At 42.9% G+C, this 115,343-nt stretch carries 82 protein-coding genes and 4 pseudogenes (2 of these 86 running past the window's edge); 27 read left to right on the forward strand and 59 right to left on the reverse strand.

From position 1 onward, the window contains the following. Window positions 1-1,453: the 3' portion of a phosphotransferase RcsD gene (gene rcsD / locus TI10_RS17785; protein WP_049584720.1), read on the forward strand. 1,238 nt of this gene lie to the left of the window's left edge; the window shows 1,453 of its 2,691 coding nt (coding positions 1,239-2,691); its start codon lies off the left edge, out of view; it ends in the stop codon at window positions 1,451-1,453. Between the two features lie 4 nt (window positions 1,454-1,457). Next, window positions 1,458-2,111: a response regulator transcription factor RcsB gene (rcsB, locus tag TI10_RS17790; RefSeq protein ID WP_049584721.1), complete on the forward strand. Its 654-nt coding sequence runs from the start codon at window positions 1,458-1,460 to the stop codon at window positions 2,109-2,111. Between the two features lie 86 nt (window positions 2,112-2,197). On the opposite strand, the gene rcsC is transcribed toward rcsB, so the two are convergent. After that, entirely contained in the window at window positions 2,198-5,014 is a 2,817-nt protein-coding gene (rcsC, locus tag TI10_RS17795) for a two-component system sensor histidine kinase RcsC (protein WP_074524959.1), read from the reverse strand. 170 nt (window positions 5,015-5,184) lie between these two features. After that, entirely contained in the window at window positions 5,185-7,812 is a 2,628-nt protein-coding gene (gene gyrA / locus TI10_RS17800) for a DNA topoisomerase (ATP-hydrolyzing) subunit A (RefSeq protein ID WP_049584723.1), read from the reverse strand. 169 nt (window positions 7,813-7,981) lie between these two features. Between gyrA and ubiG the strand changes: the two genes are divergently transcribed. The 4 genes from ubiG to yfaE all read left to right on the forward strand — a co-directional run bounded on the left by ubiG (window position 7,982) and on the right by yfaE (window position 12,772). Next, window positions 7,982-8,704, forward strand: a complete 723-nt coding sequence (gene ubiG / locus TI10_RS17805; protein WP_049584724.1) for a bifunctional 2-polyprenyl-6-hydroxyphenol methylase/3-demethylubiquinol 3-O-methyltransferase UbiG — start codon at window positions 7,982-7,984, stop codon at window positions 8,702-8,704. Window positions 8,705-9,071: 367 nt separating this feature from the next. Continuing rightward, window positions 9,072-11,363, forward strand: a complete 2,292-nt coding sequence (gene nrdA / locus TI10_RS17810; RefSeq protein WP_049584725.1) for a class 1a ribonucleoside-diphosphate reductase subunit alpha — start codon at window positions 9,072-9,074, stop codon at window positions 11,361-11,363. A 12-nt stretch (window positions 11,364-11,375) separates the two neighbouring features. Beyond that, on the forward strand, window positions 11,376-12,506 hold the full coding sequence (nrdB, locus tag TI10_RS17815; protein ID WP_036781046.1) for a class Ia ribonucleoside-diphosphate reductase subunit beta: 1,131 nt from the start codon (window positions 11,376-11,378) through the stop codon (window positions 12,504-12,506). Beyond that, the gene (gene yfaE / locus TI10_RS17820; protein WP_049584726.1) at window positions 12,506-12,772 is read left to right on the forward strand and encodes a class I ribonucleotide reductase maintenance protein YfaE; all 267 of its coding nucleotides are present in this window, start codon (window positions 12,506-12,508) and stop codon (window positions 12,770-12,772) included. The genes nrdB and yfaE overlap by 1 nt, the downstream gene beginning before the upstream one ends. Window positions 12,773-12,872: 100 nt before the next feature. On the opposite strand, the gene TI10_RS17825 is transcribed toward yfaE, so the two are convergent. Together TI10_RS17825 and TI10_RS17830 are read right to left on the reverse strand one after the other, a co-directional pair. Further along, window positions 12,873-13,292 carry a type II toxin-antitoxin system VapC family toxin gene (locus TI10_RS17825; RefSeq protein WP_049584727.1) on the reverse strand — a complete coding sequence of 140 codons (420 nt, stop codon included), beginning with the start codon at window positions 13,290-13,292 and terminating at the stop codon, window positions 12,873-12,875. Further along, on the reverse strand, window positions 13,289-13,528 hold the full coding sequence (locus TI10_RS17830; protein ID WP_036848206.1) for a FitA-like ribbon-helix-helix domain-containing protein: 240 nt from the start codon (window positions 13,526-13,528) through the stop codon (window positions 13,289-13,291). Before TI10_RS17830 ends, TI10_RS17825 begins: the two co-directional genes overlap by 4 nt. A gap of 629 nt (window positions 13,529-14,157) precedes the next feature. Between TI10_RS17830 and TI10_RS17835 the strand changes: the two genes are divergently transcribed. Beyond that, window positions 14,158-15,171: a Gfo/Idh/MocA family protein gene (locus tag TI10_RS17835; RefSeq protein ID WP_049584728.1), complete on the forward strand. Its 1,014-nt coding sequence runs from the start codon at window positions 14,158-14,160 to the stop codon at window positions 15,169-15,171. A 344-nt stretch (window positions 15,172-15,515) separates the two neighbouring features. On the opposite strand, the pseudogene TI10_RS23225 reads toward TI10_RS17835, so the two are convergent. The 3 genes and pseudogenes from TI10_RS23225 to TI10_RS17855 all read right to left on the reverse strand — a co-directional run bounded on the left by TI10_RS23225 (window position 15,516) and on the right by TI10_RS17855 (window position 18,412). Next, window positions 15,516-16,889 (reverse strand): annotated as a pseudogene (locus TI10_RS23225) (IS4 family transposase). A gap of 16 nt (window positions 16,890-16,905) precedes the next feature. Next, window positions 16,906-17,355 (reverse strand): FGGY family carbohydrate kinase, encoded by a 450-nt coding sequence (locus tag TI10_RS17850; protein WP_049584730.1) that lies wholly within the window; start codon window positions 17,353-17,355, stop codon window positions 16,906-16,908. A gap of 4 nt (window positions 17,356-17,359) precedes the next feature. Continuing rightward, complete coding sequence (locus TI10_RS17855) at window positions 17,360-18,412, reverse strand: LacI family DNA-binding transcriptional regulator (RefSeq protein WP_049584731.1); 1,053 nt, start codon at window positions 18,410-18,412, stop codon at window positions 17,360-17,362. 1,115 nt (window positions 18,413-19,527) lie between these two features. Between TI10_RS17855 and TI10_RS17860 the strand changes: the two genes are divergently transcribed. The 3 genes from TI10_RS17860 (at window position 19,528) to TI10_RS17865 (ending at window position 21,417) form a co-directional block, all read left to right on the forward strand. After that, window positions 19,528-20,814, forward strand: a complete 1,287-nt coding sequence (locus TI10_RS17860) for an MFS transporter (RefSeq protein ID WP_049584832.1) — start codon at window positions 19,528-19,530, stop codon at window positions 20,812-20,814. 35 nt (window positions 20,815-20,849) lie between these two features. Continuing rightward, window positions 20,850-21,092 (forward strand): helix-turn-helix domain-containing protein, encoded by a 243-nt coding sequence (locus TI10_RS24150; RefSeq protein WP_074524958.1) that lies wholly within the window; start codon window positions 20,850-20,852, stop codon window positions 21,090-21,092. A 103-nt stretch (window positions 21,093-21,195) separates the two neighbouring features. Beyond that, window positions 21,196-21,417, forward strand: a complete 222-nt coding sequence (locus TI10_RS17865) for a hypothetical protein (RefSeq protein ID WP_049584732.1) — start codon at window positions 21,196-21,198, stop codon at window positions 21,415-21,417. Window positions 21,418-22,313: 896 nt separating this feature from the next. Here TI10_RS17865 and TI10_RS23230 read toward each other — a convergent pair. From TI10_RS23230 to TI10_RS17925, 13 genes are all read right to left on the reverse strand, one after another. Further along, window positions 22,314-22,844 (reverse strand): Abi family protein, encoded by a 531-nt coding sequence (locus TI10_RS23230; protein WP_053093476.1) that lies wholly within the window; start codon window positions 22,842-22,844, stop codon window positions 22,314-22,316. Window positions 22,845-22,861: 17 nt separating this feature from the next. Next, on the reverse strand, window positions 22,862-23,782 hold the full coding sequence (locus TI10_RS23235) for a contact-dependent growth inhibition system immunity protein (RefSeq protein ID WP_244161649.1): 921 nt from the start codon (window positions 23,780-23,782) through the stop codon (window positions 22,862-22,864). Beyond that, window positions 23,745-23,924, reverse strand: a complete 180-nt coding sequence (locus tag TI10_RS26715; protein WP_049584733.1) for an endonuclease toxin domain-containing protein — start codon at window positions 23,922-23,924, stop codon at window positions 23,745-23,747. Before TI10_RS26715 ends, TI10_RS23235 begins: the two co-directional genes overlap by 38 nt. Before the next feature lie 262 nt (window positions 23,925-24,186). Next, window positions 24,187-24,720 (reverse strand): hypothetical protein, encoded by a 534-nt coding sequence (locus TI10_RS17880; protein ID WP_049584734.1) that lies wholly within the window; start codon window positions 24,718-24,720, stop codon window positions 24,187-24,189. A 157-nt stretch (window positions 24,721-24,877) separates the two neighbouring features. After that, the gene (locus TI10_RS17885; protein ID WP_139180518.1) at window positions 24,878-25,204 is read right to left on the reverse strand and encodes a zinc ABC transporter substrate-binding protein; all 327 of its coding nucleotides are present in this window, start codon (window positions 25,202-25,204) and stop codon (window positions 24,878-24,880) included. A 257-nt stretch (window positions 25,205-25,461) separates the two neighbouring features. Then, on the reverse strand, window positions 25,462-25,812 hold the full coding sequence (locus TI10_RS17890) for a nuclear transport factor 2 family protein (protein WP_049584736.1): 351 nt from the start codon (window positions 25,810-25,812) through the stop codon (window positions 25,462-25,464). 184 nt (window positions 25,813-25,996) lie between these two features. Beyond that, entirely contained in the window at window positions 25,997-26,188 is a 192-nt protein-coding gene (locus tag TI10_RS17895; RefSeq protein ID WP_049584833.1) for a contact-dependent growth inhibition system immunity protein, read from the reverse strand. A gap of 159 nt (window positions 26,189-26,347) precedes the next feature. Beyond that, a complete protein-coding gene (locus TI10_RS17900) occupies window positions 26,348-26,854 on the reverse strand; it encodes a contact-dependent growth inhibition system immunity protein (RefSeq protein ID WP_049584737.1) in 507 nt (168 codons plus the stop codon). A 159-nt stretch (window positions 26,855-27,013) separates the two neighbouring features. Next, a complete protein-coding gene (locus TI10_RS17905) occupies window positions 27,014-27,520 on the reverse strand; it encodes a contact-dependent growth inhibition system immunity protein (protein WP_049584738.1) in 507 nt (168 codons plus the stop codon). Window positions 27,521-27,679: 159 nt separating this feature from the next. Next, a complete protein-coding gene (locus tag TI10_RS17910; RefSeq protein ID WP_049584739.1) occupies window positions 27,680-28,186 on the reverse strand; it encodes a contact-dependent growth inhibition system immunity protein in 507 nt (168 codons plus the stop codon). Window positions 28,187-28,348: 162 nt separating this feature from the next. Next, a complete protein-coding gene (locus tag TI10_RS17915) occupies window positions 28,349-28,855 on the reverse strand; it encodes a contact-dependent growth inhibition system immunity protein (RefSeq protein ID WP_049584740.1) in 507 nt (168 codons plus the stop codon). Further along, window positions 28,855-34,200 carry a DUF637 domain-containing protein gene (locus TI10_RS17920; RefSeq protein ID WP_049584741.1) on the reverse strand — a complete coding sequence of 1,782 codons (5,346 nt, stop codon included), beginning with the start codon at window positions 34,198-34,200 and terminating at the stop codon, window positions 28,855-28,857. Before TI10_RS17920 ends, TI10_RS17915 begins: the two co-directional genes overlap by 1 nt. A 63-nt stretch (window positions 34,201-34,263) precedes the next feature. Next, window positions 34,264-35,955, reverse strand: a complete 1,692-nt coding sequence (locus TI10_RS17925) for a ShlB/FhaC/HecB family hemolysin secretion/activation protein (protein ID WP_049584742.1) — start codon at window positions 35,953-35,955, stop codon at window positions 34,264-34,266. 303 nt (window positions 35,956-36,258) lie between these two features. On the opposite strand from TI10_RS17925, the gene tyrP reads away from it, so the two are divergent. Beyond that, window positions 36,259-37,464: a tyrosine transporter TyrP gene (gene tyrP, locus TI10_RS17930; RefSeq protein ID WP_049584743.1), complete on the forward strand. Its 1,206-nt coding sequence runs from the start codon at window positions 36,259-36,261 to the stop codon at window positions 37,462-37,464. A 55-nt stretch (window positions 37,465-37,519) separates the two neighbouring features. Here the strand turns inward: tyrP and TI10_RS17935 are convergent, their stop codons facing one another. Then, window positions 37,520-38,062 (reverse strand): YfaZ family outer membrane protein, encoded by a 543-nt coding sequence (locus tag TI10_RS17935; RefSeq protein ID WP_049584744.1) that lies wholly within the window; start codon window positions 38,060-38,062, stop codon window positions 37,520-37,522. Between the two features lie 284 nt (window positions 38,063-38,346). On the opposite strand from TI10_RS17935, the gene TI10_RS17940 reads away from it, so the two are divergent. Next, window positions 38,347-39,789 (forward strand): catalase, encoded by a 1,443-nt coding sequence (locus tag TI10_RS17940; RefSeq protein ID WP_049584745.1) that lies wholly within the window; start codon window positions 38,347-38,349, stop codon window positions 39,787-39,789. Window positions 39,790-39,877: 88 nt separating this feature from the next. On the opposite strand, the gene TI10_RS17945 is transcribed toward TI10_RS17940, so the two are convergent. The 8 genes from TI10_RS17945 to menF all read right to left on the reverse strand — a co-directional run bounded on the left by TI10_RS17945 (window position 39,878) and on the right by menF (window position 47,846). After that, window positions 39,878-40,318 (reverse strand): helix-turn-helix domain-containing protein, encoded by a 441-nt coding sequence (locus tag TI10_RS17945; RefSeq protein WP_049584746.1) that lies wholly within the window; start codon window positions 40,316-40,318, stop codon window positions 39,878-39,880. Between the two features lie 10 nt (window positions 40,319-40,328). After that, a complete protein-coding gene (locus TI10_RS17950; RefSeq protein WP_049584747.1) occupies window positions 40,329-40,670 on the reverse strand; it encodes a DUF4258 domain-containing protein in 342 nt (113 codons plus the stop codon). A 53-nt stretch (window positions 40,671-40,723) separates the two neighbouring features. Next, the gene (menE, locus tag TI10_RS17955; RefSeq protein ID WP_049584748.1) at window positions 40,724-42,124 is read right to left on the reverse strand and encodes an o-succinylbenzoate--CoA ligase; all 1,401 of its coding nucleotides are present in this window, start codon (window positions 42,122-42,124) and stop codon (window positions 40,724-40,726) included. After that, window positions 42,112-43,083: an o-succinylbenzoate synthase gene (gene menC / locus TI10_RS17960; RefSeq protein WP_049584749.1), complete on the reverse strand. Its 972-nt coding sequence runs from the start codon at window positions 43,081-43,083 to the stop codon at window positions 42,112-42,114. Before menC ends, menE begins: the two co-directional genes overlap by 13 nt. Then, window positions 43,083-43,940 (reverse strand): 1,4-dihydroxy-2-naphthoyl-CoA synthase, encoded by an 858-nt coding sequence (gene menB, locus TI10_RS17965; protein ID WP_049584750.1) that lies wholly within the window; start codon window positions 43,938-43,940, stop codon window positions 43,083-43,085. The genes menC and menB overlap by 1 nt, the downstream gene beginning before the upstream one ends. Before the next feature lie 11 nt (window positions 43,941-43,951). Then, window positions 43,952-44,722, reverse strand: coding sequence for a 2-succinyl-6-hydroxy-2,4-cyclohexadiene-1-carboxylate synthase (menH, locus tag TI10_RS17970; RefSeq protein ID WP_049584751.1), 771 nt, complete (start codon window positions 44,720-44,722; stop codon window positions 43,952-43,954). After that, window positions 44,719-46,413: a 2-succinyl-5-enolpyruvyl-6-hydroxy-3-cyclohexene-1-carboxylic-acid synthase gene (menD, locus tag TI10_RS17975; protein WP_049584752.1), complete on the reverse strand. Its 1,695-nt coding sequence runs from the start codon at window positions 46,411-46,413 to the stop codon at window positions 44,719-44,721. Before menD ends, menH begins: the two co-directional genes overlap by 4 nt. A 113-nt stretch (window positions 46,414-46,526) precedes the next feature. Then, window positions 46,527-47,846 carry an isochorismate synthase MenF gene (menF, locus tag TI10_RS17980; protein ID WP_049584834.1) on the reverse strand — a complete coding sequence of 440 codons (1,320 nt, stop codon included), beginning with the start codon at window positions 47,844-47,846 and terminating at the stop codon, window positions 46,527-46,529. A gap of 939 nt (window positions 47,847-48,785) precedes the next feature. Between menF and TI10_RS17985 the strand changes: the two genes are divergently transcribed. From TI10_RS17985 to TI10_RS17995, 3 genes are all read left to right on the forward strand, one after another. Continuing rightward, the gene (locus TI10_RS17985; RefSeq protein ID WP_049584753.1) at window positions 48,786-50,012 is read left to right on the forward strand and encodes an alpha-xenorhabdolysin family binary toxin subunit A; all 1,227 of its coding nucleotides are present in this window, start codon (window positions 48,786-48,788) and stop codon (window positions 50,010-50,012) included. A 48-nt stretch (window positions 50,013-50,060) separates the two neighbouring features. Then, window positions 50,061-51,122 (forward strand): alpha-xenorhabdolysin family binary toxin subunit B, encoded by a 1,062-nt coding sequence (locus TI10_RS17990; RefSeq protein WP_049584754.1) that lies wholly within the window; start codon window positions 50,061-50,063, stop codon window positions 51,120-51,122. Between the two features lie 300 nt (window positions 51,123-51,422). After that, window positions 51,423-51,953: a hypothetical protein gene (locus TI10_RS17995; RefSeq protein ID WP_049584755.1), complete on the forward strand. Its 531-nt coding sequence runs from the start codon at window positions 51,423-51,425 to the stop codon at window positions 51,951-51,953. Between the two features lie 1,398 nt (window positions 51,954-53,351). Here TI10_RS17995 and nuoN read toward each other — a convergent pair. The 14 genes from nuoN to hexA all read right to left on the reverse strand — a co-directional run bounded on the left by nuoN (window position 53,352) and on the right by hexA (window position 69,999). Then, a complete protein-coding gene (gene nuoN / locus TI10_RS18005) occupies window positions 53,352-54,809 on the reverse strand; it encodes an NADH-quinone oxidoreductase subunit NuoN (RefSeq protein ID WP_049584757.1) in 1,458 nt (485 codons plus the stop codon). 6 nt (window positions 54,810-54,815) lie between these two features. Then, complete coding sequence (gene nuoM / locus TI10_RS18010) at window positions 54,816-56,336, reverse strand: NADH-quinone oxidoreductase subunit M (protein ID WP_049584758.1); 1,521 nt, start codon at window positions 56,334-56,336, stop codon at window positions 54,816-54,818. Between the two features lie 20 nt (window positions 56,337-56,356). Next, the gene (gene nuoL / locus TI10_RS18015) at window positions 56,357-58,204 is read right to left on the reverse strand and encodes an NADH-quinone oxidoreductase subunit L (protein ID WP_049584759.1); all 1,848 of its coding nucleotides are present in this window, start codon (window positions 58,202-58,204) and stop codon (window positions 56,357-56,359) included. Next, window positions 58,201-58,503, reverse strand: coding sequence for an NADH-quinone oxidoreductase subunit NuoK (gene nuoK / locus TI10_RS18020; RefSeq protein ID WP_015833671.1), 303 nt, complete (start codon window positions 58,501-58,503; stop codon window positions 58,201-58,203). Before nuoK ends, nuoL begins: the two co-directional genes overlap by 4 nt. After that, window positions 58,500-59,045 (reverse strand): NADH-quinone oxidoreductase subunit J, encoded by a 546-nt coding sequence (gene nuoJ, locus TI10_RS18025; RefSeq protein ID WP_049584760.1) that lies wholly within the window; start codon window positions 59,043-59,045, stop codon window positions 58,500-58,502. The genes nuoK and nuoJ overlap by 4 nt, the downstream gene beginning before the upstream one ends. A 12-nt stretch (window positions 59,046-59,057) precedes the next feature. Further along, on the reverse strand, window positions 59,058-59,600 hold the full coding sequence (gene nuoI / locus TI10_RS18030) for an NADH-quinone oxidoreductase subunit NuoI (RefSeq protein ID WP_049584761.1): 543 nt from the start codon (window positions 59,598-59,600) through the stop codon (window positions 59,058-59,060). 14 nt (window positions 59,601-59,614) lie between these two features. Further along, window positions 59,615-60,592: an NADH-quinone oxidoreductase subunit NuoH gene (gene nuoH, locus TI10_RS18035; RefSeq protein ID WP_049584762.1), complete on the reverse strand. Its 978-nt coding sequence runs from the start codon at window positions 60,590-60,592 to the stop codon at window positions 59,615-59,617. Continuing rightward, window positions 60,589-63,315, reverse strand: a complete 2,727-nt coding sequence (nuoG, locus tag TI10_RS18040) for an NADH-quinone oxidoreductase subunit NuoG (protein WP_139180517.1) — start codon at window positions 63,313-63,315, stop codon at window positions 60,589-60,591. The genes nuoH and nuoG overlap by 4 nt, the downstream gene beginning before the upstream one ends. Window positions 63,316-63,390: 75 nt before the next feature. Then, entirely contained in the window at window positions 63,391-64,755 is a 1,365-nt protein-coding gene (gene nuoF, locus TI10_RS18045) for an NADH-quinone oxidoreductase subunit NuoF (protein ID WP_049584764.1), read from the reverse strand. Beyond that, window positions 64,752-65,300: an NADH-quinone oxidoreductase subunit NuoE gene (gene nuoE / locus TI10_RS18050; protein WP_049584765.1), complete on the reverse strand. Its 549-nt coding sequence runs from the start codon at window positions 65,298-65,300 to the stop codon at window positions 64,752-64,754. Before nuoE ends, nuoF begins: the two co-directional genes overlap by 4 nt. A gap of 2 nt (window positions 65,301-65,302) precedes the next feature. After that, window positions 65,303-67,102, reverse strand: a complete 1,800-nt coding sequence (nuoC, locus tag TI10_RS18055; protein ID WP_088372760.1) for an NADH-quinone oxidoreductase subunit C/D — start codon at window positions 67,100-67,102, stop codon at window positions 65,303-65,305. Between the two features lie 118 nt (window positions 67,103-67,220). Continuing rightward, window positions 67,221-67,895 (reverse strand): NuoB/complex I 20 kDa subunit family protein, encoded by a 675-nt coding sequence (locus tag TI10_RS18060; protein ID WP_011147305.1) that lies wholly within the window; start codon window positions 67,893-67,895, stop codon window positions 67,221-67,223. 18 nt (window positions 67,896-67,913) lie between these two features. Then, window positions 67,914-68,363 carry an NADH-quinone oxidoreductase subunit A gene (locus tag TI10_RS18065; protein ID WP_011147306.1) on the reverse strand — a complete coding sequence of 150 codons (450 nt, stop codon included), beginning with the start codon at window positions 68,361-68,363 and terminating at the stop codon, window positions 67,914-67,916. Window positions 68,364-69,069: 706 nt separating this feature from the next. Then, a complete protein-coding gene (gene hexA / locus TI10_RS18070; RefSeq protein WP_049584767.1) occupies window positions 69,070-69,999 on the reverse strand; it encodes a transcriptional regulator HexA in 930 nt (309 codons plus the stop codon). 813 nt (window positions 70,000-70,812) lie between these two features. Here hexA and TI10_RS18075 point away from each other — a divergent pair. Together TI10_RS18075 and yfbR are read left to right on the forward strand one after the other, a co-directional pair. Then, window positions 70,813-72,027 carry a pyridoxal phosphate-dependent aminotransferase gene (locus TI10_RS18075; protein WP_049584768.1) on the forward strand — a complete coding sequence of 405 codons (1,215 nt, stop codon included), beginning with the start codon at window positions 70,813-70,815 and terminating at the stop codon, window positions 72,025-72,027. A gap of 820 nt (window positions 72,028-72,847) precedes the next feature. After that, the gene (yfbR, locus tag TI10_RS18080) at window positions 72,848-73,441 is read left to right on the forward strand and encodes a 5'-deoxynucleotidase (protein WP_049584769.1); all 594 of its coding nucleotides are present in this window, start codon (window positions 72,848-72,850) and stop codon (window positions 73,439-73,441) included. On the opposite strand, the gene TI10_RS18085 is transcribed toward yfbR, so the two are convergent. After that, on the reverse strand, window positions 73,438-75,270 hold the full coding sequence (locus TI10_RS18085; protein WP_049584770.1) for an SLC13 family permease: 1,833 nt from the start codon (window positions 75,268-75,270) through the stop codon (window positions 73,438-73,440). The genes yfbR and TI10_RS18085 overlap by 4 nt on opposite strands. A 118-nt stretch (window positions 75,271-75,388) precedes the next feature. Then, window positions 75,389-75,844, reverse strand: coding sequence for a terminus macrodomain insulation protein YfbV (yfbV, locus tag TI10_RS18090; protein WP_049584771.1), 456 nt, complete (start codon window positions 75,842-75,844; stop codon window positions 75,389-75,391). A gap of 391 nt (window positions 75,845-76,235) precedes the next feature. On the opposite strand from yfbV, the gene ackA reads away from it, so the two are divergent. From ackA to TI10_RS25255, 3 genes and pseudogenes are all read left to right on the forward strand, one after another. After that, on the forward strand, window positions 76,236-77,438 hold the full coding sequence (gene ackA / locus TI10_RS18095) for an acetate kinase (protein WP_049584772.1): 1,203 nt from the start codon (window positions 76,236-76,238) through the stop codon (window positions 77,436-77,438). An 87-nt stretch (window positions 77,439-77,525) separates the two neighbouring features. Continuing rightward, window positions 77,526-79,655 carry a phosphate acetyltransferase gene (gene pta / locus TI10_RS18100; protein ID WP_074524968.1) on the forward strand — a complete coding sequence of 710 codons (2,130 nt, stop codon included), beginning with the start codon at window positions 77,526-77,528 and terminating at the stop codon, window positions 79,653-79,655. A gap of 503 nt (window positions 79,656-80,158) precedes the next feature. Further along, a pseudogene (locus TI10_RS25255) lies at window positions 80,159-80,299 on the forward strand (PqaA protein); the annotation flags it as partial. A gap of 274 nt (window positions 80,300-80,573) precedes the next feature. Here the strand turns inward: TI10_RS25255 and TI10_RS18105 are convergent. Beyond that, window positions 80,574-81,638, reverse strand: a complete 1,065-nt coding sequence (locus TI10_RS18105; RefSeq protein ID WP_049584774.1) for a hypothetical protein — start codon at window positions 81,636-81,638, stop codon at window positions 80,574-80,576. Window positions 81,639-81,861: 223 nt separating this feature from the next. Between TI10_RS18105 and TI10_RS18115 the strand changes: the two are divergent. Both TI10_RS18115 and TI10_RS18120 read left to right on the forward strand, forming a co-directional pair. Further along, window positions 81,862-82,854, forward strand: a pseudogene (locus TI10_RS18115) (IS630 family transposase). A gap of 132 nt (window positions 82,855-82,986) precedes the next feature. After that, the gene (locus tag TI10_RS18120; protein ID WP_049584775.1) at window positions 82,987-83,391 is read left to right on the forward strand and encodes a hypothetical protein; all 405 of its coding nucleotides are present in this window, start codon (window positions 82,987-82,989) and stop codon (window positions 83,389-83,391) included. Window positions 83,392-83,694: 303 nt separating this feature from the next. Here TI10_RS18120 and TI10_RS26190 read toward each other — a convergent pair whose 3' ends face one another. From TI10_RS26190 to astC, 12 genes are all read right to left on the reverse strand, one after another. Further along, a complete protein-coding gene (locus TI10_RS26190) occupies window positions 83,695-83,982 on the reverse strand; it encodes a hypothetical protein (RefSeq protein ID WP_244161650.1) in 288 nt (95 codons plus the stop codon). A 763-nt stretch (window positions 83,983-84,745) separates the two neighbouring features. Then, on the reverse strand, window positions 84,746-85,375 hold the full coding sequence (locus TI10_RS18130; RefSeq protein WP_049584776.1) for a hypothetical protein: 630 nt from the start codon (window positions 85,373-85,375) through the stop codon (window positions 84,746-84,748). Window positions 85,376-85,766: 391 nt separating this feature from the next. Then, window positions 85,767-86,399, reverse strand: coding sequence for a hypothetical protein (locus TI10_RS18135; protein WP_049584777.1), 633 nt, complete (start codon window positions 86,397-86,399; stop codon window positions 85,767-85,769). Window positions 86,400-87,052: 653 nt separating this feature from the next. Beyond that, the gene (locus TI10_RS18140) at window positions 87,053-87,877 is read right to left on the reverse strand and encodes a class I SAM-dependent methyltransferase (RefSeq protein ID WP_049584778.1); all 825 of its coding nucleotides are present in this window, start codon (window positions 87,875-87,877) and stop codon (window positions 87,053-87,055) included. 11 nt (window positions 87,878-87,888) lie between these two features. Further along, entirely contained in the window at window positions 87,889-89,043 is a 1,155-nt protein-coding gene (locus tag TI10_RS18145; RefSeq protein ID WP_049584779.1) for a cysteine desulfurase family protein, read from the reverse strand. A gap of 12 nt (window positions 89,044-89,055) precedes the next feature. Further along, window positions 89,056-89,940, reverse strand: coding sequence for an LPD16 domain-containing protein (locus TI10_RS18150; RefSeq protein ID WP_049584780.1), 885 nt, complete (start codon window positions 89,938-89,940; stop codon window positions 89,056-89,058). Window positions 89,941-90,837: 897 nt separating this feature from the next. After that, entirely contained in the window at window positions 90,838-92,292 is a 1,455-nt protein-coding gene (locus TI10_RS18155; RefSeq protein ID WP_049584781.1) for an amino acid permease, read from the reverse strand. A 98-nt stretch (window positions 92,293-92,390) separates the two neighbouring features. Further along, window positions 92,391-93,377, reverse strand: a complete 987-nt coding sequence (astE, locus tag TI10_RS18160; protein ID WP_049584782.1) for a succinylglutamate desuccinylase — start codon at window positions 93,375-93,377, stop codon at window positions 92,391-92,393. Window positions 93,378-93,389: 12 nt separating this feature from the next. Then, window positions 93,390-94,733: an N-succinylarginine dihydrolase gene (astB, locus tag TI10_RS18165; protein ID WP_049584783.1), complete on the reverse strand. Its 1,344-nt coding sequence runs from the start codon at window positions 94,731-94,733 to the stop codon at window positions 93,390-93,392. A 49-nt stretch (window positions 94,734-94,782) separates the two neighbouring features. Beyond that, window positions 94,783-96,258, reverse strand: a complete 1,476-nt coding sequence (gene astD, locus TI10_RS18170; RefSeq protein WP_049584784.1) for a succinylglutamate-semialdehyde dehydrogenase — start codon at window positions 96,256-96,258, stop codon at window positions 94,783-94,785. A 2-nt stretch (window positions 96,259-96,260) separates the two neighbouring features. Next, window positions 96,261-97,292, reverse strand: coding sequence for an arginine N-succinyltransferase (gene astA, locus TI10_RS18175; RefSeq protein ID WP_049584785.1), 1,032 nt, complete (start codon window positions 97,290-97,292; stop codon window positions 96,261-96,263). 21 nt (window positions 97,293-97,313) lie between these two features. Then, on the reverse strand, window positions 97,314-98,522 hold the full coding sequence (gene astC / locus TI10_RS18180; RefSeq protein WP_049584786.1) for an aspartate aminotransferase family protein: 1,209 nt from the start codon (window positions 98,520-98,522) through the stop codon (window positions 97,314-97,316). Between the two features lie 1,528 nt (window positions 98,523-100,050). Here astC and TI10_RS18185 point away from each other — a divergent pair. The 5 genes and pseudogenes from TI10_RS18185 to TI10_RS25260 form a co-directional block, all read left to right on the forward strand. Beyond that, window positions 100,051-100,791 carry an SDR family NAD(P)-dependent oxidoreductase gene (locus TI10_RS18185; protein WP_049584787.1) on the forward strand — a complete coding sequence of 247 codons (741 nt, stop codon included), beginning with the start codon at window positions 100,051-100,053 and terminating at the stop codon, window positions 100,789-100,791. Between the two features lie 599 nt (window positions 100,792-101,390). After that, the gene (tssI, locus tag TI10_RS18190; protein WP_049584788.1) at window positions 101,391-103,508 is read left to right on the forward strand and encodes a type VI secretion system tip protein TssI/VgrG; all 2,118 of its coding nucleotides are present in this window, start codon (window positions 101,391-101,393) and stop codon (window positions 103,506-103,508) included. 2 nt (window positions 103,509-103,510) lie between these two features. Next, window positions 103,511-104,869 (forward strand): VRR-NUC domain-containing protein, encoded by a 1,359-nt coding sequence (locus TI10_RS18195; protein ID WP_049584789.1) that lies wholly within the window; start codon window positions 103,511-103,513, stop codon window positions 104,867-104,869. A gap of 15 nt (window positions 104,870-104,884) precedes the next feature. Then, window positions 104,885-106,036: a DUF3396 domain-containing protein gene (locus tag TI10_RS18200; protein ID WP_049584790.1), complete on the forward strand. Its 1,152-nt coding sequence runs from the start codon at window positions 104,885-104,887 to the stop codon at window positions 106,034-106,036. Window positions 106,037-106,073: 37 nt separating this feature from the next. Further along, a pseudogene (locus TI10_RS25260) lies at window positions 106,074-106,440 on the forward strand (type VI immunity family protein); the annotation flags it as partial. A 520-nt stretch (window positions 106,441-106,960) separates the two neighbouring features. Here TI10_RS25260 and TI10_RS23245 read toward each other — a convergent pair. Continuing rightward, window positions 106,961-115,343: the 3' end of a non-ribosomal peptide synthase/polyketide synthase gene (locus TI10_RS23245; protein ID WP_053093480.1), read on the reverse strand. 28,034 nt of this gene lie beyond the right edge of the window; the window shows 8,383 of its 36,417 coding nt (coding positions 28,035-36,417); its start codon lies off the right edge, out of view; its stop codon occupies window positions 106,961-106,963.

Here is a 115,343-nt window from a genome sequence, read left to right on the forward strand (position 1 = left end):
TCTGTTTTTACTGCAAGATAAAGATCAAGAAGCATTAATTAGCAGGCGTCTACAACTTGCTCACTTGGAACATGATAAGAGTGTACAAGCTCGTCGTTTCATGCTGACCAACATTCGTTCTGAGTTAAAACAACCAATAAAGGAGTTAGATCATATCGCTTACCAACTGAAACAAATTCTCACAGAAGAAAATAATGTTCGTATTGTTGATAATTTATTAACTAAATCCGAATATATATCCGATTGGATCGAGAATATTTCATTACTCAATGAATTAGAATCAGGAGAATGGCAAGCAAAAAACGAGTCGTTTTCATTATCAGTCATTTTAGAAGACATTATTAAAAAAGTGTTTCCTAAGATGAATAGTAAAGGATTAAATTATTATTATCATTGTAATATTAATCCTGAATCACTATTTATTGGCGATAGCGCCGCCATCAGTAAAATTGTCCTGATGTTATTTAATTATGCAATCACGCTCACATCTTATGGCAAGATATCTCTCATCGTTAATTATTCCCAGGAATACAAAGAACAAATTAAAATCGAAATTATAGATACAGGGGCCGGGCTTAATTCAACAGATTTAACAAATTTAAATTATCCATTTTTAAGCCAAGCGACAGGTGATAGACATCAATCCAATTCAGGACTGACCTTTTATTTATGTAACCAATTATGTAGAAAATTGAATGGTCATTTTACTATAAACAGCAAACCCAACCTGGGCACGCACTATGCTATCAGTCTGCCCTTAATAATCGGCCAAGACCAATGTCCGCCGCTACTGGAAGACATTACTGTCTTGCTGGATATCAGCAATACGGAGATCCGTAAGATTGTGCAAAATCATCTGCATCATTATGGCGCTGTTTACTTCGATAAGAAGCAAGAAAATATGAATCGAGAATACGATATCATGTTGACAGATAAACCCTACGATTCGGCAAAATCGACTATATTACTGGTTGATAATCTGGCCGGTTTTGAGCAGATAAAATCTGACTATATTCGGTGTAACTACAATCTGAGTGAAGCTGTTATCAATGCCATTTCGTTATTAATTGAGAGAAGTTTCAGTTTTAACGAGTTTAATGCAAATTTAGAAACGTCGGCATTTAGCGATGAAAGCAGTGATTACGATTTTGGCAATGTCATAAATAGTTATCAAAAACAGCTCACTGATAGCGATTGCCGACAATTATTTGTCGAGACAGTACCGATAGATATTAATAAGCTGTATACTGATATAGAACAATATGATCTGATATCGCTTTCGCAAACAGCACATCGCCTGAAAGGCGTTTTTGCTATGTTAGACTTAGAACTCCTCAAACTTTCTTGCGAAACACTGGAACAACACATAACAGACAGTAACGAAATAGAGATTAAGAATAGCATTAGCCGTATTGAGTCCTTCACTAAAAGGCTATTGCAGCAGGGTAACTAATAAGATGAATAACCTTAACGTCATTATTGCTGATGATCATCCAATTGTCCTGTTTGGCATCCGCAAATCACTTGAGCGGCTTGAATGGATCAACGTCGTCGCAGAGTCGGAAGACTCGACTACGTTGATCAACAATCTGTCTTGTATTAAAGCAAACGTATTGATCACTGATCTGTCTATGCCTGGCGACATATACGGCGATGGAATCAATTTGATTAAATACATCAAACGCCATTATCCCAGACTATCAATCATTGTTCTAACCATGAACAATAATCCAGCAATCTTAAGTGCTGTACTCGAACTTGATATTGAAGGCATTGTCTTAAAACAAGGAGCGCCAACAGATTTACCCGATGTATTGACGGCCCTGAACCAAGGGGAAAAATTTATGCCAGAAAGCGTTTCCGAACTGTTGAAAAAAGTGACGAAAACCCCCTATGGCGATAAACCGTTATCACAAAAAGAGAGTGAAGTTATACGTCTATTTGCCCAAGGCTTTTTGGTAACAGACATTGCCAAAAAACTCAAACGCAGTGTCAAAACTATCAGCAGCCAGAAAAAATCAGCTATGGTAAAACTGGGAGTAAATAACGATATTGCATTACTCAATTACCTTGCTTCTGTCACTATCAATACAAGCGATAATGTTCAATAGATACCGTTCATTATTTTGATATGAAAGTCGTCCTGATGCCCGGCAACTATTTATTTGTGCCGGGCATTGTTTTATAAATCATCGTTTCAAATCATCTCCGCTAATACCTGCCTGAGAGTCACCAAGGAAACAGGTTTAGACAAGCAATCATTCATTCCTGCATCAATACAGCGCTGTTTTTCTTCTGCCAGTGCATTTGCCGTAATACCAATAATCGGCAACTTACATCCCTCATTTCGTAAGTACATTGTTAACACATAACCATCCATGTTGGGCATATTGACATCCGTCAAAATGATATCAACCCCTCCGTTCTTCAAATATTCCAACGCATCCAATCCATCATTTGCCATCGCTGTTTGAAAACCGATGGATTTCAATTGATCGGCCAATAAGCGGCGGTTGATAGGATGATCATCCACCACCAACACCATAATAGTATTAAACCGGGTATTTGCCTGAAAAACAGGTGGGGCGGTATTTAATACCACATTAAGATTCGATGAAATCAACCGCTCAATCATTACCGGCAAATCATGTAAATGGTAAGTGTTGTGTAACCAATAGTTTTCTCTGATTTGTTCCGGTGAGCCAATATAGTCGGTCGATAATTCAATATAACCATATACTTGGGAAGCCACCGCATCAGGGAAATCGCTGATAATAATTTCACTGCCATCAGTAGTTTGCCCGCGATATAAAATAGTGTGTAAGCCATGATGAACCAGAAAACGCTGTAAAAATTCCTCCAGATAAAGATTACGTATAGCCAAGATGATTTTTCGCTGATGCTCATTTATTAACTGAGTTTTTGGCCTATATTTCGCACCATATAAAGGTAAACGAATAGAAAACATACTCCCTATCTGTGGTTGTGAAATGACTTCAATATCACCATCCATCAGATTGATAAGTTTTTCACAAATCGCCAGACCAAGCCCCGTTCCCTGAGATGAGCTTTCCGTATTTGGCATGATCTGGAAAAATGGATCAAACAACTGAACAAGCGCTTTATCAGAAATGCCGACGCCCGTATCCTTTATTCTGACGTATAAATAATCTCTATCAACCGTCACATGGATAACCACACATCCGGTATCAGTGAATTTAATCGCATTATTTAACAGATTAGATATAACTTGTTGTAATCGCACCGGATCATTGCAGATATAATTCGGAACATCCGGTTCAATATAGCAATACAAGGTCAACGGTTTTTTCACCACTAACGGCAGGTAGTTAGAAATAACATGAGAGATAACTTCCTGACAGGAAAATTCTCTAGACTCAATTTTAAGCTGTTTAGATTCAATTTTTGAGAAGTCGAGAATATCACTGATAATTTTTAGCAATAACGCTGAAGAATTATTCATCGTTGATAACAAACGAATAGATTCAGCAGGCAACGAATGCGCCTGTAATAACTCCAAGTTCCCAATAATACCGTAAAGCGGGGTTCTCAATTCGTGACTGACGGTAGCTAAAAACATAGATTTAGAATAGTTAGCCTGCTCCGATGCCAGCGCCATCTCCTGTAATGATTTTTCCATCCGTACACGGACGCTAATATCAACCAAAACACAAATCGCCACCTCTTCATTCCTGTAGCGAGAATGAACAAAACTGATTTGTAGATGATGATGATTACTGGTGACGACATCAACATAACTGCTGGTTCTGTCACAAATAATATGAATAATACGTTCCCGATCTTCATGCGTTAACATTCTTAAATAATTATGAGCCAACTCATTACTTAGAATATTACTCCCATCACTGACCCGCAATATACTGATCCCAACCGGCGCTGAAGCGACAATTTTATGATTAAATTGTTCATGCTCTTCTAGCCGAATCGCATTCTCTTCAGCCGGAGCAAACATTTTCCGCTCAAACAAGTACACCAGAATAATGATGACAAAGGCAGATAACACATTAAGCACAATGCTGCTAATAATCTGTAGCTTAAAACCCTCAAAAATAGTTTTCAGCGGCAACGCATAGATGATACTGAATGAAGATGGCATTAATCGACGTTTTAACAGTAAATCAGTGAAATTATCATCATAGCCAAAATAAGGCGCTTCCAACTGATAATCAGCATAATGAAGCTTATAGTCATCATTTGCTGGATAGTGCAACACAGGTTGATTACTGCGATTCAATAACGTTATTGAAATTGGGCGGTCTTGTCTTTGAATAAAAGAGTCCAATCTGATGAATTGTTCAATGCCTATCATTGCAACCATCTGACCATTTACATATACCGGCGCCAATACATAGAGATGACCGCTATCAGATCTGGCGCCAGGAATAACCCAATAAACATTTCGTTCTTTACCTTGATCTTTCAAGCTGATAAGTCTGCGTGAATTTTCATAAACTATTTTTTTCAGCGTATCAGGTTCAGTCGAGGTATTACGGATAGAAAAACTCACCATACACATACTTTGTGTACCCACCAGGAAAACCTGATTCAATCCCTGAGGCGCCGCAAGATTATCCTTCCAATAGAAGATAAGGTTATTCAACGAATTTAAATAACTATGAGTGTTGTTGCGAAAAGTACGACAATCAGCGCTTTGGTTCAAAGGATGATAAGAAAACGCCGGGCTATTATGTGGAAAATCAAAAATAGCATTTTTGCCATTAGAATTCAGTAAATGCTTCTCGGTCATATATTGGATATCCCGCAGAACACTTGCTGTATGACGCACATAAGAGAGTGTGGAATCATAATTAGCATTGTATTCTTGCCGAATATCCGACTTGACTTCATTAAAGATATTAACCAAGTAAAAAGCTGTTAATAAAGCGCCTAATGCCCACAACATTAAGCCAAGCACCCGGAAAAGATAACGGGATATTTTTAGTGATGTACGAAAAGAGGAAAGATATCTCAAAAGGCTACCTGATAAAAACTAACATCATTCAACGTCATTAATAACAAGATATACCAGAGTTTAAAGATTACAAAGCCCCATCAATCGCATATTTTAATATTAAGAAAAATCCCTTAAAAAAACAGGCACCGAAGTACCTGTCTCTTAATTGAGTGAAAAAATATCTTCACTTAAACCGGATCAACTGACTCGCCGCTGTTAGCATCAGGTGAATTGCCGTTATCACTGTTCAATTCTTCCTCTTCTGCCGCCAGCCCATCTTCATCCTCTTCAGGCTCAGCAACCCGCTGTAAACCAACAACTTTCTCATCTTCAGCGGTACGAATAAGTGTTACGCCTTGAGTATTCCGGCCAACAACGCTGACTTCCGACACCCTTGTGCGCACTAATGTGCCGGCATCAGTAATCATCATTATCTGATCGGTCGGTTCAACCTGAATCGCGCCGATCACGTTACCATTACGTTCGCTGACTTTAATCGAGATAACCCCCTGCGTTGCACGGGATTTGATTGGATACTCGCTTTCAGCGGTACGTTTACCATAACCGTTTTCAGTGACAGTCAGAATTTCTCCTTCTCCACGTGGGATAATCAGAGAAACCACTTTATCTTCACCATTCAGTTTGATACCACGTACACCGGTAGCTGTACGCCCCATTGAACGAACCGCTTCCTCTTCAAAACGAACAACCTTCCCTTCCGCGGAGAACAACATAACTTCGTTATTACCGTCAGTCAGGTCAACGCCGATCAGCTCATCACCTTCATTGAGATTAACGGCGAGAATACCGGCACTGCGCGGACGACTGAAATCTTGCAACGCGGTCTTCTTCACGGTCCCACTGGCCGTAGCCATAAAGACGTACAACCCTTCTTCATATTCACGCACCGGCAAAATCGCCGTAATTCGCTCATCTTGCTCTAGCGGCAGCAGGTTAACAATCGGACGACCACGAGCGCCGCGGCTAGCTTCCGGTAATTGATAAACCTTCATCCAATACAGACGGCCACGGCTGGAGAAGCAGAGGATCGTATCGTGAGTATTGGCGACCAACAATTTTTCAATGAAATCTTCTTCTTTAATACGCGCTGCGGATTTACCTTTACCACCACGGCGCTGCGCTTCATAGTCAGACAACGGCTGATATTTGACGTACCCTTGATGTGACAAGGTGACAACCACATCTTCCTGATTAATCAAATCTTCGATATTGATATCAGCCGTATTTTCCGTGATTTCAGTACGGCGGGCATCACTGTATTGCGCCTTAATTGCCAGCAATTCTTCACGGATCACTTCCATCAGGCGCTCAGGATTTTCCAGAATGAACAGCAATTCGCCAATTAATGTCAGTAATTCACGGTATTCATCCAACAGTTTTTCATGCTCCAGGCCGGTCAGTTTCTGCAAACGCAGATCCAGAATGGCTTGAGCCTGTTGTTCGGTCAGATAATATTTACCCTCATGCACACCATATTGTGGTTCCAGCCATTCAGGGCGGGCGGCGTCATCACCGGCACGCTCCAGCATGGCAGCAACACTGCCTAATTCCCACGGTTTAGCAATTAATGCGGCTTTTGCCTCAGCAGGTGTCGGAGCAAGGCGGATAAGTTCGATAATAGGATCGATATTCGCCAGCGCTACAGCTAATGCTTCAAGAATATGGGCGCGTTCACGCGCTTTCCGTAATTCAAAGATGGTGCGACGAGTGACCACTTCACGGCGGTGACATACGAAGGCCGAAATAATATCTTTCAGATTCAGCAGCTTCGGCTGCCCTTGATGCAGGGCCACCATGTTGATGCCAAAAGAAACTTGAAGCTGAGTCAGAGAGTAGAGGTTATTCAGAACCACTTCCCCCACCGCATCCCGTTTCACTTCAATCACAATCCGCATGCCGTCTTTATCAGATTCGTCACGAAGCGCACTGATCCCCTCGATGCGTTTCTCTTTCACCAATTCGGCAATCTTTTCAATCAGACGGGCTTTGTTGACTTGATAAGGGATTTCGTGCACTAAAATAGTTTCACGGCCATTCTTCTCATCAACTTCAATTTCCGCACGGGCACGGATATAAATTTTACCGCGACCAGTCCGATAAGCCTCCTGAATACCGCGACGACCATTAATAATCGCAGCAGTAGGGAAATCTGGGCCGGGAATATACTGCATCAGCCCTTCAATGCTGATGTTTTCATCTTCAATATAAGCCAGACAACCATCAATAACTTCGGATAAGTTATGAGGAGGAATGTTAGTCGCCATACCCACTGCGATACCAGAAGAACCGTTGATCAGCAGGTTTGGTACTTTCGTTGGCATCACTTCCGGGATCTGCTCTGTACCATCATAGTTTGGCACAAAATCGACAGTCTCTTTCTCCAGATCCGCTAGCAGCTCATGGGCAACTTTCGCCATACGCACTTCGGTGTAACGCATAGCGGCGGCTGAGTCTCCATCGACTGAACCAAAATTACCCTGACCATCAACCAACATATAGCGCAGAGAAAACGGCTGAGCCATACGAACAATCGTGTCGTAGACTGCGCTATCCCCGTGTGGGTGGTATTTACCGATGACGTCCCCGACAACACGGGCAGACTTCTTGTAGGGTTTATTCCAATCATTTCCTAATACACTCATGGCATAAAGCACGCGACGGTGTACCGGCTTTAGTCCGTCTCGAACATCTGGTAGCGCACGCCCAACAATAACAGACATCGCATAATCCAAATACGAGCTTTTCAGCTCTTCTTCGATATTGACCGGGGTGATTTCTCTGGCAATGTCGCTCATGGAGCCCACTATCCCTCATACATTCCGAATTCAAAGGTTTAGAACTATACCACAAACCAACAGTTTTATAAAAATCAGATACGGGTATTTAAAAATTAAGCCGTGTATACTGTCTCAGAACGGAGTAAATCCGCCTGTTTAAAGAAAGTTTAAGGAGCGACAACCGCTGATGAACATCAAAACCCCTTCCACCCCAAACAATGTTGATCAACAGGAAATAGAGAAATTTGAAGCGATTGCTTCTCGCTGGTGGGATTTGGAAGGTGAATTTCAGCCGCTGCACCGAATTAATCCGCTACGCTTGAATTATATTTTGCAGCGTTCCGGCGGCATTTTCGGTAAAAAAGTCTTAGATGTGGGCTGTGGCGGCGGTATTTTGTCAGAAAGTATGGCCCGTGAAGGGGCAGAAACGACCGGACTGGATATGGGTACCGAACCGCTTCAAGTTGCCAGACTGCACGCCCTTGAAACAGGTATCCCGGTGACTTATGTACAGGAAACAGTAGAAAGCCACGCTGAAAAATATCCACAAGCTTACGATATCGTCACCTGTATGGAAATGCTGGAACATGTCCCAGATCCCCAATCGGTCGTCTATGCTTGCGCTCAGTTAGTAAAACCCGGCGGACACGTCTTTTTTTCTACCATTAACCGCAACAAAAAAGCCTGGCTGATGGCGGTAATCGGCGCGGAATACATTCTGAAAATGGTACCGAAAGGAACCCATGATGCGAAGAAATTTATCCGGCCGTCAGAGTTGATAAGCTGGATTGACAGAACATCCCTGCGGGAAAAGCATATTATCGGCCTGCATTACAACCCGTTAACGGATAAATTTAGTCTTGGTCACAATGTAGACGTCAATTATATGTTACACACTCAGTATGTCTGACATATTCATCTGACAGATTAATAAATCGGCAAATAAATCATATTTTCAGGAATTTTTTTACTCATTTTCGCCGGTGTTTCTGTCAGAGCAACCGCTAGTAATGATGCAGGCTTCCGGCTTTTTAATAAATTTAGTCCTCAAGTTATCCACAAGAATCCGTATTTTTGTGCACTTGATAAAAGCCGCTTTTAACATTATCTTGTTGTCATTATTTAGTGTACCCCCTACATATTGTGTTCCTTAACATTCCATTACCACTACTCTCTCGTTGGTTTTTCCGCCATTGAGGGGGTTATGTTTTGGTCTAAGTCAAAGACACAAAGCAGGTGGGAGCGAATTTGAAAGTAAATGTAAGGTATGCCTGTCCATGAACCATAGTCTGCTAGTAACAAAGCGTGATGGCCACAAAGAACGAATTGACCTTGAAAAAATCCACCGGGTTGTTAACTGGGCAGCCGATGGACTGAAAAATGTCTCGGTATCACAAGTAGAACTGCGTTCTCAAATCCAATTTTACGATGGCATCAAAACCTCAGATATTCATGAAACGATGATCAAAGCTGCCGCGGATCTTATCTCCGGCGACGCACCTGATTATCAGTATCTGGCCGCCCGCTTGGCAATTTTCAACCTGCGTAAAAAAGCCTATGGTGAATTCGAGCCGCCCGCACTCTATGACCATGTATTCCGTATGGTGAAAATGGGCAAATATGACAAGCATTTGCTTGCAGACTACTCGAAAGAAGAATTCGAACAAATGGACGAGTTTATCGACCATTGGCGTGATATGAACTTTTCTTACGCGGCGGTCAAGCAGCTTGAAGGTAAATATCTGGTTCAGAATCGCGTTACCGGTGAAATTTATGAGAGCGCTCAATTCCTCTATATTCTGGTCGCAGCTTGCCTGTTCTCCGGTTACCCGAAAGAGACACGTCTGGACTATATTCGCCGTTTTTATGACGCAGCTTCGACGTTTAAAATTTCGCTGCCAACCCCGATCATGGCAGGCGTACGCACCCCGACTCGTCAGTTCAGCTCCTGCGTACTGATTGAATGTGACGATAGCCTCGATTCCATTAATGCGACTTCCAGCGCCATTGTGAAATATGTTTCTCAACGTGCTGGTATTGGTATCAATGCAGGCCGTATTCGCGCACTGGGCAGCCCAATCCGTAATGGCGAAGCCTTCCATACCGGCTGTATTCCTTTTTATAAGCATTTCCAGACCGCGGTCAAATCCTGTTCTCAAGGAGGCGTTCGTGGCGGTGCCGCTACACTATTCTATCCATTGTGGCATCTGGAAGTTGAAAGCCTGCTGGTCCTGAAAAACAACCGTGGCGTTGAAGGGAACCGTGTTCGTCACATGGACTACGGCGTCCAACTTAACAAATTGATGTATGAACGCCTGATCAAAGGTGAAGAGATTACCCTGTTCAGTCCATCTGATGTTCCCGGACTCTATGATGCCTTCTTTAACGATCAGGACGAATTTGAGCGCTTGTACACTCAATATGAGCAGGACAGCAATATCCGTCAGCAACGTCTGAAAGCGGTTGAGCTCTTCTCCCTAATGATGCAAGAACGCGCCTCTACCGGCCGTATCTATATTCAGAACGTAGACCACTGCAACACTCACAGCCCATTTGATCCTTTAGTCGCCCCGGTGCGCCAATCAAATCTGTGTCTGGAAATTGCACTGCCAACCAAGCCATTGAATGACATCAATGATAAAAATGGTGAAATTGCGCTGTGTACCTTGTCGGCTTTTAACCTGGGCGCCATTGAAAATCTTGATGAACTGGAAGAACTGGCTACTCTGGCGGTCCGTGCCCTTGATGCCCTGCTCGATTATCAGGACTACCCTATCCTTGCCGCGAAACAAGGCGCAATGGGACGCCGTACATTAGGCATTGGCGTCATCAACTATGCTTACTATCTGGCGAAACACGGTGTACGTTACTCAGATGGCAGCGCTAACAACCTGACTCACAAAACATTTGAAGCTATCCAGTATTACCTGTTGAAAGCCTCTAATGAACTAGCGAAAGAACAAGGCGCTTGCCCGTGGTTTAAAGAAACCACCTATTCTAAAGGTATCCTGCCTATCGATACCTATAAAAAAGCGCTGGACACATTGACCAATGAACCGCTGCACTATGACTGGGAAACATTGCGCAACGATATCAAACAATATGGTCTGCGCAATTCAACATTATCTTCTTTGATGCCGTCAGAGACCTCTTCCCAGATCTCTAACGCCACCAACGGTATTGAACCGCCTCGTGGCTACGTCAGCATCAAAGCATCAAAAGATGGCATTTTGCGCCAAGTTGTACCGGAATATGAGCGTCTGAAAAGCGCTTACGAACTCTTATGGCAAATGCCTGGTAATGATGGCTACTTGCAGTTGGTTGGGATCATGCAGAAATTTATCGACCAGTCGATCTCTGCCAATACCAACTACGATCCGACACATTTCCCAAGTGGAAAAGTGCCGATGAATCAGCTACTGAAAGATTTATTGCTCGCTTACAAATATGGTGTGAAGACGTTGTATTACCACAATACCCGTGATGGCGCGGAAGACGTTCAGGATGACCTGGAAGAAGTCGTGGAATCTGCTGATTCCGACTGTGAAAGCGGCGCGTGTAAGATTTAATTTGAGGAAGTTATGGCCTATACCACTTTTTCACAAGTAAAAAACGACCAATTACAGGAACCGATGTTTTTTGGTCAGCCGGTAAACGTAGCCCGTTATGACCAGCAAAAGTATCCGATTTTCGAAAAGCTGATCGAAAAACAACTCTCTTTCTTCTGGCGCCCGGAAGAAGTTGACGTGTCTCGCGACCGCATTGACTACAATGCGCTGCCAGACCATGAAAAGCATATTTTTATCAGTAACTTAAAATATCAAACGCTGCTGGACTCTATTCAGGGCCGCAGCCCGAACGTGGCTTTTCTGCCTTTGATTTCCATCCCTGAGCTGGAAACCTGGGTTGAAACCTGGTCGTTTTCTGAAACGATTCATTCACGTTCTTACACTCACATCATTCGGAATATCGTTAACGATCCGGCTGTTGTGTTTGATGATATTGTCACCAATGAAGAGATTCTGAAACGGGCGAAAGATATTTCCGCTTATTACGATGATCTGATTGAAATGACTAATCATTACCAGTTATTTGGCGAAGGAACACACCAGATTGCCGGTAAAACCATCACCGTTAGTCTGCGTGAACTGAAAAAGCAACTGTACCTGTGCCTGATGAGCGTTAACGCGCTGGAAGCTATCCGTTTCTATGTCAGTTTTGCCTGTTCATTTGCCTTTGCTGAACGCGAATTAATGGAAGGTAATGCCAAAATCATCAAACTGATCGCTCGCGACGAAGCACTGCATCTAACTGGCACGCAACATATGCTGAATCTGTTGCGCTCTGGTCAGGATGATCCGGAAATGGCAGAAATCGCCAAAGAATGTGAACAACAGTGCTATGACCTGTTCGTTCAGGCGGCGGAACAAGAAAAAGAGTGGGCAGACTACCTGTTCAGCGAAGGCTCCATGATTGGCTTGAACAAAGATATTCTGTGCCAATATGTTGAGTACATTACTAACATTCGCATGCAGGCTGTCGGGCTGAAACTACCATTTGAAACGCGTTCTAACCCGATTCCGTGGATTAACGCCTGGCTGGTGTCTGATAACGTTCAAGTAGCGCCGCAAGAAGTTGAAGTCAGTTCCTATCTGGTTGGTCAGATTGATGCTGAAGTTAACCCTGACGACCTGAGTGATTTTGAACTCTGATGACAAGCTATAAAGTAACCCTGCATGGTATGCGGGGTTACCATATCTACAGCTCTCCCGAACTGCATAACAGTCTGCTAGAAGCACTGGAACAAGGTAGAGTTCAAACTGAGTACCAGTGCCGAGAAGGTTATTGCGGTTCCTGCCGTGTCAGATTGATAAAAGGAAAAGTTGGTTATCGACGTAAACCTTTAGCTTTTGTTAATGAAGGGGAGATTTTACCCTGCTGCTGTCATCCGCTTAGTGATATTGAGATTGAGCTTTAGTAATTAAAATTGGCCTTCATGGTGGGCAGATAACAATGATTATTTGCTCATTATTACACGCACCAAGAACGTAAGCCCATAAGTAATAACAACTATGTTATTAGCCCTTCCAAGGGTTAATAACAGTAAGCCCGGCAGCTTCAAAGGGTGATGTATCGCGGGTTGCAACAATCAGCCCATTCGCCGCTGCAATAGCCGCAATATACCCGTCAGCCTTCCCAATGGCTTTCCCCTCGCTCTTCGCTCGCGCCATGATCTCGGCATAAGCTTCCGAAGCGGCCGCATCGAACGGCAAGATACGACCGGTAAATAAAGGAACAACACTCCGCTCCAGGCTTCTATGCAGGGTATCTTTGCGCTTACCATTGGACAGCGCGGCAACCCCAAAGCGCAGCTCAGCCAAGCTGATCGCGGACAGGTAAAGCGTCTCGACATTTTGTGCATCTATCCAGGCAACCACAGCGGGGTAGCCGCTAAGCCGCAGCGGCTCGGAAACCACGTTCGTATCTAGCAGTATCATTCAAAACTCATCGGCTCGGCAGGTGTCTTATCACGCTCGATCTCAAGATCGACGCCCCCCGCCTCGCGGCCGATTTTTGCCAGCAAGGAACCCAGCTTGATGCGCCCCGCCGGTTGTACGGCGTTTTCCAGAATAAACCGGATTTCAGCCTCAGCACTACGACCGTGTGTGGCTGCGCGTACCCGCAAAGCGCGATGCACTTCGTCCGGTACATTTCTGACAGTAATGGATGGCATAGATTCATTTCCTAATTTAGCATGCATTGCAATCAATATATGTTATTGCAATCATGACTGCAAGCATGTGGGATAGAAAGAGAATTAATTGCATTCAATCAAAGTCCATTAACCATTAGCAAAGAGTTGAAAAGAAATCAGTACGCAAAAGAATATTATTCGAATAACAGAGAATTAAGCGTTTTCTTGCCATCATTTTACGAAGCAAATCATAAAAAATAATGCAATAAAAAAATGGATAAAACGGTTAATGTGGTAGGGTTTAAGTCCTGAAAAAAGCTTAATTATCGGAAAAAACATAAAGGAGTATCTTTATATCATCAAGCTATTTACTGACTGACTTATCCCCTCCATCTTTCAAATTACTACTTTGTTGGTTGCTTTCACTTGCCACCATGCTGCAATTTAAAATTTAATTGGGCATAGATGTGAACCCACATGTCATTTTGGTATAATAGATTATAAGAAATACGATGAAGATTATATTAACTCACTTGATTCAGAAGTAAGAAACATGCTATATAATCATATATTGGAAAGAAAAAAATGGGATAAATCAGAATCTTACTATAATCTCCATCAAGATTTTATTAGGAAAGAATTTAATATAAACATATTGAGAAAATAAAATGCAAAAAACAATAAAATGGGGCATTATTGGTTGTGGTGACGTTACTGAAATAAAAAGCGGCCCTGCTTTTTATAAATTAGATAACTCTGAATTGGTTGCAGTAATGCGACGCAATGCTAATTTAGCAGAGGACTTCGCCAAGAGACATAATGTGCCTAAATGGTACTCTGACGCTAATTCACTTATTAATGACAAAGACATTGATGCAGTATATATTGCAACACCACCCTCTACACATAAAGAATATACCATTTTAGCGGCCAAAGCAGGCAAAGCAATATATGTAGAAAAACCTATGGCATTAACATTTGAAGAATGTAATGAAATGATAGCTACCTGCCAGGCTCAAAATGTCCCCTTATTTGTGGCTTATTATAGGAGAGCATTACCAAGATTTTTGAAGATCAAAGAATTAATTGAGTCCGGTGCTATAGGAACACCAAGAATTGTAAGTTGTATACTTTACAGAGAAATAGAGCAATGTTACCAAGATCCTCATCATTTACCTTGGGTTGTTAATCCAGAAGTTTCCGGTGGTGGGTTATTTGTTGATTTAGCATGCCATACTCTTGATATATTAGACTTTCTTTTAGGAAAGATTGTTTCTATCAAAGGACATGCAAATTCACAAGGGAATGCTTATCCCGCGGAAGATTGTGTATCAATGTCATTTATGTTTGAAAATAATATTCAAGGTGTGGGTATATGGAATTTTGTATCGAACTCTAGAGGCGATAATGTTGAAATAATTGGTACTAAAGGAAAAATATCTTTCTCTACATTTGGAAATTCAGCCATTTCATATTATGACGAAAATAGTAAATTACACCAATTTAATATTGACAATCCAAAACATATAGAAATGCCGTTGATTAATACTATCATTAATGAATTGCAAGGAAAGGGGTTTTGCCCATCAACAGGAGAATCAGGATCACGAACCAGTTGGGTAATAGACCAAGTATTAAAAGAGTATAGAATGAAGAATTATTTACAATATAAAAATGAATAAATCGGTTTTTATGGAAAAATAAAAACTAAATATATATGATCTCATTAAAAATATCGGAAGTTAATAAATGATCTTAAATCCTCTATTAACTTCTTTTTAATTAGTTTGAGAGAACTTCCATTTAGTTATAATTTCGTCTCCAGTATTATCGGTAGTAACAGAAAAACCGTATATCCATCTAAGATATACCCTATGGATTTCAATGATGTATCGCGACGGCAAGGGAGCGAATCCCCGGGAGCATAGATAACTATGTGACCGAGGTGAGTGAGTATAGCCAACAAAGAGGCAACTTGAAAGATGACGGGTATATACCATTTTAGCGGCTAGAGCCTGTCTCTCGGTCACAAGTCTTGCTCGATAGAATGCGCCAGTTCATAACCTTCAAGGATGGCTTGTAATTTTAGCCATCCTTCCCACAACGTTTTGACTGATGCTCTACCATTTTGTTTGCGATTTTTCCAACCACCTAATTTTGCAAGATGTTCATAGGCCCATTTAGCGGTAGGTGGGGTTTCAGAAAGCGCGGTTTTGACACTTTTCAGCCAAAGCAGTTTCCACGCTTTTGATGACAATATTGTTTCACAGTTAATATCTTCAAGTTGCTCATTAACAAATTCTAACTGGAATATCCTTACCGCTAAGAAGGCATAAATTGTGGCTAATCTATCTAGATTGTTTTTGCTTTGAACTCTCAGTTTTTCTACATCAGTCCCCTCACTTTTCCAGATTTTATGATATTCCTCTATTAGCCAGCGTTTTTCGTAATAACCCATGATCGTAAGAGCATCTTCTTCATTATGGAGCGGTTCACTCGTTAAAATAGGCCAAATGAGCTTCTTATCCTCACTGCCTATTTCTGAGCAGCCGACATAGTAGAGAGGGAGCGCATTTCCCGTTTTATTGGGCGGGTTTTTAATGTTACAGGCGCATATTTTATATCAAGAGTCACGACTTTTGCCTTCCGTCCTCCTCTTTGAGCTACGCATATTTGTCGTTGCCCAGCACTCTTAAGCTCTGCGACAAATTGGTATAATTTGTTTGCTCCTTCAAGGATATGTCTACTCATCATTGAACGAACCACAAAACGTTGGTTATTTGATACTTTATAGGCTAAATAGCCATAAATATCTGCTTCACGATCACAGACAGAAACAACATTTGTCATTGCCTCACCTAAACGAGCAGTCATATTTCTAGATGCGCTTTCCCATTTATATCCTTCTTTATCTTCATAGGGTCGTTTAAGGCCATGACGACGAATGCCGCGAGTTTTTATATCTCTTGTCCACCATTGTTACTCTATCAGCCCAACAAGGTCATTTTTATCTGGCGCATATAACAAAATGCTGTGGGCGAAAAATCCTCGCCAACGGTTACCTTGATTTACATGTCCTAATTCTTTCCGTATCGAATGATGCTGATAGCTCAACGTTGTTGTGTCTTCCAAAGCAAGGAGTAATGGGTATTGCTCAATCTGATTTGCCGTTGCTGTAAATCCCGCCTCGGCAATATCTTTCGAGGCAATATTATCATTGCGAATGAATCGATAAGCGCCTTCCATACTGGCTGGAGATAATGAAGATTTTACAACGGATTTACCGGGGTGTAGGGCTAACTCTGAAGCCATTTTGACTAATCTTGCGGCTCTTTCTTGGGTCACCGAGTTCAGCGTGACCAAACTGCGCTTTAGCCCATTCAACATTGCTTTTAATCATCACAGAAATCCTCAAATTAAACACTTTGAAGATCTGATTTATTGCAGTTAATCCACAGCATTTTGGTGATAGTCCATGTCGGAATTAACTTAAGTTGCCCTGTAATGTGGTAACACAGCTCGGAATATAACTTATCACATTCTTTGCGGGATCGCATATCCAACCAAGAAATGGCGGGGTGTATAGGCGTTTTGTTTTGATCCAATAAAATAAGTGTTTCAGCCTGTCCAGTTAGGACAATCTGGATGATATTTTCGTTATTTGCTCTTTTTCCAATTTCTGCCGTTTTATTGATCATTTCTTTGATGCATATGAAGTATTGATCAACATCAAATTCAACAAGTTCACCGTCGCGGTTGCGGTTGCAGTTGACAGTTTCTGATAGTGTATTAAGTGGGGTCAGACTTTTGTCATATACAGAAACTTCGATATTAGTCGTCCCTAAATCAGTAGCTATGATATTCATCAGGCTAACATCTCTTCTTTTCTAATAAATTACGTACAGAGCCCCTGGCAACCAAAGTGGGCGCAGTAGAAAAAAAACGCGTTTCAGTGCGCCCATTTAATAACGTTGATTGCAAAATATTAATATGGTTTTCCGCCATTTTGTCTTTAGGCAAGTGTATGGTCGTCAGAGGCGGCATGGAGAAAGCAGAAATTGGGTTATCATCGAATCCAATCACACTGATATCGTCTGGTATTCTAAAATTATACTGTATAGCTGCTTTGTATACTCCGTAGGCCAAAATATCGTCAAAAGTTAACACCCCTGTTATAGGGACACTAAAGGTATTTTTGTCGTGATCCCATAATTCTTGAATAACCTGAAATCCGTTTGTAATAGATGAATGTGTTGTTTTTACCATATCCCTGTTGAACGGAATGCCATATTCGTTGTAAGCCCGTTCGATCCCTAATACAAACTCTCTGCTCGTAGGAAATGATAATGACTCTGTGATAACCAGACAGTTTCTATGTCCGTTTGACAGCATTTCCCTCGCGGCAAGGTAACCACCATGCGCATAATCAACATGAACATGGTGACAATTCATTGTTTCATAATGAACACCCTGAAGGGTGAGTCGGTTGGACATCTTTGATAACAGACGTAAATTATCGGAGTTCATAGATGTCGGCTCAAGAATAATAAAATCCACTTGTCTGGACAGAACGGTCAATATATTGGCACGCTCTGTATTTTCATTGAACTGCGAATCAAAAATCATCGTGGTATATCCATGCTCCGCCATCTGAGTCAGGATCTTACAGAAAATGTAAGCCAGTACAGGGTTTTCGATATCGCTGAAAATAACAGCAATAGTTTTGGTAGAATGGCTACGAAGCCCCTTTGCAAGTGAATTGGGCATATAACCCATCTCGTTTGCTTTGTTTAAAACCAACCGTCGGGTTTCTTCTTTAATAGCAGGATCGTTGTTCAGTGCTTTCGAAACTGTTGAAAACGAAATATTTAATTCTTTGGCAATAGATTTAATCGTAACAGGCTTGTTAGCGTTATGTGTCATTACTGGTATATCCTTTTCCTCTAATAAAGGAGGAATAACACAGATGTTGTTGATTGATTTGAGAGTAAAATATATTTACAACGTTGTCAATTTCATCACTCTAATGCCTAGTTAACGTTCATTAAATGGTCAATATCTTTCTTTTTTGGTGAACAACTGTGTATGGTTTTAACAATACTAGTATCTTTGCTGATTAAAAGTGAGAACAATTAGGTATATCTGCTTGCAATTGTTTTATGCACTGGCAATAAAAGAAAAACGGTTCTACAAGGAAATGATCCGATAAGCTGATTTTGAGTATCGCCGTCATTTGGACAACTTGGAGAAATAATTGTGCTTAATTATAGAGAATTGTTAGCGCAAGAAAACCTGGAAATGCAGGCACGTGTTGAAAAGCGAATTGAACAGGCGAGAGAGTATAAAAAACGGTGAGGCATTTATTCTGCAACAACTTCTTCATCAAGTGAGAAACTCATTGAGGCTCGGGCATCTTTGCCTATATTGACGCCGGATAGATTGATAGATTTGAACAAGTCCAATATTCATCAAAATTAGTGTTGCAAAAACGAGGGTGACCATAGATTTTGCACTTTCCGATTAAAGAGCACTCTGTTTGTTACTAACATTAATGCTGCTAAAAAATGGAATGCTATCACAAAAAGCAGATTTTGTTATCAGACTGTAAACTTCCTGCTTGACTAATCATAACCTTTAATTTAAATCTTATAGTTATAACGTTTGAATTTCTGGAGATTGACTTTCATCATATAGAATATTTCCGATATAATGGTTAATTAGCCGGATAAAAATCTGGAAATTACACGTGAAAAGTCAGGAAACTGATACTTTTCAAAAACAGCAGTACCTATTTTTTTAACTTAAAAATTACAACGTTTGAAATTACTTTTATGATGAAAATATCGTGTTTGAACCTAATGTTGCCGGGGAATAATTTAACTGAACAGGCCAATCTGTTGTAGAAATGAGAATACACAATAGATTATAAAAATTGCAAAGACGTTTGCAATATAACGTCTGTCTGATAGTAAAGTAAAACTAAACTAAGTATTTAAAAATTTTGAATGCTGAAAAAATATTTAATTGTAGGGTTTGAAATGAAACAGAATACGAGTGGTTTTTTAGGACGAATAGGCATACCCAGCACATTATCATGGGGATATTTGGGTATTTTGGCCTTCATGATTGGTAATGGAATAGAAATAGGTTGGCTAAGCCCCTATCTGGTAGATAATGGATTAAGTATCCAGGACGTTTCCACACTATTTAGCATTTACGGCATAAGTGTCGCCATATCTTCTTGGTTTGCTGGCGTATTTTTTGAGGCATTTGGGGCTAAACGAACCATGCTATTAGGCACAATTTTTTGTGTTGTTGGCACTGTAGGTTTCGTCAGCCTGGGCTTAAAAGAAATGTCGTATCCACTTTTGTTGATGGCACAAGCCATTAAAGGTTTCGGATATCCGCTATTTGCTTACTCATTTTCAGTGTGGATTGCCTATAGAAGTCCTGTTGTCAAACTCAGTACAGCATATGGATGGTTTTATTTTGTTTTTTCAGGCGGAATGCAAGTATTAGCTACGTTTTATGCGAGTTGGGCAGTAGAAGAATTGGGTCATATTAATACGTTATGGACAACACTGATATTTATTATTGTTGGCGCTTTTTTTGCTCTGGTTCTCAATCACGATAACATTAAACCCCAAAGTAACAATAATACCCGTGAAAATATAAAGGAAGTTTTGAAGGGGATAACTATTCTTAAGGAATATCCAAAACTATTTATTTCTTGTATCCTTCGAATCATAAATTCACTTTCTCAATACGCTTTTCCTGTTTATTTACCGGTATATATGATTTCTCAGGGTTTTACTACAACTCAGTGGCTAAGCATTTGGGGAACCGCTTTTACGAGTAATATTCTATTTAATTTGGTCTGGGGTATAGTAGGAGACAAAATAGGTTATAAAAGAACGATTATTTGGTGTGGCGGGGTCCTGACTGGTGTTGCTTCATTGCTTCTGTTTTTTGCACCACAATTTGTTGGAACAAATTACGCCATAGTACTCATATGTGGAATTTGCTGGGGAGCGGGTGTCGCAGGTTATATCCCGTTGGATGCGATGTCCGCTAATATGGTAGAAAAAGACAAAGGGGCTGTCATGTCAGTACTGAATTTAGGGACGGGTTTATCTGTAGTGATTGGCCCTGCCATTGTTGGTTTATTTATAAATAGCCTAGGAGCAAGTGGCGTCACTTATATCGTTGCTACGCTTTATTTTGTCGGTGCTTTGATTACTAATTTTCTGGATGAACCTGAGAAGGTTTCTAAAGCCATTATTCAATCCGACGCTATTACAATGAATAAGCTTCCAAACTCATAAATGCGTGTTTAATTGGTCACGTATTCAAATTGTATATGGTTCTGGATTGGCATCCAGCGAATATTATTGCTGAATTGCGTAAACGTGGCACAACACTTGCCGCATTATCACGGGAATCGGGACTAAGTTCATCAACACTATCAAATGCACTCGCTCGCCGATGGTCTAAGGGAGAAAAAATTATTGCGGACAAACTCGGAACACACCCTTCAGTTATTTGGCCCAGTAGATATTTTGATGAAAATGGAAATCCTATTAAGCGAAGTCTTTATAAATAATGGAATTATTATAATGATGAGCATTCTATCTATTTCTGATTCAAATTCAATATGATTATTCAGAGGTGAAAATATAGAAAAATATGTTTCATTAGAGCAATATATGTATAACTCAGATCTGGGAATTTCTTTATATGAGGCGATTCGTGAAAAAGCCGCTAAAGAATGTTCAGAATCATTGTTGAACCTTATTCCATCGGCCTGTGATATAAATGAAGAGGTTCATAGTGCTCTTGCCGCACATGATGAGAAAAAGAATATTGATGTTGTGAATAACCCAGAATTGACTAAAAAATTTTCAAATATTTATTCGAAAGAATGGTAAATATAATTTAAGCATTACCTTTGTACCTTTATTTATATGTTTTGATTAAGGCAGGTAGCGCTTTTTTAAGCTGTTCTTCGTACATATCAGTTTAAGAGCTGTCCTAAGTAACTGATCCTAATTGTGCTACGTTTTGGCTATACCATGCCTGCCTCTAGGATCATAGGTATCTACACAATTTTCGTCAGAAATGGTATTAATATTCAGTATGCCTTCAACTTTTTTATCGCCGGACTTGGTGCCCGGCGCGAGTGGGAAAAATATAAATACATTTCTTTTTCTCTCAATTGTTAGTGCCGACTTACCCTTATTTAAGATACCACCAGATTGTTACCTTTCCAGATTTCAACCCCTATAAATATGTGAGATAAATCATAAATTCCAGAGAAGTTAAATATAACGACATTAAAGATAGTTTCATGGGGAACTATAGATATACCCTATGGATTTCAAGATGCATCGCGACGGCAAGGGAGTGAATCCCCGGAAGCATAGATAACTATGTGACCGGGGTAAGCGAGTGCAGCCAACAAAGAGGCAACTTGAAAGATAACGGGTATATCATCAATGAATTGCAAGGAAAAGGATTTTGCCCATCAACAGGAGAATCAGGCTCACGAACCAGTTGGGTAATAGACCAAGTATTAAAAGAGTATAGAATGAAGAATTATAAAACATAACGAGCCGATTGGATCAACTAGTCAACTAAGAAAATAAATTGCTAGTTGGCTACTTTTTCACGTTCCATAGTTTTTCTTTAATGGATTAATCAGTCGGTGTGTATTCCCATCATGCACATCAGAATTTACCCGAACCCGGGGAAAACGGTAAATAGCCACGGGTTTCTGTAAACTTTCCAGCTAACGAAAGTCAGCCAAGGCGTGCTGCTATTTTTTTCATCTTTTATGTCTGTCTATATATTTATTTAATCCTTCAACGCTACAAAGAGCATAAAATCTTTCGTTGGCATGATGTTTAATAAAATTATCTTTTCGCTCAGGGCTAATCCAACCAATCATATCAAGCATGTCCTCATAATGCTTAATTAATAAAGCACAACTGGCTTGAGCACCATGTACTGGAGCTGAATAATCTGGTAAATGAGTATTGGGATCGTCATAATGAAATTTCCAAATAGCCTCATGGTGCGAAATTCTATTTCTTAACCCTTTTATTTTTTTAAGCAAATCTTCTATTTTTTTCCGTGTCATATCTTTTGGCGCATAAGGGAAAACATGCACTAAGAGATTAGGCCAGAGTAGTGTCTCAGAATCTTTATCTTCGTATTTGTGAGATAATAAATTTGTCCAGAAGCCAAAAGTTAAAGAGGAAATAATTCTGCTGGGTGTGAGGATTTTATTTTCTTCTATTATTTTATTTTTTGCGGCATTAATTTGAGTTTCTTCCCAGATGTATTTATCAATCACTCTCTTTCCGTATTTGTTTAACAAATATCCATTACCATCTTTTTTCTCCTTACTATTTTAGCCTTCTTGAATCTGATAATATTTTTAGAGTAAGTTTTTCCACCCATGTAATTAAACAGGCTGTATATCCAATTATGATCTACTTTATATAGTCCTTTTGCACCACGGGGTGGATAGCTTCTTATTGCATAGTCAATAGCATTCCTTAGCGTTACTTCCAGGCATTGCAACGCGGGGATCATGGAACCTGACAGTTCTTTATTCCAACAATAGGCCGCCATGACGTGTTCTGATTGAATTTTTAGGATCGTGGTATAAATCTCAAGACGTTCTTTTGAAATGTATTGTTCCATGTTTAAACCTATTTTGAAAAAACGATAGAATACCGTCAACGGGGCGGTTTGTAAAAACAACTTGACTTCAATCAGTGATGGGTTTAACGTGCACACGTTAAGGCGGAGTCGCCTCTTGAGTAGAGGTCTCATGCGAAAATAGTTATATGGAAAAGCTACCTTAGGGTGGCTTTTCTTGTTTTTTCCTGCCTGTTCCTGCTTGAATAACTGACGTTTTGAACGATAACGATGAAATTCCATCATCTCTGTAATCCACTGATCATATCGTTCTTTTCTTTTTTCATTATCTAAAAAATCACCAAGACTCTCATAGGGAATAAATCGACTGTTAGAAAGAGCATTAATAACCACGGCACCTAATTCTGCATCAGAAGTATCGGGAGATAACATATGGTTACCTCCTAAAGGGTCTAAATACAAAGCACAATAACTGGAATAAGTTGTTACTGAGTAAAAATCACCATTAAATACGCATCTAGCATTTTTCCATCGTTCAAAAATCTCACTCATTATTTCACCACCGTGATTTTGACGCTTATATTTTTCTCTACACCATAAGTAATGGCTCGGTTGATTTGCTCCCATCAATGAAACCAACGACCTTATCGATATTTTCTTTCATGGAAGTATAGAGTTGTTTTGGATTTTTAATTCTTGAAGCAGTACGTGTATCCAACGTTTTTACTCTGATAGCCAAATATGTTTTTTCATTATAAAAATCATACATTTAGAAATTATTTGTCAACCGAGTATCTTTTAACATCTGCGTAGCAATGAAGTCCTCAAAAGGATACCCATACTATTTCAATCGCAAAACTCCATTGGATAGATCCAGTAAACAGTAAAAAATTTCCTAATACAACACAAAGACTATCTAAGGTAATAAAAAAATATATATTTGGTAACATCAGTATGGAAACCAATGTTACCCATTTTTACTACATAGCAATATCGCATATCAATCCAAGATAAAACCAGCTTGACATATTCTAGCCAATAGAATTAAAGAAATTATTAATGTCTTCTTTCGATAATTCTTTTATTAGGACACTGATAATATTTTCATCATTATCCAGTCCAAACCATAAAGAATTATTACATTTGACCCAACTTGATAATTTACATTTCTCTTTTATCATCAACATAATAACCTCCTGATAAATATCTACTTTAATCACACAATTAAATTCATCAATAAAACGATGGCTGAAATTATTACTTTCAATAAATTTCCAAGGACTCATATCAACTATAGGAAAACCACATTTACTTTCATGTGATGCAATAAAGTCATTATCCACATATTGGACAAAATCAGGATTTATTGCAACTAATGTAATTGCTGCTATTCTGCCATCGCTAGGTAAAATAGCAAACTCTAATAAACTTTTTTCATTATCACCAATTCTCCAATACAAAGGGGTTTCGTTTATATTATCAACTAATTGGATATCAATAGGTATATAACAATCAATATTGATGGTTATTTCCTGAATGTTTACTAATTTAACTATTTTCATCATACTTTATCCAACTCATATTTCAATAACGGAAAAAATAAACCACCTTTTTATCCTAAGATATAAATTTCCATTATGGCTATTTTGATATAGATAGCCACAGTTATCAGTATCGAATATAAATAGAATTTTATATCAATCATAATGGCATCCTATCTACTCATGGTCCCGACCAGATTAATTTCTCTTTTAAATTTTCAGGGATCATATCAAATAATTCCTTAATATAAAATAAGTGCTGGTTATAATTTGGTGAAATAATATCATTACAATTCTCATAATAATATTTGGCCTGATGATTTAAGAAATAAATATCATGCTCTTGAAAATTTTCATCAAGAATAGAATGGTGCAAGTTATGGATTAATTCAGCTTCAAAATAACATGAAAGATCCCTTCCTTTCAATTTTTTACTGTGAGTTTGTATATTCCTTATATAAGGTAGAGATAATGCTAACATCTTTATATATACTTCATTTTTTTTCATTTGCATACCTCATTAATATCAAACATCATTTTTTACTAGTAATGGTTTGGAGCTTACCGGAGCATTCTTAGTTTGCGTCCACAAACCATTTTATAAAAGTTTTTCTATACACAATGAGTCACCAATTTTACGATATATTTCCTAAGCTGCTGCCATACGATGATTTCCTTACGCTATTTAATTCTCTTTTGCTTATGGCCGCTTGCTGGATTGTGTTGAATCCCTAGGCAACAGCACTGGCTCTAGCATACCCCAACCTATAATCCACACGGTGTACCTTGATGAAAAGTCAGGCGCCAATTATGTTCATTAGAAAATACCCAAATTGATGACCTCAGTGCTGCATGACCACCGTCCTGATTATGAGTTCTGTAAAGTAAAATAACGCACATTTCTTCCACTATCGTCAGCCGGAAGTCAGAACTTACGATGCAATTAGTACTATTTTCAGCTATCAGGGCGTCAATCGTTTCACTGCGACCGACTAAGTGACCTGAGCGAGTTATTTCGAGAAAATCAGGATGAAGGATTTTCTCAAGCCATACTCTGTCATGCCGCCGGACACCGTGAAGACTACATTCCAGAGATGTTATTGTTTCAAGAAGCATACATATCCTCCTGCATAGATATAGAAAATCGGATTTGCACCAAAAGGTGACATTTTAAATTTGGAATAACAAGGTATTTTTCTGGTGATTATGCTGATCGTCATGATGCCCCACGTCAAAAGTACTAATCTGGCGTCAATGCCTTTAGAACAAGGTTTAGTATTTTCGGCTATTCCCGTGGTATTCACCTCTTCTTGGATAATGCATCAAGAAGCGCCATACTTAATTGCTCGTCATTTGTATTTGGGGGCAATAAATAGTGGCCTCCTTGTAGATCAAAACTTGGCATTCGATAATCAGAAAAGGTCTCAATGAGGTAAAAATCTCTATTAAATACGCATCCGGCATTTTTCCATCGTTTAAAAATCTCACTCATTATTTCACCACCGTGATTTTAGGGGTAAGTCTCATTTAATAATTATTTAGATTCTTCTGAGATAATTAGCGGACACATAATAGTTATTATGCGTCCACCTCAATTAATTCTATAAATCAAAACTCATGACTAATCAGTACAAAAGCCGTTGTTTTATTATCAAACATAACTTCTGCAACGTGAAAAAGCCAGCCGTAATGCCGCACCTACTTCCTCAGGGGAACTGTCTGCCGGAATGATGACATAATCAGACCCGACAATACCCTGTCCTGTCCAAAGCTCAAGTTTTTTGTGACCGTAGGGCATAATAGTTATCACACCATCTAACAAGCGAATATTGCAACTGTTCATCTTCTTGAATAACTGACGTTTTGAACGATAACGATGAAATGCCATCATCTCTGTAACCCACTGATTATATCGTTCTTCTCCTTTTTCATTGTCCAAAAAATCCCCAAGACTCTCAAAGGGAATAAATCGACTTTTAGAAAGAGCATTAAAAACCGCAGTACCTAATTCTGCATCAGAAGTATCGGGAAATAACATATGGTTACCCCCTGAAGGATCTAAATTAAGCGAACAGTAACCGGAATAAGTTGTTACTGAGTAAAAATCACCATTAAATACGCATCTAGCATTTTTCCATCGTTCAAAAATCTCACTCATTATTTCATCACCGTGATTTTAGCGGTAAAGCTCATTAAATAATGCTTTAAACCTTTTTGAAATAATTAGCGGACACATAATAGCTATTACGTGTCCACTTTAATTAATTCTATAAATCAAAACTCATGACTAATCAGTACAAAAGCCGTTGTTTTATTGTCAAACATAACTTCTGCAACGTGAAAAAGCCAGCCGTAATGCCGCACCAACTTCCTCAGGGGAACTGTCTGCCGGAATAATGACATAATCTGACTCGACAATACCTTGCCCTGTCCAAAGTTCAAGTTTCTCATGACCATAAGGTTTAATAGTTATGACACCATCTAACAAGCGAATATCACAACTGTTCATCTTCTTAAATAACTGACGTCTTGAGCGATAGCGATGAAATCCCATCATCTCTGTAACCCACTGCTCGTATCGTTCTTTTCTTTTTTCATTATCTAAAAAATCTCCAAGACTCTCATAGGGAATAAATCGACTTTTAGAAAGAGCACTAAAAACCACAGCACCTAATTCTTCATCAGAAGTATCAGGAAATAACATATGGTTACCTCCTAAAGGGTCTAAATGCAAAGCACGATAACCGGAATAAGTTGTTACTGAATAAAAATCACCATTAAATACACATCCGGCATTCTTCCATCGTTCAAAAATCTCACTCATTATTTCACCACCGTGATTTTAGGGGTAAGTCTCATTTAATAATTATTTAGATTCTTCTGAGCTAATTAGCGGACGCATAATAGCTATTACGTGTCCACTTTAATTAATTCTATAAATCAAAACTCATGACTAATCAGTACAAAAGCCGTTGTTTTATTGTCAAACATAACTTCTGCAACGTGAAAAAGCCAGCCGTAATGCCGCACCAACTTCCTCAGGGGAACTGTCTGCCGGAATAATGACATAATCTGACTCGACAATACCTTGCCCTGTCCAAAGCTCAAGTTTTTCATGACCATAAGGTTTAATAATTATGACACCATCTAATAAACAAATATTACAACTGTTCATTCTCTTAAATAACTGACGTCTTGAGCGATAGCGATGAAATCCCATCATCTCTGTAACCCACTGCTCGTATCGTTCTTTTCTTTTTTCATTATCTAAAAAATCACCAAGACTCTCATAGGGAATAAATCGACTTTTAGAAAGAACATTAAAAACTGCACCCCCTAATTTTTCATCAGAAGTATCAGGAGATAACATATGGTTACCCCCTAAAAGGTCTAAATTCAGTGAACGATAACCCGAATAACTTGTTATTGAATAAAAATCACCATTAAATACGCATCCGACATTTTTCCATCGTTCAAAAATCTCACTCATTACTTCACCACCGTAATTTTAGCGATAAGGCTCATTGAATAATGCTTTAAACCTTTTAAAATAATTAGCGGACACATAATAGCTATTACGTGTCCACCTTAATTAACTCTCTAAATCAAAGATCATGAATAATTAATGCAAAAGCAAACTGTTACCTTATCGTCAAACATAACTTCTGCAACGTGAAAAAGCCAGCCGTAATGCCGCACCAACTTCCTCAGGGGAACTGTCTGCCGGAATAATGACATAATCCGACTCGACAATACCCTGCCCTGTCCAAAGCTCAAGTTTTTTGTGACCGTAGGGCATAATAGTTATCACACCATCTAACAAGCGAATATTGCAACTGTTCATCTTCTTGAATAACTGACGTTTTGAACGATAACGATGAAATGCCATCATCTCTGTAACCCACTGATTATATCGTTCTTCTCCTTTTTCATTGTCCAAAAAATCCCCAAGACTCTCAAAGGGAATAAATCGACTTTTAGAAAGAGCATTAAAAACCGCAGCACCTAATTCTGCATCAGAAGTATCGGGAAATAACATATGGTTACCCCCTGAAGGATCTAAATTAAGCGAACAGTAACCGGAATAAGTTGTTACTGAGTAAAAATCACCATTAAATACGCATCTAGCATTTTTCCATCGTTCAAAAATCTCACTCATTATTTCACCACTGTAATCTTAACGTTAACGTTCTTTTCTGCACCATAAGTAATGGCTCTGTTAATCTGTTCCCACTGGTCAGGAGTCGTTGTTTTAGGTACAGCAATCCACACTTCACGTTGAGATATCATACTTGAATCTATGACTTTAGGTCCTTTAGAACCTCCCGTGAAGTTAGCTGCATCATTAATATTCTTTTTTATAGAACTATACAGTTGTTTTGGATTTTTAATTTTTGAAGCAGTACGTGTATCCAATGTTTTTACACTGGTAGCCACTCGTGTTTTTTCATCATAAAAATCAAATGCCTCGGTATTCTTTGGCAGTCGGGAACCTTTAGGCATCTGCGTAGCAACAAAATCCTCAAAAGGATACCCTTGCTTATAGATATCTCCTCCCCACTCCATTGGGGTTTTACTACCATCTTTTTCTATCCGATATACATGCCGTATGTCTACTGTTGGGTGCGGATCTTTTGAAATGACTTTCGACAATTTAGCCGTGGCAGATGTCGATCCCTTAACCGCGCCAAGGCCACCGGCTGCCATACTGGCTATTCCAGTAACCAGTTTTCCTATCTCCAGACCCGCATTATAGGCCCCTTCTGAACCCGCTTTTTCATATTCAGCTTTGACAATATCAAGCTGTTTAAGATAACCGTCCTTTGTCGCCTGCCAAATAAAGCCGGGCATATCCTCCTGAATCAACAGTGTTCTAAGCGATTCAATGATTTCCGAAGGATTAGATACCGCTCCGACAATTGCCATCGCACTATCATAGAGTTCTGATGGAATACCGGATACAAAACCCGCAGCCAGATAGCCATCTTGTGTGTTACTAATCAAGCCCCATTTAGCAAAAATCTGCACTTTTTTAAGGTAACTGGACTCGGAGGCAAGCTCTTTTTCCATTAATTCCCGTTGATGATGGGCCAAATAGTTATAACGGAAAGTGTTTTCTGCACTGCTCGCTCCACTGTAAGCGCCATCTGCTTTACCGGTAAATACTGCTCCGGCAAAGCCGCCAAAAACACGGGCAATTTGCGCCTGCCGCTCAGATGTTCTCTGCCATTCTTCGGCTTTGATGAGATTATCTCCCATCATAACGCCAGCCAGTTCCGCAGCCAAAGCTCCCGCCATTGCGCCTTTAACATTTCCTCTGCCAATTTCAGCGCTTATCCCTGCCACAACTGCGTGGCTCAACGTTTTGCCCGGCACGCCAAGCACTTCGCCATTATCACCAATCAATCTGGCGCCTTCTGCATTAATCTGGCTGCCAATATTAGCCAACAGAGCAGTAGTCAAATTATCTTTAAAACTGCCGCCGTTAATGGCGGTATTCAAGCTGGAACTAATAATGGATTGACCAGCTACCCGTTGAACGACTTTGTTCCAATCACCATTGCTGATTTGGGGTAATTTCGCTTTTGTGGGATCTAATTTAGTGCCATCAGCCGCTTTATCCCATCCCATGTAGGAATCAAATCCAGCCAATGCTCCACCAATCGCCATTGAGGTAATTGTTGATTTAACGGCATCACTGCTACCTAATACTTTTAGCGCTTTGGATATGTCCCCCTGATTATCCACAATAGCAACCGCCGCCTGTGCCGCCAGTGATGACATACCCGCAGTTAACGCCCCACCCGCAACGCTATTACCCGCATAAGATGCAACAGATGCCGCCAAAGAGCTGCCTGCGGTTGCTGCCGCTGCCGCAATAGCAATTACCGCAGAAACCACTGGGTTTAAATGCTGGCTCTTGTGATCCCAACTGTCATAAGCGTCTTTGACCACATTCCACTGGATATCTTTATTTTCACGAAGCCCTTTCAACCAAGCTGTTTCTGGCGTATTTCCCAATACGGCCAATACATTTTGCAATGACTGACCATTTTTAGCTTTAATATCAGCACTAACACCGTTGGCTGCTTCCACTGTCAGCTTTCCACCAGTGAAAATCTGCGGTAATACCCATTGGGTTTCAGTATAACCTTTATCCCTTTGCTTAATATAAAAGCCTTTGGAATACGTAATAGTCTGTTCAAAAGAGGTATTTTTGACCGCCTTAAAATTGACTTTACCGTGAGTGCTGGTCAGTTTGGCGTTTTTATTAGTCGCAATTTTACTGGCTTCGTAAGTGCTGTCATCCCGGCTTAGCAGGTTAATATCACCACCAGCAGTAAATTCAGTGACTTTATTAGTAACATCATGACGGGTACGTTTAATGGTTTTCTTTTTGCCATACCACTTACGTTTGGTTTCTGTTTTCTCATAATGGCTAGATTCTTCCATCGCCTGAGCGTACAGATAGCCACCTTTCGCCGCGACGTCCATTGCACCTTTGGCCGTCAGTTTAGTGGCTTGGAAAAGAATACTGCCGTTTGAAATAACAGTTAGTATACCGCCACTAGTCAATGCAGTACCTTGCTGTGTGACTGATTCGGTAAATTCCCTGCCTTTTTCTCGGTAAGAGTGATTCTGCACTGATTCAAAACGCATATTGCCGCCGGAAGAAATCGTTGTATTTCCGCCTGAGCTTAATGTGGAGCCCTGAGTAATCAGCGTTCCATTAGCAGCTAAGGTAAGCTGTTTTCCACCATTAACTACAGCAACGATATGGCGATCATCTTTATTGTTATCGTTCTTATTATCAATAGCGGAATAGCCCAGAGCTAACAAGTTAATATTCCGACCTGCTGATAATAATGTGTTACCTTTGGCGTTAATTTGAGCCGCTTTGCCATTGATATCTGCACCACTGATAATATTGATATTATTTCCTGCGGTTAACCGGCTACTTAACTCACCAGAACGGGACGAGGGAAATAATCTACTCAACGAAGGTGATAACTCACGGGGAGTGAGATCAATATTTTTTGCAGAGGTCAAATTGATATCTTTTACTGCCGAGATATTAACTCCCTTAACAGATAGATTGCCTCCAGCATTAATCACAACCGAGCTTTTAGCATCAAGCTTACCTAGCTTAGATAACATCTGATTAAAGAGCGTTTGTTCTTTACTATCAGCGGTCACGTCTCCCATTCGTTTATGTGTCAATAAATCACTATTATTATCAATGGTAATATCATTATTTGCAGCTAAAGAAACATTATGACTTTTCGTTAATAATATATTGCGAAGAAGAATATTTTTACCTGCGTGTAAGAGTAAATCACCCGTAGCTTCCAGACTACTTATTTTACGCGTATTATCAGGATTAAAATATTCTGGCTTACCACTCTGAAATTGAATATCCCCGTTGCGACTGATAATAGTTACATCCTTGCTTTTTAGTTCACCTTGCAAAACATGAATATTATTAGCTGCTGTCATAGATAAACTATTTGATGAAATCAATGATGCATTGTTAAGATTAATATCATTCTCAGAAATAATATTTAATCCATCAATAGCCTTTAGTTTATCGGTGATATTAATTTTTCCCGCGTGAAGTAAAATATTTTTTGCTGATAACGTGTCAGGGCGAGAAATTACAGTCACTTCAGAGGTTTTTTTACTTCCAACTGGCAATGAATTTTGAATATTTATCAAGTCCCTGAAATCAGCGACCAGATTACCACCAGCCTTTATTTCAGCTCTTTTATGCGTTCCTTCTATCCATGTATATAAGTTATTCGATTTTTTGGCTTCAAAAACTTGATTTCTTGGAAATACAGGTATACCTGTACCTTTATGATCAAAATACCTGTTTTCTCTTACCTTAGAAAGTATAGGTTCAGGAATACCTAAATCATATACACCATATCCATTCATTGTTCCAAAACTTAAACTCTCATTATTCAATGAACCTCCAGTCAAAAACAAATCACCATCAGATTCAATATTACTTAACTTGTTATTTATGACTAATGAGTTTATATAAGCATTACCACCTGACCTAATGATAGACGATGGAGACATATTAACAGAGTAAACCTGTTTTGTTTCATTAACATAATTTGAATTATATAAATCCACAACTCCAAACCACTTATCAAGTTCACCACCTTTGAATTTAACTTCAATCACATTAATACAAATTCCGCCCCCACCACAAGATGGGCCTTGACCACCGTAATATGATCCAAACACTTTATCCATTTTTTTAGAGTTAGGATCAATAGAACTACTTACTACGTTACATCTCTCTACAATATTTTCTAATTTATCGGTCCTGACAACCAAATCCCCTTTCACAGTCTTTATCGTCGCAGATTTATTTTCAATCAGAGTACTCTTATTTCCCTGAGCATCTTTCTGTAACCACATATTATTATTAGCTTGCAGAAGTGCTTTGTCACCGATATTACGCAAAGTATCACCAAATATCCGTGCATCCCGGCCCGCAGTTACACTCCCTTTATTATCCAATTTAGTACTTGCCAAGGTAATATCCCGTTCTGCCTGTATCTTGATATTAGGGGCAATATGAGTTTCTCTGGCACTAAGGTTAAAATCCGTTTTAGCTGTGATATTTCCCAGTTCAATTTTGCCATTAACATTTAAGGTAATATCACGCTGGTCACTGATTAAATCTTTCAGATTAACGCCGACACCATCTTCTGTGGCAACTAAGCGGATTTTATTAGCATACATACCACCTAATGCTTTAGTATCAACCGCTAGTTGAGGCTTAGCGCCTTCTCCGGTGATTTTTTTCACTGTGCCATCGTTAAAATCAATCCGATTAGCCCCCTGCGTCAGGGATAAATTTTGCGCTTGGATTTTGCCATTAAGCTCAGTCGCCCGGCTGATAATATCGATATAATCTGTCGATTTGCCATCCAGCCCTTTGCCACCAATGGTAATCTGGCCTTTTTTAACCTCCAGTGCTTCCAACGCACCCTGTTTATCAAATTGAGGCTTACCGGTAGTCAATGTTGCACTGCCCGTATTAATAAAACCACAGCCATCGCAGGTAATACCATTGGGGTTAGCAATCATCACATTGGCTTTATGACCAACTATCTCTAGTTTTCCCTGAAGATTAGATCGTCCATTGCCAGTAACTTCATTAATAATCAGCTCAGCCGATTTTCCATTCAAGTTAGGGTTAGCATTAAGTTGCCCGGCTAATTGTGATTTAACTGCCTGAGTGGCGTTATTTAATACAGCGCCCTGAGTGGCAACATTGAATTCTTTATAGGTGTTGTGGGATATTCCTGCACCATTAGGCGTAGCAATATTTACGATCGGCACATTACCCTGGTTTTGTACCTGTGTGCGGTTATTATCTGGCGTGATCCCGGCCGCAATAGCAGGGTGAAGGGGATATACGGCAGTAAGATAAATTAAAAGATAACAAGCGCCCCTTGCCATAGGGCTGTTACGTCTTTCCATCATTCTGTCCTTTTTTCTTAATTTAAATATAAGGTTATTGGTATAACTCCCTGTATTACATCGCTAAAAAATCAGTGATGCAGACCAGTAAACCACCCAGTTATCTGGTTTCAGATGATCAGGATGAGTCAATGGTGTTCCTAAAGTCATAGTCTGATTAAACCTGCGATTGGTCAGTGAGACGCCAAGCGCAGTGCCAGTAACATTACCGCCATAGATTTTATCGCCATCGATTTGCCCAGTTTTTCCCTGTAACCAACCAGTATCCAGTGCCCCCGTTAAGGTAAGTTCGCCTACAGGAAGAGCTGCGACCTGCCAGTTCAGCTCATTACGCCAATACCCACCGCGATTGCCAGTCAGGTATTGCTCTTTAAATCCCCGAACAGAATATTGTCCACCCAATGAAAGGCGTTCGCTGGCATAAAGGTTGTGTGATGTGGTTTGACCGTAAATAGATGAGAGATAATAAACGGAGTCCGTGACCGGGATAAAATAGCTAGCACTCAGATTGAATTTGCGGAATTGGCTACGTGGAGCATCCGGGAAATGCGGGTCATCTTTTGTTGCACCTAACACAGGTAAGCCATAACTCAATGCAGGATTGAAAGTGATATAGCCACCCGCCAGTACCGAACTGTAATTAAGACCAAGATTGGCAACACTTAATATCGGGCTGCTGATGGATAATTTCTTTCCTGCGAACAAATTAGTCGTCTGACGATGTGTTATTCCTGCATTCAGAGTCAGTTTCTGCTCACCGTCACGATATAACGTCCGGTTTATTACTAGCCGGTGAGTCTGGTTGTCACCTTCATAGCGGTAGGTTTGTGAGCCAATCGGAACCTTCTGAAAAGAATCGTTCCACGCATATTGATAGCTGAACAACCAGCCACCATAAGGAATTGTCACATTGGAAGAGAAGCTTCGACTATGATGGTTATTACGGAAATCGCTGTTGCGGCTGGCAGACAATGACCATTGGTCAGCAAGATGTAATAGGTTATCTACATTCACACTGGCGTTGATTTGCCCGGTACCAGTACTTTTTTGACCACTATTATCTATCCCTAAACTGGCGCCAACCGGCAAACGAGTCGATATTCGTTTTAAGATAACCGCAGAATAACCGGGTTGTTTTCCCGGCTGAATATCGATGGTTATCTGTTGGGAAGGAAGCCGGTTCAGTTGTTCCATCCCCTGTTCAATATCCCGCAGATTCAGTATGTTACCAACCATTCCCGGAAAAACCATTTTCAATGAAAGTGATTTCTCACCATCAAGTGTGATTGATTCAACTTTTCCTTCACTCACGGTAATAATGAGCATGCCAGTGGATAAATCCTGTGCTCTTAGTCCAGCACGAGAAGTAACATAACCTCGCTCGATATAGGCATTCGATACTTTACGCACCAGTTCATTAATATCTGGCAAAATTAAGCAACGGGATAAATAAGGCTGTATTAGCTTTTCCCGAGCTGACAGGGAAAGACTCTCAGCCCCTTCAAATTGAATATGGTGAACGGTATGACAAACAGACTTAGCGCCATCAATTTCGGGCACTAAATCTGGAGATAAAGTGATGTTGTTACGTAACGCCTCCCGTTGTTGCTGAGCCTGCTGCAATAACGATTTTTGTTGTTGAGTGATAACCTCTTGATCCGCCGGGCTAATAAACTCTGAAGCATAAGCTTGCCCTGATATAGCGAATAGAACAGATACAATTAATTTCCTAAGACAAACAAATATGCTTTCCATTGGTAATTTTTATTTCACCATACGTTAATTATTAAGATAATGAATAACGCCTTATTTTAATTGGAAACCTAGATGAAAATAAAAATCAATCTTATTTAAGTGTGAATAATGTCTGGTTTTTTAATTACTCAATAGAATAAATAACTTCTTATATTTAATGAAATACATAATTTAAGATCATGCAAAAACACAATTGTAATTATTTATTTACACTAAATGTAACCTTAATTTGACACAAATAAATTAATCCTTTAGCCTGCCTTTCTATAATGATTTCAATCAGTTCAGAAACTAGGGGAAAGCGTGAAGAATCGTACTCTTGGCAGTATTTTTATCGTAGCGGGCACGACAATTGGCGCAGGAATGCTGGCGATGCCGCTGGCAGCGGCCGGTGTCGGTTTTGGAACAACCTTCGTGATGTTAGTCGCTCTTTGGGTTTTGATGAGCTATACCGCTTTATTGCTGGTGGAAGTTTATCAATACAGCCCGGCCGATACGGGTCTGGGAACAGTGGCAAAACGTTATCTGGGACGAGGAGGCCAATGGCTCACCGGTTTCAGTATGCTCTTCCTCATGTATGCCCTGACCACCGCTTATATCAGTGGCGCCGGTGAGTTGCTCTCAGGCAGCCTCTCTTCATGGCTGGATAAACCTATTTCTATCCCATTTGGCGTGCTGATTTTCACTCTTGTCGCGGGTTGTGTTGTCACTATCGGTACTCAATCTGTCGATATGATTAACCGTCTGCTATTTACGGCAAAAATCATCTTTCTGGTTATTATGCTGACCGTCATGATGCCTCACATCAAAAGTACTAACCTGATGTCAATGCCTTTAGAACAAGGTTTGGTATTATCAGCTATTCCCGTGGTATTCACCTCTTTTGGTTTTCACGGTAGTGTGCCAAGTATCGTCAATTATATGGGAGGCGATACTCGCAAGTTACGTAAAATATTTGTTATCGGCAGTGCAATCCCATTAACTGCCTATATCCTATGGCAATTGGCAACATTGGGCGCCATCTCTTCTCATACTTTTGTCGGGATCTTAGCGGAACAATCAGGATTGAATGGGTTGTTAAAAGCCGTGAGAGAGGTTGTCGCGACGCCTCGTGTAGAGCTTGCTGTCCGTCTGTTTGCTGATTTGGCATTAGCAACCTCATTTCTTGGGGTCTCTTTAGGTTTGTTTGATTATATGGCAGATTTGTTCAAACGCCGTAACAACGCAACAGGCCGCCTGCAAACCGGCATCATTACTTTTGTTCCACCACTACTTTGTGCTTTGTATTATCCAAACTTTGTCATGGCGTTAACTTTCGCTGCGGTAGCACTGTCCATCCTCGCCCTGTTACTGCCTTCCATGCTGGCATGGCGCAGTCGTCAAATTGAGCAAAAAGCTTATCGGGTAAAAGGCGGAAAACCCGCTTTGATTCTGATATTTCTTTGCGGCATTACGGTAATTACCATCCAGATTGGTATTGTCAGTGGTTTACTGCCAAAAGTGGGTTAATTAGCTGTCGAAACTGTCCGCATCAGAGATGGTGCGGACAAAATACAAAAGTAAATTAGAAATTCAAACCGGCGCCGATATAAAATCCATCAGCCAATTTGTTATCCCTGTGCCCTTCTTTCCCTCTCATGTTCATGATTCTATAACCTGCATCCACCGTCAGCGGTTTAAATACAGTGAAACGTAAGCCGCCAGCAGCCTCAGCATAAGAATCAATACCCGAAGTTAATCTGGACGGCGCACCGTAAACTTCACCGTACAGAGCTAAAGAAGGCATAACAGTCCAACTCAAACCCACACCTGCCGCTAATGCCTCACCATTTTTCCCATCTTTAGGGGATAAATAGAGAGCCTTGCCGCCAATGCTGGCAGTCAATGGACCGACAGGCAGGCTAAATGCGGTTCCCAAACTTCCCAACTGACCGTTATGATCACTGCGGGCCCAATTGCCGTTAAAAGATAATCCGGCGCTGTTATCGCCAATTACCGCAGCAGTATTGGTGAAATGGCGACCAGCCTGAACATTCACGGAAATTGCATTCGCAGACTCAGCAATGAACAACAAACTGGTTGCTACCGCAGCAAGATAAATCTTCATTACATTTCCTCTTTATTTACTTAATGTTACACATCTTACGTAAATACAACTAAACCGATAGACAACAAAAAGAAATGAATCATCTATACTTACTAAATATGTGTGAATTCTTCATTCCATGTACTTAATAATTAACTATATGAATAATTTTATATTAAATAGTAAACAAGAAAATAATAAATAAATTATAAAAAAACACAATATTTGCATTTCACCATTGACCAGAACATTTTTCTTAATCAGCGATTCCGCTGTTTTTTTTCATGTAAAACAGGAGAAGTGTGATGAAAAAGAGAGGACTGACAACGAATGCTGGCGCCCCTGTCGTTGACAACAATAATGTCATGACCGCGGGCCAACGTGGTCCTATGTTGTTACAAGATGTTTGGTTCTTAGAAAAGCTTGCCCATTTTGATCGTGAAGTGATCCCAGAACGCCGGATGCATGCCAAAGGTTCTGGCGCTCATGGAATCTTTGTCGTTACTCACGATATTACTAAGTACACCCGCGCTAAGATTTTTTCTGAAATAGGCAAAAAAACCGAGATGTTTGCCCGTTTCTCAACCGTCGCCGGTGAGCGCGGCGCCGCAGATGCTGAACGTGACATTCGTGGTTTTGCCCTTAAGTTCTATACCGAAGAAGGCAACTGGGATTTAGTCGGTAACAATACCCCAATATTCTATCTTCGTGATCCGCTGAAGTTCCCAGATCTTAACCATGTTGTTAAACGCGATCCCCATACTAATTTACGTAATCCTGCCTATAAATGGGATTTCTTCTCTCATCTACCTGAATCATTGCACCAATTAACCATTGATTTCAGTGACCGTGGGGTACCTAAATCTTTCCGCCATATGCACGGTTTTGGTAGCCATGCTTTCAGCTTTATCAACGCAGATAATGAACGTTTCTGGGTGAAATTCCATTTCCGTTGTCAGCAAGGCATTAAAAACCTGATGGATGAAGAGGCAGAAGCGCTGGTAGGTAAAGATCGTGAAAGTTCTCAGCGTGATTTGTTTAACGCAATTGAGCAAGGCGATTATCCACGCTGGAAATTAAAAGTTCAAATTATGCCAGAGAAAGAAGCTAATCTGTTGCCGTACAACCCATTTGATTTGACTAAAGTATGGCCTCACGGCGACTATCCGATGATTGATGTCGGTTATTTCGAGCTAAACCGTAACCCTGATAACTATTTCTCAGACGTTGAACAGGCTGCTTTCAACCCCGCTAATGTCGTGCCAGGTATCAGTTTCTCCCCTGATAAGATGTTACAAGGCCGTCTGTTCTCTTATGGTGATGCTCAACGTTATCGTCTTGGCGTTAACCACCATCAAATTCCGGTCAATACACCGCGTTGTCCATTCCATAATTACCACCGCGATGGGGCAATGCGTGTCGATGGCAACAGCGGAAATACAGTGACTTATGAGCCAAACAATGCAGGATTATTCCAAGAACAACCTGAATTCAAACAGTCATCATTGTCTTTAGAAGGAGATGCCGATCACTGGAACCACCGTCAAGATGAAGATTATTTCAGTCAGCCTCGCGGGCTATATAACTTAATCAGTAGTAAAGAGCATCAGCGTATGTTTGACCGTATTGCCAGTGAACTGTCACAAGCACATGAAGATACTCAACGCCGTCAGGTTGAGCTATTTAGAAAAGTTCATCCAGAATATGGCGCTGGTGTTGAAAATGCGCTGAAAAAAATCAAAGGATAGTGTCTAACAATACGTTTTTTTAACCGTCTCTGCCCATTATTACACGATAAATAATGGGCAGTACGAAGTGTTTAATTGAATATTTTCATCACGCCAGCTTTTGCCACATATTATCTTTTTCAGCAAAAACCAATTTTTCTGCTTGCTGTTGGATACTGGTTTCTGACAATTTCCTCAGCATTTCACCAATATAACTTTGCTCATCAATTGATTCTGTGTAAAGAGAACGCAAAGCAACATCAGCGACCCTTGGAATACCAGACTGCCCCTTTTCCCAACGGGCAATTGTCTGAATATCAACACCCAACAAGTTAGATAGGAGCTTTTGAGACATATTCATTTCAATGCGTAAAAAACGAACTTCTGCTGCTGACAGTGGGCGTTTCAAGGAAATTAATACCTTAGCAATTAAACGATGCAATTCATCAAGATTGTCGATACTGATATAAACTTCACCATCAATTATTTCCTGTTGAAATCCATTCGCTAACCAAATATTTGATAATCCACTTTCAACATAATGATACATAATATTATCCTTATTTAACTATCACCGTAATCACAAAACAAGACGGGTCGTACTCATATCTTTTTAAAACAATAACAACTTCGATTAATTCTCCCGCTGCAATGCCTTGAAAATTGAATTTCCAATCACCACTCGCCGTTTGATGTGGCTGTTCTGTTATACGACTATGCCGGCTCTTTAATACATTAATGATTTGCCGAGTCGTTACTCCTCGCTCAACCATTCTTTGTTTAACATGATGCGTATATTTAATACGCCCTGAGTGATTCTCAGCTAACTCATTGATAATTCTCTTTGCCGATACAGGATTCAGAGGAAATTCGCTGATTATAGGCAATCCATTTTCTTCCATGAAATCTCCTATCAAAAAGATAGATATCATTATGATAGCTTAATCGATATGAATCAAGAAAAACTGGGCAAATCCAACACCCATTTTTTGATTTGCTGACGGGAAACTTTAATGCCGTTATTTTTAAGCTTTTGAGGTAACAGATAGTAAGCAACTGGGCGCTGAAAAGCAGCCAGTTTATCAATCAACCATTCAGGTAATGTATCAATGACCTCAGATGAATTACTGTCTATGACCGCGACAGGACGATAACCAAATTCAGGGTCAGGTACGGGAACAATAAAGTTTTGTGCAACCTGTGGATAGGTGTTAATCACCCGTTCAATCTCTTCCGGCTGAATCCCTTCTCCACCGCTGAAAAATTGATTATCCATCCGGCCAAGTATCCGCAACTCACCATTTTGTATCACTCCTCGATCACGAGTATGAAACCAGCCATCACGATCAACTAATGGTTGTAATTTTCCATCCAGCCAATATCCATTGGCAAGGCTGCCAGAACGAATTTGAATCTCCTCCTTGATCAACCGAACTTGCTTGCCCGGTAATGGATTTCCCACACCAGGCAACTCATCTGCCCGTTTAATGCATACTGTTGAAGCCAGTTCGGTTAAACCATAACTACACCAACAACGAATACCTTGCTGCTCTGCCCTTTGCGTCAATTCAACGGGGATCATCGCCCCACCCAGCAGCACTTCTTTCAAATTCGGTGGCTGATGTTGTGACTGCTCCAGTAACCGCCAAAGCTGAGTTGGAACCAATGACGCATGAGTACAATCCGCCAAAGCGTGATCTGACAGATGGGTATTTCTGAGTACCAAACAAGCCCCTTTAATTAGCCAGCGCCAAATAATCCCCTGACCCGATACATGAAACAACGGCAATGAGAGCAGCCAGCTATCTTGCTGTTGAAAATTGATTACTGAAAGGACATCTTGCGCGCTGGCAAGATGAGCATGAATTGAGTGAATAGCCGCTTTAGGCATCCCGGAAGAGCCGGAGGTCAGTATCATACTGGCCGGGCGTATCGCATCCCATGCCACTGAATTATCATCAGCATTTAGCGGTTCACTTTTCCAATCGAGGGATTTGGCATCCATCACAAGCAAGTTGTCACCACAAAAATCAGCCACAAAATCGATATTCAAATGTGGCAGTAATTCAACCAAAAGCATTTCAGGCAGTTGAGGATTCAGTGGCAATATCCGTGCGCCACACTGAAGCGCTGCAAGATAGCAAAACAGCATCTCTTCGCTGTTCTTCCCTCGCAACATTACGCCACTACCTTCAACTACCCCCTGTTGGCGAAAATTGGCCGCGATCATATCCAAAGAGATAACTAATTGATGCCAGGTTAGGGAACGATCACACAACTTGACGGCAATATTTTCAGGACTAAATGATGCCCAGTAGCGCCACGGCCACTGGGTAAATGGATTTAACTGCACCATGAGATTTCTAACTCGTCCAATCCTGTTACTGGCATCGTGCTACCCGGCCAACGGCGTACTAACTGGGACTGAATCAATTCCAGCGTATCCAGTCCAGGAATAGTCGCTGGCGTCAGCCAATGAGCAATACGGGCAAGCTGAGTCAAACCAAAGCTGGTTTCAATACTGGAGCTGATCACCGCCTCTAATCCCGCATTGTGCGCGGCTGAAATCAACTGACAACAACGGGCAAGGCTTCCTATCAGAGTAGGTTTAATCACAACAGCCGCCACCCCTGCTTGCTCTTCTACTTTAAAACCCTCATCACGGACACTTTCATCCCATGCAATGGCGATTCCAGTCTCACGGGCAAAAGCGAGCGATTGTTCCGGGGTTTGACAAGGTTCTTCCAAAAAGGCAATTCGGTTACGGTAATCAGGATTGACATACTTAGCGAAACTGTCCGCTTTAGCACGGCTCCAACTACGGTTAGCATCCAGTCGCAAAGATAAATCCGGTACCGCTTCCAGTAAAACGTTAACTACCATGCCATCACGTACCGCTTCATACAGTCCGACTTTCACTTTGGCAACTTTTTGTCCACTCATGTTACTGAGACGAACAATCAGTTCATCAGGATCGCCATTACACAATGGCGCTTTCCGGTAGTTAGCGTCTTTCGGTAATTTACCCTGCAATTCAGCTAATGCGCAGCTAATCCCGAATGCGACAGAAGGTAATTCACTTTCATCAGGTTCAGCGCCAAGGCGCCACTGTTTAAGCCATGTCTCCGCTGCTTGACCTGCCTGTTCAATGGTTTCTTTGCTAAATTCCGGTAGCGGTGAAATTTCACCCCATCCCTGTTGACCATTTTCCTGTAAGTGAACCAAAAAACCATCACGAGTTTTAAGCCGCTGATATCGTAGGATAATACCGGCTTCCATTGGCAATTTGAACCGGTATAAAGTTGCAGTTCGCATTATGGGTTACGTTTAAATTTACTAAAATCAGGGTGGCGTTTCTCAACGAATGCATTACGCCCCTCTTGACCCTCTTCTGTCATATAGAAAAGCATGGTGGCGTTACCTGCCAGCTCCTGCAATCCAGACTGACCATCACAATCCGCATTTAGAGCAGCTTTTAAGCAACGCAGGGCCATCGGGCTATTTTTCAGCATTTCACGACACCAGCGAACGGTCTCTTTTTCCAGATCCGCATAAGGCACAACGGTGTTAACCAAGCCCATCTCCAACGCTTGTTTAGCATCATATTGACGACACAAAAACCAGATTTCGCGGGCTTTTTTCTGACCAACAATCCGTGCCATGTAAGATGCCCCCCAACCGCCGTCAAAAGAACCCACTTTAGGCCCAGTTTGACCGAAAATAGCGTTATCAGCCGCAATGGTCAGGTCACACACCAGATGCAGTACATGACCGCCGCCAATCGCATATCCAGCAACCATAGCAACGACAGGTTTTGGACAAGTGCGAATCTGGCGCTGGAAATCCAGTACATTTAGATGATGCATGTCATTGGCATCTTTATAACCACCATAATCGCCACGGACTTTTTGATCACCACCAGCACAAAACGCTTTTTCACCCATACCTGTCAGGATAATCACCCCGATAGTGTCATCATAGCGGGCATCATCCAACGCCCGCATCATCTCTTTAACCGTCAATGGCCGGAATGCGTTACGTACTTGCGGGCGATTAATGGTGATTTTAGCCATACCATCAGTGGATTTGTGATAAAAAATATCTTCAAATCCTTCGGAGCAGTCCTGCCATACAATTGGGGCATAAAGTTCTTCTTCGCTCGGGTAAATCATATTCGTATTCCTTATACATTAAAGAGTGATAAAAAATGGTTTACTACCGCCGCAAACGCTAGCGCGTTCGCTCTGTGAGCATTATGCCCAACACATGGAATAGTTTGCAGCGGCAAAGCGCAACGTTTTGCTAATTGATCAAATTTCTTGTCATTTTCGCCGCATAAATAAGCAAAAGGCAACGTCAGTTGTTGCAATACAGGCACCAACCAAGGTTGATGTCCAAGTGAGGTATTTTCCAGCATATCAGCCACACCATCGCCATTATTATGGCAGCGTATTTTGATCAGTTGCTGGCGCTGTTCGGGTAATAGATCAGAAAAAACCGGCTGCTGATACCAATCAGACAAAACCTGTTCCATCGGCTGAGAGCGAAAACGTCCGGCCCAATTTCTATCGTGTTCAAGACGATTATCTCGCTCCTGTTGGGAGAATAATCCAGGACTTCCGCCTTCAACTAACAGTCCACATAATCCCTGAATATCACCATAACAGGCATGATACATAGCAATGCGTCCCCCCAAGGAGTAGCCAATCAGCCAGTATTGACTAATTTGCTGTTCTGCTAATGTTTGAGATAAAAGACAACTCATATCCATAAGATCTTTTACCTGTACGTCAGTGGAATCACCGTGACCGGGTAGATCGATGACCAATGAGGGATAGTGAGCACACAGATTCACTAATGGCAACCATTCATCACCACAGCCCAATAATCCATGTAACCACACCAGCCACGGGCGGTCATTGTGACCGTTAAACTTGCGACAGGCCAGACTCACAACATTGCCACCTGTTTTAACAGTTGTTGTAAACACTCAGCCCCTTCTCTTTCCGGCACTTTTAATTCAATCAGCGTGGTTTCATTTTGTCGCCATGCCTGCTCAATACCTTGTTGCAACTCTATCCAACTTTGTGGGCTGGCATATTTCAAGCCGAACATCGCCGCAGCATGATCAAAACTAACCTGCTGAGGCATACAATAAAAACGTTGCCTTGCTTCTTCCGGGGTGGGTAGTAAAGAGAAAATCTGCCCGCCGTTATTATTTACCACGATTAACACGATTGGTGCGGAAGGATAACGCAACAGAACTAAGCTATTGAGATCATAAAGCGCCGATAAATCACCGATAACAGCCAAAGTCGGCTTTGCTGTTGCCCGTTGCACACCCGCCGCAGTGGAAATTAATCCATCAATGCCGCTAGCGCCCCGGTTACTGTAAACCGGATACCCCGCGGGTAATTGCCCCAGTGCATCTATCAAACGAATAATCAGGCTGTTACCGACAAACAACTGCCCGCGTTCAGGCAGTAATTCACGCAATCGATAGGCCACTGTTGCTTCACCGAATTTCCCTGCCAATTCTGTTCTAACGCAGTTGACCGCTTTTTCTGACCAGACAATCAGCTCTTCTGCCCACGGTGTATGCGATTGTGCCCACGGTACACGCGACTGTGCGGGATGAGCCAGTAACCAGTCAGTAATATCACAGGTCAATTTCTTGCCACGATGATTAGCGGGATCAAGCCGACCCGGTATCGGATCAATAATCCAAAACTCTTGCGGCTGACACTTCGCCTGCCACTGTAACAAGCGTTTCCCAATCAAGCTGAAACCAAACTGCACGACCAGTTGCGCTTGCGCTAAAATCTCCTGCACATGAGGATTATCCAGCCATAAATCGGCACAAGGCAATGGCTGCCCAGTTTGTGAAAGCACATTGCCAATCAGCGGCCAGCCCAATGCTTTTGCCCATTTAGCAACATTAACTCCCTCTTCGGCACTCATTCGACCGGCCAATACAACGCCTTTTTTCTGCTGCCAATAGTTCCAATCCGGCACTTCTGCCACAACATTCGCTACTGGTTGACTCAACCAAGGTTCGTTACTTTTCCACCAATCGCCTAACTGCTGCTGCCACTCCTTATAAGCAGGCTCTTCATTACCATATAATGGTTCGGCAAATGGGCAATTCATATGCAAAGCCCCATGCCGCAAACTCGCCATATTATGATCTATGACAGAAACCAACCAACTTGCCGGTATATCTACGGTCGGTCTTGGCAAAGAAATTGTCTGGCATGGATGAGAAGCAAAAATACCATTCTGACGGATAGCCTGATTGGCGCCGCAGTCCATTAATTCTGGCGGTCGATCAGCGGTAAGGAAAACCACTCGCTCACCCGTTAAACTGGCTTCAATTAATGAAGGATAAAGATTCGCTACCGCGGTTCCAGAAGTCACGATAACGGCAACCGGTTCTCTGCTTGCTTTAGATAATCCCAGCGCCAGATGCCCTAATCCACGTTCGTCAAAATGAGTATGACAAATCAGTTTGTTATTTGCCGCAGCGGCTATTGTCAAAGGCGTGGAACGTGAACCGGGCGCAATGCAAACATGACGTAATCCATGACGAGAAAGTGCTTCCAATAAAAGTTCCGCCCAGCGGCGGTTAAATGCGCTGTTTGACATAGTTTACTCAGAAAATTTCTATAAAAGCTGACTATTAGCCTAACGGCACAGATAATTATTTCTTTATCCTAGTTCAATGAATTGCCACTTAATCGGAGATTGTTTTCATTCAACTATTCACCTTTCAGCAAAGTACGCAGCCCGGCAGCTTTATTTTCTATTTCTATCCACTCCTGTTGCGGATCAGAACCCATCACAATCCCTGCACCGGCATACAGTGAAAGTAAATTGTTGTTAATTTGTGCGCAACGTAGGGAAACCGCAAACTCACTCTGCTCACAGGAAAGATACCCTGCGGAACCCGCATACCAGTCACGATTAAATGGTTCGCTATCACGAATAAAATCACGTGCCGCTTCACGAGGTAATCCAGCGACCGCAGCCGTTGGTTGTAAACGATGCAAGCAATCACTATCACGGGCATGCTTCAATTTTCCCTGAATTCGGCGACGTAAATGCTGGACTTTTCGCAAACGAATCACATCTGGAGGAGCCACATCGACAGAAACCACAGCGCCTTGAAGACGCTGGCAAATATCATCAACGACGAGCAAGTTCTCATGCTGATTTTTTTTATCATCCAGCAGCCATTGCCCTAATTTTTCGGCTTGCTGAGTATCATCGGAATTGGCAACCGTCCCCGCCAGCGCTTCGGTATAAAGCTGAGTCTGCTTACGGTAGTAAAGCCGTTCTGGCGAAGACGCCAAAAATGCCTCATGCCGATTAAAAGCCAGCATAAAATGATAACAACGGTGATTTATCTGGCGACTCGCTGCCATAAACTTCGCAGCCGCTAAAGATTCACTCAATATCAGTTGAGTCTTACGCGCCATCACGACTTTCTCCATCTTACGATGGGTAATAGTGTCCAAAGCCTGCTCAATCAAGTCACACCACCGGGCGCGTTCCGGCACATTCTCCGCGTTCACTATCACTGCTTGTAACGCAGAGAATTCCCGGTGCGGAACTAACTGTTGCAGAAATTCCTGTGCATTTCTCACATCCTGCCGGCCTGCGATATTCAAATACAACCAGCTTTCGTCACGGCAACGGCGTAATTCGATACGGGGCAAAAACAGGTAACCGGCTTCCCCTGCTTCAGATTGCGTAATACGAGCTGGTTGAATCCGATCCCAGGCATTCAGCCCCCAGATCCGTATCTGTGGAAATTGACGGTTTCTGTGCAAAAAATTTTCGGCTAAAGCGATATCACTGAAAAGGTGGATTTGCCCACAAGCAGCGACCTCTTCATGGCCCTCTCTGTGATGCCAATAGAATTGTGGATAATGAGACTGCGCTGCCAGCCATTCCAGCCAGTAAGTGCTGCAACCTACTGGCAGAGGAAATGAAATTTGTTGGATACCAACTTCGCTAACTTGTTCATTATTCAGTGTTTTACATACATCAGCGACAATATTAGCAATTCGATTCACCACTTCTGCCCCAAAAGACGTGATAAAAGTAGGATTATACGGGGCATTAATAATAATTAAAGCCCTGATTATTTATGTAGTTATGCTTGTTCGATTCCGTTAGCAGTATGCCATTATCTCAATACTGAAACAGGCCAAATCAGAAGTTTTGTCCCTCAGATAACGAACACTAAGTTCATTAATATGATCAATTTTCACGATGCAATTTATAAAAAAATGACTCTTTTACTTACTACGAAAAATTTACTAAATAAATACCGTTATTATAAACCAAGGAACAAATATTTACTCTTTGGATAAGATCATCCTATAAAAACATATCTTATTTGCACAATAGCCAAATAGAATTATAGAAAAAACCCTCTTATTTGTTAATTTGAACTACTATATGAACAATTAAGGCTTTAATTTAAACATATAATTAAAAATAATAAAAAAACATCTGACTTATTTTTTATAAAAATACAACATTACCTAATTTTAAAATTAAAAATATAGAAATCATATAACCACCACATCACAAAACCGACTTAGTTATTTGTTTTAACTTAATTTTTATATAAAATCCAATTAAACATTCTATATTTATCATTCTAATATCAATAAATAAATGAAAACTTAAGTCATATAGACAAGAAAACCAAAGGATTATTCTCACCCTCAATTGCTAAAACAATAAAAATTCATACTATTTAATTCTATATATCAGACATAAAAAATCAAAAATAAATTTATTTAAGATTAATAGCAACGTAAAAATACTATTTAATAAAACTCATGAGTTAAACTGTTTCTTCAACAGTTAATCACGTAAATATATGTATTTTTAATTAAGATTATTCAATAAAAAACACAACGTGAATTTAACAACATGAGTATTATGACGTTCGGTTATGCCTTGATGTATTTAATAATTTTTTAATAAAGCAAGAACCAATAATGGAGAAATATATGTTATTAGCTCAACTTCCAGCGGAAAAAACACTGAACGAAACAGATATTCCCTCGGCTACCTTGCAATTACTGACTGGTAAACAAGAAGGTGTTGCACGCCCCGGAGGAATATTTACCAAAGAAGACCTGATTAATATCAAACTGTATGTTAAGAAAGGCTTATCACTCCCTTTTAATCTTGAGGAAGTGAAGAGCTATCTGAACTATCAAAGAGTCAATATCGCTGGATTAGAACCAGAGGATATTCATGCCCTGTTTGAAGAGATCCGTATCCATTCACTTAGCTGGAGTCAAGTAGAAAGAGATGTCCTGCAACAGAGCATAGATCTGGAGATTATTGGTCAACAAATTACCGAAACCGGAGAGAATATAATCAGTATCATCAATGAGATGCCAATTATTGAACGTATCAAGAGAAAATTGGGAAATATCTCAAACAGCCAACTGTCTCAGATCACCTATACCAACGAAGACAAAGAAGTATCACACGCTCTAATAGAGATCCTCGACACGATGAAGAATGATATTGAGAAACAGAGGCAGAAAACTGAAAAGGTCAAAGACGAAGTATCCGATTTTAAACTAAAACTTATCGGCGGCAGACTGGCAAACGGCAGTATTGCTATGGGTTTGCAACCGCAGGTTGAAAATAAAAGAAAGTTGATGAGAGACAATAAAATGTCGGTCAACATTGAAGATTTAGACGAAAAAATTATTGAAAAGAAAGCGGAAATCGACCAACTCAGGCAAGATTACAACAAATTCGTCGGCCTGGCTTTTTCTGGTATTGCCGGAGGGATTATAGGTCTCGCAATTACTGGCGGTATCTTTGGCTCCAAGGCAGAAGAAGTACGTAAACTAAAGAATGAATTGATCGCAGAAGTACGCAGCCTGGAAGAGAGTATTAGGGGACAACGCGCCCTGCAAAAATCCATTACCACTTTATCCCTTGATTTTAGCGACATTGATACCCGCTTGTTGGACGCAGAAGTGGCACTGAACCACTTGGATTACATGTGGCAATCCATGCTAACTCAAATCAATGCTTCCAGGGATAAATTCTCTCAAATTAACAACGCACTAAAACTGACTTCTTTCATCACTAAATTCCAGCAAGTGATAAGCCCTTGGAAAGAAGTAGAAGGTTCCGCTAAGCAATTAGTCAGAGTTTTCGATGAAGCGTTGAAAGAATACAAACATCGCTATAACTAATTGTTCCCCGCTCGTACTACATAGGAAATAGAAAAAAGGAGTATTAGAATGACTGAGATCGTCACTTTTCCACAGCAGGCTGTTGTTTATCCAGAAATTAACGTAAAAACTTTGAGTCAAGCCGTGAAAAACATCTGGCGTCTGTCACACCAGCAAAAATCAGGCATCGAAATTATTCAGGAAAAAACACTACGAATAAGCTTATACAGCCGTGACCTCGACGAAGCAGCGCGTGCCTCTGTACCCCAACTGCAAACCGTACTGAGGCAACTCCCCTCTCAAGATTACTTCCAGACCATCACCGAAATCGATACGGCGCTGGAAAATCCCGAATTAGACGATGAAACTCGAAATACTCTTTTGGAAGCACGCTTAGAACATACCCGTAATCTGAAAAAAGATGTCAAAAACGTTATTCACATCTTACTCAAAGAAGAGAACCAGATGGCAAGCAGGATTGCCGATGTGAGCAATGTCGTGATCTTAGAACGCCTAGAAGATAGGCTGAAAGAGGAGCAAGCACGAAAAGTGGAGATTCAAGATGATATTGCACAGAATGGGGAAAATAAAGCCAGATTAGTCGTAGAACGCAACAAAATCATCGAAAGCCAGGACGTTATCCGCCAATACAATTTAGCTGATATGTTCAAAGACTATATTCCCGATATCAAAGAGCTGGATAAACTGGACGTAGCCAATCCTAAAAAAGAGCTTATCAAGCAAGCGATCAAACAAGGGGTTGAGATCGCTAAAAAGATTCTGGGCAATATCTCTAAAGGGTTAAAGTACATAGAACTGGCCGATGCCAGAGCTAAATTGGATGAGCGAATCAATCAGTTAAACAAAGATTGCGATGACTTGGAAACCCAATTGAAAGGAGTAGAACAACGAATTGCCGGTATAGCAGATGTGCATCAAATTGATAAGGAGAGAGCCACATTACTGCTTCAGGCAGCTAAACTAGAACAAGTATGGAATATATTTGCCAAGCAATTACAGAACGCCATAGATGGCAAAGCCAACCAGCAGAATCTACCCAAGATCATACACAACCAGTTGGCTTTCCTTGATGATTTGGCACAGCAATACCACTCGATGCTATTGAGTTAAGCTCAGAAGACATCATTCACCTATAAGAGATAACAACAACCCGGTAAGGACAACCTTACCGGGTCAGGTTATTGACCAACCGATTTAAAAACATCCCTAAAGACATAAGCAGGGCCGCACGTCTGCTAGATTGGGGACATAATATCATTACGCGGAAACTGAAAGATTTTCACAAATCTCCCCTTCTAATAAACATCAGTCCAGCATTATCGATTGTGTCGCATGATCGATTGTATTGCATGATCGAGTGATGTTTTAATGCTCGTCACTATTTTTTCAATATAAATTAGGAGAATATAAATGAACAAGCTAATTCTGTCCTCTAATATGTTGTTGAAAGAGGAACAAACTGTTTCGTTGACCCAAGTAGACCTAACCAAAGAAGACCCATCTCTGCTGGAGTTGCTACAACAGCAAATTGAAGCCGAGGACAGTCTCACGCAACAGGCCGGACCACGTTGGTATCGCTCTGGTTTAGGCCCTAAACCAACTCAAGGCGGAACGTATATTTCTGGTACAACCTTAGCTCCCTTGAACGGACCGGCGCCTTCAGGAATCGTGAACACCATTCAGTGTACCTATGACCGAATCAATTGGGCTGGCTGGCAAAATCAAATCACGCTGCGTCTTTTCATCACCACCCCGGATAATTCCACTGCATGGGAAGCATTTCTGGATGTAGCCAGCGACTCGGCCACGATCAATGCCGCAGGAGCGAATGTTCCAGCAGACTGTAGGATTACCCTGCAAATGAAAGTCGGGAATATCACGGGCGGGTTGTATCAGCCGCCGTACATTTCATCCTATGACTGCTGGGTAAACTACAACTAACACGAACTGTTGAGGACGCGCCTTTGGATATGTGCCAAAGGCGCGCTTCTAAATACGTTGTTTACTGTGAAAGATGTTACCCTGAATATATTCTTGAAGAAGTCAGATTGGATGCGATAATTAAAGAAATAAACTTTAATTTTAATACCATTAATATATTTATTACCCTCTTTGGTTTTAAACCTAAGAATCAAATACAAGAAAAAGGAAAAACGAGAAAATCAGAGTATCGATTTAATGAAAATGGATGAATTTGAGTTACAGGCTCAAAATAGCCCAATAAAAACCATTCATTAAATGAATTTTTAATTAAAAATAAGAAAACTCTCGGAATGGGAATCGCCCTATTTGATATCACCTTTTTAACCATATTCATTTTATCTTTTTATCTGCCTTTCCATTTAACAGCCTATTCACATCCATATTTAATTCGTTTATCGACAATGTTATCCATCCACTTATTTTACATTTACCTAACCTGACATGACCATTTAAAATCACAAAAACAAAAATATTAAAAATTTCATATAAAATACAGATTTAACTATAAGTGCAGATTTTTAAAAAAACGTTAATTAAATTTAATCCAACCCCATTAACTATTAATTGAAAATTGAAAAAATCAGCGAAAAAAGAATATTTTCCGAAAAAACATAAAGGGGAACCTTTATACTATCAAGCTATTTATTGATTGATTTATAAAGATAAAAAAAGAGGGATAATTTATGAAAACTGTTCAAAATTGCCAATGAAACAGCATCAACAAAGATAAAAAGCAAGTATGATTAAACGTAAAACACAATATACCATGATGATTAAACTTAATAGAAATCAGGTAGTAAAAGCAGTAAAAACAGTAAAAACAGTAAAAACAACGATTAAAACCAGAGGTTAAAAAAATGGCTTTTAATAGCCATTTAAAACCTGCTCACCATAAAACCATCAGTGAAAAATGAGAAAATAATTAGCTTTATTTATGATTATAAATAACACTTCATAATTCTACTACACATGACCACTTTGAAAATCTCATTTATACCCCGTGAAAAAGGCAAATAAGAATATAAAATAGGTTAACAAGGCAATATATTTAAAAAATCAACCGATTTTAATAACGTTTTCAACTGGGAATTAAACTTTTTTATCAGCCAGTTAAATAATCGTTTATAAAGAATCCGATTACCTATAATAAAATATTATTAAATGAATTTACTGATTTATTTAAACATCATTTAAATAGACATAGTTTTAAGAGAAAACCTAAAATCATATGACGAGACTATTTTAATAAATAAAAGATTTTATTTTTATAACCCAAGTCTTTTCAAAACTGACCCGGTAAGAATAATCTTACCGGGTTTTTATATTCCAAATAATCCGTAACAACTGACTGGCTATTTAGAGAGTAATTTTCGCTTGCTGTATCACATCAATCAGCGGTTGAGGCCAGATACCTAGCGCTAATACCAATAATGCGGAAATCAGAACAACAATCCCGCCGGCAGTCGATGCCCAGTTCCTTGGCGTGTCACGGTTAAGGGCCTTCGGCGCAGGCAGGTACAGACTGACCATGACCCGTAGATAGTAGTACAGGCCGATAGCACTACCCAAAACCACAGCGCCCGTCAGCCACCACAGTTCTGCTTGTACACCCAAGACAATGACGTAGAACTTACCAATAAAGCCAAATGTCATTGGGATCCCCGCCAGTGACAACATCATCACCGTCATTACCGCAGACAGAATAGGTTTATGCCAAAACAGACCACGATATGAGTAGAGGGAATCTGCATCCGGCCCTTTATATGGGCTGGACATGAGGCTAACAACACCAAATGCGCCGATACTGCTAAACAGATAACCTGCCAGATAGATACCGACCGTTTCTTCTGAAAGCTGGTGATTTTGTACCGCCACCAGCGCCACCAGTAAATAACCCAAGTGAGCAATAGAAGAGTAACCAAGCAAACGTTTGATATTTGTCTGAGTCAGCGCCATTAAGTTACCGAACAGCATAGAAGCAATCGCAATAACAGTTAATACTGTACGCAGTGCTTCACTATCCGCCATTGGCGCTTCAACGAATAAACGTATCACTACCGCAAAAATCGCTATCTTACTGGCTGTTGCCAGAAAGGTAGAGACCGGCGCAGGCGCTCCTTGGTAAACATCCGGCGTCCAGAGATGGAAAGGCACCAGTGATAATTTGAAGCCAAGGCCGACAACCAACATACCCAAGCCTGACAGTATCAAAGGTTGATAGATATAGCTGTCAGACAAACGATGCCCTAGCGCGGCAAAAGAGAGATCGCCTGATTCCGCATATAACAACGCTATACCAAACAGCATGAAAGAAGAGGCCGCCGCAGACAGCAACATATACTTGATAGCTGCTTCCAGAGAGCGTTTCTGGCGATAGGCATAACCAATCAAACCAAACAGCGGCAAAGTTAATAACTCAATACCGATAAACAATGATGCCAAGTGGTTTGCACAAGCCAGAAGAATCCCACCCACTGTCGCAATTAGCACCAACAGATAGAACTCTTCTTTGTTATCTGGATAATTTTCTAGCCAGGAATAGGCAAAAGTCGTCGTTGCCAAGCTCGCAACCAGCACGAGACCGATATAGAGCATAGCATAGCGATCCACATGAACCAGTGGAGTGACATCCATCGCTTCTTGCTGTCCGACAAAATAGAGAGACAGCAGAGCCAGATTCAAACCTATCACGGTCAAAGTGGTGTTAATAAAGTGATCGCGTCGCCACGCAATGGACAGCATCACAACGACTACCGTCAATCCGACGATCAACAGCGGTAACAGCGCGATCAGTTGTTGAGGAGTTATTGTCATGGCGAATTACGGCCTTGTAGTTGAAATTGAAGCTGAATACCAGGTCTGGATGTTATCCATCGCTGCCGCTGAAGTATCAAGGATAGGTTGTGGGTAGAAACCCATCACCACCAGTAATATCAACAGCACCATTACAATGGATACTTCTCGCATATCCATCCGTCTTAGTGGTTCGTCTGATTTTGCCTCACCGTAGTAAGCACGCTGCATCATATACAGGGCATAGACAGAAGCGAAAACCAGACCAAACACAGAAATCGTTATAATTAACGGAAATTCACTAAAACTACCAAACAGGATCATAAATTCACCGATGAAGTTACCGGTCCCCGGCATCCCCAGTGTCGCGACAGCAAAGGAGAGCGATAATGCAGGCAAGAACTGCACACGTTTCCACAAGCCGCCCATGAGATTCATATCACGGGTATGTAAGCGCTCATAAAGCTGCCCGCAGAGAATAAACATGCCTGCGGCTGACAGACCATGAGCAATCATCTGAATAATTGCCCCCTGATAAGCAAGCTGGCTGCCAGAATAGATCGCGATTAACACAAACCCCATATGAGAGATACTGGTATAAGCAATCAAGCGTTTGATATCTGTCTGGCTGAATGCCATCCATGCGCCATAGAAGATCCCAAGCACCCCCAACCACATCGCAATCGGCGTGAACTCATGAGAAGCTTCCGGGAACAGCGGCAAAGCGAAACGCAACAGGCCATAACCTGCGGTTTTCAGCAAGATACCCGCCAAATCAACAGAACCCGCGGTTGGCGCCTGACTGTGCGCATCAGGCAACCACCCATGCAAGGGCACAACTGGCATTTTCACAGCAAACGCAATGAAGAAACCAAGCATCAGCAAGTATTGAACGGTGTGTGACATGGGTGTATTCAGCAGTTTTCCATAGCTGAATGTCCACTCGCCTGTTCCGTTATAGTGAACCAATACCAGCGCCATAATCGCAATTAACATCACCAAGCCGCTCGCCTGGGTGTAAATGAAAAACTTGGTCGCCGCAGTGATACGAGTCTTGCCGCCTGAACCTCTGTGACCCCAAAGCGCAATTAGGAAGTACATCGGCACCAACATCATTTCCCAGAAGAAGAAAAACAGGAACATGTCGATAGCGAGGAACACCCCCATCACACCACCCAAGATCCACAGCAAGTTCAAGTGGAAAAAGCCCTGATATGGCTGATTTTCCGTCCATGAACAGAGAATAGCCATCAGCCCCAGTAGCGCAGTCAACACCACCATCAGCAACGATAAGCCATCCAGAGCAAGGTGAATACTGATACCAAAACGCGGGATCCACGGCATAAGAAATTCCTCTTGCCATTGAGGGAGCCCTTGTGGATTCGCCAAGGTGTAGCCCCCCTGCAACCATAGTTGCAGAGAGAGCACCAGAGTCAACCCCATCGAAATTAACGCGATCCAACGCGGTACACGGGTACCGATGCGTTCAGCCTGCCAACTCAACAGGCCACCGATGAAGGGCATAAGAATTAGCCAAGGTAATAGCATGGCGCAATGTATCCCTTAAATTAAACCAGTAGCAGCAGAGCTAAAACCAGCACTGCACCCAACCCCATAGAGGCAACGTACCAACGGACCTGTCCATTTTCACTCAGACTAAGACCTTTGTTACTCCAGCGTGATAACACCGCAGGAATATTCATCAGTGAATTTAGCGGATCGTTTCGCAATACATGGGTAATGTTCTTGAACGGCTTAACAAATACCCAATCATAGAGAACATCAAAGCCCCAGGCATTAAACCACCACACGGAGAAGAAACGGCCCGGAGCACTTTGCGCCACACCATTCACCAACTGACGTTTACCCAAATACAGTGCCATTGCCAGCAAAATACCCGCTACAGCGATCACGCCAGAAACTACTTCCAGAGTCATTTTGCCTGTATGATCCATTACATGGCTGCCCGGCAACACTCCCGCCAATGGCGGCACAATCAACGCGCCCACAAAGGTTGAAAGCACTAGCAATACCAGTAACGGCAAGTGATGGGTAATACCTTTAACAGGATGGGCTTTTGTTTTCGCCTCACCGTGGAATACGATGAAAATCATGCGGAAGGTATACAAAGAAGTCATAAATGCACCTGCCAGACCAGCCAGCATTAGGTTGATATGACCATGTGACATTGCTCCCCACAGAATTTCATCTTTACTGTAGAAACCGGCAGTGACGATTGGCAACGCGGATAACGCCGCGCCACCCACCAGAAAGCAGATATAAACCAATGGAATGGATTTACGCAATCCTCCCATTTTGAAAATATTCTGTTCGTGATGACAAGCCAAAATGACGGAACCTGATGCCAGGAACAACAGCGCCTTAAAGAAAGCGTGAGTCATCAGGTGGAAGATTGCCGCATCCCACGCCTGAACCCCTAACGCTAAGAACATGTAGCCAATCTGGCTCATGGTTGAGTAAGCCAATACCCGCTTAATATCGGTTTGCACTAACGCTGCAAAACCTGCCAACACCAACGTGACAGCGCCAACAGTGCCAACCAGTTGCAGGATTTCCGGCGCCATCAAGAATAGACCGTGGCTACGTGCAACCAGGTAAACCCCGGCGGTCACCATCGTTGCCGCATGGATCAACGCAGAAACCGGCGTTGGACCGGCCATCGCATCGGCCAACCAAGTTTGTAACGGCAATTGGGCTGACTTACCTACGGCCCCACCCAATAACATCAGGGTTGCCCAAGTAATCACCGAAGAACCAGCTTCCAGATGCTGCGGAGCTAAAATCGCCAACTCGCGGAAGTTCAATGTTCCCAGATTGTCATACAGAATGAACATGCCGATAGCCAGGAAGACGTCACCTACACGGGTAACGACAAAGGCTTTCATTGCCGCGGCGCCATTCGCCGGATTGGTATAATAGAAGCCAATCAGCAAATAACTGCACAGCCCCACCCCTTCCCAACCGAGATACATCAGCATCATGTTATCTGCCAGAACCAGTATCACCATGCTGGCAATAAACAGGTTGGTATAAGCGAAGAAACGGGAATAACCCTCTTCACCACGCATATACCACGAGGCATACATATGGATCAGGAAACCAACGCCAGTTACCACACTCAACATGGTAAGCGATAAACCATCAAGAACCAGAGTGAACGGGATACTGAAATTCCCAACTTCCATCCAGTTCCATAGGTTCTGGCTATAAACCAGATCGCCCGCGCCATTCTGACTGTTGAAATCGATAGCAACCCATAAGGTAACCAATGCAGCCAAACCAACAGAACTAATCCCAATGGTAGCTGATGTATTTTCAGACCAGCGGCCACGGGAAAATGCCAACAGCAAAAATCCCAACAGTGGCAGCAGAATTGTTAAATAGAGTAAGTTCATCCGCGCATCTCACTGACTATATCAATATTCAGATTCTGGCGACGACGATAGAGCTGTAATAACAGCGCCAGTCCAATACTCGCCTCTGCCGCCGCCAAGCTGATAGCCAAAATAAACATCACCTGACCATCTGGCTGGCCCCAATAGCTGCCTACCACAACAAAAGCCAAAGCCGCAGCATTAATCATCACTTCGAGTCCAATTAACATAAACAACAGATTACGGCGAATGATGAGCCCGGTCAGGCCCAGCACAAATAGAATTGCCGCCAAAATCAGTCCATGTTGAAGAGGTATCATGGTTGCTCCTCCGCATTTCGGTTGCTGAGCACTTCACCCTGTTTATGCTCACGGCCTATGTGATACGCCACCACCATACCGGCAAGTAATAGCAAAGAAGCCAGTTCAACAGCCAATACATACGGCCCAAATAAACTGATACCCACTTCTTTAGCGCTGATAACTTCACCGGTGATATTGTCGGCAATATCGCCATGAGAAACATTGATAATGGTATACACCAGCACAACAAGCAGCACGGCTGACAGTATCCCCGGACCAACCCAGGTCTTCGGTTTCAACCAGACACGCTCTTGTTCCACAACAGATTTGCCAAGGTTTAGCATCATCACCACGAAAACGAACAGCACCATAATGGCCCCGGCGTAAACGATGATCTCTAGCGCACCGGCAAAATAAGCGCCAAGCGAAAAAAACACCGCTGAAAGCGCCAGCAGAGAAACAATCAGATACAACAGCGCATGTATCGGATTGGTATGGGTAATCACCCTGATAGTTGCCAATATGGCAATCAGCCCGGCGGTATAAAACGTAAATTCCATGAATATCGCTCCTTACGGCAACAAGCTTTTAACGTCGATAGGTTTCGCTTCATCGTCGGCTTCACCTTTTGGTTTGCCGCCAATTGCCATACCTGTCTTACGGTAAAAGTTATAATCAGGATATTTACCCGGACCTGAAATCGTCAGGTCCTCTTTTTCATACACCAGATCCTGGCGCTTAAATTCCCCCATTTCGAAATCCGGCGTTAATTGGATCGCAGTCGTCGGGCAAGCTTCTTCACATAAGCCACAGAAAATACAACGTGAGAAGTTAACGCGGAAAAATTCTGGATACCAACGACCATCTTTATGTTCAGCTTTTTGCAGTGAGATACATCCCACTGGGCAAACCGCCGCACACAAGTTACAGGCAACACAACGCTCTTCACCGTCCGGATCGCGCGTCAGCACAATACGGCCACGGTAACGGGGCGGCAGATAAACCGGTTCCTCTGGATACATTTGGGTTTCGCGCTTATGAAAGGCATGCAAGCCAATCATCCAAATACTGCGTACCTGGGTGGCAAAACCAACCACTAACTCTTTCAATGTCATGGTTCATTCCCCCCTTATTGAGCGTTGTACAAAATCACTGCCGCAGTCGCCAGCAGGTTAAGTAAGGTCAGCGGCAGACAGATTTTCCAGCCAAATGCCATCACCTGGTCATAACGTGGGCGTGGTAAAGAGGCACGTATCAGGATGAACATCACCATGAAGAATGCCGTTTTCAACGCAAACCAGACAAATGGCGGCAGGAATGGACCATGCCAACCACCAAAGAACATTGTCACAATCAGGGCAGAAACCGTGACAATACCGATATATTCACCAACGAAGAACAGGCCGAATTTCATACCGGAGTATTCAATATGGTAACCGTCAGCCAGCTCCTGTTCTGCTTCCGGCTGGTCAAATGGATGACGGTGACACACCGCCACACCCGCGATAGCAAAAGTCAAGAAGCCAAAGAATTGAGGAATGATATTCCACATATGCTCCTGTGCATTGACGATATCCACCATATTGAAGGAATCTGCCTGAGCAACAACGCCCATAAAGGAGAGGCCGATAAACACTTCGTAACTCAGTGTCTGCGCAGAAGCACGCATCGCCCCCAGTAATGAGTATTTGTTGTTACTTGACCATCCAGCAAACAACACCGCATAGACAGCCAGACCCGCCATCATCATGAAGAACAAAATACCAATGTTCAGATCAGCGGCCATCCAAGTCGGCGTAATCGGCACAATAGCAAACGCCAACAACAGAGAAACGAAACCAATCACCGGCGCCAAGGTAAAAATCATTCTGTCGGCAAACCGTGGTACCCAGTCCTCTTTGAAGAACATTTTGAGCATGTCAGCGACGATTTGTAATGATCCACCCCAACCAACACGGTTCGGCCCATAACGGTTTTGAAACAGCCCTAGCAAACGACGTTCACCAAAACTCATCAATGCCCCACAGACAACCACCACTACCAGGATCACCACTGCTTTCAGAACAGCGATCAGCACATCAATAATTTCGGGGGTTAACCAACTCATTGTGCAACCTCCCGCAGATTATTCACGGAAACACCTGCCAATACCGGAGGGATACCCGGCATTCCCATCGGCAAACCGATCTGCCCTTGAGCAAGACTTTCACTCAGACGAACTGCCAGACGCAGTTGCTGACCAAAACAATCAAACTCCAGAACAGAACCCGTTTTCACACCCAATTGATCCGCATCTTTGCTATTGAGCATCACATAAGGCTCCGGCATACGTTCCTGAATGACATCAGAACGCTGAGTTAACTCTTCACTACCGAACAAATGGTGGTAAGGAGCCACTGTCCATTGGTTATCTTGTGCAATAAATGCTGTCGGAATCTGATCGAAGTAGTTCAGACCGCCATCTGTAGTTTCAATCAGACGCACACCGGGATCGCCAAAGCGCAGATGACCACCGACCTCTGCCTGGAATTTGTTCCAAGCTTGTGGTGAGTTCCAGCCCGGCGCCCACGCAAATGGCACCTGCTGACGATAAGCATTGGGACTATTGTTACCTTCCATTGAGAAAGCAAATGGCGAATCGACATCCTCTGGCTGACGCTGCTCATGTACGCTAAGATTCGCCAACATTGCAGTACGACCACTGTAACGGTGCGGTGAACGAGCCAGTTTCTGACCACGGATACGGAATGTAGAATCCGGCGCTGCATCAACAATGCCTTTAAGCTGTGGCATTGTTTCAACACAGGCATCAATAACATGGTCAAGCTGTGTCCAATCTAAATGGCGTTCAGTATAAGTTGTTTGCAAGGAGTGCAACCAACGCCAACTCTCCAACATTACCACCGACTTGTCGTAGAAAGAGGGTTCGAAAACTTGGAAATAACGCTGTGCCCGACCTTCCTGATTTACCAGCGTACCGTCACTTTCTGCAAAGCTAGAAGCTGGAAGAATCAAATGGGCTTTATCCATGATGGCGGTGCGTTGATGATCAATCACAATTAGGTTTTTCAGATTGTTCAGCGCATCGTCTACTTTATCTGCTGCGGCATGCCGATAGAGATCATTTTCCATCACGATAGCCGTATCAGATTCACCACTGCTTATCCGTTGCAACGCAACATCCAGCGGCTGAGCCTCCATCATTCCCAATCCAATACTATTCGCATAGATTGCAACAAACGACAAACCGACATCTGAGCCTCGGTCTTTCAGTGCCCAGGCAACATTGGCCGCTGCTTGAATAATCGCATCGCTACCGACGTTACTACCGCTGATAATCAGCGGTTTCTTCGCGCCAATCAATGCTTGCGCAACCATTTCCACTTTAGCTTTCAGTTCGTCAGGCAAATTTTCAACTGCCGGCGCAGTGTTATCCAATGCATGAGCGACTGCAAAACCAAAACGCGCCTGATCATCAACCGGCGCTCGATAATTCCACGCTGCGATATCATCCAGACGAGTATCATCCACATTGGTCACAAACAGGGGATATTTCGCACGCTGACCAATATTCATCACAGCGGCAATTTGCCAATCAGCAACTTTCTGAGCAGCGGCCATTTCGCGGGCTTTGCCTTTCACAGCCTGACGAACGGCCAGCGCCATCCGGGCGCCGGTTTGCGTTAGATCTTCACCTAAAATCAGTACCGCATCATAGCTTTCAATTTCACGCAGCGACGGTGTATAAACACCCCCCTGTTGCAGAATTTCCAACATCATATCAAGACGTTGTTGTTCAGCCGCAGCAATCCCACTATAGAAGTTTTCCGCACCCACCAGTTCACGCAGTGCAAAGTTACTTTCCAGACTGGCGCGTGGGGAACCGATACCGATGGCATTTTTGGCCTGACGTAAAATATCTGCCCCACCCTGCATGGCCTGTTCAGCGTTAAGCGAGATCCAATGATCGCCACGCAATTGCTGTGGCTGACGAGGGCGATCTTTACGATTGACATAACCGTAACCGAAACGACCACGGTCACACATAAAATAGTGGTTTACCGTCCCGTTATAACGGTTCTCGATACGGCGTAATTCACCATAACGCTCCCCCGGGCTGGTGTTGCAACCAATGCTGCACTGTTGGCAGATACTTGGCGCAAACTGCATATCCCATTTACGGTTATAACGTTCAGAATGGGTTTTATCAGTAAATACCCCTGTTGGACAGATTTCTACCAGGTTACCGGAGAACTCACTTTCCAACGTTCCGCTTTCAGGGCGACCAAAATAGATATTATCGTGAGCGCCATAGACACCAAAATCAGTGCCGTCGGCGTAATCTTTGTAGTAACGCACACAACGATAACAAGCAATACAGCGGTTCATTTCATGAGAAATAAACGGCCCCAATTCCTGATTGTTATGAGTACGCTTAGTGAAACGGTATTTACGGAATGTATGACCGGTCATCACGGTCATATCCTGTAAGTGGCAGTTGCCCCCTTCTTCACACACCGGGCAATCGTGCGGATGGTTAGTCATCAACCACTCAACCACACTCTCACGGAACTTCTTAGCCTCTTCATCATCAATAGAGATAAAAGTGCCATCCGCCGCCGGAGTCATACAAGACATTATCAGACGACCGCGCGTATCATCCGCGTTTTGATATTGCTTCACCGCACACTGGCGGCAAGCGCCAACGCTTCCAAGCGCTGGATGCCAGCAAAAATAAGGAATATCCAACCCCAAAGAGAGGCAGGCTTGTAACAGGTTATCAGCCCCGTCTACATCATATTTTTTGCCGTCTACATGTATCGTAGCCATAGTCAGCATGCTTCCAAATGACCTGCTTTTCAGCAAGTGTTAATCAAAAATTCTGCTAATTTCGTGAAAAACCCATTACCAACGCTGTTTCAACAGGTTTGACTGGATACCCGCAATGAAATGAGTGTTGCCATAGTCTTTGGTCACAATTCCAGCTTCGAATTCATCACGGAAATATTTGATGGCGCTCTGTAGTGGTTCCACGGCCCCTGGCGCATGAGCACAGAATGTATTACCTGGCCCAAGGAAGCGACAGAGCTGTTCCAACGTTTCAATATCCCCCGGCTGCCCTTCCCCACGCTCTATTGCACGCAGGATTTTCACGCTCCACGGCAACCCGTCACGACATGGCGTACACCAGCCGCAAGATTCACGAGCAAAGAACTCTTCAAGATTACGGGTTAAAGAAACCATGTTAATTTCATGGTCAACCGCCATTGCCAAGGCAGTACCCAAACGGCTGCCCGCTTTAGCGATATTTTCGAAATCCATTGGCAAATCCAAATGTTCAGCGGTCAGGAAGTCAGTCCCTGCCCCACCTGGCTGCCAAGCTTTGAATTTCAGGCCGTCACGCATACCGCCGGCATAATCTTCAAGAATTTCACGGGCAGTCGTACCAAATGGCAGCTCCCACAAGCCCGGATTTTTCACCCGACCAGAGAACCCCATCAGTTTAGTACCGGCATCTTTACTCTTGCCCGCACTCAGACCGACATACCACTCTTTGCCGTATTCGAGAATTGAAGGAACGTTGCACAAGGTTTCAACGTTGTTGACGCAAGTAGGCTTACCCCATGCGCCGGAAGTGGCTGGAAATGGCGGCTTTGAGCGAGGATTTGCTCGGCGACCTTCCAGTGAGTTAATCAGCGCGGTTTCTTCACCACAAATATAACGTCCTGCGCCGGTATGAACAAACAGCTCAAAATCAAAGCCGCTGCCCATAATGTTTTTACCTAACCAACCCGCCGCCTTAGCTTCTTCGATGGCTTTACGCAGATGCACAGCCGCTTCCACATATTCGCCACGCAGGAAGATATAGCCACGATAAGCTTTCAAAGCGAATGCGCTGATCAACATCCCTTCCACCAGCAAGTGAGGAAGTTGCTCCATCAGCAAGCGATCTTTGTAAGTACCCGGCTCCATTTCATCTGCGTTACATAGCAGATAACGGATATTCATGCTTTCATCTTTTGGCATCAGGCTCCACTTCAAACCAGTAGAGAAACCTGCACCGCCACGGCCTTTCAGCCCGGCGTCTTTTACCAGAGAAACCACTTCATCCGGGGACATGCTTTTCAGTGCTTTTTCAGCACCGCGATAACCATTTTTGCTACGGTACTCATCCAGCCATACCGGTTGTTTATCATCCCGTAAACGCCAGGTAAGAGGATGGTTTTCCTCAGTACGAATAATTTCTTTTATTCCTGAATATGCTGTCATGGATACTGCTCCAGTAACTTCTCAATCTCTTCAGGCCTGACAGAACTGTGCGTATCGTCATCGATCATCATGGTCGGACCTCTGTCACAGTTACCCAGACAACAGGTTGGCAACAGCGTAAAACGACCATCTTTCGTCGTCTGCCCCGGACAGATATTCAGGTGTTTTTCAATCGCAGCCTGAACATCCTGATAACCGGTAATATGACAAACCACGCTATCGCAATAACGAATAATATGGCGGCCCACAGGTTGACGATAAATCTGGCTGTAGAATGTTGCCACACCTTCCACATCACTAGCGGGAATACCAAGCACATCAGCAATCGCGTAAATGGCGCCATCCGGCACCCAACCACGATGTTTCTGTACAATTTTCAATGCTTCTATCGAAGCAGCGCGCGGATCTTCATAGTGGTGTTTTTCGTGCTCAATAGCATCGTGTTCTTCGGTGCTCAGCACAAAATCTGCTTTTGCCTGAGACTCTGTTACGTTAACCACATCAAGGCGCGCTTGTTGAGCACTCGCGTTAATTTCACTTTGCATAGTTAGCGATCCACATCAGACATAACAAAATCGATACTGCCCAGATACACGATCAGGTCAGAAACTAAGCCACCGCGGATTACCGATGGGATCTGCTGCAAATGCGGATAACTCGGTGTACGGACGCGGGTACGGTAACTCACTGTACTGCCGTCGCTGGTGAGGTAATAGCTGTTGATGCCTTTGGTGGCCTCAATCATTTGGAAAGATTCATTTGCCGGCATTACTGGTCCCCATGACACTTGCAAAAAGTGGTTAATCATGGTTTCGATATGCTGCAAAGTACGCTCTTTCGGTGGCGGCGTCGTCAGTGGGTGATCGGCTTTGAATGGACCTTCCGGCATATTATCCAGACACTGTTTCAAGATTCGCAAGCTCTGACGCACTTCTTCCACTTTCAACATCACGCGGTCATAACAGTCGCCGTTATTACCAATCGGCACGTCGAAATCAAAATTTTCATAGCCGGAGTATGGACGCCATTTGCGCACATCAAACGCAATGCCCGTTGCCCGCAAACCCGCTCCAGTAGTGCCCCATTCAAGGGCTTGTTTGGAATTATAAGCGGCAACCCCAATAGAACGGCCTTTCAGGATGCTGTTTTTCAGCGCTGCTTTCACGTAGGAATCAAGGCGTTTAGGCATCCAATTCAGGAAATCGCGCAATAATCTATCCCAACCACGCGGTAAATCATGAGCAACGCCGCCAATGCGGAACCACGCCGGATGCATACGGAAACCGGTAATCGCCTCCACCAGATCATACACCTTCTGGCGGTCAGTAAAGGCGAAGAACACCGGCGTCATTCCGCCAACGTCCTGAATGAAGGTCGAAATGTACAGAAGATGGCTGTTGATACGGAACAATTCCGACAACATAACGCGAATGGTTTTTACCCGGTCAGGCACTTCAATTCCTGCCAGTTTTTCCACCGCCAGCACATAAGGCATTTCGTTAACACAACCGCCTAAGTATTCAATACGGTCTGTATAGGGAATATAACTGTGCCAAGATTGACGCTCTCCCATCTTCTCCGCGCCACGATGGTGATAACCAATATCCGGGACACAATCGACAATCTCTTCACCATCCAATTGCAGAATGATACGGAATGCGCCATGAGAAGAGGGATGGTTAGGACCAAGGTTAAGGAACATAAAGTCCTCATTCTCGGTACCCCGTTTCATTCCCCACTCTTCTGGTTTGAAAGTCAGCGCTTCCATTTCCAGATCTTCTTTCTGTCTGGTCAGTTCAAAAGGATCAAATTCCGTCGCACGAGCGGGATAATCCTTCCGCAGCGGATGCCCTTCCCAAGTCGGCGGCAACATAATACGGCGCAGGTTTGGATGGCCGTTAAAGACAATGCCAAACATTTCCCATGTTTCACGCTCATACCAGTTGGCATTTGGGAACAAAGGAGTTGCAGTCGGCAGATTCAGGTCTTTTTCACTGAGGGCAACCTTCAACATAACATCGCGGTTACGCTCAATAGAAAGCAGGTGATAAAACACAGAAAAATCTGCCTCTGGCAGACCCTGGCGGTGAGTACGCTGGCGCTCATCCATGCCATGTAAATCGAACAACATGACATAAGGTTTAGGCAGCTTCTTCAGGAAAGTTATTACTTCCAGTAATTGTTCACGCTTCACCCAGACAACTGGCAAACCAGTACGGGTTGGCTGAACAGTAAAGGCATCCGGGCCAAAGTGGTTACGCAGCTCACTCACCACCGGATCATCAAGATGGTCGTGAGTTTGCCACGCAGGCCGGGCGCTTTCTTGCGCTATCTGATCTATCATCATTCTTCACCACAACGCTTTGATCAGTGTTCGTTTTGATCGGGATTAGTATCGCAACACATTGCTCTGGTTACATTCATTAGGCTGCTTTAATCACGCCTACTGCCTAAAAGACAGATTCTTAAACTTCGTCTGGCGTACGCAGATTTTTCACTGCAATACGTTCCCCGTGCTTACGTTCTCTTTCTGACTGCATATTGGCACGGTAAACCCCTTGATCTCCCACCACCCAAGACAGCGGACGACGCTCTTTGCCGATTGATTCCTGTAACAACAACAGAGCTTGCATGTAAGCTTCAGGGCGGGGAGGACAGCCAGGAATATAAACATCAACGGGGATAAACTTATCGACGCCTTGAACTACAGAATAAATATCGTACATACCGCCAGAGTTGGCGCAAGCTCCCATAGAGATAACCCATTTCGGCTCAAGCATCTGGTCATATAAACGCTGAATAACCGGCGCCATTTTGGTAAAACAAGTTCCAGCAACCACCATAAAATCCGCCTGGCGGGGTGATGCACGTAAAACTTCAGCGCCAAAACGAGCGACATCATGAACAGCGGTAAATGATGTGGCCATTTCCACATAACAACAGGAAAGACCAAAGTTGTAGGGCCACAGGGAGTTTTTACGTCCCCAATTCACCATATCATGCAGAGCATGCTCCAGTTTGCCCATGTAAACACTACGGTGGACATGCTGCTCTAGTGGGTCTGCGACAATTTCTTGTTTTTGCAGGGGATAACGGTCATTCTCACCGTTCGGATCTATGCGGGTGAGCGTATAATCCATCTTTAAATGCCTCGCTATTTACTGCGGATGACTATTGTTAATGTTAATCACAACACTTGGTTTACTTACCTGGCGGCTTGAACGAGATGGCGTCCAATTCAGCGCTCCAATACGCACCAGATAAAACAAGCCTGCGAGTAACACCAAAATGAAAATGCTTGCTTCGATAAAGCCTAACCAGCCGCTCTCTTTGATAGAGACTGACCATGCATATAAAAACAGCGCTTCAACATCGAAGATGACAAAGAACATAGCGACCAGATAGAACTTGGCCGACATACGGAGACGAGCACTACCGACAGAATCAATACCGGATTCATAAGGAACATGTTTTGCCCGGGCTTTCGCTCTTCCGCCCAAGAAAAATGCCCCTAACAGCATCAAAGCACACAGACCGAAAGCACCTAAAAGAAATACCGCGAATGCCCAGTGATGGGCAAAGAGTTCAGTGGATGTTGACATACTCATTGCTTACTCATCAAAAGTGGTGTCAAAAGTGTCTGCTCTTTTGTCTGGCAGTGTTGCACCACATCGATTCAAGGGAAGGGGTAACAACCAAATCTGAAACACTGTTAATCAATGATTGATGGAGTGAATCTTCTTGGTTTTTACTCCTCTCAACAATATTTTGTCTGTTATGACAAAATTAATCTAACATTTATTTACAAACAACAAACTTAGTCTTAACGGATCGTGCTACCGCACTGCTAAAACGTGTCAGTCAACTGGCATGCGAACAGCGGCGGAAGCTAGTTTAACCGATAACTCGCTTTTACTACATCATTATCTCAGGAAAAACCTGCCTTTCCACTGCTACATAGGGAGTATTTCTTTGATCAAGTACACAATTCGACAGAAAAAAATTTTACTGCTGCTGATAATTCATTCAAATCTGAAGAAATTATATTTTTTACCCATTATCAACAAGAAAAGTTCTGGTTCACTACAGAAATTCTTATTTCATCAATTCAGCGAATTATTACTTTGTTAACAATATAACAATTTGTTAACCAAATCAGGGGGGTGTTAAGAAAAATGCCACCGTATATTTAATGATTACGATAACAACAAAATAAGATGAATTTAGTTGATGATTGCTTATAAATATATCCAAGGAACTAATACCTCCTTCCGTCCATAATGGAGGTATTAGCAAAGACAAGTGTTTCAGATATTACTCATCAATAATATCGTCATCATCAGGAAGTTCTTCAGAAACACCCGATATCGTGTATGGCGTTTTCTTATTCTCTATTGCACTAAAAACCGTCAGAACAGATTCATTCTGTTCATTACTATGCCTATAAAGAGAGAATTGGGTTTCAGGCAAACGAGGAAGCCCTTCACTCTCCCCTAAAATACGCAAATCAGCATTTTGCATTTCCAGAGGACGGGCAGTAATACCGACTTCTGCATTCACTGCCGTGCGAACTGCCGACAAAGAAGCAGCTTCGTAAGCAATCCGCCACGATACCCCCACCTCATCCAACGTATCCAACGCCAACTGGCGAAATGGGTTGGTTTCATCCATCACAACCAATGGCACAGGTTCATTTGGTTGTAGCTGGAAATCAGGAGCGCAATGCCATAATACCGGTGTTGAGCGCAGAACAGTCCTTGGATGATGACTGATTTTCGCGGTTGTGAGCGCTAAATCGATCTCATGGCTATCCAGCATACTTTCAATAAATTGAGTACGCTTTATACGGACATCTATTGCCATCCGCGGATAAACAGAAGCGATACGATTTAACAAAAAAGGGAGCAGTGTATCCACCGTATCGTCGGATGCACCGATTCTTAGTTCGCCTTCCGCATCGCTATAGGTCAATGATGCGCTGGCATCATCGTTAGCGCGCAGAATTTGTCTTGCATAACCAAGAAGTTGAAGACCATGCTCTGTAAGAAGCTTATTACGGCCATGACGGGCAAACAACTCTCTGCCCACCAACTGCTCCAAACGTTGCATTTGCTGACTTACAGCCGATTGCGTTCTGCATACTGCTGCTGCTGCTGCTGCAAAAGTATTTAAATCAGCAACAGCAACAAAAGTTCTTAGCAGATCGAGATCGAGATTCATTATCGGACGATTTGCATTTATCATTGTTTATTCATCACTTTTTTTTGATTTTAATTACTAACTAACCTGGTGTTTTTACGTAAGCACTATCAAATTAAATTAACATCGCTTAGACAGTACTCTACTCTATTAAATAGGGCAAAGATTTACTGCTGTTTTTTTACCTATTGAACCCATTGCGGGTTTTATTTTCTCCTCTCTCTTAGCAAAAGTTACTCGGATTCCTAAATAAATTGAGGACAATCCCTATTTACAACACCCTATATGTGATTTCTAGTTTGGTTATTTTGTTTTCTGACTCACGTCAAAGAATAACATAAGTTATATCAGAAAAACTAAATATAAAGTAAAAATCTACAATATCACTAATGTTTAATAATCCTATTCAGATAAATTTACAACTAGTTTCCAGAAATGATCAAAAATATTGTTCGATCTTTCTAAAATATATAGTTCTGAATTGCCAATTCAAGGTAAATCTTATACATAAGAATAAATTATACAAACACAACAATTTTTATTGACAAATTGAGCCATGCTCATTTTATCCCCACAATGGCGCAACCAGGCGGTTATCACGTTAAAAACGCCCCATTTCCACACTAGAAAACACCCACAATTCAGATTATAAATTCAATGTCATTAATAAATTCAGAATTTAACGCTAACATAATTTGCATAAAAAGATACTCAAATAACAACTTCCCTACTAAAACAACCATTTTAACCAAATATATCAAGGCATCTTCAAAACATTCAGCGGGAAGAGTACATTAAATGTTACACACTATGTGCCAGGCGACCTCTTTTTTTTGCCAAGATAAGGTAAGACTCTCTATGCTAGCAGTTAAAAAATCCAGCAAATTGGATAATGTTTGTTATGACATCCGCGGCCCTGTACTCAAGGAAGCTAAACGCCTTGAAGAAGAAGGTAATAAAGTCCTCAAATTAAATATTGGTAATCCAGCACCCTTTGGTTTTGAAGCGCCAGATGAAATCTTGGTAGATGTTATCCGTAACTTACCAACCGCGCAGGGTTATTCAGATTCGAAAGGTCTGTATTCCGCGCGCAAAGCTATCATGCAACATTATCAAGCCCGGAATATGATGGATGTGACTGTTGAAGATATTTATATCGGCAATGGCGTTTCTGAATTAATCGTTCAGGCAATGCAAGCATTACTGAATACCGGTGATGAAATGCTGGTTCCTGCGCCTGATTATCCTCTCTGGACTGCGGCAGTTTCACTTTCCAGCGGTAAAGCCGTACATTATATGTGTGATGAAGGGTCAGATTGGTTTCCTGACTTAAACGATATCCGTAACAAAATTACGCCTCGCACACGTGGGATTGTGATTATTAACCCTAATAATCCAACGGGTGCTGTATATAGTAAAGAACTGCTATTAGAAGTTGTTGAAATAGCCCGTCAACATAATTTGATTATTTTTGCTGATGAGATTTACGACAAAATCTTATATGACGATGCAGAGCATCATTCAATTGCCGCGCTCGCCCCTGATCTGTTAACGGTAACATTTAACGGGCTATCGAAAACATATCGGGTAGCCGGTTTTCGTCAAGGCTGGATGGTATTAAACGGCCCGAAGAAACACGCTAAGAGCTATATTGAAGGTTTGGAGATGCTGGCATCAATGCGTTTATGCGCTAATGTGCCAATGCAACATGCTATTCAAACTGCCTTAGGTGGTTACCAAAGTATCAGTGAATTCATTTTACCTGGTGGTCGTTTGTATGAGCAGCGTAACCGAGCATGGGAATTAATTAATCAAATTCCCGGCGTTTCCTGCGTAAAACCCAAAGGCGCTTTATATATGTTTCCAAAAATTGATATGAAGCGCTTTAATGTTCACGATGACCAAAAGATGGTGCTTGACCTTTTATTACAAGAGAAGGTTTTGTTAGTGCAAGGAACCGCATTTAACTGGCCGGAACCTGACCATTTCCGCATCGTGACGCTACCAAGGCTCGATGAGCTGGAGATGGCAATTCAGAAATTCGCTCGATTTATTGGCAAATATCATCAGTAAAAATAATCTCTCCGTTCACAGAAAGAGATGACTGATAACGGAGATTATTCATACCATGCATCCTATCGGTGTAGAAGAAAACCTATTTCTTCTATTCCGATGAATCTAACCTGTCCGATAAATCTAGCCTGCCCGTTTTTTCCTCACTGAGGAAAACCTCCCTTGTCAGAGAAAAATCTTGGATAATCATTTCCATAACTTTCTTTATTGATACCAAATGACGATTCTCTGCCAAATAAGACCAATAAATTTTCATTTTTTACCGGTAACACAGACTAATTTTTTTATTTTATCGGAGACTTTTACAGTGATTATATAAGGCATTAGCAAGATACAAAAGAATTAAACATTGCATTTATTAAACTTGATAAAAGAGAACACCTGAATAAATAACAAACTATTGTAAATTATATGAAATTTTTGTATATAAATTGTATATAAAATGGAGCGGAGAAATAAATTTCTTTAAAAAAATATATCCATTACGACTATAACATTGCCAGTTAATGGTAAATGTAAATCAACCATATCACCCCTGCTATACAGCCCAGTCTGGATACCCATTTTAATGAGTGTTAGATAAATAGCATATTTCCCTATAAAATTAAGGGATAAAAATAAGAAACGATTTTAAGGTTTACTTCACCCCCATCCACCGCTCACAATATACCCTTCATCTTTCAAGCTGCTGCTTTGTTGGCTGCACTCACTCACCCCAGTCACATAGTTATCTATGCTCCTGGGGATTCGTTCACTTGCCGCCGCGCTGCAACTCGAAATCTATTAGGTATAAAAGCAATGTTTACTGTAAGAGATGATTATGAGCCACTTTTTTGCCCACCTTTCCCGTTTGAAACTGATTAACCGTTGGCCTCTGATGCGCAATGTACGTACAGAAAATGTGTCCGAACATAGCCTACAGGTAGCTTTTGTCGCACATGCCTTAGCCATTATCAAAAACCGCAAATTTGGCGGCAACGTGAACGCTGAACGCATTGCGTTGTTGGCTATGTATCACGATGCCAGCGAAGTTATCACCGGAGATTTACCCACTCCGGTCAAATATCACAATCCCCATATCGCGAGGGAATACAAAAAGATAGAAAAAATCGCACAGAAAAAATTACTGGAAATGCTGCCGACAGAGCTGCAAGAGGATTTCCGCTCAATTCTGGATGACAGTCAGCATACAGCAGAAGAAACTTTTATCATTAAGCAAGCCGATTCTCTGTGTGCTTATCTGAAATGTCTGGAAGAATTATCGGCAGGTAACCATGAATTCAATCTGGCGAAAACCCGGCTTGAAAAAACCCTGGCTGATCGTCACAGCCAGGAAATGGATTACTTTATGCAGGTTTTTGTACCAGGATTCAACTTGTCATTGGACGAAATTAGCCTCGACATTCCACATTAAAATGGAAACAACCAAGGGATGACCAGCACACTTATCACCATCACCAACATGGTAAACGGCACGCCCAAACGGACAAAATCAGAAAACTTATAACCACCGGGGCCAAGAACCAGCGTATTGACTGGGGATGAAACCGGGGTCATAAATGCGGCAGAAGCTGCTACACCAATAATCATGGCAAATGGCATGGGAGATACTGCCATTTCACGTGCGGCAGCAATGGCTATCGGCGCCATTAACACCGCCGTTGCCGTATTGGAAATAAACAAACCAATTATGGCGCAAAGTATAAACAGACATACCAACATCACCCTCGGCCCCATATCGCCTGCAATATCCATCAGGCCACGGACTATCAAATCAATCCCGCCCGTCTTCTGTAATGCCAGCGCAAACGGCATCATCCCGACAATCAGGATAATACTAGGCCAATGAATCGCGCGGTACGCACTTTCCATATCAATACAACGGAATTTTCCCATCAACAGGCAGGCTATCAATGCGGCAATGACATTAGGTACTTCATCGGTAAGCATCATGGCTACCATGAGTACCAAACTAAAAAGCGCATGCGGCGCTTGAGATGTTGCCGGGGCTACCTCTTCAATCTCAACCGGTAGATTAAGGACAATAAAATCGCGCATTTTGGTTTTTAGGACACGGATCAATTTCCAATCACCAATAACCAGCAAAATATCCCCAAGTTGTAGTGGCTCATCGACCAGCTTACCCGATAACGATTCCCCATCACGTCGAATACCAACAACATTCAAACCATAGCAGGTACGAAAACTTATTTCCCGCAGCGACTTACCCAATAAATCCGATTCTGGGATCAGAGAAACTTCCGCCATCCCCACGTTACGAGATTGTTCAGAGAAATATTCTCCACGCAGCACCATCGGTTCTAATAATTGCTCACTGCAAAATTGACGCAGATCCACCTCACCGTCTGACATATCAACCAGTAGCACATCCTGCGCTCTCAATTCGGTATTGCCCATCGCGCTGACCATAACACGCCGAAAACGCCGCCAGCGCTCAATACCGACGACATTAGCCCCATAGCGGGCACGCAAATTTGACTCATCAAGAGAGAGGCCAATCAACGGAGAACCCGGGCGGACTGCCAGACGACGCGCGCGACCTGATAATTTATAGTCGCGGATAAGGTCACGGAAAGTACGGCGATCCCATTTGTCATGACCTTTATCCGATTGATTATTTCCTAGCCAATAACGAGCAATCAGCATATAACCAATACCGGCAAACAGAATCAAAATACCAATAGGTGTAATAGAGAAGAATTTGAAACCAGGAAGCCCTTCCCGTATCAACTCACTGTTAACCACCATATTGGGCGGCGTCGCTACCAGCGTCATCATGCCGCTGATAAGCCCGGCAAAACTCAAAGGCATCATCAACCGCCGCGGCGAAATCTTCATTCTTGCCGCCACGCTGAGCACCACAGGAATGAAAATCGCAACCACGCCCGTTGAGCTCATAAAAGCGCCAAGCCCCGCAACAGTCAGCATCAGTAACGCCAACATTTTGGTTTCGCTGTTTCCGGCCCCCTTTACCAGCCAATCCCCCATTTGATAAGCAACGCCAGTCCTGACCAACCCCTCGCCGATAACAAACAAGGCAGCTATCAGCAACACATTGGGATCACTAAAACCACTGGTTGCCTCACTTAACGTCAACGTTCCACTCATGACAAACGCGATAATCACCAATAATGCGACAATGTCCATACGCAGTTTACTGGTGGTAAAAAGAACAATAGCTATCAACAGCAGGGTCAATACCCACAAGAGTTCGCTATTCAAAATGGCCTCTATCAACAAAGAAGAAGATATTAGTGTCGAAAACTTGGCTAGTAGACCATTTTATTGAGGGAAAATCTCCAGTTGCGATCAACAATATATCCACTTTTCATCATGAATCTTAAATATCATCAAGAAACGAACGATCGAGTTGTTTAAATGCGCGTTTCAACAGTTCTGCGAGAGATTGATAAGTTGGCGTTTGCTGCACTGGCGCCATTGCGATACCGGCTGCGGCAAATTTATCACGGATTTCATGGAACCATTTCAGCAATGCCGCCGGTAGCGGCGTTGCTGCTCGTTTCCCCAACCACCATAACCCTTGCATCGGTAAACTACAGGCAAACAGCGCCGTCGCCGCCGCTGGACCAAGCTGACCACCCAGTGCGATTTGCCACGTCAACGTAAAAATAGCCAACGGCGGCATAAACCGGATACCAAAACGGGTCGCCTTAATAATCCGGTTTTCAGGAAACATGGGCGCCAATTGTTTCTCAATCGGCCAAGTTTTCATGTATTGCTGTCCCAGTTGCATCTTTCTCAGCCATCCATTACTGGTGGGAGGTGTTGCGCTCATCATGACCTCGATCAATTAAAAACACATTTTTTAAAAAAACATTGTAAATGATAAAATATTTTTTGTAGGATTAAGTATATTTTGTCTTTACTGCTGTCTATCGGTATCCTACATCCACTTTTGTGTTATACACAGCAGTAAAGCGACACATTTTACTTTTTTTACTGCATTTAGGTTCATTTTGTTAACAAATCACGCTATCTCTTAACATCATGGCTGGCAAAAAAGGGGTTTTGAAAATCGAAACCTTATCATCATGCTCTCTGCATTTAGCATGATGTTAATCATTTAATGTCATCACCTTACGCGCTAAGCTAATAAGTAATTGACGTTTTATTAATCACATGTCTTATCTGTAAGACTCAATGACAAACACGATATAGGTATTTCCATGTCAAGTAAGCTGGTACTGGTCCTCAATTGCGGTAGCTCTTCTCTGAAATTTGCTATCATCGATCCTGCTAACGGTGAAGAATATCTTTCTGGTCTAGCTGAATGTTTTAACCTGCCTGAAGCCCGCATTAAGTGGAAAATGGATGGCGCAAAACATGAAGCCGCTTTAGGTGCTGGTGCAGCCCACAGTGAAGCATTGAACTTTATTGTTAATACTATTCTGGCCGAAAAACCAGAACTTTCTGATCAAATCGCCGCAATCGGCCACCGCATTGTTCACGGCGGTGAAAAATTCACGGCATCCGTCACCATCAATGATGAAGTGATTCAAGGGATTAAAGACGCGGTTCCATTCGCGCCATTGCACAACCCTGCTCACCTGATTGGCATCGAAGAAGCGAAAAAAGGGTTTCCGCACCTGACTGACAAAAACGTTGCCGTATTCGACACCGCGTTCCATCAGACCATGCCGGAAGAGGCTTACCTGTATGCCTTGCCATACAACCTGTACAAAGAGCACGGTATTCGTCGCTACGGCGCACATGGAACCAGCCACTTCTTCGTTTCCCGTGAAGCGGCAAAAACCCTCAACAAACCGGTTGAAGAGCTGAACGTTATCGTCTGCCATCTGGGTAATGGCGGTTCTATCTCTGCTATCGTTAATGGTCAATGTGTTGACACCTCGATGGGATTAACGCCACTGGAAGGTCTGGTCATGGGTACTCGCAGTGGCGACATCGATCCAGCGATCATTTTCCACCTGCATGATTCACTGGGCATGAGCGTTGAACAAATCAACAAACTGTTGACCAAAGAATCTGGCCTGCTCGGCCTGACCGAAGTCACCAGTGATTGCCGTTATATAGAAGATAACTATGAAACCAAAGCCGATGCTAAACGCGCTATGGATGTTTACTGCCACCGTCTGGCTAAATACGTTGGCTCTTACTCCGCACTGATGGAAGGCCGTTTGGATGCCATTATCTTTACCGGTGGTATCGGTGAAAACTCCTCACTGGTTCGTGAGCTGGTACTGAAAAAACTGGCTCTGTTAGGTTTCGAATACGATCACGACCGTAACCTGGCGGCTCGCTTCGGTAAATCCGGCGCTATCACTACTGACAACAGCCGCCTTGCTTTGGTGATCCCAACCAATGAAGAATTAGTGATCGCTCAAGATGCAGCGCGCCTGACCGCGTAATAATTTTACTAACCGCCAGTCACTGCTGGCGGTACTATTTTTTGACCAACGAGCAACCGTAAAGAGGTTTCCGTGTCCCGTACAATTATGTTGATCCCTACTAGCACCAGCGTCGGCCTGACCAGTGTTAGTTTAGGTGTAATTCGCTCAATGGAGCAAAAAGGCGTTAGCCTGAGTGTTTTCAAACCTATCGCCCAATCCCGTTGCTGTGGCAGCACCCAAGATCAAACCACAACCATCATCCGCTCTCATTCCAGCATAAAGACCGCTGAACCGCTGGACATGGCATATGTGGAATCTTTGCTGACAACCAATCAGAAAGATGTACTGATGGAAAAGATCGTGGCCCTTTACCACGAAAACACCAAAGATGCAGAAGTTATTCTGATTGAAGGTCTGGTTCCAACCCGCAAACATTCGTTCGCTCAGTCTCTCAACTATGAAATCGCCAAAACCCTGAATGCTGAAATCGTCTTCGTATTGGCGCTAGGTAACGATTCCCCGGAACAGTTGAAAGAACGTGTTGAACTGGCTCGTGCTGAATTTGGCGGCAGCAAAAACCAGAACATTACCGGTGTTATCATTAACAAACTGAATGCGCCGGTTGACGATCAAGGCCGTACCCGTCCGGATCTGTCGGAGATCTTTGACGAATCCTCAAAAGCCACCGTATCTAACATCGATCCGAACACGCTGTTTAAAAACAGCCCATTGCCAATCTTGGGTTGCATTCCGTGGAGTTTTGACCTGATTGCAACTCGTGCCATTGATATGGCAAAACACCTGAACGCCCGCATTATCAACGAAGGCGCGATCAAAACCCGTCGTGTTAAATCCGTAACTTTCTGCGCGCGCAGCATTCCACACATGTTAGAACACTTCCGTCCCGGTTCTTTGCTGGTCACTTCTGCTGATCGTCCAGACGTTCTGGTTTCAGCCTGTCTGGCGGCTATGAATGGGGTTGAAATCGGTGCAATTCTGCTGACTGGCGGCTATGCCATCGATGAGCCGATTAAGCAATTGTGTGAACGCGCTTTCAACACTGGCTTGCCCGTCTTTATGGTTGATACCAACACCTGGCAGACTTCCCTGAGCCTGCAAAGTTTCAGCCTGGAAGTCCCGGCTGATGACCATGAACGTATCGAAAAGCTGCAAAACTACGTCGCACACCATATCAACAAAGAGTGGATCGACTCCCTGACAGCGAACTCTGAACGCCCACACCGCCTCTCTCCACCGGCATTCCGTTATCAATTAACAGAACTGGCGCGCAAAGCAGGCAAACGCATTGTTCTGCCGGAAGGTGACGAACCTCGTACCGTGAAAGCGGCATCTATTTGTTCTGAGCGCGGTATCGCCCAATGTGTTCTACTGGGCGATCCAGAAGAGATCCGTCGGGTGGCCGCTGCTCAGGGAGTAGAACTGGGCGCAGGTATTGAGATTGTTGATCCAATTGCTGTACGTGAGCGTTATGTCCCACGTCTGGTTGAACTGCGTAAAAACAAAGGCATGACCGAAGTCGTCGCACGTGAACAACTGGAAGACAACGTTGTTCTGGGTACGTTGATGCTGGAACAGGGCGAAGTTGATGGTTTGGTATCCGGTGCGGTACACACCACGGCAAACACTATCCGCCCACCATTGCAGTTAATCAAAACTGCGCCGGGTAGCTCATTGGTATCATCTGTATTCTTTATGCTGCTGCCAGAACAAGTTCTGGTTTACGGTGACTGTGCAATCAATCCAGATCCAACGGCTGAACAACTGTCCGAAATCGCCATTCAATCGGCGGATTCAGCTAAAGCATTTGGTATTGAACCACGCGTAGCCATGATCTCCTACTCTACCGGCAACTCCGGCGCCGGTAGTGATGTTGAGAAGGTACGTGAAGCAACTCGTTTAGCGCAGGAAAAACGTCCAGACCTGATCATTGATGGCCCATTGCAGTACGACGCCGCAATTATGGCGGACGTGGCGAAATCCAAAGCGCCAAACTCACCGGTTGCCGGTCAAGCTACCGTGTTCATCTTCCCTGATCTGAACACCGGCAACACCACCTACAAAGCGGTACAACGTTCTGCGGATCTGGTTTCAATCGGGCCGATGCTGCAAGGTATGCGTAAACCGGTGAACGATTTATCCCGTGGCGCTTTGGTAGACGATATTGTTTACACGGTTGCACTGACTGCGATTCAATCAGCACAGGGTGAAGCGTAACCGTTTCTTGCACGCGCCAGTTAAATTAATAAGGTCTGACCTCATTAATAAGGTTCAGACCTTTAAATTTATTCTTCTGCGTTATATACCCGTTATCTTTCAAGTTGCCTCTTTGTTGGCTGCACTCACCCCGGCCACATAGTTATCTATGCTCCCGGGGATTAGCTCCCTTACCGTCGCGATCCATCTTGATATCCATAGGGTATAAACCTTACGCCAATCTTACTTGATGAAATTGGGCATAATTCAATCCGCTTAGTGATTTGTTTTAATTCAGTACAATTTAGAGAAGATTAAAGATCATAATCCGTAGCGGGTTATTTTCAGCACTAATAAGTTTAATCGCTAACACACAGCATACCAATATCAGCATCGGCCTGACTAAACGAGGACCTATTTTAACTGTAGTGGCATGATAATTCCTTGAACAGCAGTTCGACCATCAGATTATGACTACTCTATTAATCGTCTCCAGCAATCTATTTCTCTGGCTACTGGATGGGGCGACTTATATTGAAGCGACTTTTAGTGATGGGTATGTGGCAACAACGCAGGTTTACATTACTCCTGATGACAAATATCCGACAGTCGCCCCGCTATCAAATGGCCCGACATGCCAAACATTACCCGGTCGGGGGGGTTAGATTCAGAATAAGTTGATAAAGTCTGAATAAGCCATTTGTGAAAACTTAGACCTCCGATGTTTCCTGATAATAGCCGAAGATCTGGAGATGTAAATATTCAAGCAAGATGAAATATTGTTCATAAAATCAAAGTATTTGCTTATGCAAGGAAAATAGATATGTACAAAAACTTGTTATTCTGATTGAGTCTAGTGACCGCCTAAACGGCCACCTTTAATGGAATGATGATGATAAAAAATCGTAAACAAGGCCGAGATTATAATCAAAATCAATTCTACTTTTCCTTTTGCTGACTATTAACAATCTGATATAGAATGCCTAAAAAATTCGTATATTTCCCTTTAAAACCATCTAATTTTGATTTATACACATTTACATAGTTAGACCAATCATTTCCACCAAAATCTATCTTCATTTGATTAACCGAAGTTACAAGGTTGTTATTATCACTCAGTAATTTATTAATAACTGTATTATAGTTGTAATTAATGCCCTCACACGCATCAGATAAATCTTTTGTGGAATTATTAACCCTGTAGGCAGTAACCAGAGAAGAATTATAGTACACTAATTCTTTCTCTCTATCAGCAATCTTTTCTAAGGCAACCAGATATGCTTTAGCTTCAGAATACACAATTGGCACTATTATAGTCAAGATAATTCCGATGATACCGACAATAACACCAGAGTCTAATCCGTCAGCTTCTTCTTCAGAGAATTTTTTTGTATTAAGATTCATTTTCTGTATAACAACTTCGATAGAGAAAGGTTTTTCTTCCTGATTGTTCAAGAGTTTGTTAAATATTTTAATAAAGAGATTGTCTTTTTCAGCCATCAAATCTCTGATTTCTCTAAGTCTATCTCTATTCTCCCTATTTGAGATTTCCTTAAGTGAATTATAAATACGTAGTGAATCTTTTACATATTCTTTAGTATCATCCCTTACTATTTTTGCTTTGTCGCGGACTCTATATTTATCATTCAGACATTTTTTTAAATATATATCTTTTGACTCTAGAAAACCCATTAACTGTACTATAAAATCCCGGATTTCACTGATATTAGGTGAAGCTTTATTTATTTCATTCTTTATGCTATTCACAACAGCATCTACATCTGCTGAAATAAAGTTAATATACTTTGGAAAGTCAGATAGCAAAGTATTTAATTCATGCCCCTGTTTATTGATAAGAAGTTGTATATTACTGGTAATATCAACCAATTTTGAGAGATCAACATCATCACCAATATAACGAACATTTAAATTATTTTTCTCTAAAACTATTATGCTTTGCTTGAACTTACGACAAGCGCTAATAAATTCAGACATATTATCCATAGATGGTCCTATTTTTAGGTGAGTTATAATATATATATTTCATCTTTGGAATGTAATAAATGTATAGCAATGAGTCAATGATTAAAAACAATAACCACATTATAATCAATGAAATTACATCACAATATGATTTCATTAATTTACTTAAATATAAAACTATAAATTTTCAGATTATCCTAACGGTATGACTATTTATCTCAGCGAAGAGTAAAAGCAACAACTCATCAACCTGCATCGGACGTGCAGGGATCGTCATATCTGTGATCGCATACGATGCGTTTTACTCTCTGCTGATGGATGGTCTCCTGATATGATCGCCCGTTCGCAACTTATCCACGAAAACACTGTCCGACGTAACCTCAATGACTGGCTTAATGAAGCCAAGCTGAAGCCCGAAAATGGCGGCTCTCAGAGCTATCTCAGCGAAACACAGACTCAGGCACTTATCGCTATCTGACCGCGAATCTTCTGTCCACCACACAGGCCGTTATCTGTCTTGTCGAAGAATGGTGGAATATCAGTTACACCATTCCCGGTATGAATAAATGGCTGCACCACAATGGATTCAGTTATAAAAAACCGACCAGCGTGCTACACAAGTTCAATGCGGAACAGCAACGGGCCTTTATGGAAGCTTACGGGAAACTGAAGCAGGAAGCCGGAGACCATGAGCCCATCCTGTTCATTGATGGCGTCCATCCCACGCAGGGGACGAAGCTCGCTTATGGGCTGGATGCGAAAAGGCCAGAAAACCGCAGAAAAAACAACGGGCAGCCGTACCCGTCTGAACCTGATGGGCGCCCTGAATTTGGCCGATATCAGTAAAACAGTGGTACGCGAATATGACCGTATCGACAGTTGTCACATTGCAGAGTTTTTCATTGCCCTGCGTGAAACCTATCCGATCAGCCAGAAGGTTCATATTATCCTTGACGGAGCGGGTTACCACCAGAGCAGGCTGGTGAAAGACTGGGCTTATGTAATGAATATTGACCTTCATTACTTGCCGCCATACAGCCCGAATCTGAACCCGATAGAAAGGCTGTGGAAGGTGATGAATGAACAGGTCAGAAACAATCATTACTTCGCCTCAACGGCCTTGTTCAGACAGGCAATACATCGCTTTTTTACGGAAATATTACCGGAACTTGCCGATAACCTGTCGTGCCGTATTAATGACAACTTCCAAGTTCTGAATCCTGCATCTTCAAGTTAAGTGGGTATATTTATCATCAAAGAGCTTACATCGAATGATATTAAAGAAACTATCTTCGACAACTACAATATAGACTGAATATATGACAAGAAATTTGCATATATAAACATTAACTTTTAAAGGATTTTTTGAATGGCTAAATTATCTGCTATCAATAATATTATTAATGAAACTGAAGACAATATTCATATTATACAAGGTGAAGAAAATGGCAAACTTTATACGTTGAAAAGAAACTCAGAACTTAAGGTTTACATACGAGTCCCATGGATTGGCAATCAAGACGAAGGGCATAAGGCTATTCGCATAACAATCAGTAGTTATGATAATACTATTTGGCTTTTCCAAGATTACCATCGCCCAGCAGATCAGGATCAAATTAAATATTATGAAGGTAAAGAATTTAACTATCAAAACGCAATAAATGTGCCAGGAAGGAGTAAAGATGGAGGAGATAAGACTTTGTATTTCAAAGAAGAGAAAGTTAAAGATAAAGATGGTAACATAATATCTAAAACTGTTTTCAGATTCCTCTGATTATATAATGGCCATTAAATTTCCCCTACAAAATAAGGTTGTAATTAACTTAATATCTATTGATTGAGTAGGTCATTTCAATGAAGTAAACCCCAATTATTGGACAGTTTACCCGGTAGTTAACATGGTCTGAGTTCGATATTGTCCCGGACTCAGACCTTTTCAGAAGAGCTGAAGCTCTTCGCTAGTCTTACTAGATGTTAAAGCCTATTTTGGTGGTCTTTTTGGTAATAATACATAAGCAACCTGAGCTTGTATTTTATTCGTTGATAACCAATCGTTAAATATATTCCCTATTCCACGTTACTTATATTCGACATCACAGCTTTCCGATATCCCTCTTCTACCTAACCCATACGATGATGTTCCAGCTTCCGCTTTAGGGCGGCAATTATGTGCAGTTGTAAAATCACCATATAACCACCCTGCCCTTTTCGTCTTGAATTCAATAACAACTCCTGGATTATTATTGGTTAGATAACTTTGTGAGTAAATGAATTTAGGTGTAATTCCACAGAAAACGTTTTCTTGAACACAAGAAATTTTTTCATTCCTATTCATATCAAATTCTTGATATTCATTTATCTGCATTCCTCGATACCAGTACATCGATTCTTCTATCTCATTATCACTATTTACAGTTTTATTACTCGTTAGTGTAAGTTTATTCGATGTGTTGACTGTAACTTTAAGAATACAATTTTCATATATAAGACATTACTTTGGTCTTTGCCAATCCATTTACCGTTATCGCGTTTTTACCTGATTTCTAATGTCCTCCAGATCTTCCATACAGGTCATGCTGAAACTGCTAATAGCCAATAAAAATGGCGAAATAAAGAAAACTTTTTTATTCAAATTCATGTTTCTCTCCTTAATTAATTTATAGTTTTAGCATTCAATGGAACAAAAATTAATTTCGTTATTATTAAATTGAAATACAATTTACGACATAAATAATAATCTAAATTGCAACTCAGGCATAAATAAGGAATTAATAACCATAGAATATTGCAATATAAATCATTTAATTCAACTGATTACTATTACCTTCCTTAAGTAAGGATAGATTATTAAATCAAAAAATACAAATTACAGAATCACAAATAATTTATCAGCATTCAAATGTTATATATAAAAAAATAACTACTAATTTTTTATACAATAACAGTCTAAATAACCTCATAATGTAGATTCAAAAAATACTACCGATTTTATTTATTAACATAAAATACAGCATTTACTTAAATTTATCACCAATAAAAAGCACCGAAATCATGAATATTCGGTGCTGTATTTTTTGAAAAAAATCATTTAAAACTGACAATCACACGACTAAAAAAGATATCAAATATTATTTTGCCAATAATACATAAGAAATTACAACATCTATTTTTGCTGGTTTTTCTAGCCACTTATTAAATACATTCCCTATTCCAAGTTTCTTGTATTGGTCATCACAACTCGCTGATGTTCCTGTCACGCCAAGACCGTATGTTCCTCCCCCCTCAGCTTTAGTTTTACACTTATGCTTAATTGTAAAGTCATTATATAACCATTTCGGTTCTATTGTACTAAACTCAATAACAACTCCAGGGTTTTCATTTGTCAAATAACCTCGCGAATAGGTAGATTGGGGAGCAATTCCACAAAAATTTTTCCCTTTAACACAAGGAAGGCTTTTATACTTATTCTGGTGAAACGCTTTATATTCCTTTATTCCCATCCCTCTATACCAGTACATCGCATCTTCTTCATTATTATCGCGATTTGCCGCTTTCTTATTTACTAATGTCACTTTATTAGGTGTATTTGCTGTGACTGAAAGTGTACAATTTTTATACATAGACATTACTTTGGTATCTTTCAGCCCATTTTTAGTGATTATTTTTTCTATCTGTGGATCTGTCTTACATGCCATACTAAAACTACTCATTGCGAGTAAAAAAGGGGAAATAAGGAAAACCTTTTTATTCAAATTCACGTTTCTCTCCTTGATTTATTTATTTTTTCATACTTAATTAAATGGAAATAGGCTTCATTATTATATGTTGATTTAAAAAACACTATTGCAGACAATATATAGAAAATTAACCAATATATTGGTCTTCATTGTTATTATCTGTCTCAAATAAGGTAGATTATTTAACTATAAAAAACAAAAACAAATTCCAATATAATTAAATTAAAAAATATTCCATTATAATATATAACAAAATATAGTAACAACATAAGATAAAAAATAGTTATATATTTCTATCCGAGCACTATCGGTTATATCCTCCAGCAAGGGCGATAAGCTTTAACCAAAAAAGCACCGAAGTTATAAACATTCGGTGCAATATATTTCAACAAAAATCATTTAAAGCTAAAATCTATTTTGCTAATAATACATAAGAAATGATGACATCTATTTTAATCGGCTTTTCTGATAACCACCTGTTAAATACATTTCCTATTCCAATTCGCCTATATTCTGCATCACAACTTGCCGATGTTCCTGTTACGCCAAGCCCATATGTTCCTCCGCCCTCAGCTTTATACTGACAGTGATGTTTAGTTGTAAAATCATTATATAACCAGCTAGGTTCTATCGTACTAAATTCAATAACAACCCCTGGATTTCTATTTGTCAGGTAACTCTGTGAATAAGTGTATTCAGGTGCAATGCCGCAGAAACTTGCTTGTGTAACACAAGGGATATTTTTATACTTATTCCCGTCAAATGCTATATATTCATTTAATCCCATCCCTCGATACCAATACATCGCTTTTTCTGCCACATTATCACGTTTTGCCGCTTTACTGTTTGTTAATGTAACTTTATTCTGTGTGTTTGCCGTGACGGTAAGTGTGCAATTTTTATACATTGACATCACTTTAGTACCAGCTAACCCATTTTGGGTTATTATTCCTTCTATCTGTGGATCTGTCGTACATGCCATACTAAAACTACTCATAGCTAATAAAAACGGGGAAATAAGGAAAGCCTTTTTATTTAAGTTCATATTTTTCTCCTTGCTTTAATTATGATCTCGGTATCCAATGGAACGATAATAAGTTCCATCGTTATTATTAATATACCTATATATAGTCTTTTAAAGAAATAATAACTTAACTCACAATGTCGCTATCAATAAAAACTTGGCAACAAAATAACATTACAATATAAACCATTTGATTTAATAAGTTTATCTTGTTATTTTCCAACTTAAATAAAAATAGATTACTAAATCAAAAAAGACAAACTCCGACATAATTAATAAAACTTTAATTTAAACATCAAAAGTAAGATAGTAAAAGAATAAAAATAGAACAATTTCAATCATCTATATAATTAACAACCTGAGAATTCTTACAATATTATATATACAATCAAATAATCATTATATTTTTATACCATAATAATCTAAAGAATATTTTCTCATTATTATAATGACATCGCCAAAGCTCATAAAAGTTTCATTGACAATAAAGACCAATAATTATTTATCTCTCTTTATAATATACCGGTTATCTTTCAAGTTGCCTCTTTGTTGGCTGCACTCACTGCGGGCATAATATGTTGTCTAATCAGAACGATTAAACCGGGCATCCAGCCCGGTAATAGTGAAGATAAAAGAGATAGGATACCTAATCTATCCAATCGAACAGGAAATAATCATGGACGGTAACCAACGAAAGCTACCCGCGACAATCTGCGTTCGATTGAAACTAACTGAGTGGTGGTCAAGAAGTACTGCATACGTTCGAATGCCTCTTCACCCTCTATTGCGGTGAGCCGTTCCCTACGCTCCTCACGCGCGACACGCCAGCGCTCACTAAGTTCAACAACGCTTTGTGTAAGGTCCACCTGCTTTTCAAGGCAAAGACCTGCTTCGCTGATTAAACGCTCGTTCAATCCGACTGGGCTATAGAGGAAATAACCTGGCATGCCGCGTGTCACTATCTCCTCTTTACTAAGCATGCCCGTTACTAAAGTAGGATCAGTATATAAGAACCGTCCGCCTGGCTTCAGTAGTCGGCGCCACTCACTCAGCAAGGCCAAACGATCCGGAATATGAATTACAGAGTCGATGCACCATAGCGCGTCAAAGGTGCCGTCAGGAAATGGCAGAGGCTGACGAACATCACTGTCAACGAAATTGCTTCGATCTTCCAGTCCGAAATCTACCGCCAGTTGCCGGGCGGTAAGGAGGCCAGTAGGATGAATATCAACCCCCGTCACTCTACAACCGCAGGTCCTTGCCAGAAACAGGGCCGTCCCGCCGGACCCACTGCACACATCCAGCACATGAGAACGGTCAGATAATTGAAGCCATTGAGAAAACTGTCTAAATTCATCAGCAGAAGACCAGTTATTCTGGCCCAAATCTTCGCCATAGGTTTCTTTGCGTACCTCGGATACCGCTTCCGCAGAGAAACTACCGAAAGCCCGCTCGTAAAAACCAGTGCCAGAGCTTGAGGAGGAAGTTTGTATAGTCATGGATAATGCTCCTAGCGAATAGAATTTAATCGGAAGACGAGGTGTTCAATTGCGGTGTCCAGTATCGCATTATCGAGATCCGGATCAAAACAGAACCGAACCGACGCATTGGCCTGAGCTGAGCTCAAGCCAATGCCTGTGAGCACGTGCGAAGGCTGTAGTTCCGCAGAGTTGCAGGCTGAACCTGACGATATAGCCACCTGATACAATCCAGATATTAACGCCTCCGAAGTGATACCCTCGAACTGAACGTTCACAAGGTATGGGGAACTGCAAGAGAGATCGGTATTCAACACGGCGTTCGGTACTCTTTGATGAAGGCGAGTAATGAAATAGTCTCTCAATGCAGTGACTTTTGCTTGGCGTTGCATAAGGGCCGACTGGACCATCTGACACGCAAGGCCAAACCCGACAATCAACGGCGTTGGCAAGGTGCCGCTGCGCAAATGATTCTGACCGCCGCCATAGATGAATGGCCTTAAACGTGCCGCGATACGCGCATCGACGAACAGTGCCCCAATTCCTTTCGGTCCCCGCATTTTGTGGGCAGAAAACGAAAGCATATCAATTCCCGTTTTCTTGACGTTCATGGGAATTTTGCCGATAGACTGGACAGCATCCACATGTAGCCAAACACCAGACCGTCGTGTGATCTCGGCGATTTCATCCACCGGCTGAACGGTGCCTAGCTCGGAATTCACATGAGCAATACTGACGATACGGGTGTCGGCGGTCAGTTTAGCCATGACATCTTCCGGTTGTACCCGACCACTGGCGTCAACCGGCAAGTACTCGACAGCAAGCCCCCGACGAGCCAGCTCTTTACCAACGAGCAACACAGATTTATGGTCGATGGGGCAAAGTAGCGCCCCCGCAGGAGCGCATTCGTTGTGAGCAAAACTCGAAAAAAGAGCGATGTTGTTGGCTTCTGTAGCGCCCGATGTGAAGACAATCTCTTCTGGGCGGGCGCCAATGAGAGACGCAACTTGTTGGGTGGCGTTCTCAATCGCATGCCGGGCACGACGCCCCATTACATGGGCAGAAGAAGGATTGCCGAATTCATGCTCCATATAGAATCGCATGATATCGACGACCTCAGGAAAACATGGCGTCGTGGCACAATGATCCAGATAGATTGTGCCAGTCGATTTTTCATTGACATTCATAGCGACTCCCTATCAGGAAGTGAAGACGGCAACGTTAACGAGCTTCGAGTAGATCTCTTGTGTCTGCATCTCTCCGCTTCCACCTGGATCTGCAACAATCACCTTCATACCCGAAAGCCCATACAGAGAGAGCGCGGTACTTACCCCTGTTTTGACCGGTTGGAAGCATTCGCCGGGGGCAAAGATCACCAAAAGGCGATGTTTTGCTTTGTAGACCTCAGAGATCATCTCAGTGATTTCTCCCGCACACCCGGTAACGCCGCAGGTAATGAGAGGCCGATAGTCGCCGTTTTCGTCCACAAGGGAAATTTCGGTTCCGGCATCAGGACCATTATCGAGAACGCGACGATTTAACAGCCCGGCTTTGACCAACTTATCGGCGCTTTTCTGGAACCGGTATTTCAGCCAAGTCTCCGGATAGGCAATAGGATGTTTTCGGCTTGCGAGCATATTACGCTCAGAAAATTGCCCGCTACGCTCTAAGACCGATTGGTATGAAGCTGGAAGCGTAGAGAATTGTTCGTAGAAGACACGTCTTAGTTCGGATGCAGGCCCGCTGTCACGCGAAACATATTGCCAATCGTTGATAAGCAGCAGGAATTTAATCGCTTCGCATTGGTGTTCAAGCTGCTCTGCGATTCGAACGCCAAGTTCCCAGGTGTATCCAGGAAAGATCCCTACGCGTCGCTCAATTTTTTCTCGCATGGGCGAGCTATTTTCTTCAATAACCCCCGGTACAAGGCATCCTCGGTCTTCGTCAAGGAAAAGCATGAAATGCCCTGCCATAATGACGAGATCCGGATGTGGAACATTAGTGACTTCGGTGAGAATAAGGTCGAGTAGCTCAGCCTCGGATTGAACCAGACGGTGGCTGTTTGAGATATTAATTTGCTGCATATGCGCCTATATTTATATTATTGATTTTATTAGAAATTTAAAGGCTGTATTATAGTTATGGAAACCGTATAACCCATTTCAACTTTCCTGGTGGATCGCTGAATTTCACTCACTATGAACATCCTCCTCCCTCATAACAGTTATCAATTATCTACTGACAATTGATAATAGATAATATATTTACATATAATCCATCATACAACAATTAATAATATTAATTATAAATCTATATCCTGTACTATTTAATATACACTAATAGCCAAGATTGATGTTGTATATATCCTTGCGGCAGAGAGACCAAAGGCATCGACTAAAACGGTCATTGAATATCCAAATATCAACGCTGACGATATCATGATTTCCACCTATTCTATTTCAGTCACACGTCTACACCTCCACGAAAAATCAATAATAACGGGACATTACATTCCCATAATTACATTTTATAAATATATTGTTGCGCTCATATTTAAGCCATATCATGTGGTTGCCTTACGCTAAATATTGACATTATTTAGCCAATTTAACGTGACGTTTTTTTATGACAGACGTCCAGATTATCGAACGAACATTATCGGTGAATAACTCAAAATAAATTAAAAAATTTGATGATAAATAAAGTAAATCATCAATAAATTTAATTTAAATTTATTAAAAGTACCGAAGTTATAATCCCGATGCTGGATTCGACTAATAATCACGTAACATGAAAGCCTGTTTGGTAACGAAAGGGCTAAACATTTTGTATGTGCAGACCATTCGGCTTAACAAATGCTCAACCGGGGCGGGGGGAAATCAGAAGAAATAACGCAACCTTGGTTGAAATATCTGCAAAGGCAACCTCCTTTGAAGCCATTTTTCTATCTGCTTCAAATTTATTATTCCTCAATTAACTGGCTATGAGCGAAAATTCTCTTTCGCTATCTGATAACCTTGTTCTTCCTGCATCTCATTTTTCTTTTTTACGCGCCATAAAATACTTAACATAATAAACCATAAAGGCGTGCCACAGAGTGCGGCCAGTGTATCCGGGTCAAAAACCATTACCACTATGGTAAAGATGAAAAAAATCAAGGTTACCCAAGTCATTAACACCCCCAAAGGCATCTTAAATATTGAACGTTTATGCACATCAGGGTAATTCTTACGATAAACCAAATAGGCAATCAAAATCACACACCAGCTATAAATCACCATAATCGAAGCAACGGTGGATACAATAGTAAATAGCTGCATGACATTCGGTACGATAAATAAAAGTGATGTACCAACCACCATACAGAAACAAGAAAATATCAGACTATGTACAGGAATTGCGGTATTGCGGGAAAGAATTTTAAATTTCCGGTGTGCATTCTTTTCCGTTGATAAGCCATAAAGCATACGTGTACAAGCATATAATCCACTATTAGCAGAAGACATTGCCGATGTTAATGCAACAAAATTAACCACTGCGGCAGCGGCAGGTAAACCCGCCAAGGCAAATAGCGTCACAAAAGGGCTGGTTTCAGATGAGATCCGCCCCCAGGAAGTGACAGCAATAATGCTCAACATGGAAAAGATATAGAAAATCATAATTCTCACCGGGATATAATTAATTGCTTTCGGCAATATCTTTTCCGGATCTTTTGTTTCTGCCGTCATCGTGCCAACGAGTTCAACACCAGTAAAAGAAAAAATCGCTATTTGAAAACCGGCAAAAAAACCAAAAATACCATTTGGCAGAAATACAGATGGATCAGTTAAATTATTCACAGAAGCGATCATACCATCCGGTGATTGCCAACCTACCATCACCATACCAACGCCAATAATAATCAACGCTAAAATCGCAATAACTTTAATCATGGCGAACCAGAATTCAGCTTCGCCAAATAAGCGGACAGAAAGCAGATTACAAGTACCAAGTAAACCTAGCGTTAAAAATGCCGGCACCCAAAGAGAGACGCCGGGAAACCAATATTGAATATATCCGCCGCACACCACAACATCAGCAATACAAGAGACAATCCAACTCATCCAATAAGTCCAGCCGAGAAAAAAGCTGGCTTTTGTGCCTAAATAATCCGATACAAAATCAGCAAAAGAGCGATAATTCAGTTTAGTCAGGAGCAATTCGCCCATTGCCCGCATCACCATATAGACAAAAAAACCAACAATCGCATAGGTAATAATGATAGATGTACCAGAGACAGCAATAGTTTTTCCTGATCCCATAAATAAACCGGTGCCAATAGCGCCGCCAATGGAAATCAATTGAATATGACGCGCACTTAGCCCTCGATGAAGCGTTTGTGTATCAGCAAATTTCTCTGCCGAAAGGTTTTGTTGAGTTTTATTATTTTTTATCATGATAATACCCTTCCGTCATTAAATAAGCAGTTGACTGCTAAATCTTTCCTAAGAAGAAGTTACCACGGCTTCAGGAAAAAAATGGAACAATGTTTTATTTATTTAATTATTTTTTCATTTAAAGCAAGTAACAATCCTGCTCGTAATCCATTAGCCACCTCAGCATTAGGAAATAAAATAAATTTCGCCGGAAATTTAATTTTCCAATGACAATTATGTTGGCTGGCAATTTCAAATCCTTCTGGCAATTCAGTAAAGTTCAAGGTATCTGCGGGTATATGAAGTTGAAAACTGTCGTGACTCTTAATAATGGAATTAATTACCTGGTAATGTTTCAGTTCAGATTTAATACGTGCTGTTATTGGCGATAAAGACATTAAACCATAAAGAGCATCCGTAATTTTTTGAAATCTGGTTAAATCATTTTTTCCAAAAGGCATAGCTTTACCCATCTCCATCGTACAGCTATCCGCCCCAAATTTTTCACTCAGAAAATGGCTGAAAGTCCCGGCTTTCTCTCGATGGTAAACAAGCGCATCAATATCGCTGTCATGCAACCATTGCATAAATTCCGTAGAAAAAGGGCGATTCTGAGCAGGCAATAACGCAAATTGCTCATGGTGAGAAGCGCGTATAGCGGTATGCAGATCAATATGCCAGCGAATATTTGTCAACGATACCGAAGGTTCAGCAAAAAAACGACTCACAACATCTTCAAGTTCAGCCGCCCGTGATCGCTCATTTCCCAACGGAAAATTCAGATAACGGCCACCAAACATGCGATTCAAATCATGATGTAAATAACGTCGATTCGCCCGCATCGCGGGTAAATTACCGAAGATGATCAACAAGTTATTTTTTAGTGTTAATGTGCCATCCGCCAACTGTGCGAGTAATTGAATCAATATTTCAATGGGCGCAGTTTCATTACCGTGAATACCGGCAGAAATCACCAAAGACCGATTTTCTCCTTCATGGGGAATCAGTTGCAATACACCTTCCGCCAACCAATGCGCATTCATTGTTTCTGGAAATGTCAGGTGGTCGGCAAGTTTTTTTTCAAGCAATAACGTTAACAGATCCATATCTGCTCCAATTTAGCGCTGAAATTCATAGATTGATCCTAAATTCAGAATCTGCGTGAGTTCGTCCAGAGCGGTATAAACTTCACGAAGTAATTGAGGATCAGCCAGATCACTGGCACATAATTCGTCACGATAATGGCACTCTATCCACTGAGTCAGGCGTTCGTAAAGTTGCGTATTCAGCAATGTTGCAGGATTGACAGCACGAAATTCAGCATCATTTAGTACCACCCTCAAGCGCAAACAGGCCGGGCCGCCGCCATTGCGCATACTTTCCCGCAGATCAAAAACTCGGACTTCATTAATCGGTGAAGAGGTTTGTGCAATCAGCGCCTGTAAATAGGTCCAAACAGCAGCGTTTTGACGGCACTCCTGAGGAACCACAATCATCATTTTTCCATCGGTTTTACTCAGTAACTGACTATTAAAGAGATAAGAATCAACCGTATCTTTAATGCTGATCTGCTCAGCAGGCACCTCAATCGTGACAAAATCCTGTCCCAACATCGCCATTTTCTGTTTAATTTCAGTCAGAGCTTGTGACTGATTAAGATAAGCATACTGATGGTGAAAAAGGACATTTCGGTTGCTGACCGCAATCACATCGTTATGAAAAACACCACTGTCAATGGCAATCGGGTTTTGCTGGACAAAAACAGTTTGTGCCGGATTAAGCTGATGCAACCGCGCAATCGCTTCACTGGCCTCCAATGTTTGCCGCGCAGGATAACGTTTAGGCGCCGGGCCGCCGCGAAACGCGCTACGGCCGTAGACAAACACCTGTACGCCGGGCTTATCATAATCACCGCTAAGGCGATTATGGTTTGCCGCCCCTTCATCACCAAAATCTTCATGTTGTGGAAGAACCTGATGATGGACAAAATAGTTTTGATCAGCAAAAGTGGCTTGTAACGCGGCAGCCGTAGTTTCTACTTCCAGCGAACGGTGCAATTTGTTATTTAAATTTGCTACCGTGAAATGAACTCGCTGATCAGCGCTATCCGCCGAAGGCGACACGGTTGCCGCATTTGCTGTCCACATGGATGAAGCCGAACTCAGTTTTGATAATAACACTGGAGAATATTTGGCTGCTTTATGCAGTATCTGCTCATCACTGCCGACAAAACCTAAATTACGTAAGGCAGGGATATTAGGGCGTTGTTGCGGAGGAAGCACTCCCTGAATAAACCCCGCATCAGCCAGCGCTTTCATTTTCATCACACCTTGCAGCGCAGCTTTACGCGGGTTAGATACGCTGTCCTTATTATTAATGGAAGCCTTATTACCCACTGAAAGCCCCGCGTAATGATGGGTCAAACCGACCAACCCATCAAAATTCGCTTCAAAACCAGCCATAAATCCCTCTGAAAAAATTGTATAAATTGAAACCTATCCCGCTAAACGGTTAATCAGGGAAGCAGATTCCCGGCGCAAGCGTTTCAGGTAAAGTGAGTTCGTCGGCAACCAAGGATGCCATAGGCCAGGCACAGTAATCGGCAGCATAATAAGCACTAGGCCGGTGGTTTCCTGACGCGCCAACACCGCCAAAAGGCGCTTTACTGGAAGCCCCGGTTAACGGCTTATTCCAGTTCACAATGCCCGCTCTGGCATCTTCCAACAGGCGTTGGAACAGGGCCGCATCCGGTGAAATTAAACCGGTAGCCAATCCGAAGCGGGTGTTATTGGCGATCGCCAGCGCTTCATCAAATGTGTCATAACGCATCAGCATGAGCAGAGGCCCGAAATACTCTTCATCAGGAACATCAGCGACTTGGCTAACATCAATAATCCCCGGCGTCAGTAATGTTGATTGCGGATCGCGTTGCTCCAGCGAAACTAAAGAGATGCCGCCAAGTTTTTGTAGCCGATCTTGAGCTTCTAATAGATTCTGCACAGCCTGTAGAGAAATGACTCCGCCAATGAACGGTTGAGGTTGGGCATCCCAATGGGATGGTACGATCCGCTTTGTCACCGCCGCCAGACGCTTAATCACCGCATCGCCATGTGAGCCATTTTTTACCAACAATCTGCGGGCACAGGTGCAACGTTGACCGGAGGAGATAAATGCTGACTGCACAATGGTGTAAACAGCGGCATCAATATCGTCGCAAGCATCAACGATCAATGCATTGTTTCCCCCCATTTCAAGCGCCAGCATCTTCTCTGGTTGACCGCCAAGCACACGGTGAAAGTGAAAGCCAGTATTGGCGCTCCCCGTAAACAGCACGCCATCAATCTGCTTATCCTCCAGCAATGCTGTCCCGGTACTACGCGCACCCTGAACCAGATTGAGCACACCTGCGGGCAAACCCGCTTTTTCCCACAGTTTCACCGTTTCTTCCGCGGTCATCGGAGTCAATTCACTCGGTTTAAACACCAGCGTATTACCCGCAATGAGCGCAGGAATAATATGACCATTAGGTAAATGCCCAGGAAAGTTGTACGGACCAAAAACCGCCATCACACCATGAGGACGGTGACGCAGTAAGGCACGGCCATCAGGCATAACCGTTTCTGACTCACCGGTACGCTGTTCCCACGCTTCGATAGAAATAGCCGCTTTACCTATCATGGATTGTATTTCAGTCCGAGTTTCCCATAACGGTTTACTGGTTTCCTGACTAATAACACGAGCGAGCGCTTCTTTCTCCTCATTCAATAAAGCCGCAAACGTCTGAACGACCTTAATCCGTTCACTGGTGGGCAAATGCGACCAGGCATAAAACGCCTCGCGGGCAGCATGACAAGCGGCTCTGACTTGCGAAGCATCGGCACTGTTAGCCTGCCACAGAATCTGTTGATCTATCGGGGAAAATTTAGTTATTGACTCACCCTGCCCCTCAATCCATTTTCCCCCAATGTAATGTGCTTTATAATTCATGTTTAATTTTCCTTTGGAAAGAGACTAACGAGTCGCACCTGCTCCCCATCACTGACTTGAAGTGCCTCCATCTCAGCGGTTGTTAAAAGAAGTTCATTACTGTCACCCTTCACATTCAATAACAGCGCCCGAAATTCACTAAACTGCTGATTGGCAACGATGCAAGCAACACCATCATCTCTGGTCACAGATTCGGCTTTACTGACAGAAACGAGACGGCTCTCTTTTACTGCGCGTATCCGGTCAATCTCAGCCTGTAATAAAGCGCCGCCATCAAAAATATCGATATGGCCTTGATAGGTAAGACCTTCTTTTTCAAGAATTGCTCGCGCCGGTACTGTTTTCTCATGAACCTGCCCAATCACCTTCTGTGCCTCAGCCGATAATAAGGATATATAAATAGGGTGAAGAGGCATGAGCTCCGCAATAAAGGTTTTCGATCCAATACCGGTTAAATAATCTGCCTGGGAAAAAGGAATGCCAAAAAAATGTTGTCCCAATGAATTCCAAAAAGGGGAATTTCCTTGCTCATCTGCAACCCCCCGCATTTCAGCGAATATAATTTTAGAAAAAATATCCCTAAATGCGGCGATAAAAAGAAAACGGGCTTTGGAGAGAAATGTCCCATTTTTTCCTTTCTGATATTCTGGATCGAGGAACAAGGTACACAATTCACTGTTACCGGTCTGATCTTGTTCCAAAGTTAACGCTTCAATCGATTTATAAATTCCCAATTCACGTGATGAACGAACGGTTTTTTGCACCCGAAAGTTATAAAACGGCTCCTCCAGCCCAACCGCCACTTCGATGGCGCTGACACCCGCCACACGATTCACGCTAGTATCTTCCAGCACAAACAAGAATCCCTGCTGAGCTCTGGTCAGTTTTCCATCAAAAGTATCAACGCTACGCGCAATACGTGAACGTAATTGCGCCAGGTTATTGGGAAAAGATGTCAAACCTATACCAGCGCGTTCAGATAAAGCCTGAACCCCATTTAAGTCACTATGCTGGACAGCTCGGAAAAGCATCATAACGTCACCTTCAATTTACTATTAACTTACAAACCGCATAATGGCGCTTTCAAGACGAACCAGACCTTCATCGATATCAGAAAAGTCGATATTTAATGCCGGCGCAAAGCGCAACACATCTGGACCCGCGATCAAGGCAATTAATCCTTCCTCTGCTGCCAAGTTAGTTAATTGTTTCGCCTTACCCTGCCAAGCCTTATCTAATTCAGCGCCTAAAAGCAGCCCTTTACCCCGCAAGCAACTGAATATTTGGTAACGCTGATTCAGTTTCGATAATTTATCCATAAAGTAATCATGACGTTGTAAAACGCCAGTGAGCAGTTCCGCCTGATTAACAATGGAAACCACCCTATCGGCAACTGCCGCCGCCAGAGGATTACCGCCAAACGTAGTGCCGTGCGTTCCAGGTTGAAAAACCGCGGCAATATGTTGTTTTGTTAACATAGCGCCGATAGGAAAACCGCCGCCGAGACCTTTAGCGCTGGTAAGAATATCAGGCTCAACACCATATTCCTGATAAGCATAAAGGTATCCTGTACGGCCTACCCCAGTTTGAATTTCATCAAAAATAAGCAATGCCTGAAAACGATCGCATAAAGTGCGTAATTCCTGTAAGAACGCAGGATCTGCGGGAATAACACCGCCCTCGCCGATAATAGGTTCGACAATAACCGCACAGGTATTTTCAGAAATATGTTCTCTGATCGCAGATAAATTGTTATAAGGAAGATGCGTAATTTCTTGCGGAAGAGGAGCATAATCTTGTGAATATTTTGGTTGCCCTCCTACTGTAACGGTAAATAATGTTCTACCATGAAAAGAATCTTTAAATGAAATAATCTCGCTCTTATTTTTTCCATATTTATCAGCGGCATATTTTCTGGCTAGCTTTAATGCTGCTTCGTTAGCTTCCGCCCCTGAATTACAGAAAAACGCTTTATCAGCAAAAGTATTTTCCACCAGTTTTTTTGCTAATTTTAGGACAGATTCATTAGTGTAACCATTACCTATATGCCATAGTTTCTCAATCTGAGAAATTAACTCATCCTTTAATTCAGGATGTGCATGGCCCAATGAATTAACAGCAATTCCACCGGCAAAATCGATATATTCCTTGCCTTCCTGATCCCATACTTTCGAGCCTTTGGCCCGAACAGGTATGAACTTAGCCGGAGAGAAACAAGGCACCATATAGTGATCAAACCAACTTCTCTGGACATTTTCTAACATAGATCATTTCCCCTTAAAATAGAGATTACATGGACGAGAGAAAGTAATATGCCCCGCATCATTTCTTGTCTCACACTTATAAAACTTATTAATGTATTCCGAGAGAAAGGCTTACCAAACTGAAACCTAAAAAGCCTTAAAAATAATAGAATTACAGGATCTATTTAATATTATTCTTATTAATCCCATGACTATTACCTAAAAATAGTTGCACAGCCACTAGACAGATACTGTTGTCCACACTTAACAAAGTCAACACAAGTTATACACAAAAAAAACACTTTTTGATCTCGTTCAAAGTTCCAAAAAGTATTTTTATGCACAATTTATGCACTTTACATGAATAAAAAGCGAATAAAAAGTGAATAAATTAAATCTACTACCTATAGATGAAACGAATAAATAAATAATTATTCATTAATAACGTTAGAAATTTATCCACTTAAATGTAAAATAAAATTTGACGGAATTTAATTTTCAAGAACCAAAGAAAATCGATAACCAAAACAACAAAATAAGTGAAAAATCTAACGACAACTTAATATAAAATTAACTACCCAGTTAAGGAAATTGGCTATATCTACATACCCTTAAATTTCAGACAACAATATCCCTGTCTATTGCGATTAGAGAAATAGGTAAAGTCTTTTCAAATGAAAACTATTCAATAGCGATTATCACTTTCCTCAATCTTACTTTTACATAGGAAAAAACAGATAACCAAATTCATACCGAATAATCACACCATCGCTAAATAATTAATTATCTCTTAATATATTAGCATTAAAAAACATCTCCATCACAACCGATTACCAACTCCCTATTCAAAATCTTAAACTCACTACTTTATGGCTGAAATAATAGAAATCATCTTTACCATCAATTTATCATTCAAAATAATAAATTTAATTTTTCCCTATTTTTCAAATAATTTTATTTACTAAACTTTATTATTAAAATCAGAACCATTATCTACATTTATTATTTATGAACACTAAATAACATTATATTACATTCTCTTTCTATTAGTACCAAATAAAACCATTAGAAACCAGAAAATACTTTTAAACATAAACCAAACAAGTTAGCGGTAATTATAAAAATTTAATTTTGACAACCGCTGAAAAACAAGCTATATATTCTAAACAATAGATATGATATTAATTCAAAATGCGATTTATTATTTACAAAATTATCCAACATGGCAACTTATAAAAAAATATAAGATTAAGTGAAAGAATAATTTATTAGGCGTTATCTTACGATAACAAAATAATATCGTTAACATAAATAGAAAAAAATCAACGTAAACTAAAGCTAATGTGATCACCTATTAAAAACATTGGATTATCTAATAGACCAAGATATACCACGGGCTGGTATGGAAAGATATTCACAGACGCGGAGAACATGTATCCCTTGTTCTATACCGCAGAATAAAAAAACTATTTGCCGTCAATCCCAAGCTCATACTCCCGACGTTTAAGGATTGTATGAACTTAGTTTGTATCATTTACAGGAGTAAAATATGACTTTAGATTTTAACGATAAGGTGGCAATTGTTACCGGCGGCGCAATGGGTATTGGTGCTGCAATATGCCGCAGACTAGCGGCAAACGGCGCAAAAGTTGTCGTGGCCGATATCAACGGCAACGCAGCTCAAGCCCTTGCCAATGACCTTGATAATGCTATCGCCATTCAGCTCGACGTCACCCAAGCATCCGCGGTGGAGCGCTTAGTAGCTCAAACGGTAGAGACCTTTGGGGCACTCCACCTGGCAGTCAACAACGCCGGGATAGCCGGCTTGCGCCACCAAACCGTGGATTATCCGTTAGATGATTGGCATCAGGTCATCAACATCAACATGCATAGTGTGCTGTACTCAATGAAGTACGAGATCCCCGCGATGTTGGCTTCCGGCGGTGGCGCGATTGTTAACATGGGCTCGGTCGTAAGTCATGTTGGCCTCACCAACTCGATTGCATACGTAGCAACCAAACACGCATTGCTAGGCATGACAAAAACTGCCGCGCTGGAGTATGCAAAACACGGGGTCCGAATTAACGCCGTCGGACCCGGCTGCATCGACACACCATTGATGTCTAGGATCGACACCGATGCAGTCCAAAAAATGATCAAACATCATCCTATCAAACGTCTCGGAACACCAGATGAAGTCGCAGCACTAGTTTGCTTCCTATTATCTCAGGATGCGTCTTTCATTACCGGTAGCTATCACCTCGTTGATGGTGGATATAGCGCACGTTGATCCGCCTGTATCTTAAAACTGGGCAAAGCAGACAGTGACCTCCTTTAGCCGCAATAAGCCTGACGAGGAGATTATTATCGCTTTGTCCGTATCAGCTTTTTAGATCGAAATAAATAAAATCTCGAAATAGTCGATCACTTGAAGGGAACTGAGTCCGGTTTTTGCGATCTGATTTATCACCAGCCAAATATACTTGGATTAATATCCTGATGCTTTTGAGGTGTTATATTTCCTCCACATCGGGTGAAAATTGACGGCGGTTTTTATTCATTCCCTATATTGATAAGGATTAATTCGCCATTTTGTGTGATATTTGTCACGTTTTTTTATGTTCGTATGATAAATATCGTGATCTTGTGGTCATAACATTGAGAGAGCGAAATTCTCTGTTATTTGTCTCCACTCCATCCTACTCAGTTGGACGCGGTCTATTGTTCTCGCTAACGCCACGTATTAAATGATGGCGATTTTACGCTGTCATTTTTTTACTGCGGAACAGGCCGGCGCTATTTAAAAGAGCCGCATGTAATGACTCGCTTGATAGCCTCTGGCGTTATCCCCGTTTCAGGATAATGGTTCAATTATGTAGGATTTCAAATATGGATGGATTAGTTTTCACCTGCCGAATTGGCGTACTATCCCAGACAACTTTTCAGGTATCGCAATTTACCTTGCAGGAAGAGTTATCACAGCTTTATAGCCTGACGTTAAAGGTGGTGAGCTCACGTGACGATATTCCCCTGAATGAACAACTGGGTCGCCGCGCATCCTTGACTATTACTCGTAATGGCGTGGCCGAGCGTACCATTAATGGTTTGATCGCCGGTGCTGAACAGGGTAATACCGACGGCCGTCGCACTTTTTATATTTTCACTATCCGCCCCGAAATGTGGCTGATGACGCTGAATCAGGATAGCCGTATTTTCCATTGGCAGTCCGTACCCGAAATCTTAACCAAATTGCTGAAAGAGCACCATATTCTCTTTGTCCGCGATACGCTCTATAAACACTATACCGAACGGGAATACACCACGCAAAAACGCGAATCGGCCTATGATTTTTGGTGCCGACTGGCGGCGGAAGAAGGCATGGTCTTCTGGTTTGAGGAAAAACAGATGTTGTTCTGTGATTGCCATCTGGGCATGCAGGCGGATATCCAGCTCACTTACAATACTCACCCTGAAACCGACGAGACCGATACCACGGCGTACCAGTGGAGTTATGGCGAATACCTGTGCCCGAATGGCACGGTTCAGAAAGACCATAACTTTCTGAACCCCAAATATTCGCTCGAGCATCAGAAGCAAGCCGACGACGATAGCGGGTACAATTCGGTGTTTGAAAGTTACGGGCGTTTCCAGCGGGATGCGGAAGGAAAATCTTTCACCCAACTGCGGCTGGAGCAGTTACAAAACTACAGCAAAGTCGGTACCGCCAAAACCCACTGCATCCGGCTTCGGCCGGGCAAAATTTTTACCCTGCAATCCCATCCCATAGCAACCATGAACGCCCGCTGGCAGGTGATCTCGGTCACGCATTATGGGTGGCAACCTGTCGCGTCAGACGACGGGGGCGAAGGGACAACCCTGACAAACGAGGTCGCCTTTATTCCCGGTCATCAGGACTGGCGGCCGCCTTATCGCTACAAACCTCTGGCGGACGGTGATGAAGTCGCCACGGTGGTCGGAGTGGGAAGCGAAGAGATTTATGTGAACGAACACGGCGCGATACGGATTCATTTCCACTGGAACCGTTACGATAAAGCGGATGACGGCGCTTCTTGCTGGGTACGGGTGGCACAGGGCTGGAACGGCAACGGTTTCGGTTTTATGGCGATCCCTCGCGTCGGACAGGAGGTGATAGTCAGCTATCTTAACGGAGATATCGACCGCCCGATTGTGACCGGGTGCACCTATAACGGCCTCAACCGCCCGCCGCTTAATTTACCGCTGGAGAAAACCCGTACCACCTTTAAAACCCGGACTCACCGGGGACAGGGATTTAATGAACTGCGCTTTGAGGATGATAAAGGAAGCGAGGAAGTGTTTATTCATGCTCAACGGGATATGAACATGCAGATTCTCTGGGATAAAACCACGCAGATAGGCCATGACCAGAAAACAGAAGCGGCGCATAACCGCACGGCGATAATTAAAAACGATGATGATGAAGCCGTGCAGGGCTTCCAGACGCTTGAAGTCGGTCAAAATCAAACGGTGACCATTAAAGGTCAGCAAGCCGTTTCCGTTGGTAAAAGTCATCAACTGAACATCGCCGATAACCAGCAAATCACCGTGGGTAAACATATCACGGCGCACTCTGAAAGCGGGCAAATCATCATTGGGAACGCAGGCGGGCAGATAGTCATTGATCCAATGGGCAATATCTGTATCGAAGGGGTCAGCATCACGATGACCGACCATATCACCGGCAAGAAATCCGCCGGTGCGTTGTTTGATTACTCCGCCCGCTATACCTTGCTCAGCGAGCAAAGCGATAAGCCGTTGGTGGATGTCCCCTACACCATTACCACTGGCGATGGTCAGGTCATCCCGGGTAAAACTGACGCGCTGGGCAGAACGATGACGGTACAGAGTGCGGCAGAAGAAAATCTGCAACTGAGTTCACCAGAAAACCCACCTAAACCGAAGCAAACCTTATATCAGGTCAGTGATAACACACCGGTAGAGCATGTTATGGAATTTACGGAGGAATAAGTATGGCAATATCCAACAACGGCAAGATGTGCCCGGCTGTCACATCAATCACCTGTACGATGGAAATAGGCGTCTTTCCTGCTGATGAAGATCCCTGTTATCTGGCGAGAAAAGCCGAATACGCTCTGCGCCTGCCGGCAATGATTATTACCAAACTGGGGGCTATCCGCTTTCTTAATCAAGTCATTATGAGTGGGTTGATTAAGGTTGAGGAGCTTAAGCATGACTTTCTATGGCCCTATAAAGCGGAAGTGGTGTTTGCTATCCGAGGAGAGCAGGATGTCCCTTTACCCATGCTGGCGACCAGTCAAGACTCTAAACAGCGTTATGGTGGTAATTTGCCGCAGTCCAGTAATCCGTTTGCCCGACCTTCTGCCGAAGACGCGGAGAAATTTGGGGTTGTTGGTATCCGTCGGCCCGATATTATTCTGGTTAAAGATGAGGCTCTTCGCTGGCCGGGCAGAAATGCCACCTACTTTGATGGTTCTGTGCACCCTGATAATCTGAAAATGTTGATTGAGGTGAAATTTCCGGGGGATGATCTAAGTAGAGATCAGGAATTGGATTATATGCTAATTGCGACAGAAAAACGTTTTGGTGTAATGCGCGTCATAGATAATCGCACTGAGGAGCAAAAACAGTATGATGAAGCGTGGCGAAAACATTATCAACCCGGTTCCCAACACTATAAAAACCCCATCCCACTGGCCCCGTTGCCACCGGGTTCGCCTCCTGATGATGGAGCTTTACCCACCCCTCCCGCAGAGGGTGTACCGGGGACCATTCCGCAACCCCTGACAAAAAATCCACCGCTTCTCAGCACTTCCCGCTGGTCGTTTTTACCCAGCTATGAAGACTGGGTTGTCCTCGGGCAGGAGGTGGCGGGTCTGGCTGAAAACGGGTTGAATTATGTCCGCGACAGTACCCGGGAGCTTCTTGCCCAGTTTGGTATCTGGTTCAATCAAGCCGGTAAGTGGGTGTGTGAAGAAATTATTGATCCGGTCACTCATCAAGTCAGCTATGCATTTTCCTGGGTTAATGAACAAACGGGGAAAATCGTGACCTGGTCTGAGAGTGAGATAAAAGCCCGGTGGCAAACCGTGCAACAAGGCTCAGATATCACCCTGGAAGAGCTAAAAAACATTAGCTGGATGCAAATATTAAAAGAGGTAGGTGAAGGCATGCTGGAATTAGTTGTAATTATTGCCGGTGTTGCCGTTGTTATCCTGGTCACCGTTGCCGTCGCTGCCGCGCTGATTGCACTGGTGGAAATTTTAGCTGCCGCTGCCGCAGTTAGCGCCGCCGCGTTAACCGCCGTCCTGGCAATATTGGCGAGTGTGACATTCGCCACCGCTTCATAAATTAACGGAGAGAATATGGATACTTCAGATTACTTTGCCCAGTTGAAATCACAACTGACCGCATTTACCTTCCTCAATGGCGATGGGCTGACTGTTTCTCGTCTTGGGATTTCTATCACCCTGTTTTTTAAACAGGGTTACACCCTTGAGAAAAAGCAACGCATTCTGACCTGCTACCGGCGCTTTCGTGAAGAGTTTGGCACTTACCTGCGTTTTCACCGTCATGAGCTAAAAGGGTTAAGGAAATATTCACAGGAAAATATTGTTAAAGTTGAGGAGGGTATTCTTAATCAGAAAAAAAACCAGCTTTCTAGCTGGGATATCAGTGACGCTAGAAATCTCTATGAAGCTCCCCGCTATCTGATGCATTATCTGGATTCCAGAGAAATAGATGGTGACGATGATAGCTCTTACCTGAGTCTGACACTGCCCTGGGATTATCTGAAAGAACAAGAGGGCATGACCCGATTTATGGCCTGGCTGGACTTTCTGTGTGAACAACTCGAACCGGACAGTGGGGATTGTGGTTATTGTTTGGTATTACCCAACGACTTCTATGACTACTTTCCTTTAGAGTACCAGCTAGCGCAACGTTATCCTTCCCTGCAAGTGAACTCCGCAGTGCATACAGCTAAATTACAGTATGAACACTCCATCCGTGGCATTAACTGGATCACCCTGCTGTCCAAACGCTTTGTAAACCGACTGGGGGGGGAATTCTGGATACGACATATGCTGGCCCGCCACCTCTACCCGGATGTGGTGATTACGCCTTACTCCAATGGTCTGATGATCCGGGCCGGTCAATACCCGGACTTAACGCCGCTACCGGGCAGTGTCCCGGAAAGTTATTTTGCTATTAACCAACTGATACGTCCGATACGGGTGATACCTCGTGAAGGCCATTCATTGCACTTCTATGGTGAAGGTCATTTTAATTCAACTTCCACCCTAGCCTGGTATGCCCGTTATGACCGTGGGCCGCTGCAAGTGACCCCTTTGAGAGGTAACCATCCGGCACTGGTCAGCGGGATCTGGCAAACCGATAGCCTGCCGGGTCAGCAGTACTTCTTTGCTCAGGGGGCGACGGCTTTTGATGTTGAAGGCGCAGAGACGGGCACAACCGTATGGCATCTGATACGGGAAGCGGCAAATATGTGGGAATAACAAATTATCCACCGCCTCATAATTCACGGAGAAAATGATGGAAACTGTAGATTACTTTGCCCAGTTGAAATCACAACTGACCGCTGACCGCGTTTACCTTCCTCAATGGCGATGGGCTGACCGTTTCTCGTCTTGGGATTTCTATCACCCTGTTTTTTAAACAGGGTTACACCCAGGAGAAAAAACAGCCTTGTGGTTGGGTGGTCAGTGATGCCAAAAATGAAGATGAGGCACCTCGTTATCTGATGCGTTACCTGGATTCCAGAGAAATAGATGGTGACGATGATAGCTCTTACCTAAGCTTGACACTGCCTTGGGATTATTTGAAAGAACAGGATGGTATGACCCGCTTTATGGCCTGGCTGGACTTTCCGTGTGAACAACTTGAACCGGACAGTGGGGACTACATCCCGTTTTCTATGAAGATGAGGTGGATATTAATTTCAACCCGAAAATCGGAGCGGATTGGTGTTTCAAAGGACAACAAAAACGGGTTATATTTAGATTGTTTGCAACAAATTAACCATCCGGCGTCTTATCTTAACTATCAATTTGTAATTCTAAATAAGATATTTCATTTTCGCTTCTATTTTTTAATCATTTCCTTTAATTTTCTGCAATTTTCATTAACAAATACTGAATTTCATCACTAAAAGCAGTGCCGTTATCTGTATTTATTATATATGCATGCTAAACCAAATTATATTTTGACCGATTTATATTAACACCAAAAAAATATGACTATTTTCATGCTTTATATTAATTATTCATAAAAACCAATATCACACAATTAAATATATTTTTATATAGCAAGAAATTAGACTTAGATTAAATTCCGAAAATAATAAAAAATCCGGTATAAATAATATATACCGGATTATTATATCAAGATTAAATTATTCAGAACTGCTGACTATATCAGTATTACGACGTCTCCTCATCACAACTGATTACCAGCGCCCTATTCAAAGCCTGAGCTAAAGCGGTTTTATTCTCGTCATCCTCCAATAAACTAAAATGGTCACCCGGTATCGCAATCAGCTCAAGCGAAGTATCAGACATTATCTGCGCCCAACCCAACGATGGTTCCATGCTCGCTGATTCCGGTTTTTCATCTGTCATAAAAGAAATAGCAGGAGACGGTTCTACCGCATAGAACTGATGCAGCGTTATCGCTAATGCTGGCGGCTCATAACCGGCAACTATTTGCGCGTAACGCTCGATCTGCCCCCAACGTTTTGCGATCACATCCGCATGCAGATTCGCAGGATATAATGCCAATTCTTGTGCTGCCTCAATAAACTGCACAAAATTCAACTCATCAATTCGACGGTATAACTCCGCAATCTCTTCCGCGTACTCCTCCTCCGACTGTCGAGCTAGTTCAATGAAGAACCGATATTTAGGTTGCATGATCTGTTCGCCTAAATAATGAGGCGCAGGCGCATCAATCAACCCTAGGAAATTAACCATTTCACCCACATGCAAAAGCTGCTGGGCAATAGCATAAGCCAATATCCCACCGGAAGAGTAACCACATAGCCGATAAGGGCCTTCCGGTTGAACAGCCTTTATCAAGGTGATCATTCTCGCCGCTTGCTGCTCCATCGTTACCATCGGCTCTTCATTAATTGACGGCCAAGGCAACGCATAAATCGGATGGTCCGATGGGATATGTCGAGCCAACCCGAAGACATAGGAGTAATCCCCCATGCCGCTAGGAACAAAGAATAGCGGCAACCCTGTCCCATCCAGTCGCACAGATATGGCGCTGTTTTGCGGTTGAGACAGCAAATCTGAGGTGATTTTCGCAGCCAGTTCAGCCAACACCGGGAATTGGAACACAGCATTCAATGTGCAAACCAAACCCCGACCGGCGGCAAGATTTATCATTCGCATGGCAAGCAGTGAATGGCCCCCCAACGTGAAGAAGTTGTCATACCGACTTATCTGCTCAATCCCCAGCAACTCACACCAGATAGCCGCCAATGCAATTTCCGTTTCCCCTTGCGGCGCTTCATAAATCTGACGAGCAAACGCTTCATTGTCCGGGGCCGGCAAAGCCCGACGATCCAATTTACCGTTCGGCGTTAGCGGAAATGCATCCAGACGCACAAAAGCTGACGGCACCATATAGTCAGGTAAAGTTACACTCAAGTGGGTACGCAGGTTATTGGCTAGCCCCTCATCCGCTGGCACCACGACATAAGCAACCAGCCGTTGGTCTTGCCCTTGCCCCAATGCCAACACCACAGATTCGCTCACCGCCGGGTGTTCCACCAATCGAGCCTCAATTTCCCCCGGTTCAACGCGGAAACCGCGGATTTTTACCTGCTGGTCGTTGCGGCCCAGGAATTCCATATTGCCATCCGGCAGGTAGCGAGCTAAATCCCCGGTACGGTACATACGAGCGCCCGGTTGATCACTAAACAGATCCATCAGGAAACGTTCTGCCGTCAGCTCTGGGCGATTCAGATAACCCCGTGCTACTCCGGCCCCCCCAACATACAATTCACCTGTTACCCCCAACGGCACCGGCTGGCCATATTTATCCAACAGATAGAGGGTTAAATCTGGAATACGTGCGCCAATAGGGCTGGTCGTCTGTTCCACATCATGAAGGTTGAGTTCCCGATAAGTCACATGAACCGTCGTCTCCGTGATACCGTACATATTCACTAACTGCGGTGACGTCTCTCCACGCAGGCGATACCACGGTCGTAACATCCCCGGTTCAAGAGCTTCTCCCCCAAAGATGATATAACGCAACTGATCCGGTAATGGGTTGGCGACATAACTGGCAATAAAGGCTTTGAACGCGCTCGGCGTCTGATTCAATACGGTGATACCGTGTTGACACACGAATTGATGCAGCTCTTGAGAGGAGCGAGCGATCGCGTGCGGCACCAGAACCAGTTTAGCGCCATAGCGTAACGCCCCCCATAATTCCCATACCGAGAAGTCAAACGCGATGGAATGGAACAGGCACCAAACATCTTGTCGGTTAAAGCGATACCAGGATTCAGTCGCCTCAAACAAACGCTGGACATTACGATGCTCGACCATTACCCCCTTCGGCGTCCCTGTCGAACCCGAGGTGTAAATGATATAGGCCAGATGCTGGGCGGTTAATGTCGGTACCTGTGGGTTACCCTCCGGCTGATCAGGCAAAATATTAGGGTCGAGTACAGTCAGGGTAGCCAGCATTTTTTCGCCCAACGTACTACGTCCGGTATCATCCACCAGCACAATAGCTGGAGCGGCATCAGTCAGAATATGTGCCAGACGCTCACCGGTATAAACCGGGTCCAGCGGCACATAGGCGCCACCGGCTTTCAGTATTGCCAATACCCCCACGATCATTGCCGGTGAACGTGACACGCAAATCGCCACTCGCTGATCGGGCACGACGCCCAATGCGATAAGCTGATGGGCCAACCGGTTAGCGCGGGTATTCAATTCAGCATAACTGAGAGCCTGATCTTCATGCACTAATGCTATCGCATCAGGAGTTTGCTCTACCTGTTGTTCAAACAACTGATGAATACACAATGCCTCAGAATAGGCAGTTTCCTTGGCGTTCCAGGTTTTCAGCAACAGTGTACGCTCTGCTTCCGGTAGAATGCTCAATGTCCGTACCGGTGTTTCCGGGGCCTGCTCCAGCGCGGCTACCAAACTCTCCAGTGCCTGTTGCATATAGCCGCATACCCGTTCCGGCTCAAACGGCTGTGCAACTTGAACGGTCAATCCCAAAGATTCACCAAAATCCTCCACCGACAGCACTAACGGATAATTGGTTCGCTCCTGCGCATCAACAAATTCAATACCGTTTACCAGTTCATCCAAGGTTGCTGAAAATGCATTATGTCGATAGTTCAGCAAGCTGCTAAAGAGGGGACTCTCCCCCTGCACACCACTGCAACGCTGGGCCAGCGCCAGTGAAGCATGTTCATGTTCCAGTAATCCGGCCAATCGGGTATGAGCAGCCTGCACACTGTCCCGTACCGAGGTATCATCGATATCCAGCCGTAGCGGCAAGGTATTGATAAACAGCCCCATCCCGTTGTCAGCCCCTTCTCCCGCCGCCATGCGCCCAAACAGCACCGTGCCGAACACCACTTGCTCCTGATCGCTGGTATGCGACAACACCTGTGCCCAGGCCAAATGACACAATGCCGCCAGACTGACGCCCAAACGCCGGGCCTGACTGCGCAAACGATCATTCAGTTCAGGCGCCAGCATCCGATAGGATTCCGTCACCTGTGAACCATCACGATGCACCTCCGTCAATCCGAATGGCAGCGTCGGTTCATCCACCTCCGCCAACATCTCGCTAAAGAAACGGGTATGTTCCTCCTGACTCATCCCCAGCCGAGCCTCAGCCACCAAATTACGGAAAGAAACTGGGGAAGGCAGGCTCTCCTCCCGTTCGGCAAGATACGCCTGAACCTCACCGTTCATCACATCCATCGTAGTATGGTCGCCAATCAGGTGATGCAGCAATTGCAATACCATCCAACGACCATCAGTCTCCTGCGCCACCACAAACCGCAACAACGGCGCTTTATCCAGGCCAAGACGATAATGACGCGGATTAAAACGTTGAGCCAGTTGATCACAAATCGGTCCATCCGCTGGGTCTAGCGTTAATTCAGTAACCGATAAAGGCGCCTGACGCCAAACCACCTGGGCCGGCACAGACAACTCTTGCCAAACAAAGGCGGTACGCAGGATATCGTGGCGATCAACCACCTGTTGTACTGCCGCCAGATATCGGTCTAGTAGAGTCCGATCAGCGAAGACCATCTGACCGGATAACAAATAGGGATCTCCTTCGTTTGCCAGTAAGTGGTGGAACAAAATACCATCCTGCAACGGCGACAGGGCATAGATATCCTGAATATTGCTCACCCCACCCGGCACTTGTCTGACGATGCGGTCAATGTCAGCCTGAGTCAAATCAATCAGCGGCAACATCGCCGGTGTCAGGGCCATAGTTGCCGAAGTGATGACGTTAGGCGGCACTATCATAGCCTGGTGCTGTCCCAATGTTTGCGCCAAGTCTGACAGCACCGGCGATTGGAACAGATCACGCGCCGTCAGTGTCAATCCCAGATGACGCAAGCGTTCAACCATTCGTATCGCAAGCAACGAATGACCACCCAAGGCAAAAAAGCTGTCGTACCGGCTTATCTGTTCAATCCCTAGCAATTCACGCCAGATAGCCGCCAGCGCTATTTCTGTTTCTCCTTGAGGAGCAGCGTAAATTTGGTGGACAAAGGCGTCATTGTCCGGTGCCGGCAACGCTTGATGATCCAATTTACCGTTAGCAGTCAATGGAAACGCATCCAGCCGCACAAAGGCCGACGGCACCATATAGTCAGGCAAAATCGCACTCAGATGAGCATGAAGACTGCTCGCCAATCCATCACGGGCTTCCGCAGCCACATAGGCCACCAGCCGCTTCTCCTGCCCTTCGCCTCGTACCAACACCGCCACTTCACGTACCGTTGGATACTCTGCTAACCGGGCCTCAATTTCCTCCGGTTCAATTCGGAAGCCGCGGATTTTAACCTGCTGATCATTGCGGCCCAGGAATTCCAGATTGCCATCCGGCAGATAATGCGCCAAATCCCCGGTGCGGTACATACGAGCATCCGGGTTATCACTGAACGGATCAACAAGGAAACGCTCGGCGGTCAATTCAGGCCGATTAAGATAACCACAGGCTACTCCATCTCCCCCAACATAAATCTCTCCGACCACGCCTAACGGTACCGGCTGACCATACGCATCCAACAGATAAACCCGCGTGTTAGCTATCGGTCTGCCGATCGGGATACGGGCTGCTCCGGGCGCTAATGCTGTGATACGGTATGTGGTTGTAAAGGTGGCTCCTTCACTCGGCCCATAGCCATTTAATAGCTGTTGTGGAGGACTGGTATGCAATACCTGACCGATAACATGGGGATCAAGGGCATCTCCGCCGACAATCAGCAGCTTTATCTGTGGCAGAACCGGAGCAAGCGCCGCTGCTAACTGGTTAAACAATCCGACACTCAACCACAGAACAGTGATTCGCTGAACCTGTAAAGCCTGTACAAACACCTGCGGCATCAACAAAGTGGCATGATCGACAACCACTAACGCACCGCCATTGAGCAACGGCGCCCAAACTTCAAACGTGCTGGCATCGAAAGCCGGATTAGCAGCAAAAGCCACCCGATCATCCGGTCCGATTTCAGCATAACCATTATTGATAACCAGCCGGACCACCGCACGATGCGGCACTAAAACCCCTTTAGGTGTCCCGGTAGAACCGGAGGTATACATGATATACGCTAACTCGGTGCTGGAACGCACTAAGTTAAGGTTAAAGCGATCCTCTTCGTGGCCCATGTCTGTTTCATCCGAGAGACGAAGCAGCGGCACAGTCAGGTTAGCCGGAATATCCGCCCGTGTATCGGTGAGCAGTAACTTAGCTGAACAATCACTTATCAGCCAGTTTTTCCGCTCATCCGGCACACTGGGATCAATCGGCACGTAAACTGCGCCGGCTTTAAGAATCGCCAATTGGGCTACCACCAGTGCCATCGAACGCGCTAGCAAGAGCGCAATATGATCACCGGGACAAACGCCTTGCTCGATCAATTGACAAGCCAACCGGTTAGCGCGGATATTTAATTCGGCATAACTAAACGTTTGCTCTTCATACACTAATGCTATCGCGTCAGGGGTTTTCTCCACCTGTTGTTCAAACAACTGATGAATGCATAATGCCTCAGGATAGACGGTTTCCGTGGCGTTCCAAGTTTCCAGTAACAACTTGCGCTCCGCCGGAGAAAGAATATCAATTTCCCTGACCGGCTGCTGGGGATTATCTACCATCGCTTGCAGTACTGTGTGCAGATATCCCACCTGCCGCGCCATTGTCGTTGGATCAAACAGGGCGGTAGCATAACTTAATGCCCCCACAATCCTGCCCTCTTCTTCTGACAAGCCCAGTTCAAGATCAAACTTGACAATATCAACGGCTTGATTGACCGGTGACACCGCCAATCCCGGTAATCCCCACTCTGTGTTCTCATTGTTCTGCCAGACAAACATCACCTGGAATAACGGGGTATGCGCCAGTCGGCGTGGCGGTTGCACGATTTCCACCACTTGTTCAAACGGTAAATCCTGATGCTCCTGAGCTGTCAATGCGGTTTGCCGGACTCGCGCCAGTAATTCCGTCACAGTCAATTCATCCGATAAATCCATGCGCAACGCCAACGTATTGACAAAGAAGCCAATCAACGGCTCCACTTCCTGATGATTGCGGCCGGCACTCGGGGTGCCAATTACCACATCGTCCTGACCTGATAAACGTGACAGCACTACCGACCAGGCTGACAACAGCGTCATGAATAAGGTGACGCCGTGTTGTTCACTCAGGCGTTTAAGGGCCGTCGTTAGCGCCGCATCCAGATGAATCGGCACGGCCTGCCCGGCAAACGACTGCTCCGGCGGACGAGGCCGATCTGTCGGCAAATCCAGCAAGACTGGCGCATCAGCCAACATTGCACGCCAATAGTCAGACTGAACCTGAATACGCTCAGCCGACAACCACTGACGCTGCCAGGCGGCGTAATCCGGGTATTGAATCGCCAACGGCGGCAACGGATCTGATTGTCCGTCCATAAACGCCGTATAGAGTGTGTTCAGTTCCTGTATCAGCACATTGGCAGACCAGCCATCGGAAATTATGTGATGCAGGGTCAGCAAAAACTGATATTCGTCATCGGTGATCCGGATGAGAGCAGCACGAATAAGTGGGCCACTTTCAAGATCAAATGACGCATGGGCTTCCTCCACGCTCAGACGCTCAAGAACAACATCAGCATCTGGTATCCCGCGCAGGTCATATTGAGATAACAGTAAGCCGCTATCTGGTTCCAATAGCCGCACTTGCGGCTGACCATCTACAGAGACAAAGACAGACCGTAACGCTTCATGACGGGCAAATAAGGTATCCAGCGCCTTTTGCCAGGCCATAATATCCAACTGTCCAGATAAACGCAGGGCCATTGGGATATGATACGTTTCACTGACACCCTTAAGCTGGGCCAAAAACCACAAGCGCTGTTGAGCAAATGACAACGGTAACGCTCCATCACGGGATATCGGCAAGATATTATCTGGTTGACCCGGCCGAGCCTGCATGACCTCAGCAAACGCCCTCAATGAAGGAGTCTTAAACAGGGTGGTTAGAGGGAGTTCGATACCTAAAGCGGCTATCCTGTTCATCACCCGCACCGCCAACAATGAGTGGCCTCCCAGAGCAAAGAAATTGTCATACCGGCTGATCTGTTCAATCCCTAAAATTTCACGCCAAATCGCCGCCAGAGCCATTTCCATTTCTCCTTGTGGCGCTTGGTAAACCTGACGAGCAACGGCTTCATTGTCCGGCGCTGGCAGCGCTTGACGATCTAATTTACCATTCGGCGTCAATGGCAATGCATCCAAACGCACAAAGGCCGTCGGAACCATGTAATCCGGCAAAATAGCTTGCAGGTAAGCACGCAGGCTAGTCACCAACCCCTCATGGGCTTCTGCCACTACATAGGCCACCAGCCGTTTTTCTTGCCCTTCCCCTTGAGCCAATACCACAGATTCACTCACCGCTGGGTGTTCCACCAACCGGGCCTCAATTTCCCCCGGTTCAATGCGGAAACCGCGAATTTTCACCTGCTGGTCATTACGGCCCAAGAATTCCAAGTTACCGTCCGGCAAATAACGGGCTAAATCCCCGGTACGGTACATCCGGGCATCCGCCACATCACTAAACGGATCAATCAGGAAACGTTCCGCCGTCAAGTCTGGGCGATTGAGGTAGCCACGCGCCACTCCCGCTCCCCCAATATAAATTTCTCCCACCACGCCCAACGGCGCCGGTTGACCATACTCATCCAGCAAGTAAAGGCCAGTGTTGGCTATCGGACGGCCAATACTTTCAATGATCCTGTCACCCCGCTGTATCGGCAACCAGGCAGAATAGGTTGTCGTTTCAGAAGGGCCATAAAGATTACATAATCGCTGTATTTGTGTTTCTGCGAAAATCTGCTCAATTAAAGCGCCTTTAAGCGGTTCCCCCGCCAGATTGACAGTATGAACCGGCGCCATCAGCGCCTGAGCCTGCAATAACGGTTTCATCGCAGACGGAACTGAGTTAATCAAAGTCACCGGCAGGGCATGCTGCATCAATGACAAGGCATCATCCACCAGATGAATCGCGGCGCCACGAGACAACGGCATAAAACATTCA

Source organism: Photorhabdus luminescens subsp. luminescens, from assembly GCF_001083805.1.
GTDB classification, from domain to species: domain Bacteria; phylum Pseudomonadota; class Gammaproteobacteria; order Enterobacterales; family Enterobacteriaceae; genus Photorhabdus; species Photorhabdus luminescens.

Bases quoted from the DNA above. Each gene is read 5' to 3' on its own strand.
- rcsB (WP_049584721.1), top strand. From the start codon at position 1,458: ATGAATAACCTTAACGTCATTATTGCTGATGATCATCCAATTGTCCTG.
- gyrA (WP_049584723.1), bottom strand. From the start codon at position 7,812: ATGAGCGACATTGCCAGAGAAATCACCCCGGTCAATATCGAAGAAGAG.
- ubiG (WP_049584724.1), top strand. From the start codon at position 7,982: ATGAACATCAAAACCCCTTCCACCCCAAACAATGTTGATCAACAGGAA.
- nrdA (WP_049584725.1), top strand. From the start codon at position 9,072: ATGAACCATAGTCTGCTAGTAACAAAGCGTGATGGCCACAAAGAACGA.
- nrdB (WP_036781046.1), top strand. From the start codon at position 11,376: ATGGCCTATACCACTTTTTCACAAGTAAAAAACGACCAATTACAGGAA.
- yfaE (WP_049584726.1), top strand. From the start codon at position 12,506: ATGACAAGCTATAAAGTAACCCTGCATGGTATGCGGGGTTACCATATC.
- TI10_RS17825 (WP_049584727.1), bottom strand. From the start codon at position 13,292: ATGATACTGCTAGATACGAACGTGGTTTCCGAGCCGCTGCGGCTTAGC.
- TI10_RS17830 (WP_036848206.1), bottom strand. From the start codon at position 13,528: ATGCCATCCATTACTGTCAGAAATGTACCGGACGAAGTGCATCGCGCT.
- TI10_RS17835 (WP_049584728.1), top strand. From the start codon at position 14,158: ATGCAAAAAACAATAAAATGGGGCATTATTGGTTGTGGTGACGTTACT.
- TI10_RS17850 (WP_049584730.1), bottom strand. From the start codon at position 17,355: ATGAATATCATAGCTACTGATTTAGGGACGACTAATATCGAAGTTTCT.
- TI10_RS17855 (WP_049584731.1), bottom strand. From the start codon at position 18,412: ATGACACATAACGCTAACAAGCCTGTTACGATTAAATCTATTGCCAAA.
- TI10_RS17860 (WP_049584832.1), top strand. From the start codon at position 19,528: ATGAAACAGAATACGAGTGGTTTTTTAGGACGAATAGGCATACCCAGC.
- TI10_RS24150 (WP_074524958.1), top strand. From the start codon at position 20,850: ATGGTTCTGGATTGGCATCCAGCGAATATTATTGCTGAATTGCGTAAA.
- TI10_RS17865 (WP_049584732.1), top strand. From the start codon at position 21,196: ATGTATAACTCAGATCTGGGAATTTCTTTATATGAGGCGATTCGTGAA.
- TI10_RS23235 (WP_244161649.1), bottom strand. From the start codon at position 23,782: ATGGGAGCAAATCAACCGAGCCATTACTTATGGTGTAGAGAAAAATAT.
- TI10_RS26715 (WP_049584733.1), bottom strand. From the start codon at position 23,924: ATGTATGATTTTTATAATGAAAAAACATATTTGGCTATCAGAGTAAAA.
- TI10_RS17880 (WP_049584734.1), bottom strand. From the start codon at position 24,720: ATGATGAAAATAGTTAAATTAGTAAACATTCAGGAAATAACCATCAAT.
- TI10_RS17885 (WP_139180518.1), bottom strand. From the start codon at position 25,204: ATGAAAAAAAATGAAGTATATATAAAGATGTTAGCATTATCTCTACCT.
- TI10_RS17890 (WP_049584736.1), bottom strand. From the start codon at position 25,812: ATGCTTCTTGAAACAATAACATCTCTGGAATGTAGTCTTCACGGTGTC.
- TI10_RS17895 (WP_049584833.1), bottom strand. From the start codon at position 26,188: ATGAGTGAGATTTTTAAACGATGGAAAAATGCCGGATGCGTATTTAAT.
- TI10_RS17900 (WP_049584737.1), bottom strand. From the start codon at position 26,854: ATGAGTGAGATTTTTGAACGATGGAAAAATGCTAGATGCGTATTTAAT.
- TI10_RS17905 (WP_049584738.1), bottom strand. From the start codon at position 27,520: ATGAGTGAGATTTTTGAACGATGGAAGAATGCCGGATGTGTATTTAAT.
- TI10_RS17910 (WP_049584739.1), bottom strand. From the start codon at position 28,186: ATGAGTGAGATTTTTGAACGATGGAAAAATGTCGGATGCGTATTTAAT.
- TI10_RS17915 (WP_049584740.1), bottom strand. From the start codon at position 28,855: ATGAGTGAGATTTTTGAACGATGGAAAAATGCTAGATGCGTATTTAAT.
- TI10_RS17920 (WP_049584741.1), bottom strand. From the start codon at position 34,200: ATGGAAAGACGTAACAGCCCTATGGCAAGGGGCGCTTGTTATCTTTTA.
- TI10_RS17925 (WP_049584742.1), bottom strand. From the start codon at position 35,955: ATGGAAAGCATATTTGTTTGTCTTAGGAAATTAATTGTATCTGTTCTA.
- TI10_RS17935 (WP_049584744.1), bottom strand. From the start codon at position 38,062: ATGAAGATTTATCTTGCTGCGGTAGCAACCAGTTTGTTGTTCATTGCT.
- TI10_RS17940 (WP_049584745.1), top strand. From the start codon at position 38,347: ATGAAAAAGAGAGGACTGACAACGAATGCTGGCGCCCCTGTCGTTGAC.
- TI10_RS17945 (WP_049584746.1), bottom strand. From the start codon at position 40,318: ATGTATCATTATGTTGAAAGTGGATTATCAAATATTTGGTTAGCGAAT.
- TI10_RS17950 (WP_049584747.1), bottom strand. From the start codon at position 40,670: ATGGAAGAAAATGGATTGCCTATAATCAGCGAATTTCCTCTGAATCCT.
- menE (WP_049584748.1), bottom strand. From the start codon at position 42,124: ATGGTGCAGTTAAATCCATTTACCCAGTGGCCGTGGCGCTACTGGGCA.
- menC (WP_049584749.1), bottom strand. From the start codon at position 43,083: ATGCGAACTGCAACTTTATACCGGTTCAAATTGCCAATGGAAGCCGGT.
- menB (WP_049584750.1), bottom strand. From the start codon at position 43,940: ATGATTTACCCGAGCGAAGAAGAACTTTATGCCCCAATTGTATGGCAG.
- menD (WP_049584752.1), bottom strand. From the start codon at position 46,413: ATGTCAAACAGCGCATTTAACCGCCGCTGGGCGGAACTTTTATTGGAA.
- TI10_RS17985 (WP_049584753.1), top strand. From the start codon at position 48,786: ATGGAGAAATATATGTTATTAGCTCAACTTCCAGCGGAAAAAACACTG.
- TI10_RS17990 (WP_049584754.1), top strand. From the start codon at position 50,061: ATGACTGAGATCGTCACTTTTCCACAGCAGGCTGTTGTTTATCCAGAA.
- TI10_RS17995 (WP_049584755.1), top strand. From the start codon at position 51,423: ATGAACAAGCTAATTCTGTCCTCTAATATGTTGTTGAAAGAGGAACAA.
- nuoN (WP_049584757.1), bottom strand. From the start codon at position 54,809: ATGACAATAACTCCTCAACAACTGATCGCGCTGTTACCGCTGTTGATC.
- nuoM (WP_049584758.1), bottom strand. From the start codon at position 56,336: ATGCTATTACCTTGGCTAATTCTTATGCCCTTCATCGGTGGCCTGTTG.
- nuoL (WP_049584759.1), bottom strand. From the start codon at position 58,204: ATGAACTTACTCTATTTAACAATTCTGCTGCCACTGTTGGGATTTTTG.
- nuoK (WP_015833671.1), bottom strand. From the start codon at position 58,503: ATGATACCTCTTCAACATGGACTGATTTTGGCGGCAATTCTATTTGTG.
- nuoJ (WP_049584760.1), bottom strand. From the start codon at position 59,045: ATGGAATTTACGTTTTATACCGCCGGGCTGATTGCCATATTGGCAACT.
- nuoI (WP_049584761.1), bottom strand. From the start codon at position 59,600: ATGACATTGAAAGAGTTAGTGGTTGGTTTTGCCACCCAGGTACGCAGT.
- nuoH (WP_049584762.1), bottom strand. From the start codon at position 60,592: ATGAGTTGGTTAACCCCCGAAATTATTGATGTGCTGATCGCTGTTCTG.
- nuoG (WP_139180517.1), bottom strand. From the start codon at position 63,315: ATGGCTACGATACATGTAGACGGCAAAAAATATGATGTAGACGGGGCT.
- nuoF (WP_049584764.1), bottom strand. From the start codon at position 64,755: ATGACAGCATATTCAGGAATAAAAGAAATTATTCGTACTGAGGAAAAC.
- nuoE (WP_049584765.1), bottom strand. From the start codon at position 65,300: ATGCAAAGTGAAATTAACGCGAGTGCTCAACAAGCGCGCCTTGATGTG.
- nuoC (WP_088372760.1), bottom strand. From the start codon at position 67,102: ATGATGATAGATCAGATAGCGCAAGAAAGCGCCCGGCCTGCGTGGCAA.
- TI10_RS18060 (WP_011147305.1), bottom strand. From the start codon at position 67,895: ATGGATTATACGCTCACCCGCATAGATCCGAACGGTGAGAATGACCGT.
- TI10_RS18065 (WP_011147306.1), bottom strand. From the start codon at position 68,363: ATGAGTATGTCAACATCCACTGAACTCTTTGCCCATCACTGGGCATTC.
- hexA (WP_049584767.1), bottom strand. From the start codon at position 69,999: ATGATAAATGCAAATCGTCCGATAATGAATCTCGATCTCGATCTGCTA.
- TI10_RS18075 (WP_049584768.1), top strand. From the start codon at position 70,813: ATGCTAGCAGTTAAAAAATCCAGCAAATTGGATAATGTTTGTTATGAC.
- yfbR (WP_049584769.1), top strand. From the start codon at position 72,848: ATGAGCCACTTTTTTGCCCACCTTTCCCGTTTGAAACTGATTAACCGT.
- yfbV (WP_049584771.1), bottom strand. From the start codon at position 75,844: ATGAGCGCAACACCTCCCACCAGTAATGGATGGCTGAGAAAGATGCAA.
- ackA (WP_049584772.1), top strand. From the start codon at position 76,236: ATGTCAAGTAAGCTGGTACTGGTCCTCAATTGCGGTAGCTCTTCTCTG.
- pta (WP_074524968.1), top strand. From the start codon at position 77,526: ATGTTGATCCCTACTAGCACCAGCGTCGGCCTGACCAGTGTTAGTTTA.
- TI10_RS18105 (WP_049584774.1), bottom strand. From the start codon at position 81,638: ATGGATAATATGTCTGAATTTATTAGCGCTTGTCGTAAGTTCAAGCAA.
- TI10_RS18120 (WP_049584775.1), top strand. From the start codon at position 82,987: ATGGCTAAATTATCTGCTATCAATAATATTATTAATGAAACTGAAGAC.
- TI10_RS26190 (WP_244161650.1), bottom strand. From the start codon at position 83,982: ATGCAGATAAATGAATATCAAGAATTTGATATGAATAGGAATGAAAAA.
- TI10_RS18135 (WP_049584777.1), bottom strand. From the start codon at position 86,399: ATGAACTTAAATAAAAAGGCTTTCCTTATTTCCCCGTTTTTATTAGCT.
- TI10_RS18140 (WP_049584778.1), bottom strand. From the start codon at position 87,877: ATGACTATACAAACTTCCTCCTCAAGCTCTGGCACTGGTTTTTACGAG.
- TI10_RS18145 (WP_049584779.1), bottom strand. From the start codon at position 89,043: ATGAATGTCAATGAAAAATCGACTGGCACAATCTATCTGGATCATTGT.
- TI10_RS18150 (WP_049584780.1), bottom strand. From the start codon at position 89,940: ATGCAGCAAATTAATATCTCAAACAGCCACCGTCTGGTTCAATCCGAG.
- TI10_RS18155 (WP_049584781.1), bottom strand. From the start codon at position 92,292: ATGATAAAAAATAATAAAACTCAACAAAACCTTTCGGCAGAGAAATTT.
- astE (WP_049584782.1), bottom strand. From the start codon at position 93,377: ATGGATCTGTTAACGTTATTGCTTGAAAAAAAACTTGCCGACCACCTG.
- astB (WP_049584783.1), bottom strand. From the start codon at position 94,733: ATGGCTGGTTTTGAAGCGAATTTTGATGGGTTGGTCGGTTTGACCCAT.
- astD (WP_049584784.1), bottom strand. From the start codon at position 96,258: ATGAATTATAAAGCACATTACATTGGGGGAAAATGGATTGAGGGGCAG.
- astA (WP_049584785.1), bottom strand. From the start codon at position 97,292: ATGATGCTTTTCCGAGCTGTCCAGCATAGTGACTTAAATGGGGTTCAG.
- astC (WP_049584786.1), bottom strand. From the start codon at position 98,522: ATGTTAGAAAATGTCCAGAGAAGTTGGTTTGATCACTATATGGTGCCT.
- TI10_RS18185 (WP_049584787.1), top strand. From the start codon at position 100,051: ATGACTTTAGATTTTAACGATAAGGTGGCAATTGTTACCGGCGGCGCA.
- tssI (WP_049584788.1), top strand. From the start codon at position 101,391: ATGGATGGATTAGTTTTCACCTGCCGAATTGGCGTACTATCCCAGACA.
- TI10_RS18195 (WP_049584789.1), top strand. From the start codon at position 103,511: ATGGCAATATCCAACAACGGCAAGATGTGCCCGGCTGTCACATCAATC.
- TI10_RS18200 (WP_049584790.1), top strand. From the start codon at position 104,885: ATGGATACTTCAGATTACTTTGCCCAGTTGAAATCACAACTGACCGCA.